Source organism: Mucilaginibacter ginkgonis (assembly GCF_009754905.2).
Classification (GTDB): domain Bacteria; phylum Bacteroidota; class Bacteroidia; order Sphingobacteriales; family Sphingobacteriaceae; genus Mucilaginibacter; species Mucilaginibacter ginkgonis.
This window is the reverse complement of the sequence record NZ_CP066775.1, coordinates 980,415-1,095,230: the sequence shown is the minus strand read 5'-3', so window position 1 is coordinate 1,095,230 and position 114,816 is coordinate 980,415. Positions and strand designations below refer to the sequence as shown.

Annotated in this window: 117 protein-coding genes and 3 tRNA genes (2 of these 120 running past the window's edge); 53 read left to right on the top strand and 67 right to left on the bottom strand. The window is 45.0% G+C overall.

What is annotated here, in order from left to right; all coding sequences use genetic code 11:
• The 3 genes from neuB to GO620_RS05070 all read right to left on the bottom strand — a co-directional run.
• Window positions 1-829: the 5' portion of an N-acetylneuraminate synthase gene (neuB, locus tag GO620_RS05080; RefSeq protein WP_157526667.1), read on the bottom strand. It extends 191 nt beyond the left edge of the window; only the first 829 of its 1,020 coding nucleotides appear in the window; its start codon is at window positions 827-829; the stop codon falls past the left edge of the window.
• Window positions 830-1,268: 439 nt separating this feature from the next.
• Window positions 1,269-1,355: transfer RNA gene (locus GO620_RS05075), tRNA-Ser, on the bottom strand.
• 70 nt (window positions 1,356-1,425) lie between these two features.
• Window positions 1,426-3,489 carry an HD family phosphohydrolase gene (locus GO620_RS05070; protein ID WP_157526668.1) on the bottom strand — a complete coding sequence of 688 codons (2,064 nt, stop codon included), beginning with the start codon at window positions 3,487-3,489 and terminating at the stop codon, window positions 1,426-1,428.
• Window positions 3,490-3,597: 108 nt separating this feature from the next.
• Between GO620_RS05070 and GO620_RS05065 the strand changes: the two genes are divergently transcribed.
• The 8 genes from GO620_RS05065 (at window position 3,598) to GO620_RS05030 (ending at window position 13,357) form a co-directional block, all read left to right on the top strand.
• On the top strand, window positions 3,598-4,776 hold the full coding sequence (locus tag GO620_RS05065; protein ID WP_157526669.1) for an acetyl-CoA C-acyltransferase: 1,179 nt from the start codon (window positions 3,598-3,600) through the stop codon (window positions 4,774-4,776).
• A 7-nt stretch (window positions 4,777-4,783) separates the two neighbouring features.
• Complete coding sequence (locus GO620_RS05060) at window positions 4,784-5,686, top strand: hypothetical protein (RefSeq protein ID WP_157526670.1); 903 nt, start codon at window positions 4,784-4,786, stop codon at window positions 5,684-5,686.
• Between the two features lie 109 nt (window positions 5,687-5,795).
• Window positions 5,796-7,514, top strand: a complete 1,719-nt coding sequence (locus GO620_RS05055; protein WP_157526671.1) for a peptide MFS transporter — start codon at window positions 5,796-5,798, stop codon at window positions 7,512-7,514.
• Between the two features lie 91 nt (window positions 7,515-7,605).
• On the top strand, window positions 7,606-8,337 hold the full coding sequence (locus GO620_RS05050; RefSeq protein ID WP_200230700.1) for a polyprenol monophosphomannose synthase: 732 nt from the start codon (window positions 7,606-7,608) through the stop codon (window positions 8,335-8,337).
• 119 nt (window positions 8,338-8,456) lie between these two features.
• A complete protein-coding gene (gene ruvB / locus GO620_RS05045; RefSeq protein WP_157526672.1) occupies window positions 8,457-9,479 on the top strand; it encodes a Holliday junction branch migration DNA helicase RuvB in 1,023 nt (340 codons plus the stop codon).
• Between the two features lie 11 nt (window positions 9,480-9,490).
• Window positions 9,491-11,782 carry a GH92 family glycosyl hydrolase gene (locus GO620_RS05040; RefSeq protein WP_157526673.1) on the top strand — a complete coding sequence of 764 codons (2,292 nt, stop codon included), beginning with the start codon at window positions 9,491-9,493 and terminating at the stop codon, window positions 11,780-11,782.
• Between the two features lie 5 nt (window positions 11,783-11,787).
• Window positions 11,788-12,408 carry a chloramphenicol acetyltransferase gene (locus GO620_RS05035; protein ID WP_157526674.1) on the top strand — a complete coding sequence of 207 codons (621 nt, stop codon included), beginning with the start codon at window positions 11,788-11,790 and terminating at the stop codon, window positions 12,406-12,408.
• An 88-nt stretch (window positions 12,409-12,496) separates the two neighbouring features.
• Window positions 12,497-13,357: a polysaccharide deacetylase family protein gene (locus GO620_RS05030; protein ID WP_157526675.1), complete on the top strand. Its 861-nt coding sequence runs from the start codon at window positions 12,497-12,499 to the stop codon at window positions 13,355-13,357.
• A 121-nt stretch (window positions 13,358-13,478) separates the two neighbouring features.
• On the opposite strand, the gene GO620_RS05025 is transcribed toward GO620_RS05030, so the two are convergent.
• Together GO620_RS05025 and GO620_RS05020 are read right to left on the bottom strand one after the other, a co-directional pair.
• Window positions 13,479-13,784: a hypothetical protein gene (locus GO620_RS05025; protein WP_157526676.1), complete on the bottom strand. Its 306-nt coding sequence runs from the start codon at window positions 13,782-13,784 to the stop codon at window positions 13,479-13,481.
• 12 nt (window positions 13,785-13,796) lie between these two features.
• The gene (locus tag GO620_RS05020) at window positions 13,797-14,165 is read right to left on the bottom strand and encodes a SpoIIAA family protein (RefSeq protein ID WP_157526677.1); all 369 of its coding nucleotides are present in this window, start codon (window positions 14,163-14,165) and stop codon (window positions 13,797-13,799) included.
• A 105-nt stretch (window positions 14,166-14,270) separates the two neighbouring features.
• Here GO620_RS05020 and queG point away from each other — a divergent pair, with 105 nt between their 5' ends.
• From queG to GO620_RS05005, 3 genes are all read left to right on the top strand, one after another.
• Window positions 14,271-15,200 carry a tRNA epoxyqueuosine(34) reductase QueG gene (gene queG / locus GO620_RS05015; RefSeq protein ID WP_157526678.1) on the top strand — a complete coding sequence of 310 codons (930 nt, stop codon included), beginning with the start codon at window positions 14,271-14,273 and terminating at the stop codon, window positions 15,198-15,200.
• Window positions 15,197-16,039, top strand: a complete 843-nt coding sequence (locus tag GO620_RS05010) for a hypothetical protein (RefSeq protein WP_157526679.1) — start codon at window positions 15,197-15,199, stop codon at window positions 16,037-16,039. The genes queG and GO620_RS05010 overlap by 4 nt, the downstream gene beginning before the upstream one ends.
• Before the next feature lie 245 nt (window positions 16,040-16,284).
• Window positions 16,285-17,631: a GH1 family beta-glucosidase gene (locus GO620_RS05005; RefSeq protein WP_157526680.1), complete on the top strand. Its 1,347-nt coding sequence runs from the start codon at window positions 16,285-16,287 to the stop codon at window positions 17,629-17,631.
• On the opposite strand, the gene GO620_RS05000 is transcribed toward GO620_RS05005, so the two are convergent.
• Window positions 17,632-19,734 carry a tetratricopeptide repeat-containing sensor histidine kinase gene (locus tag GO620_RS05000; RefSeq protein WP_157526681.1) on the bottom strand — a complete coding sequence of 701 codons (2,103 nt, stop codon included), beginning with the start codon at window positions 19,732-19,734 and terminating at the stop codon, window positions 17,632-17,634.
• 78 nt (window positions 19,735-19,812) lie between these two features.
• Entirely contained in the window at window positions 19,813-20,994 is a 1,182-nt protein-coding gene (locus tag GO620_RS04995) for an acyl-CoA dehydrogenase family protein (protein ID WP_157526682.1), read from the bottom strand.
• An 81-nt stretch (window positions 20,995-21,075) separates the two neighbouring features.
• On the opposite strand from GO620_RS04995, the gene folB reads away from it, so the two are divergent.
• Together folB and GO620_RS04985 are read left to right on the top strand one after the other, a co-directional pair.
• Window positions 21,076-21,432 carry a dihydroneopterin aldolase gene (gene folB / locus GO620_RS04990; RefSeq protein WP_157526683.1) on the top strand — a complete coding sequence of 119 codons (357 nt, stop codon included), beginning with the start codon at window positions 21,076-21,078 and terminating at the stop codon, window positions 21,430-21,432.
• Window positions 21,429-22,835, top strand: coding sequence for an FAD-binding oxidoreductase (locus tag GO620_RS04985; protein WP_157526684.1), 1,407 nt, complete (start codon window positions 21,429-21,431; stop codon window positions 22,833-22,835). Before folB ends, GO620_RS04985 begins: the two co-directional genes overlap by 4 nt.
• 692 nt (window positions 22,836-23,527) lie before the next feature.
• On the opposite strand, the gene GO620_RS04980 is transcribed toward GO620_RS04985, so the two are convergent.
• Window positions 23,528-23,695, bottom strand: a complete 168-nt coding sequence (locus GO620_RS04980; RefSeq protein WP_200230692.1) for a hypothetical protein — start codon at window positions 23,693-23,695, stop codon at window positions 23,528-23,530.
• Between the two features lie 348 nt (window positions 23,696-24,043).
• Window positions 24,044-24,616 carry a YceI family protein gene (locus GO620_RS04975; protein WP_157526685.1) on the bottom strand — a complete coding sequence of 191 codons (573 nt, stop codon included), beginning with the start codon at window positions 24,614-24,616 and terminating at the stop codon, window positions 24,044-24,046.
• A 390-nt stretch (window positions 24,617-25,006) separates the two neighbouring features.
• Between GO620_RS04975 and GO620_RS04970 the strand changes: the two genes are divergently transcribed.
• The 3 genes from GO620_RS04970 (at window position 25,007) to GO620_RS04960 (ending at window position 29,563) form a co-directional block, all read left to right on the top strand.
• On the top strand, window positions 25,007-26,140 hold the full coding sequence (locus GO620_RS04970) for an acyltransferase family protein (protein WP_157526686.1): 1,134 nt from the start codon (window positions 25,007-25,009) through the stop codon (window positions 26,138-26,140).
• Window positions 26,141-26,232: 92 nt separating this feature from the next.
• The gene (gene mutS / locus GO620_RS04965; RefSeq protein WP_157526687.1) at window positions 26,233-28,842 is read left to right on the top strand and encodes a DNA mismatch repair protein MutS; all 2,610 of its coding nucleotides are present in this window, start codon (window positions 26,233-26,235) and stop codon (window positions 28,840-28,842) included.
• Between the two features lie 157 nt (window positions 28,843-28,999).
• Entirely contained in the window at window positions 29,000-29,563 is a 564-nt protein-coding gene (locus tag GO620_RS04960; protein WP_157526688.1) for a C40 family peptidase, read from the top strand.
• 3 nt (window positions 29,564-29,566) lie between these two features.
• Here the strand turns inward: GO620_RS04960 and GO620_RS04955 are convergent, their stop codons facing one another.
• Window positions 29,567-30,253 carry a TMEM175 family protein gene (locus tag GO620_RS04955; protein ID WP_198173610.1) on the bottom strand — a complete coding sequence of 229 codons (687 nt, stop codon included), beginning with the start codon at window positions 30,251-30,253 and terminating at the stop codon, window positions 29,567-29,569.
• Between the two features lie 112 nt (window positions 30,254-30,365).
• On the opposite strand from GO620_RS04955, the gene GO620_RS04950 reads away from it, so the two are divergent.
• The gene (locus GO620_RS04950; protein WP_157526690.1) at window positions 30,366-31,406 is read left to right on the top strand and encodes a 3'-5' exonuclease; all 1,041 of its coding nucleotides are present in this window, start codon (window positions 30,366-30,368) and stop codon (window positions 31,404-31,406) included.
• Between the two features lie 12 nt (window positions 31,407-31,418).
• On the opposite strand, the gene lysA is transcribed toward GO620_RS04950, so the two are convergent.
• From lysA to GO620_RS04935, 3 genes are all read right to left on the bottom strand, one after another.
• Window positions 31,419-32,585: a diaminopimelate decarboxylase gene (gene lysA, locus GO620_RS04945; protein WP_157526691.1), complete on the bottom strand. Its 1,167-nt coding sequence runs from the start codon at window positions 32,583-32,585 to the stop codon at window positions 31,419-31,421.
• A gap of 2 nt (window positions 32,586-32,587) precedes the next feature.
• Entirely contained in the window at window positions 32,588-33,898 is a 1,311-nt protein-coding gene (locus tag GO620_RS04940; protein ID WP_157526692.1) for an aspartate kinase, read from the bottom strand.
• Window positions 33,899-34,002: 104 nt separating this feature from the next.
• Window positions 34,003-34,245 carry a hypothetical protein gene (locus GO620_RS04935; RefSeq protein ID WP_157526693.1) on the bottom strand — a complete coding sequence of 81 codons (243 nt, stop codon included), beginning with the start codon at window positions 34,243-34,245 and terminating at the stop codon, window positions 34,003-34,005.
• 158 nt (window positions 34,246-34,403) lie between these two features.
• Between GO620_RS04935 and GO620_RS04930 the strand changes: the two genes are divergently transcribed.
• From GO620_RS04930 to GO620_RS04920, 3 genes are read left to right on the top strand one after another with little or no spacing between them, the layout of a single operon-like run.
• Entirely contained in the window at window positions 34,404-34,844 is a 441-nt protein-coding gene (locus tag GO620_RS04930) for a hypothetical protein (RefSeq protein WP_157526694.1), read from the top strand.
• Window positions 34,844-35,479: an SCO family protein gene (locus tag GO620_RS04925; RefSeq protein WP_157526695.1), complete on the top strand. Its 636-nt coding sequence runs from the start codon at window positions 34,844-34,846 to the stop codon at window positions 35,477-35,479. Before GO620_RS04930 ends, GO620_RS04925 begins: the two co-directional genes overlap by 1 nt.
• A gap of 56 nt (window positions 35,480-35,535) precedes the next feature.
• Window positions 35,536-35,892 (top strand): c-type cytochrome, encoded by a 357-nt coding sequence (locus GO620_RS04920; RefSeq protein ID WP_198173611.1) that lies wholly within the window; start codon window positions 35,536-35,538, stop codon window positions 35,890-35,892.
• On the opposite strand, the gene GO620_RS04915 is transcribed toward GO620_RS04920, so the two are convergent.
• On the bottom strand, window positions 35,889-36,290 hold the full coding sequence (locus GO620_RS04915) for a GlcG/HbpS family heme-binding protein (protein WP_157526697.1): 402 nt from the start codon (window positions 36,288-36,290) through the stop codon (window positions 35,889-35,891). The two genes, GO620_RS04920 and GO620_RS04915, sit on opposite strands and share 4 nt — an antisense overlap.
• Window positions 36,291-36,372: 82 nt before the next feature.
• Here GO620_RS04915 and GO620_RS04910 point away from each other — a divergent pair, with 82 nt between their 5' ends.
• Window positions 36,373-37,311, top strand: a complete 939-nt coding sequence (locus tag GO620_RS04910; protein WP_157526698.1) for a DUF5996 family protein — start codon at window positions 36,373-36,375, stop codon at window positions 37,309-37,311.
• On the opposite strand, the gene GO620_RS04905 is transcribed toward GO620_RS04910, so the two are convergent.
• From GO620_RS04905 to GO620_RS04895, 3 genes are all read right to left on the bottom strand, one after another.
• Window positions 37,312-38,577, bottom strand: a complete 1,266-nt coding sequence (locus GO620_RS04905) for a zinc dependent phospholipase C family protein (RefSeq protein ID WP_157526699.1) — start codon at window positions 38,575-38,577, stop codon at window positions 37,312-37,314. It lies immediately after the preceding gene.
• 99 nt (window positions 38,578-38,676) lie between these two features.
• Window positions 38,677-40,002 carry an APC family permease gene (locus GO620_RS04900; RefSeq protein ID WP_157526700.1) on the bottom strand — a complete coding sequence of 442 codons (1,326 nt, stop codon included), beginning with the start codon at window positions 40,000-40,002 and terminating at the stop codon, window positions 38,677-38,679.
• A gap of 88 nt (window positions 40,003-40,090) precedes the next feature.
• Window positions 40,091-44,263: a hybrid sensor histidine kinase/response regulator gene (locus GO620_RS04895; protein WP_157526701.1), complete on the bottom strand. Its 4,173-nt coding sequence runs from the start codon at window positions 44,261-44,263 to the stop codon at window positions 40,091-40,093.
• Between the two features lie 207 nt (window positions 44,264-44,470).
• Here GO620_RS04895 and GO620_RS04890 point away from each other — a divergent pair, with 207 nt between their 5' ends.
• Window positions 44,471-47,257: a M14 family metallopeptidase gene (locus tag GO620_RS04890; protein ID WP_157526702.1), complete on the top strand. Its 2,787-nt coding sequence runs from the start codon at window positions 44,471-44,473 to the stop codon at window positions 47,255-47,257.
• Between the two features lie 82 nt (window positions 47,258-47,339).
• Here GO620_RS04890 and GO620_RS04885 read toward each other — a convergent pair whose 3' ends face one another.
• The 8 genes from GO620_RS04885 to fbaA all read right to left on the bottom strand — a co-directional run bounded on the left by GO620_RS04885 (window position 47,340) and on the right by fbaA (window position 52,731).
• Window positions 47,340-47,774: a hypothetical protein gene (locus GO620_RS04885; RefSeq protein ID WP_157526703.1), complete on the bottom strand. Its 435-nt coding sequence runs from the start codon at window positions 47,772-47,774 to the stop codon at window positions 47,340-47,342.
• 5 nt (window positions 47,775-47,779) lie between these two features.
• Window positions 47,780-48,319, bottom strand: a complete 540-nt coding sequence (locus GO620_RS04880; RefSeq protein ID WP_157526704.1) for a hypothetical protein — start codon at window positions 48,317-48,319, stop codon at window positions 47,780-47,782.
• On the bottom strand, window positions 48,294-48,788 hold the full coding sequence (locus GO620_RS04875; protein ID WP_157526705.1) for a hypothetical protein: 495 nt from the start codon (window positions 48,786-48,788) through the stop codon (window positions 48,294-48,296). Before GO620_RS04875 ends, GO620_RS04880 begins: the two co-directional genes overlap by 26 nt.
• 98 nt (window positions 48,789-48,886) lie before the next feature.
• Window positions 48,887-49,075, bottom strand: coding sequence for a hypothetical protein (locus tag GO620_RS04870; RefSeq protein WP_157526706.1), 189 nt, complete (start codon window positions 49,073-49,075; stop codon window positions 48,887-48,889).
• Between the two features lie 274 nt (window positions 49,076-49,349).
• Entirely contained in the window at window positions 49,350-50,612 is a 1,263-nt protein-coding gene (locus GO620_RS04865) for an alkaline phosphatase family protein (protein WP_157526707.1), read from the bottom strand.
• A gap of 56 nt (window positions 50,613-50,668) precedes the next feature.
• A complete protein-coding gene (locus tag GO620_RS04860) occupies window positions 50,669-51,097 on the bottom strand; it encodes a GNAT family N-acetyltransferase (RefSeq protein ID WP_157526708.1) in 429 nt (142 codons plus the stop codon).
• Window positions 51,063-51,566 (bottom strand): low affinity iron permease family protein, encoded by a 504-nt coding sequence (locus tag GO620_RS04855; protein WP_157526709.1) that lies wholly within the window; start codon window positions 51,564-51,566, stop codon window positions 51,063-51,065. The genes GO620_RS04860 and GO620_RS04855 overlap by 35 nt, the downstream gene beginning before the upstream one ends.
• An 85-nt stretch (window positions 51,567-51,651) precedes the next feature.
• Complete coding sequence (gene fbaA, locus GO620_RS04850) at window positions 51,652-52,731, bottom strand: class II fructose-bisphosphate aldolase (protein ID WP_157526710.1); 1,080 nt, start codon at window positions 52,729-52,731, stop codon at window positions 51,652-51,654.
• A 174-nt stretch (window positions 52,732-52,905) separates the two neighbouring features.
• Here fbaA and accD point away from each other — a divergent pair, with 174 nt between their 5' ends.
• Both accD and GO620_RS04840 read left to right on the top strand, forming a co-directional pair.
• Window positions 52,906-53,751: an acetyl-CoA carboxylase, carboxyltransferase subunit beta gene (gene accD / locus GO620_RS04845; RefSeq protein ID WP_157526711.1), complete on the top strand. Its 846-nt coding sequence runs from the start codon at window positions 52,906-52,908 to the stop codon at window positions 53,749-53,751.
• 140 nt (window positions 53,752-53,891) lie between these two features.
• Entirely contained in the window at window positions 53,892-56,405 is a 2,514-nt protein-coding gene (locus tag GO620_RS04840; protein ID WP_157526712.1) for a DUF5686 and carboxypeptidase-like regulatory domain-containing protein, read from the top strand.
• 51 nt (window positions 56,406-56,456) lie between these two features.
• Here GO620_RS04840 and GO620_RS04835 read toward each other — a convergent pair whose 3' ends face one another.
• The 4 genes from GO620_RS04835 to glmM form a co-directional block, all read right to left on the bottom strand.
• Entirely contained in the window at window positions 56,457-56,750 is a 294-nt protein-coding gene (locus GO620_RS04835; protein WP_157526713.1) for a hypothetical protein, read from the bottom strand.
• Between the two features lie 121 nt (window positions 56,751-56,871).
• Window positions 56,872-58,008, bottom strand: coding sequence for a cysteine desulfurase family protein (locus GO620_RS04830; protein ID WP_157526714.1), 1,137 nt, complete (start codon window positions 58,006-58,008; stop codon window positions 56,872-56,874).
• 132 nt (window positions 58,009-58,140) lie between these two features.
• Window positions 58,141-58,452, bottom strand: coding sequence for a four helix bundle protein (locus GO620_RS04825; protein ID WP_198173612.1), 312 nt, complete (start codon window positions 58,450-58,452; stop codon window positions 58,141-58,143).
• Window positions 58,453-58,513: 61 nt separating this feature from the next.
• Window positions 58,514-59,902 carry a phosphoglucosamine mutase gene (gene glmM / locus GO620_RS04820; RefSeq protein ID WP_157526715.1) on the bottom strand — a complete coding sequence of 463 codons (1,389 nt, stop codon included), beginning with the start codon at window positions 59,900-59,902 and terminating at the stop codon, window positions 58,514-58,516.
• A 110-nt stretch (window positions 59,903-60,012) separates the two neighbouring features.
• Here glmM and GO620_RS04815 point away from each other — a divergent pair, with 110 nt between their 5' ends.
• Both GO620_RS04815 and GO620_RS04810 read left to right on the top strand, forming a co-directional pair.
• Window positions 60,013-60,585, top strand: coding sequence for a phosphatase PAP2 family protein (locus GO620_RS04815; protein ID WP_157526716.1), 573 nt, complete (start codon window positions 60,013-60,015; stop codon window positions 60,583-60,585).
• Complete coding sequence (locus GO620_RS04810) at window positions 60,582-61,289, top strand: ZIP family metal transporter (RefSeq protein ID WP_157526717.1); 708 nt, start codon at window positions 60,582-60,584, stop codon at window positions 61,287-61,289. Before GO620_RS04815 ends, GO620_RS04810 begins: the two co-directional genes overlap by 4 nt.
• Here GO620_RS04810 and GO620_RS04805 read toward each other — a convergent pair whose 3' ends face one another.
• The 8 genes from GO620_RS04805 to nusB are packed head-to-tail and all read right to left on the bottom strand — an operon-like array spanning window position 61,290 to window position 66,194.
• Entirely contained in the window at window positions 61,290-61,736 is a 447-nt protein-coding gene (locus GO620_RS04805) for a MarR family winged helix-turn-helix transcriptional regulator (RefSeq protein WP_157526718.1), read from the bottom strand.
• Window positions 61,737-61,773: 37 nt separating this feature from the next.
• Window positions 61,774-61,929 carry a DUF5522 domain-containing protein gene (locus GO620_RS04800; RefSeq protein WP_198173613.1) on the bottom strand — a complete coding sequence of 52 codons (156 nt, stop codon included), beginning with the start codon at window positions 61,927-61,929 and terminating at the stop codon, window positions 61,774-61,776.
• 1 nt (window position 61,930) lies between these two features.
• On the bottom strand, window positions 61,931-62,869 hold the full coding sequence (locus GO620_RS04795; RefSeq protein ID WP_157526719.1) for an MBL fold metallo-hydrolase: 939 nt from the start codon (window positions 62,867-62,869) through the stop codon (window positions 61,931-61,933).
• Window positions 62,866-63,459, bottom strand: coding sequence for a dephospho-CoA kinase (gene coaE, locus GO620_RS04790; RefSeq protein WP_157526720.1), 594 nt, complete (start codon window positions 63,457-63,459; stop codon window positions 62,866-62,868). Before coaE ends, GO620_RS04795 begins: the two co-directional genes overlap by 4 nt.
• Entirely contained in the window at window positions 63,459-64,454 is a 996-nt protein-coding gene (locus GO620_RS04785; RefSeq protein ID WP_244139462.1) for a YbbR-like domain-containing protein, read from the bottom strand. The genes coaE and GO620_RS04785 overlap by 1 nt, the downstream gene beginning before the upstream one ends.
• Window positions 64,455-64,474: 20 nt before the next feature.
• The gene (yajC, locus tag GO620_RS04780; RefSeq protein ID WP_157526721.1) at window positions 64,475-64,762 is read right to left on the bottom strand and encodes a preprotein translocase subunit YajC; all 288 of its coding nucleotides are present in this window, start codon (window positions 64,760-64,762) and stop codon (window positions 64,475-64,477) included.
• Between the two features lie 36 nt (window positions 64,763-64,798).
• Window positions 64,799-65,239 carry a DUF1573 domain-containing protein gene (locus GO620_RS04775; protein ID WP_157526722.1) on the bottom strand — a complete coding sequence of 147 codons (441 nt, stop codon included), beginning with the start codon at window positions 65,237-65,239 and terminating at the stop codon, window positions 64,799-64,801.
• Window positions 65,240-65,246: 7 nt separating this feature from the next.
• The gene (gene nusB / locus GO620_RS04770) at window positions 65,247-66,194 is read right to left on the bottom strand and encodes a transcription antitermination factor NusB (protein ID WP_157526723.1); all 948 of its coding nucleotides are present in this window, start codon (window positions 66,192-66,194) and stop codon (window positions 65,247-65,249) included.
• 427 nt (window positions 66,195-66,621) lie between these two features.
• Between nusB and GO620_RS04765 the strand changes: the two genes are divergently transcribed.
• Window positions 66,622-68,409 (top strand): ABC transporter ATP-binding protein, encoded by a 1,788-nt coding sequence (locus tag GO620_RS04765; protein ID WP_157526724.1) that lies wholly within the window; start codon window positions 66,622-66,624, stop codon window positions 68,407-68,409.
• Window positions 68,410-68,669: 260 nt separating this feature from the next.
• Window positions 68,670-68,993, top strand: coding sequence for a DUF3276 family protein (locus GO620_RS04760; protein ID WP_157526725.1), 324 nt, complete (start codon window positions 68,670-68,672; stop codon window positions 68,991-68,993).
• A gap of 73 nt (window positions 68,994-69,066) precedes the next feature.
• On the opposite strand, the gene GO620_RS04755 is transcribed toward GO620_RS04760, so the two are convergent.
• Window positions 69,067-69,558: a DUF5362 family protein gene (locus tag GO620_RS04755; RefSeq protein WP_157526726.1), complete on the bottom strand. Its 492-nt coding sequence runs from the start codon at window positions 69,556-69,558 to the stop codon at window positions 69,067-69,069.
• Between the two features lie 54 nt (window positions 69,559-69,612).
• Window positions 69,613-70,974, bottom strand: coding sequence for a magnesium transporter (mgtE, locus tag GO620_RS04750; protein WP_157526727.1), 1,362 nt, complete (start codon window positions 70,972-70,974; stop codon window positions 69,613-69,615).
• Window positions 70,975-71,206: 232 nt separating this feature from the next.
• Between mgtE and ychF the strand changes: the two genes are divergently transcribed.
• On the top strand, window positions 71,207-72,304 hold the full coding sequence (gene ychF, locus GO620_RS04745; RefSeq protein ID WP_157526728.1) for a redox-regulated ATPase YchF: 1,098 nt from the start codon (window positions 71,207-71,209) through the stop codon (window positions 72,302-72,304).
• A gap of 136 nt (window positions 72,305-72,440) precedes the next feature.
• Here ychF and GO620_RS04740 read toward each other — a convergent pair whose 3' ends face one another.
• The gene (locus tag GO620_RS04740; protein ID WP_200230684.1) at window positions 72,441-73,022 is read right to left on the bottom strand and encodes a CAP domain-containing protein; all 582 of its coding nucleotides are present in this window, start codon (window positions 73,020-73,022) and stop codon (window positions 72,441-72,443) included.
• Window positions 73,023-73,139: 117 nt separating this feature from the next.
• Between GO620_RS04740 and GO620_RS04735 the strand changes: the two genes are divergently transcribed.
• Window positions 73,140-73,211 (top strand) — tRNA-Arg (locus GO620_RS04735).
• A gap of 281 nt (window positions 73,212-73,492) precedes the next feature.
• Here the strand turns inward: GO620_RS04735 and GO620_RS04730 are convergent.
• Complete coding sequence (locus tag GO620_RS04730) at window positions 73,493-74,092, bottom strand: helix-turn-helix domain-containing protein (RefSeq protein WP_157526730.1); 600 nt, start codon at window positions 74,090-74,092, stop codon at window positions 73,493-73,495.
• Between the two features lie 286 nt (window positions 74,093-74,378).
• On the opposite strand from GO620_RS04730, the gene GO620_RS04725 reads away from it, so the two are divergent.
• Entirely contained in the window at window positions 74,379-74,717 is a 339-nt protein-coding gene (locus GO620_RS04725) for a hypothetical protein (RefSeq protein ID WP_157526731.1), read from the top strand.
• Here GO620_RS04725 and GO620_RS04720 read toward each other — a convergent pair.
• From GO620_RS04720 to GO620_RS04665, 12 genes are all read right to left on the bottom strand, one after another.
• Window positions 74,696-76,060: a paraquat-inducible protein A gene (locus GO620_RS04720; protein ID WP_244139461.1), complete on the bottom strand. Its 1,365-nt coding sequence runs from the start codon at window positions 76,058-76,060 to the stop codon at window positions 74,696-74,698. The genes GO620_RS04725 and GO620_RS04720 overlap by 22 nt on opposite strands.
• 6 nt (window positions 76,061-76,066) lie before the next feature.
• The gene (locus GO620_RS04715; protein ID WP_157526732.1) at window positions 76,067-77,392 is read right to left on the bottom strand and encodes a paraquat-inducible protein A; all 1,326 of its coding nucleotides are present in this window, start codon (window positions 77,390-77,392) and stop codon (window positions 76,067-76,069) included.
• Window positions 77,393-77,473: 81 nt separating this feature from the next.
• Window positions 77,474-77,866, bottom strand: a complete 393-nt coding sequence (locus GO620_RS17310) for an amidohydrolase family protein (RefSeq protein WP_262895028.1) — start codon at window positions 77,864-77,866, stop codon at window positions 77,474-77,476.
• 41 nt (window positions 77,867-77,907) lie between these two features.
• Window positions 77,908-78,468 (bottom strand): amidohydrolase family protein, encoded by a 561-nt coding sequence (locus tag GO620_RS17305; protein ID WP_198173614.1) that lies wholly within the window; start codon window positions 78,466-78,468, stop codon window positions 77,908-77,910.
• Between the two features lie 48 nt (window positions 78,469-78,516).
• On the bottom strand, window positions 78,517-80,040 hold the full coding sequence (locus GO620_RS04700; RefSeq protein ID WP_157526733.1) for a Gfo/Idh/MocA family protein: 1,524 nt from the start codon (window positions 80,038-80,040) through the stop codon (window positions 78,517-78,519).
• Between the two features lie 8 nt (window positions 80,041-80,048).
• Window positions 80,049-80,726 carry a 3-keto-disaccharide hydrolase gene (locus tag GO620_RS04695; RefSeq protein ID WP_198173615.1) on the bottom strand — a complete coding sequence of 226 codons (678 nt, stop codon included), beginning with the start codon at window positions 80,724-80,726 and terminating at the stop codon, window positions 80,049-80,051.
• Between the two features lie 78 nt (window positions 80,727-80,804).
• On the bottom strand, window positions 80,805-83,150 hold the full coding sequence (locus tag GO620_RS04690) for a S9 family peptidase (RefSeq protein WP_157526734.1): 2,346 nt from the start codon (window positions 83,148-83,150) through the stop codon (window positions 80,805-80,807).
• A 329-nt stretch (window positions 83,151-83,479) separates the two neighbouring features.
• Window positions 83,480-83,767, bottom strand: coding sequence for a chaperone modulator CbpM (locus GO620_RS04685; protein WP_157526735.1), 288 nt, complete (start codon window positions 83,765-83,767; stop codon window positions 83,480-83,482).
• A 2-nt stretch (window positions 83,768-83,769) separates the two neighbouring features.
• Complete coding sequence (locus GO620_RS04680; protein WP_157526736.1) at window positions 83,770-84,669, bottom strand: DnaJ C-terminal domain-containing protein; 900 nt, start codon at window positions 84,667-84,669, stop codon at window positions 83,770-83,772.
• A gap of 313 nt (window positions 84,670-84,982) precedes the next feature.
• On the bottom strand, window positions 84,983-86,533 hold the full coding sequence (locus GO620_RS04675; RefSeq protein ID WP_157526737.1) for a phosphatase PAP2 family protein: 1,551 nt from the start codon (window positions 86,531-86,533) through the stop codon (window positions 84,983-84,985).
• 10 nt (window positions 86,534-86,543) lie between these two features.
• Window positions 86,544-87,509: a hypothetical protein gene (locus GO620_RS04670; protein ID WP_157526738.1), complete on the bottom strand. Its 966-nt coding sequence runs from the start codon at window positions 87,507-87,509 to the stop codon at window positions 86,544-86,546.
• An 8-nt stretch (window positions 87,510-87,517) separates the two neighbouring features.
• Window positions 87,518-88,330, bottom strand: a complete 813-nt coding sequence (locus GO620_RS04665) for a hypothetical protein (protein ID WP_157526739.1) — start codon at window positions 88,328-88,330, stop codon at window positions 87,518-87,520.
• Between GO620_RS04665 and GO620_RS04660 the strand changes: the two genes are divergently transcribed.
• Complete coding sequence (locus GO620_RS04660) at window positions 88,323-88,481, top strand: hypothetical protein (protein ID WP_200230677.1); 159 nt, start codon at window positions 88,323-88,325, stop codon at window positions 88,479-88,481. The two genes, GO620_RS04665 and GO620_RS04660, sit on opposite strands and share 8 nt — an antisense overlap.
• On the opposite strand, the gene GO620_RS04655 is transcribed toward GO620_RS04660, so the two are convergent.
• The 12 genes from GO620_RS04655 to GO620_RS04600 all read right to left on the bottom strand — a co-directional run bounded on the left by GO620_RS04655 (window position 88,478) and on the right by GO620_RS04600 (window position 97,225).
• On the bottom strand, window positions 88,478-89,020 hold the full coding sequence (locus GO620_RS04655; protein WP_157526740.1) for a hypothetical protein: 543 nt from the start codon (window positions 89,018-89,020) through the stop codon (window positions 88,478-88,480). The genes GO620_RS04660 and GO620_RS04655 overlap by 4 nt on opposite strands.
• 88 nt (window positions 89,021-89,108) lie before the next feature.
• The gene (locus GO620_RS04650; RefSeq protein ID WP_157526741.1) at window positions 89,109-89,720 is read right to left on the bottom strand and encodes an alpha-ketoglutarate-dependent dioxygenase AlkB family protein; all 612 of its coding nucleotides are present in this window, start codon (window positions 89,718-89,720) and stop codon (window positions 89,109-89,111) included.
• A gap of 61 nt (window positions 89,721-89,781) precedes the next feature.
• Window positions 89,782-90,192 (bottom strand): VOC family protein, encoded by a 411-nt coding sequence (locus tag GO620_RS04645; protein ID WP_157526742.1) that lies wholly within the window; start codon window positions 90,190-90,192, stop codon window positions 89,782-89,784.
• Between the two features lie 59 nt (window positions 90,193-90,251).
• The gene (locus GO620_RS04640; protein ID WP_157526743.1) at window positions 90,252-90,677 is read right to left on the bottom strand and encodes a helix-turn-helix domain-containing protein; all 426 of its coding nucleotides are present in this window, start codon (window positions 90,675-90,677) and stop codon (window positions 90,252-90,254) included.
• An 11-nt stretch (window positions 90,678-90,688) separates the two neighbouring features.
• Window positions 90,689-90,949: a hypothetical protein gene (locus tag GO620_RS04635; RefSeq protein ID WP_157526744.1), complete on the bottom strand. Its 261-nt coding sequence runs from the start codon at window positions 90,947-90,949 to the stop codon at window positions 90,689-90,691.
• A 150-nt stretch (window positions 90,950-91,099) separates the two neighbouring features.
• Window positions 91,100-91,906 (bottom strand): hypothetical protein, encoded by an 807-nt coding sequence (locus tag GO620_RS04630; RefSeq protein WP_157526745.1) that lies wholly within the window; start codon window positions 91,904-91,906, stop codon window positions 91,100-91,102.
• A 105-nt stretch (window positions 91,907-92,011) separates the two neighbouring features.
• A complete protein-coding gene (locus tag GO620_RS04625) occupies window positions 92,012-92,395 on the bottom strand; it encodes a DUF3037 domain-containing protein (RefSeq protein ID WP_157526746.1) in 384 nt (127 codons plus the stop codon).
• Window positions 92,373-93,170, bottom strand: coding sequence for a HipA family kinase (locus GO620_RS04620; protein WP_157526747.1), 798 nt, complete (start codon window positions 93,168-93,170; stop codon window positions 92,373-92,375). The genes GO620_RS04625 and GO620_RS04620 overlap by 23 nt, the downstream gene beginning before the upstream one ends.
• A gap of 8 nt (window positions 93,171-93,178) precedes the next feature.
• Entirely contained in the window at window positions 93,179-94,369 is a 1,191-nt protein-coding gene (locus GO620_RS04615) for a DEAD/DEAH box helicase (protein ID WP_157526748.1), read from the bottom strand.
• A 233-nt stretch (window positions 94,370-94,602) separates the two neighbouring features.
• Window positions 94,603-95,094 (bottom strand): beta/alpha barrel domain-containing protein, encoded by a 492-nt coding sequence (locus GO620_RS04610; protein WP_157526749.1) that lies wholly within the window; start codon window positions 95,092-95,094, stop codon window positions 94,603-94,605.
• Entirely contained in the window at window positions 95,091-95,558 is a 468-nt protein-coding gene (locus tag GO620_RS04605; protein ID WP_157526750.1) for an RNA polymerase sigma factor, read from the bottom strand. The genes GO620_RS04610 and GO620_RS04605 overlap by 4 nt, the downstream gene beginning before the upstream one ends.
• Window positions 95,559-95,650: 92 nt before the next feature.
• Window positions 95,651-97,225 carry a carboxylesterase/lipase family protein gene (locus tag GO620_RS04600; protein ID WP_157526751.1) on the bottom strand — a complete coding sequence of 525 codons (1,575 nt, stop codon included), beginning with the start codon at window positions 97,223-97,225 and terminating at the stop codon, window positions 95,651-95,653.
• Between the two features lie 89 nt (window positions 97,226-97,314).
• On the opposite strand from GO620_RS04600, the gene GO620_RS04595 reads away from it, so the two are divergent.
• The 14 genes from GO620_RS04595 to GO620_RS04530 all read left to right on the top strand — a co-directional run bounded on the left by GO620_RS04595 (window position 97,315) and on the right by GO620_RS04530 (window position 106,449).
• The gene (locus GO620_RS04595; protein ID WP_157526752.1) at window positions 97,315-97,530 is read left to right on the top strand and encodes a hypothetical protein; all 216 of its coding nucleotides are present in this window, start codon (window positions 97,315-97,317) and stop codon (window positions 97,528-97,530) included.
• A gap of 181 nt (window positions 97,531-97,711) precedes the next feature.
• Window positions 97,712-98,098 carry a response regulator transcription factor gene (locus GO620_RS04590; protein WP_244139460.1) on the top strand — a complete coding sequence of 129 codons (387 nt, stop codon included), beginning with the start codon at window positions 97,712-97,714 and terminating at the stop codon, window positions 98,096-98,098.
• Window positions 98,099-98,179: 81 nt separating this feature from the next.
• Window positions 98,180-98,662: a molybdopterin-dependent oxidoreductase gene (locus GO620_RS04585; RefSeq protein WP_157526753.1), complete on the top strand. Its 483-nt coding sequence runs from the start codon at window positions 98,180-98,182 to the stop codon at window positions 98,660-98,662.
• A 5-nt stretch (window positions 98,663-98,667) separates the two neighbouring features.
• Window positions 98,668-99,414, top strand: coding sequence for a molybdate ABC transporter substrate-binding protein (modA, locus tag GO620_RS04580; RefSeq protein WP_198173616.1), 747 nt, complete (start codon window positions 98,668-98,670; stop codon window positions 99,412-99,414).
• A gap of 3 nt (window positions 99,415-99,417) precedes the next feature.
• Window positions 99,418-100,095: a molybdate ABC transporter permease subunit gene (gene modB / locus GO620_RS04575; protein WP_157526754.1), complete on the top strand. Its 678-nt coding sequence runs from the start codon at window positions 99,418-99,420 to the stop codon at window positions 100,093-100,095.
• Window positions 100,092-100,931, top strand: coding sequence for an ATP-binding cassette domain-containing protein (locus GO620_RS04570; RefSeq protein WP_157526755.1), 840 nt, complete (start codon window positions 100,092-100,094; stop codon window positions 100,929-100,931). Before modB ends, GO620_RS04570 begins: the two co-directional genes overlap by 4 nt.
• Before the next feature lie 51 nt (window positions 100,932-100,982).
• Window positions 100,983-101,222, top strand: a complete 240-nt coding sequence (moaD, locus tag GO620_RS04565; RefSeq protein WP_157526756.1) for a molybdopterin converting factor subunit 1 — start codon at window positions 100,983-100,985, stop codon at window positions 101,220-101,222.
• Window position 101,223: 1 nt separating this feature from the next.
• Window positions 101,224-101,634 (top strand): molybdenum cofactor biosynthesis protein MoaE, encoded by a 411-nt coding sequence (locus GO620_RS04560; RefSeq protein WP_157526757.1) that lies wholly within the window; start codon window positions 101,224-101,226, stop codon window positions 101,632-101,634.
• A 3-nt stretch (window positions 101,635-101,637) separates the two neighbouring features.
• Entirely contained in the window at window positions 101,638-102,630 is a 993-nt protein-coding gene (moaA, locus tag GO620_RS04555) for a GTP 3',8-cyclase MoaA (RefSeq protein ID WP_157526758.1), read from the top strand.
• Between the two features lies 1 nt (window position 102,631).
• Complete coding sequence (locus tag GO620_RS04550; RefSeq protein ID WP_157526759.1) at window positions 102,632-103,741, top strand: HesA/MoeB/ThiF family protein; 1,110 nt, start codon at window positions 102,632-102,634, stop codon at window positions 103,739-103,741.
• Window positions 103,738-104,925 (top strand): molybdopterin molybdotransferase MoeA, encoded by a 1,188-nt coding sequence (locus tag GO620_RS04545; protein WP_157526760.1) that lies wholly within the window; start codon window positions 103,738-103,740, stop codon window positions 104,923-104,925. Before GO620_RS04550 ends, GO620_RS04545 begins: the two co-directional genes overlap by 4 nt.
• A gap of 36 nt (window positions 104,926-104,961) precedes the next feature.
• A complete protein-coding gene (locus GO620_RS04540; RefSeq protein WP_157526761.1) occupies window positions 104,962-105,453 on the top strand; it encodes a TspO/MBR family protein in 492 nt (163 codons plus the stop codon).
• A gap of 47 nt (window positions 105,454-105,500) precedes the next feature.
• Window positions 105,501-106,034, top strand: a complete 534-nt coding sequence (locus GO620_RS04535) for a hypothetical protein (RefSeq protein WP_157526762.1) — start codon at window positions 105,501-105,503, stop codon at window positions 106,032-106,034.
• Between the two features lies 1 nt (window position 106,035).
• The gene (locus GO620_RS04530) at window positions 106,036-106,449 is read left to right on the top strand and encodes a hypothetical protein (protein ID WP_157526763.1); all 414 of its coding nucleotides are present in this window, start codon (window positions 106,036-106,038) and stop codon (window positions 106,447-106,449) included.
• A gap of 110 nt (window positions 106,450-106,559) precedes the next feature.
• Here the strand turns inward: GO620_RS04530 and tamL are convergent, their stop codons facing one another.
• Window positions 106,560-108,953: a translocation and assembly module lipoprotein TamL gene (gene tamL / locus GO620_RS04525; RefSeq protein WP_157526764.1), complete on the bottom strand. Its 2,394-nt coding sequence runs from the start codon at window positions 108,951-108,953 to the stop codon at window positions 106,560-106,562.
• Between tamL and GO620_RS04520 the strand changes: the two genes are divergently transcribed.
• From GO620_RS04520 to GO620_RS04510, 3 genes are all read left to right on the top strand, one after another.
• The gene (locus GO620_RS04520; RefSeq protein ID WP_157526765.1) at window positions 108,944-109,693 is read left to right on the top strand and encodes a TrmH family RNA methyltransferase; all 750 of its coding nucleotides are present in this window, start codon (window positions 108,944-108,946) and stop codon (window positions 109,691-109,693) included. The two genes, tamL and GO620_RS04520, sit on opposite strands and share 10 nt — an antisense overlap.
• Before the next feature lie 46 nt (window positions 109,694-109,739).
• Window positions 109,740-109,810, top strand: a tRNA-Cys gene (locus tag GO620_RS04515).
• A 30-nt stretch (window positions 109,811-109,840) separates the two neighbouring features.
• A complete protein-coding gene (locus GO620_RS04510; RefSeq protein WP_157526766.1) occupies window positions 109,841-110,011 on the top strand; it encodes a spore protein in 171 nt (56 codons plus the stop codon).
• A 36-nt stretch (window positions 110,012-110,047) separates the two neighbouring features.
• Here GO620_RS04510 and GO620_RS04505 read toward each other — a convergent pair whose 3' ends face one another.
• Window positions 110,048-111,094, bottom strand: a complete 1,047-nt coding sequence (locus GO620_RS04505; RefSeq protein WP_157526767.1) for a quinone-dependent dihydroorotate dehydrogenase — start codon at window positions 111,092-111,094, stop codon at window positions 110,048-110,050.
• 158 nt (window positions 111,095-111,252) lie between these two features.
• Here GO620_RS04505 and GO620_RS04500 point away from each other — a divergent pair, with 158 nt between their 5' ends.
• The 4 genes from GO620_RS04500 to GO620_RS04485 all read left to right on the top strand — a co-directional run.
• Window positions 111,253-112,008 (top strand): SGNH/GDSL hydrolase family protein, encoded by a 756-nt coding sequence (locus GO620_RS04500; protein ID WP_157526768.1) that lies wholly within the window; start codon window positions 111,253-111,255, stop codon window positions 112,006-112,008.
• Between the two features lies 1 nt (window position 112,009).
• Complete coding sequence (locus GO620_RS04495) at window positions 112,010-112,417, top strand: hypothetical protein (protein WP_157526769.1); 408 nt, start codon at window positions 112,010-112,012, stop codon at window positions 112,415-112,417.
• Window positions 112,418-112,498: 81 nt separating this feature from the next.
• Window positions 112,499-114,418, top strand: a complete 1,920-nt coding sequence (locus GO620_RS04490) for an ABC-F family ATP-binding cassette domain-containing protein (protein ID WP_157526770.1) — start codon at window positions 112,499-112,501, stop codon at window positions 114,416-114,418.
• A 143-nt stretch (window positions 114,419-114,561) separates the two neighbouring features.
• Window positions 114,562-114,816, top strand: the beginning of a protein-coding gene (locus tag GO620_RS04485) for a type IX secretion system plug protein (protein WP_157526771.1). The gene runs 978 nt beyond the window's last position; the window shows 255 of its 1,233 coding nt (coding positions 1-255); the start codon lies at window positions 114,562-114,564; its stop codon lies off the right edge, out of view.

The window sequence follows — 114,816 nt, the reverse complement described above, 5'->3', positions numbered from 1 at the left end:
AAATATTATCCCTTTCTATTACAGATGGAACCTTCAAGCCTGTTCCTAAAGATTGCTCTACCTGCCTTATACAGTAAATAAGTTCCTTAAATTCTTCAGGATTAAGGGAAGAGCTATGATCGGGCCCTTCCATATTCTTGTCCAGAGTGAAATGTTTTTCAACGATCTCTGCACCTAAAGCAACTGCGGCATAACAGGCAAAATTATTTTCGACGTGATCTGAATAGCCTACTCTTACTTTACAGGCCACTTTGATACTATCCATGGCTAAAATATTTGCATCTTCAATTTTTGAGGGGTAATTGGTGGTGCATTGCAAAACTATTATATCATCGTTACCAGTCTCGCGAATAGCTTCAACAGCAGAAAAAACATCTGCCATGTTTGCCATTCCGGTAGAAATGATCATAGTTTTTTGTTTCGCTGCGACATATTTTAAAAACGGTATCTCTGTAAGTTGCCCGGATGCAATTTTATATCCCGTAACGTTAAGATCTTCTAAAAAATCTGCATCTTGTTTGTTATAAGGAGTGGAAAGAAAATCTATGTCTTTCTCTTTACAGCGTTCTATAAGTATTTTGTACGCATCTAAGTCCAATTCTAATTTTTTAAGCATCTCCGCTTGCGATTCTTTCGGGTCTGTGACCAGAAGCTGATATTTCGCTTTAGGCGAATTTTTTGAAACAATCTGACTAGCCTTGAATGTCTGGAATTTCACACAATCTGCACCTGCTTTACTAGCTTCATCAATAAGCTGAAGAGCTATGTTTACATCCCCGTTATGATTAACACCTGCTTCGGCAATTATATATGACCTATTAGTTTTCATTTAATTACAATTGGAGCTTTCCTACGCTGCTATAATGCTGTGAACTCAAATTTTACTTATGCTCATCAATTTGGATATTTTGGAAGAATTTATTTTCACTACAAGTAAATCTGAAAATTTTCGTTTGGGGTTATGAGCAAGTAAGATGTTATGATTTAAAGTTTGCGAAGTTAATAAATTCTACTAAATACACAGTAATAGTATGTCTATTCAGCTACAGTTAATTATAACTAGATTCTTACTAAGCACATTGTAAGCCGCAGCAGGTATTATACCCATTTAAGCGTTGTCGCGAGCATAACTGTTGCTGGAGAAAGTAATGGCTACCATACTCTTTGCAGCGCACTTAGTTTTTGCATCGCGGAAAAGAAATAGAGACTTCTCACATTATTAGTCACCAAAAAAGAAAGGCCGCACATTGTGCAGCCTTTCTTTTTTGCGGTGAGGGAGGGATTCGAACCCTCGGTACAGTTTCCCGTACGCCAGTTTAGCAAACTGGTCCTTTCGGCCTCTCAGGCACCTCACCAAATAATAAACATCCCGTTTTGGGAGTGCAAATATAGCAAAACGAAAAGGGCGGCAAAATAAATTTTACACTAATAGTCTATCCGCACGTGATAGATGCTCATCAGCATCTTTTTAAAGATGTCCTTAATGGTTTGTAAGTCTTTAAGGGTGATATTGCTGTCGTTCAACTGTCCCTGGTCTAGCTTATAGCTAACGATCTTATCTACCAGGTTACTGATGGACGCCACATCGGGTTCTTTAAGAGACCGCGATGCAGCTTCTATAGAATCGGCCAACATAAGCACACCTGTTTCTTTAGAAAATGGTATCGGTCCCGGGTACCGGAATATATTTTCGTCAATACCTTTCTCAGGGTAGTTTTTTAGGAACGACTGGTAAAAATAATCTACCCGGGTGTTGCCATGATGCGTACGAATAAAATCGACGACCACTTCGGGGATGCCGTTTTTGCGCGCGATATCTGCTCCCTTGCTTACATGGCGGATGATGATCTGCGCGCTTTCTTCGTAAGGTAGTTTATCGTGCGGGTTGAAGCCCGAGCTTTGGTTCTCTATAAAAAACAACGGATTTTCCAGTTTGCCAATGTCGTGGTATAAAGCCCCTGCCCTAACCAGCAACGCGTTACCGCCAATACTGTAAATGGCATTTTCGGCAAGGTTTGCTACCTGTAACGAATGCTGAAACGTCCCCGGAGCACTGAAAGCGAGTTTTCTAAGCAGCGGTGCATTGGTATTAGTGAGTTCGATAAGTGTAATTTCTGATGTAATGCCAAATACACGCTCGAACGCGTAAATGAGCGGATAAGCTAACAGCGTAAGTAAAACGCTCACGATAAACGGAAAGAAATCGAACCAGTCTATCGTAGCAAAATTACCCTCGCGAATAAACGATATGCCTAAAAATGCTACGAAGTAATTTAAGGTAATAAGCAAAGCCGATGACAGGAATTGTTCTCGACGGATAAGGTTTTTGATGCTGTAAATAGACACCATTCCGGCTGTTAATTCATAGTAAGCAAACTCAAAGCTGTTGGGTACAAAGAAACCCGCTATCAAGATCACCAGCAGGTGTATGTTCAGCGCCAGCCTTGTATCAAATAATATCCGGATAATGATGGGGACAATACAGTATGGTATGTAATACAAATTGGGGAATTGTAAACGTATAGCTAGCGACAGCGTAACCAGCATGGCGGTTATCACCAGCAATATCAGACCGACAAGGCGATTATCGTAGTAGATGTCTTTTCTGAAAAGGTAAAGAAAAACGATTAATAAGGTAATGACTACCGCGACCAGCAAAAACTGACCCAGCATAACCAGATACCTGTCGCCGTTGCTGCGGGCATTGTCTTCAAAAGCCTGTTTGTACGATTCGAGTTTTTGGTAGATATCATTGTTGATGACAACGCCTTTGATAACGATCACTTCACCCTTTTGCACCATGCCGTGCGTGGTAGAAATACCGTCCAGCACATCCTTTTCCAACCGGTTAGTTAGCTTATCATCGTACAAAAGATTGTTTTGAACACGATTTTGTAAAAGGTTAAGCAAAAAAGCCTTGTCAAGTTTTGTTCCATTTAGTTCCTTTTCCGCATAAGCAAGTGCTTTATCCTTTGTAAAAAGTTCGGCAGTGTTTTGTTCAGTAGCTACATTGTGGTTCAGGATCGTAATGGGATAGTTTGCCGAGCGCTGCTGGTACTTGGAATTAAGAGAGAGGACTCCCTTGTCATAAATACTCCCGAGAAGGCTTAAACCGGTCGTAAAATACCGTTGCTTGAGTGTTTCATTAAAGCCTGCATCGTGCCACTTAATCTCAAAATCACCTTTGTAACCATCTGTCTGCTGTTGCTTTACGTCTTCATTTAGCTGATAAATTGGCTTAACGGTATTAAGCGCTGCAGCCCGGTCGTTATCTATTTCTTGCGGAGTTTTTAGAATGGCGAAACTGTATGGCGATATCAAGTCTTTTTGGTTCCACACCCTACCCTTTTCATACTCATACCTAAACTTGGCCTGCTTTGGCAAGGTGAGCACAATAAAGCAAATGCTCGCCAATATCATAAGGTACTTTACATTGACCGCGTATTTGCGCAATATTGCCTTTTGCCTGGACTGTGGAAGTTTTGCCATTGTTGTAACTAAACAAAAGTAACAAACTTTAAAACACTTGTGTTACGGCGGTTGTGAGTTCATCTTTACAGGTGAAAAACTGTAAATTGCCACCCCAATAAAAAACCAATGCAAGAAGTTTATATAGTCGCAGCCACGCGCACTGCCATAGGCAGCTTTGGCGGCAGCTTATCATCACTGTCGGCTACGCAATTAGGTGGCGCGGTTATCAAATCAGTTACAGAAAAAGCGGGTTTGAAGCCCGAACAAATACAGGAAATATACATGGGCAATGTGCTGTCTGCCAATTTAGGCCAGGCACCAGCCACTCAAGCCGCAAAATTTGCAGGCTTTGCAGATTTGCCTGCCACCACGGTGAATAAAGTATGTGCGTCAGGAATGAAAGCAATTATGCTGGCGGCGCAAAGCATAGCCTTAGGGCAGCAAGATATTATCATTGCCGGCGGTATGGAGAGCATGAGTAATGTGCCATATTATCTGGACAAAGCCCGAAACGGATATCGTTTAGGCCACGGCCAAATCACAGATGGTTTGGTTAAAGACGGCTTGTGGGATGTGTATAATGACTATCACATGGGCAACGCCGCAGAACTTTGCGCTACAGATTGCAAAATATCACGTCAAGACCAGGACGCCTACGCCATCGACTCTTATAAACGGGCGCAGCATGCCCAAGCACAAGGCTTTTTTAAAGAAGAGATAGCGCCGATCGAAATAAAGGATAGGAAAGGCAACGTTACCATTTTCGATACAGACGAAGAGCCGTCTGCTGTAAATTATGACAAGATACCCGGCTTAAGGCCTGTATTTGATAAGGCAGGTACCGTAACCGCCGCAAACGCATCAACCCTGAATGACGGCGCGGCTGCATTGGTGTTAATGAGCAAAACGCGAGCAGAAGCAATGAATGTTAAGCCTTTAGCGCGCATAGTATCTTACGCGGACGCCCAGCAGGCGCCCGAGTGGTTCACCACGGCCCCGTCAAAAGCTATCCCGCTGGCCCTACAGCGCGCAGGTTTGCAAAATAGCGACATCGATTATTTTGAAATAAATGAGGCATTCTCTGTAGTGGCCATTGCCAATAACCAGTTACTGCAATTATCGCCCGACGTTGTAAATATCAACGGCGGCGCCGTGGCTTTAGGCCATCCGCTGGGTGCATCGGGTGCCCGTATCATTGTAACGCTGTTACACGTGTTACAGCAAAAAGGCGGTAAATATGGTGCAGCCGGAATTTGTAACGGTGGCGGCGGTGCAAGCGCAATGGTTATAGAAAATTTGCGTTAATAATTTGATGAAGAAAAGCTTATTCATTTGGCTGGCTGTATTGATGCCATTACTGAGTGTAGCGCAGGTAACACGGCGAATCAAACCAGTTGTTACTACATACCAGGATAGTCTCATTTACCTTGGCAAAAAAATGGTGAACGACACTGTAGATGTTGAACGGAAAAACGCCAATTACACCTTCATCAGAACATTGGTTAAAACACTTAACAGGCCCGGTTCCTATAACTTACGGTTCGACTCAGTGAAAAGTATCACTACGCTTTACTCGCCAGATAATAAGTTTCGCATTTTTAGCTGGCATGTGATGAATGAAGATGGCAGCTACCGCTTTTATGGTGCCGTACAAATGAACACTGCGGGCAAATTGCAACTGTTCCCTTTGGCAGATTATACGCCGTTTATAAAAGCTCCGCGCGACACGGTTACGTCAAACACGCAATGGTACGGTGCCCAATATTACACCATTGTACCGGTTGGCCAGGCAAAACCCTATTACGTTTTATTAGGCTGGAAGGGCAACAATGTAAAGACCACCAAAAAGGTGATAGATGTATTGAGCTTCAAAGATGGCAAGCCTGTTTTTGGCGCCCCGGTATTTAATGGCAAAGGCAAACCTGCCGATCGTGTAATATTTGAATACAGCCGGCAGGTATCAATGATGCTGAAGTATCTGCCCGAAAAGGCAACCATTGTATTTGACCATCTGGTGCCACCGGCCAAAGGCATGGAAGGCAAGTATGACGAGTATGGCCCCGACCTTAGCTACGATGCCTACCAGCTGATTAACGGGAAATGGGCTTTCAAAGACAACATAGACATGCGAAACGGGGCATCTGCCGCAGATGACATGACAGATCCACGGAACGAAGCCAAACGCGACCGCCTTTCGGCCGGACGGCGCAACTAGTCAGATTGCAGAAAAACCAAAACATCGGGACGTTTAACATCTGCTAATCCGAATTAAATTTCGGTTTGTTATAAATATCCTATTTTAGAAAAATTTTTACACTTGATATATGAGTACCGAACCAGATATTGTTGCGTTAGACGCGAGTAACCTTACACCGCAAAAAGGCCACCCTAAGGGTCTTTTCGTATTGTTCTCTACAGAAATGTGGGAACGGTTTAACTTTTACGGTATGCGGGCCTTGCTCACACTGTTTTTAGTTAACGCCCTTAATTTTTCTGATAAAGACGCGGCAATTATCTATGGTGGCTTTTTAGGTTTATCATACCTTACCCCCATGCTTGGCGGTTACATTGCCGACCAATTTTTAGGTAACCGCAGTTGTATCATCCTTGGCGGTATGATCATGGGCTGCGGCCAGTTACTGCTTTTTTTAAGCGGCTACACCTATACCGGGAATGTCGACCTGGCAAAAATGATCATGTGGGGAGCGCTGGCAGTAATTATTATTGGTAACGGTTTTTTTAAACCCAATATATCATCCCTGGTTGGGCAGATCTATCGAAAAGGCGATTCACGCCTCGATTCAGCATTTACTATCTTTTACATGGGTATAAACGTTGGCGCATTTCTAGGGATGACCATTTGCCCTTTACTGGGTGACGTTAAACATGGCGAAATGCGTGTGGTTGAAGCCTTTAAATGGGGCTTCCTGGCCGCGGGTGCCGCAATGTTTTTAGGCACGGTAATGTTTATCTTCCTTAAAAACAAATATGTTGTAGATCCTGATGGCAATGGCGTAGGCACCCGGCCTAAAGGTAACAGCAGCACACTAAGTCCGACCGGCGAAGTTGAGAAAGCAAACTTCTCTACCACAGCGATAATCGCGGTCGCAATTACCATGATCGCCTTATTCTTTGGCATACACGTGCTATCGGCAGACCCTAACCCTATTAAGAGCTGGGTTTACCCTTTTATATACGCGGCAGGTATAAGCCTGGCAATATTGATTTTGACAGACAAGTCAATTACCAAAGTAGAGCGCGACCGGATCATTGTTTTGTATATCGTGGCGTTCTTTGTGATCTTCTTTTGGTCGGCGTTTGAGCAGGCAGGTTCGTCTTTAACTTTCGTGGCCGATAAACAAACAGACTTGAACGTTTTCGGCTGGCAAATGCCGCCAAGCCTGGTGCAAAATGCCAACTCGCTATTCATAGTTGTGTTCGCCCTGCCATTTAGTATCCTCTGGCTATTCCTTCAAAAACGCGGCATGGAGCCGATCTCACCGGTTAAACAATCGCTTGGATTGTTATTGCTTGCTATTGGCTACTACATTATCGCTATACAGATGAAAGCTATTGGCAATACAGGCAAGGTTGCGGTGATCTGGCTTATCATCATGTATTTGTTCCACACTTTAGGCGAGTTGTGTTTATCACCTATCGGGCTGTCTTTGGTTGCCAAACTTGCACCTAAGCGATTCTCGTCTTTATTAATGGGTGTTTGGTTTTTAGGTAACGCTGCGGGCTATGCACTCGCAGGTACGCTAGGCGCTATCATCCCTGCAACCGGCGACAAATACGAATTCGCGGCTAAAAACGGTATTGACCTTAAAGGCGTACTTGATGGTAAAATTACCGCCACTGCTCAGCAGATCGCGTTACTAGCAAAAGAGAAGATAGACATTCACTACCCTACTTTTGCCGGTTTTACTATTCATAACCTCTATGAGTTTTTTATGGTATTCGTGAGTCTTGCCGGCCTGGCATCTGTCGTCTTGTTTGTTATCTCGGGCTTCTTGAAAAAAATGATGCACGGCGTCCGATAAACTTCGAAAAAATTACGATTTTTATGATATTAGCCGTCCGTTAGCTAACGGACGGCTTTTTTTAATCTGCCTTAAATAATAAATTACATCTGTGCCCGACAGCTTAGTCATTATTCCCACTTATAACGAGAAAGAAAACATCGAGCGGATGATCCGCAAGGTTTTTTCTTTGCCCGTTGAATTCCATTTGCTGATAGTAGATGACGGTTCTCCGGATGGGACGGGTAATATTGTGAAAAATCTGCAGTACGAGTTCCCGCATAAATTATTTATCGAGGAACGGTCAGGCAAACAGGGATTAGGTACGGCATACATACATGGGTTTAAGTGGGCTATCGCTCATAATTACGACTATATCTTTGAGATGGATGCCGATTTCTCGCACGATCCATGCGATTTAACGCGCTTGCGCGATGCCTGCATATCAGGGGCAGATGTGGCCGTAGGGTCGCGTTATATAAAGGGCGTAAACGTGGTGAACTGGCCAATGAGCCGCGTACTGATGAGTTATTTCGCTTCGGTTTATGTGCGCTTCATTACAGGAATCGATGTGTCCGACTCTACAGCCGGCTTTGTTTGCTACCGTAGCCGCGTGTTTAGCGTGCTTAATCTCGACAAGATCAAGTTTGTGGGTTACGCATTTCAGATCGAAATGAAATACACCGCCATTAAGCACGGCTTTAAACTGGTGGAAGTTCCAATCATCTTCACAGACCGCACCGAGGGCACATCCAAAATGTCGACCGGCATTTTCCGCGAAGCCTTCTTCGGGGTAATTCAGATGAAGATCAACAGCATTTTCAGAAAATACCCGGAAGGATAGGTTCAATGTGCGCGTGCCAAATGTGCAGATGTGCAAATGACCTTTGCAATTTGGATCTAATTGCTTCATCTGCACATTAGACATCTGCACATCCACAAATTTATTTACTTTCGTTATCAATGAATGAGCATCTCGACCCTGAGCGGGAGCGCCTCAGTCCGGCAGAGCGTGATATTGAAAAAGTGTTGCGGCCGCAGGCATTCGAGGACTTTACCGGTCAGCATAAAATATTAGCAAACCTTAAAATATTTGTTCAGGCAGCCCGCCAGCGTGGCGAAGCGCTTGACCACGTACTGCTGCATGGTCCTCCCGGATTAGGCAAAACTACTCTTTCGCATATTATCGCAAATGAAATGGGCGTGGGTATTAAGATCACATCCGGTCCTGTTTTGGACAAACCCGGCGACCTGGCGGGCCTGCTTACAAACCTGGAACCCGGCGATATTCTTTTTATTGACGAAATACACCGCTTAAGTCCATTGGTTGAGGAGTACTTATACTCCGCCATGGAGGACTTTAAGATTGACATCATGCTGGAGAGCGGCCCCAACGCCCGCTCGGTGCAGATCACACTTAATCCTTTTACACTTGTTGGTGCTACCACGCGCTCGGGTTTGCTTACCGCGCCTTTACGTGCGCGCTTTGGTATCAACTCGAGGCTCGAATACTATGACGCTAAATTGTTGACGACAATTGTGTTACGCTCCGCAGATATTTTACGCACACCAATCACCGAAGAAGGCGCGTTTGAAATTGCCCGCCGCAGCCGCGGCACACCCCGTATCGCTAATGCTCTGCTTCGCCGCACGCGCGATTTTGCCCAGATTAAAGGCAACGGCAGTATCGATCCCGAGATTGCGAAATATGCGCTTAACGCGTTAAACGTAGATGAGCACGGCCTCGATGAAATGGACAACAAGATACTGGTTACCATTATAAATAAGTTTAAAGGCGGACCAGTTGGGCTTAAAACCATTGCAACCGCGGTTGGCGAAGACGAGGGTACCATTGAAGAAGTGTATGAGCCATTCCTGATACAGGAAGGCTACCTGATGCGTACCGCCCGCGGCCGCGAGGTTACAGATTTTGCATACAAACACTTGGGTTTGTTCCGCACGGGCGGCAACCCATCTTTGTTCTAATCATCACACCTATGAAGAAAATATCATTGCTGCCGTTATTGCTTGCCGGCTTTCACTGCTTTGCACAAATGGTTGAAAAAGTTGCAGACCCCGTTGAATGGGTCAACCCCTTGATGGGCAGCATGTCTAAACCATCGTTATCAAACGGTAACACCTACCCTGCTGTCGCCCTGCCCTGGGGCATGAATACCTGGTCGCCGCAAACGGGTGTTATGGGCAACGGCTGGATGTATACTTATGACGCTGATAAGATACGTGGCTTTAAGCAAACGCACCAGCCTTCGCCGTGGATGAATGATTACGGCCAGTTTGCGATAATGGCGGTAACCGGCAAAGCGAAATTTAACCAGGACGATCGCGCCAGTTGGTTTAGCCACAAGGCAGAGGTTTCGAAGCCATATTATTACAGCGTTTACCTCGCTGACCATGATGTTACCGCAGAGATTACACCAACCGAACGCGCTGCGCAGTTCAGGTTTACCTTTCCTAAAACCGACAGCTCATTCATAGTTGTCGACGCGCTGGATAAAGGTTCTTACATCAAGATCATCCCGAAAGAGCAAAAGGTAATCGGTTACTCTACCCGTTATGCCCGCGGTAAGCTTACCAACTTTAAAGATTACTTTGTGATCTATGTCGATAAGCCTTTCACTTTTAAGCACGCCACTAATGGCAAAAACATAGCCGCCAACGACTCGCTTGAACTTTCTGTTAATCACGCCGGTGCTATTATTGGCTTCAAGACCAGTAAAGGTGAGCAGGTGCACTTAAAAGTTGCATCATCATTCATCAGTTTCGAGCAGGCAGAGCTAAACCTGAATCGAGAATTAGCTAACGATAGCTTCGATGTTACCGAACAAAAAGCTAAAGCGGTTTGGAATAAAACGTTAAGTAAAGTGCAGGTTGAGGGCGGCACCATAGATCAGATGCGGACGTTCTACTCGTGCCTTTACAGGATGCTTTTCTTCCCGAACAAACTGTATGAGGTAAATGCTAAGAATCAGATAGTTCACTACAGCCCTTACAACGGCGAGGTAAAACCCGGCTACATGTTTGGCGGCACAGGGTTTTGGGATACGTTCAGGGCATTATATCCTTTCTTAAATCTAATGTACCCTTCTATCAATAATGAAATGCAGCAAGGGCTCATCAACGATTACAAAGAAGGCGGCTGGCTGCCCGAATGGTCGAGCCCGGGTTATGCGGATATTATGGTGGGCAATAACTCGGCATCTGTTGTGTCTGATGCTTATGCGAAAGGTCTCCGCGGATATGACATCAACAAATTGTATGAAGCCCTGCTGCATGGCGCCAATAACGAGGGACCGATATCCGCAGTTGGCCGTTATGGAGTAAAATACTATAACGAATTAGGTTATGTGCCTTACGATGTAAAGATAAACGAAAATGCGGCCCGTACCCTGGAATACGCCTATGACGACTTTGCCATTTACCAGCTTGGCAAGGCTTTACATCGCCCCGCGGCAGAGCTTGCTTTATATAAAAGCCGAGCAATGAATTACAAAAACCTGTTCGACCCGCAAAGCGGATTAATGCGCGGCAAAAATCAAGACGGCAGCTTCCAGTTGCCATTCAACCCGTTTAAATGGGGCGATGCCTTCACCGAAGGTAATAGCTGGCATTACTCGTGGTCGGTTTTTCATGACATAAACGGTTTGATGAATTTGATGGGCGGACGCGAAAAGTTTGTAAATAAACTCGATTCGATATTTATCCTCCCGCCAGTATTTGACGATAGTTACTACGGGGGCGTTATCCATGAGATACGCGAAATGCAGATCATGAACATGGGCCAGTACGCGCATGGTAACCAGCCAGCGCAACACATCATTTACTTATATAACTACGCGGGCGAGCCCTGGAAAACGCAATATTGGGTGCGTGAGGCCATGAACCGTTTGTACAAAGCAACACCCGACGGCTATTGCGGGGATGAAGATAACGGCCAAACATCGGCTTGGTATGTGTTTTCGGCTATGGGCTTCTACCCTGTTTGTCCTGCGGTAGATCAGTACGTTTTGGGCGCGCCGTTATTTAAGAAGGTAAGCCTCCATTTAGAGAACGGTAAAATTGTAACCATTAACGCGCCGCAAAATAATGGCATCAACCGATATGTCGGGGCAGTTTCTTATAACGGTAAGCCTTACGATTTAAACTGGCTAAGCCACAGCGGATTAATGAAAGGCGCGACCGTAAACTTTAGCATGTCGCCGCAGCCTAATAAAACACGTGGAATAAAACCGGCAGACTACCCTTATTCAATGTCTGTAAATGACAAATAGTACAGATGAAACATAAAGTTGACATATCTAACTGGAAACGCCGAGAACACTTTCACTTCTTTAAGCAGTTTGAAGAGCCTTATCACGGCGTGACGGTAACCATAGATTGCACTAGAGCATATCAATACAGCAAGGCGAACGGTACATCTTTTTTTCTTTATTACCTGTACCAATGCCTGGTTGCTTCCAACCAGTTAGAAGCTTTCAAATTACGGATATTAGATGATGAGCTCTACCGTTTCGACCGTATAGATGCGGGCTCTGCGCTGGCGCGCGATAACGGCACCTTTGGGTTCGGCGATTTTATTTACTACCCTACTTTTGAAGAGTTTAATACTGAAGCAGGAAAGGTAATGAAGCGCGTTGCCACGGAAACAGATCTGCAGCGCTCAAGTGCCGAAAACGTTATAAGATTCTCTGCCTTACCCTGGATAGATTTTACCGCACTTTCACACGCCCGATTATTCGCATTTAAAGACAGCTGCCCTAAGATATCATTCGGCAAAGTCGCAGACACCAATGGAAAAAAGACGATGCCGCTTTCCATACATGTGCACCACGCCTTGATAGACGGGCGCGACCTTGGTGAATTTCTGGCGCTTTATCAGGATCTGGTGAACCGATAGAACCAACCTTTAACACCGCAAATACTTATTAACAACTTATACTCCGTATAGCAAAAACGTTATTTTCGCCGGTACTAAAAATTTATTTATGAGTAAATTATTGTCATCTATCCTACCCCTATGCCTGTTGGCGACAGTTGCCTGCAAATCAAACAACAGTGATAAATCAACTTCAACAACCGTTACCAAAACCACATCGACAGAAGAAGTAACCACTGTTGAAAGCAAGTCGCCGGGAGGGCCCATTGCTTCAAAAGCAACGATAATGTCGCGCGCGCAGGTGCCTATCGTTTGTTATCACCAGATACGGGATTGGAAAGCAACCGACTCGAAAGGCGCTAAGGATTATATCGTTCAGATACAGGCCTTTAAAGACCATATGAAAATGCTGGCAGACAGCGGTTATCACACCATCTTGCCCGACCAGCTATACAATTACCTGGCATACGGCGCGGCTTTACCGAAAAAGCCCATCATGCTTACATTTGATGATACCGATGTAGACCAGTTTACCATTGCCCGCCCCGAAATGAAAAAATATGGTTTTAAGGGCGTGTTCTTTATCATGACGGTTTCTATCGGTCGCCCGCATTATATGAGCAAAGAGCAGATCAAGCAATTAAGCGACGAGGGCAACGTTATAGCCAGCCATACCTGGGACCATCATAACTTTAAGAAATTTGCGGGTAAGGATTGGGAAACACAAATAGATAAGCCGACAAAAAAACTGGCCGAGATAACCGGTAAAGAGGTTAAATACTTTGCTTACCCATTTGGTTTATGGAACGAGCAGGGATTACCTGAATTGCACAAACGCGGTTTTAAACTGGCGTTCCAGCTGGCAGAAAAACGCGACGCTAACGACCCGCTGATGACCGTACGCCGTATTTTGGATAGCGGTTACTGGAGCACAAAAACGTTTGGAAATAACGTTAGGGGTAGCTTTTAAATGTGCAATTAATATAATGTGCAAATTTTAAATGTGCAGATGTGCAAATGGATAACGGCTAACATTAGCAGTTAAAATTTACTGCACACCTACACACCTACACATCTACACATCTGCACATCTACAAGTTTTCCCCTAATGGCCCTTGTCCTTTGTTAGAAGATGGCGTGTCGCTGCCGCTCTGACCTTTGTTGGCATCGGGTTTATCCTCTTCAGGTGCGCCAGCATCACCTTTCTCAAAACCCGGCGTTACTGTTTCCACACGCGTTTCATCAGGTTTATCCTGTACATTTGGCTCGGTGCCTTTTGATATTTCGGTATCGGCACCAGTGTTTTCGTTTAAAGTGTCACCGCTTTTCTTCCCGCTATCGGTATCCGCGATCTGGTTATTATTTGGATCGGGGTTATTGCTATTTTCCGTATTCATAATTTTTGATTTTTAATTGTCTTCAGATATCCAGCTCACGGCCTTGTCCAGTTCGGCAAGGGTAAAGCCCTTGGTTTTGCCTGGTATCAGCAGGCCGGCAGTGTTAGTAAACCATTCCACACTTTTTTGGTCGGTTACAATGGCTATGCGGTTCCACTTGGTGAACTTTTGGATGCCAAGTTTCACATCGTTCCATAACGCGCCAAGCGTAAACTTTTGAATGTCGGTTTCCAAAACCAGCATAAATTTTATCTTGTCCTGCCTGGCAACTAATTCTTCAATTCGCGGAATTACTACTTTTTCGTATTCGTCCTTCGTTACTTCGCCAACGGCATGGATGCCCACTATATCTTCGGGCAGGTCGTTTATAAATTGCAGCATTGTGGTCAGTTTTTTATTACAACAGCATGCAAGGCAATCTGTTTTTAAATTAAGACCTGTACATCGTGTGGTTGTATCATTTAACGAGTTTGTATCTTTGTATAAATGCCCGATAAGCGCCAACAATACAGCCAATTAATTAAAGAACACGCACAGCGGCTGGGCTTTATGTTTTGCGGCATTGCCAAAGCAGATTTTCTTGAGGAAGAGGCGCCAAGGCTTGAATCGTGGCTTAACGCCGGTATGCATGGCGAAATGAAGTATATGGAGAATTACTTCGACAAGCGGCTAGATCCCCGGTTACTGGTAGACGGTGCACGGTCAGTTATTTCACTGGGTCTGAATTATTACACAAATGATTTACAGCAAGACCCAACCGCCCCTAAAATATCACGTTATGCTTACGGTGCCGACTATCATTCTGTTATTAAAGAGAAGCTGAAGGAACTGTTGGAAGTGATCAATGAAGAAATTGGCGAGGTTGGGGGTCGGGCTTTTGTAGACTCTGCCCCTGTGCTGGATAAAGCCTGGGCAAAACGTTCGGGTTTGGGTTGGGTAGGCAAAAACAGCAACCTGATCAATAAGCAGTCGGGTTCGTTTTTCTTTTTGGCCGAATTGATCGTCGATCTGGATCTTGAATACGACATTGCCCCTACCGTTGACCACTGTGGCACCTGCACGCGCTGCCTGGATGCCTGCCCTACAGAAGCCATAATAGCGCCGCAGGTGGTAGATGGCAGCCGGTGTATATCCTACCTCACCATCGAATTAAAAAATGAGATACCTGCAGAATTTCAGGATAAGATGGATGGCTGGGCATTTGGCTGCGATGTTTGCCAAACGGTATGCCCATGGAACAAATTTTCTATTGAGCATATAGAGCCGGCTTTTAAGCCGAAAGAAGAACTGTTAGGAATGACTGCGCAGGATTGGCACGAAATTACAGAAGACACCTTTCAAAAGGTTTTTAAAAACTCCGCGGTGAAGCGCACCAAATATGCCGGACTAAAACGCAACATCGAGTTTATAAAATGAAGTTTTTATTTGTTCTGTTAGTGTTTGCACCGGTTTACGTTTTCGGTCAGAAACTGCACGTTCGCGACAGACCGGGCAACGCTTTAACCGGCAGCCAATTCGCGGCATCCATCTCCGATACTGCTATCAGTTTAGAACAGCGGGAAAAGGCTATCTTTAAAGAGATTAAAAGGGGCAACATCCCCCAGTTTTACCGGCAGTTGGTTAAAGTAACCGACACAGCGACTTTTAATGGCAAACTTAACAGCATAGAATATTATGTCGCGCCGGATTATCTTGCCATTGGTACAGACAGCGACTTTTTTTATTGCCCCATGACACCCGCCCTTGCACAGCGGGTTGCGAATAAGTTGAAATGCATGTTGCCGACGCGTAAAATGGTAAACACAATTTACATCCAGTCGCAAGTGAAATTATCACCGTTACCCATACCGCCTAGCCCGGCCATGAACACTGTACCTGTATTCATAAAGCATAATAACATGCTAACAGCGCAGCGCGACAGTTCAGGCAGCAGGTTTGCCTTGGGAAGTTTGATCGGCGGCAACAAAAAAGACGTGATCATATCTAACCGGATCTATAACGATACCAGCACCTTTCATGTGGTGATCTATGGGTGGCATCGAATCAGCAATGGAAAAGCAATTCAGCCTTTATATGCCAGGCATTTAAACACCTGGGCCGATTACAGCCATGGCATAAGGCTGATCCAGAAAAAAGTTTGGGTTAATGGCAAAAAAACTACGGTCGACAAAGTGCTAAAGTCGAAAGAGCTGTCTACATTGTTAAGTGATGAAGGGCCGATAGAGAAGCCCTTTTACCCAACGCATGTAGATTAGCAATCGCTTAACAAAAACTTCATGCAGGCTGCGCCTTAACTTCATATACGGGCAGTAACTTTAGGTTATTAAAATCAGAGCTCATGAAACCATTCATCAAAATCTACAGCTATTTTAATACCATCCGCGAAAAGCTGATGCTGGCTACCATGCGTTCGGCATTTATGCACTAATATCTCCCTTCCCTTTATTTATTCTAAAATATTGCGGCCAGCCAGTCCTTTTGCCTTACTTTGCCTTAACGTATGACCGGGTTAAACAGGGACCAGTTTGGCGAAGATTTTGTCTGGGGTGTTTCAGTCGCAGCATTTCAGATTGAAGGCGCGGTGGACGTCGACGGCAAAAGCCCGTCCGTTTGGGACGTGTTCAGCAGCAAGAAAGGCAAGATAAAGAACGGCGACAAAGCCACTACAACCTGCGATTTTTATCATCGGTATAAAGAGGATATCGATATCCTTAAGTCACTCAATATTCCTCATTTTCGGTTCTCACTGTCATGGTCGCGCATTTTACCCGCAGGCACCGGCGAAGTTAATCAGGCGGGCATAGACTATTATAACAACGTTATAAATTACTGTCTTGAACAAGGTATTGAGCCTTGGGTAACCATTTATCACTGGGACCTGCCCCAGGTACTGGAAAATCATGGCGGCTGGACCAACCGGCAGATAATTAAGTGGTTTAGCGAGTACGTCACCGTTTGTGCAGATGCCTTTGGCGACCGTGTAAAACATTGGATGGTAATGAACGAACCATCTGCTTTTGCAGGGGCAGGTTATTTTTTAGGCATACATGCACCCGGCCGAAATGGTATCCGCAACTTTTTACCGGCGGTTCATCACGCGGTACTGTGCATGGCCGCGGGCGGCAGAATATTAAGGGAGAAATTACACGACGCGCAAATAGGCACTACGTTTTCATCGTCCCTGGTTGAACCATTTTCCCAAAGCGCGCGCGATATCGCGGCGGCGAACAGGATCGATGTTTTGCTGAACCGCTTATACATAGAGCCTATATTAGGTTTGGGATACCCTGTTAAAGAGGTGCCTGTTCTGCGTAAACTGGATCGGTTAATGATGCCCGGCGATGAAGAGGCCATGAAATTTGACTTTGATTTTATCGGCGTGCAGAATTATACCCGCGAGATCGTAAAGTATTCATTTTTTACGCCCTATGTGGGCGCTAGCCTGGTGCATGCTAAAAACCGCGGCGTAGAATTAACCGAGATGGGCTGGGAAGTATATCCACCGTGCATCTATGAAATGGTAAAAAAATTTAGCGCTTATGAAGGCGTTAAAAAAATTCTGGTTACAGAAAACGGCGTGGCATTTAAGGATGAGGTTGAAGGCAACCGGGTGCATGACCATAGACGGATAGCCTACCTGCAATCGCATATGGCGCAGGTGTTAAAAGCCAAAAATGAAGGCTGTAACGTAGAAGGTTATTTCATCTGGACGTTTACCGATAATTTTGAATGGGCCGAAGGTTTTCATCCACGCTTTGGTTTAGTGCATGTCGACTTTGATACTTTAAAACGTACGGTGAAGGACTCGGGGTATTGGTTCCGGGATTTTTTAGCAAGTTCTAAATAGTTACACCGCTTTTTGCAGGGCGATGCAGAACACACTTCCGCCCCCGGGGTTATCATCAACCCAAATGCGGCCGCCGTGTTTCTCTATTATCTGCTTGCAGATAGAGAGGCCTAAGCCAAAGGACTTTTCGCCCATTGTACCCAGCCTCTTCGCTTCTGTAAACATGTTGAATATCTTCGGTTTGATATCGGCAGGGATACCAATACCATTATCCCGAACGCAGATCATTATCTCTTTACCCATGTCTTGCGCCTCTAAAATGATCTGGGTATGCGCGGGGCTAAATTTTATGGCGTTCACCATCAGGTTGCTTAGCACCCGCCACAGTTTTTCGCGGCTGCCCCAAATGTTGCGGTCAATAGCCAACTGGCGCAATATCACCTTTTGATGCTTTTCGGCAGCCTTGAAGCGCAACAGCTCCGCTACGTTGTGCAACAACGAGTTTACTTCGACAGGTAATAACTCTACCACACCGATGCCAACATCCGTTGCCTCGAAAATCTCATTAATCAGTTGAAGGGAATTGTCGGCAGTTTCTTTGATCAGGTCTACGTATTCCTTCATCTCTTCGTCCAGCTCATCCTCAGACATGATATTGGCTAGTGACGCTATGCCACCCAAAGGGTTACGCAGATCGTGTGCTACGGTGTGAACTATGCGATCCTTCTCACGGCTGCTTTCATTGAGGCGGTTCAGCGTTTGTTCCAGGTCGCCTTTTTGTTTCAATACTTCCTTGTTAAGGTTGCTTACGATGTTTATTTCGCGCTTAGAGCGCAGCCAGTTGCGGTAGATCATAAAGATCACAACAAGTGCCAGCAAGCCCGCCAAAACTGTAACAAGCAAGTATATTTTCTGCAGCCGGTTGTAGCGTGTAAGCGTATCTATCTGGTTTTGCTTATCGTAATTTTCAAAGCTGTCAGTCACGCTCATCTCTTTGATCTTGCGGCTGTTCTCGGCTACAGAATCTTTTAACTGATTGTACCGCTGGTTATAGCGCAGTGCCAGGTCAAGCTTATTTTGCCGTTCGAACAGGTTGCTCTTGAGCAGGAACCAGTCGGCTTCTACTTTTTTATTGTCGTCGGTTTTTTTCTCTGCAGGGATGGCTTCAAGCTGTGTATGCAAGCTGTCTAACAATTGCTGCAGATCTTCTGCTCTGTGCTGGTCGCGATAAACTTTGGCTAGTTTAATCTCGGTAAGCATAGCATCAGAGTTATCACCTGTAGTCTCGAGGTTTATGGCGATGCTGTTTTTATACAGCTTCTCTGCAGTATCATATGCCCCTCTTTTTACATAAATATCTGCCTGGTTTCCAAAAACCACGGCCTTAGCCACTTCAATTGATTTTGCTTGCGGCTTAAAACGCGCAGCATTTTCATCGAGGTAGGCCAGCGTCTTATCAAAATAGATAAGCGCGCTGTCGGTTTTCTCCATATCGCGGTAAACGATTCCCAGGTTATCTAAAACTTCCTGGTTGCGAAAAAAGATCGGGAAGGTTGAAGTATATGGCTCGGCTTGCTCGAAACTCTCTTTAAAGAACGTTGCTGACAGCGCGAACCGCTGCTGCTGATATGTAAGCATACCCATGCGATAACTATAGCTCGACAGCACATATTTATCGAAAAACTTTTTGCCGTGAATGTACCCGTTAAAGTAATAGCGGTAGGCATCATTGTAGTTTCGCAACTCGTAAAAAGCGTCGCCTTTGGCAAAGTTTGCCTCTGCAAAATCTGCCGGGTGGGCTTGCTGTCCGCCATTTGTGCCTACAAAATCAAGCATACTATCAGCAGACATTAACGCCCCTCTAAAATTTCTGTCAGACTTTAGCTTGGTAAAGAAATGATCTGCTTTTACCCTGAAGCGGTCGTCGAAAGTCGGATTTTTTATGGTCGCGAAACCAGAGTCGAGGTACTGTAAAGCTTTGTGCGGATCTTTAACGGCAATCTTGCCGGCACTATCTCTAATCTTTTTAAACTGGAGGGTATAATCTTCCGATTTGTTAGCCTGTTTATCGCAGGCGGCTATTAAAAACACCAACACCATCCCGCAAAACAGCATGAAACCGTTCTTATAAAAAGGGGATAGAAATGCGCGGGTCAGGAGCATTATTAACAAGTGTTACAACAAATATAACATAACGCTGCACAATTGCTCATAAAAGCGCTATTCATTTTCAAACAGATGCTATTTAAAAGCATCTAAACCGGTAATATCCATACCGGTGATCAATAAATGAATATCATGCGTGCCCTCGTAAGTAATTACAGATTCGAGGTTCATCATGTGGCGCATTATGCTGTATTCGCCCGTTATGCCCATACCGCCCAGTATCTGGCGTGCTTCACGTGCTATGGTTATAGCGGTTTCCACACTGTTACGTTTAGCCATGGATATTTGTGCCGCCGTTGCCCGGTTTTCGCTTTTCAACGTTCCCAAACGCCACACCAAAAGCTGCGCTTTGGTAATCTCAGTGATCATTTCGGCCAGCTTTTTCTGCTGCAGTTGGAAACCTGCTATCGGCTTGCCAAACTGCACCCGCTCTTTGGCGTAACGCAGGGCCGTATCGTAACAATCCATAGCCGCGCCAATAGCGCCCCAGGCAATACCATAACGTGCCTGGTTTAAGCAGCCAAGCGGACCTTTCAATCCCGATACGTTAGGCAGGATATTTTCTTTAGGGATCTTCACGTTATCGAAAACCAATTCGCCGGTAGCTGATGCTCGCAGCGACCATTTATTATGCGTCTCGGGCGTGCTGAAACCGTCCATGCCCCGCTCCGCGATCAACCCGCGCACTTTGCCTTCATCATCCCTGGCCCAAACAATGGCAATATCCGCGAATGGTGAGTTTGATATCCACATCTTAGCGCCGTTAAGAATATAGTGGTCGCCAGCGTCTTTGATGGTGGTAGTCATGCCGCCGGGGTTAGAGCCATGGTCGGGCTCCGTTAAACCAAAGCAGCCCATCATCTCGCCCGACGCCAGTTTTGGCAAATATTTTTTCTTCTGCTCTTCAGAACCGTAAGCGAATATCGGGTACATCACCAGCGAACCTTGTACTGAAGCCGTTGAGCGGATCCCCGAGTCGCCGCGTTCCAGTTCCTGCATAATAATGCCGTAAGCGGTATAATCTAAGCCTGCCCCGCCGTATTCTGTTGGGATGGTCGGCCCGAAAGCACCTACCTCTGCCAAACCTTTTATCAGGTGCCTGGGGAACTCGGCCCGCTGGGCATAATCTTCAATGATAGGGCTCAATTCCTTTTTAACCCAATCACGAACCGACTGCCTGATGAGTTTATGTTCATCGGTCAGTAATTCGTCAACTAAATAATAATCGGGCGATTCAAAAAGGTCTGTCCTGGCCATAACTGGTGTACGTTGGTAGGCAAATCTAACAAAGCTTTATAATCATTGGCGATTTTGCCCGTGTTAATTTACTTTTGAAAAATGATAGAAGTAGCACTGCACGGTGCCGAGTTTTTTGCAAGGCACGGTTACTATGCCGAGGAGCAGCAACTGGGTAACCGTTTTATGCTGGATATTGAAGTGGGTTTTGAAATTGACGGCGCGTTTACAGAAGACAAACTGTCTAACACGCTTAATTACGAGCGTTTGCATGAGATAGCCGAAGAAGAAATGAAGATCACACGCAAACTTTTGGAAACTGTGGCACAGGCTATTGTAGACCGGATAAAGTCTGAGTTTAACTTCGCGAAAACCATTTTGGTGCGCGTTAAAAAGCTAACTCCTCCACTTAAAGGAAAAGTGAAATACTCTTCTGTTACTATTACTTACAACAAATGAAAACCGACTACCAACAAATAAGCGACGCGCTTTTAACAGAAATAATATCTATCGTTGGCGAGCAGTTTGTGCTTACCGGTAAGGATGATACCGAGCCCTACAGCCATGACGAGACAGAAGACCTGCACTTTTATCCGCAGGTGGTAGCAAGGCCACACACGGCAGAAGAGGTTGCGGCATTGTTAAAGCTGTGCAACGATAACCACATTCCCGTAACACCCCGGGGTGCGGGCACGGGTCTTAGTGGCGGCGCGTTACCGGTCAACGGCGGATTGCTTATAGCGATGGAACGCTTCAATAGCATTATCGAAATTGACGAGCAGAACCTGCAGGCGACCGTAGAACCCGGCGTGATCACCGAAACGTTTATGGATGCCGTGGCCGAAAAAGGGCTGCTATATCCGGTTGACCCTGCCAGTAAAGGCAGTTGCTTTATAGGCGGCAATGTGTCTCATGGCAGCGGTGGCCCAAGGGTGGTAAAGTACGGTACCATCCGCGAGTATATTTTAAACTTGCAAGTGGTGTTGCCAAGCGGCGAGATCATCTGGACGGGTGCTAACACCTTAAAATATTCATCAGGTTATAATTTAACACAGCTTTTTATTGGCTCAGAAGGTACGCTGGGTATCGTTACCGCTATAGTGGTTAAGCTGATACCACGTCCTACCATCGATGCACTTATGCTGGCCTCATTCGGCACCAATGAAGATGCTTGCGCTGCCGTGTCTGCTATATTCAGGGCCGGTGTTGTACCATCCGCGCTGGAGTTTATGGAACGCCGCGGTGTGGAATGGGTGATAGAGAACGATGGTATAGCGTTCGACTTAAAGGATGATGTAGGCGCGTTTTTACTCATCGAGGTAGACGGCACCAACCAGGATGTAATTTTCGACGCTGCCGAGCAGATCAACAATTTATTGGAGAATTACAATTGTAAGGATGTTTTATTTGCCGACACCGCCGCGCAAAAGGAAGAGCTTTGGCAAATGCGCCGCACTATGGCAGTATCGGTTAAATCAAACTCGGTTTATAAAGAAGAGGATACCGTTGTGCCACGCGCGGCTTTGCCTCAACTGATTAAAGGCATCAAAGAGAAAGGCGCGAGATATGGTTTCGAGTCGGTTTGCTACGGCCACGCCGGCGATGGTAACCTGCACGTAAACATTGTGAAAGGCAATATGAGCGATGCCGACTGGAACACAAAACTTAAAGACGGTATCCGCGAGATTTTTGAACTCACAGTAAGCCTTGGCGGCACACTATCCGGCGAGCACGGTATCGGCTTGGTGCAAAAAGGGTTTATGGGTATAAAATATAGTCCGGTTCATTTTGCGCTGTGGCGAGGCATCAAACAGGTGTTCGACCCGAATTATATACTGAACCCAGGGAAGATTTTTGATTAAAAACCATTGGCCCTCAAAATATAGGTCATGCCGTCCGGGTTACAATCGGCATTGTTTCGGCATCCCACAAGACATCGTTTTTGCGCTCATTCGCCGCTGGGCTTTGTTACTTTTTCCTTAGATGAAAAAGTAACCAAAAAATCAAGGCAGAAAAACGCTTCAGCCCGCCCTGTCGTTTCTTAACGCTTTTTCGGTTACGGCCCGAAAAAGCTAAAACGCCTCCCGATAGCTATCGGGACACGCCAACGCCGGCCCGCCTTTTCTGCCGAGGCCACCGCTTTTTTTATCTGCAAGGTTCAAACGTCAGCGCGCAGCTTCGGTGATAAATATTTTGCGTCACTGAGGGCTTGTGTGATGAGGGCCTGCAAAATATTTTGCCGGGCAAAGGCCTGTGCGGCAAAAGAAGCCTTGCGCTGACTTGGCCTTTTTGGACACTTTTGTGGCTAAGACAAAAGTGTCGAGCCCAGCGGCGAATGAGCGTCACCAATTCAATTATCGTTTCAGAGTTCAAAGAAAATTTGTTTCGTTTATCATTCTAATAAAAAACCGCCTCGTATACACAAGGCGGCTTTCTCATATGCAGATGCTTAAAATTAACTTTTAGAAAACTCGCCGTCTGCAGCGATCACTACCTCGTCGCTGATCACAGCGTTAGTATGGTTCTCTAGTAGTCAAAACCCCGCCACTTCTATCTAAGAAGTGCGGGCTTGTTGAAGTATTTGTACAACATCTACATTTAAAATCTGGGCAATACTTAGCAGATCATTGATAGTGGGCGCAAAAGAAAAAGGCGTTGCGGTTGGCTGCATTTGCCCTATCTGCTCCTGGAGCAACAAGGATAATTTTAGGGGTTTGCACATAAGTTTAAAGGCCAAATCAATTAGTGCCCTTAAGATAGTGAATTGCAAACTATTTATAACAGATTTGTTACAATAATTTCTAAAATTTAAAAAAATCGGTTCTTTCGGCGTTAGAATTAATCAATAGTTATGATTTAGTCCTAAATACGCCACAAATACAATTAAAATGTCTGATAATTTACATCTATTGACAAAATGCATTGTAAATATTTGGGAATAGCATTATTTTAATTATCACCGCACTTTCGCCGTGGTAACATTTCTGATATTTTAGATATCCATTTTCATTAAAATAAAAAAAGCCGCCTTGCTTTCGCAAGGCGGCTTTTTATATGTAGACGCTTAAAATTAACTTTTAGCAAACTCGCCATCAGCAGCGATCACTACTTCGTCGCTGATCACAGCGTTAGGGTATTTATCGCCCAATTTAAAGTCAGAGCGTTTAACAGTACCGCTGATCTTAAAGCCGGCGTCGTCGCTTTTGCTCATAGGGTTGGTGATGGTACCGCGGTACCAAAGGTCGAATGTAACCGGTTTGGTAATGCCGTGCATGGTAAGGTTGCCCATCAATTTATATTTACCAGCAGCAACTTTCTTTAAGCCTGTGCTTACGAAAGTGATATTAGGGTTATTGGCCGCGTCGAAAAACTCTGCGCTTTGCAGGTGATTGTCGCGCATGCTGTTTTCTGTGTTGATAGATGCAACTTTAGCGGTCAGTGTGAATTTCGCGTCAGAGAAATCAGGTTTTGCTGAAACGATAGTCGCGTCGAAATCTTTGAACAAACCATCAACGTCTGACACCGCTAAGTGTGTAATGGTAAATTTTAAGTGAGAATGCGCTTTGTCATTCTTCCAGGCAGTTTGGGCAAATAATGCCATGCTGCCTAAAACGAAAGCAGCGATTAAAGTAATTTTTTTCATGATCGTTCTTTTAGTGAGTTATGGCACAAACGTAAAACTTTAAATTAGATGTTATAACATTTAAATGTCACGATTCGACCGGGTGGTGACACTATTTTGCCAGTGTAACATCGTTGTAACAGGTGAAACACTTTTTAAATCTTTTTGCGAGTTCAGTTACACTGACACGATCATGCGAGTTTGATTATCAGCATCTTATAATGCTGACAATTTCTTGTCAGATACCAATAAGTCAGTTTTTGGTAGGGAAAGTGTTTCATGTTACACCCGCGGCATCATGTCACAAAATTTTCTTTTTAAGATGCATCCTGCGTACGGAAAAGCTTGGTAGAAGCGCTTTATGTTTTATATTTACCATCACCCAATTTAAACTTATAACCCAACACATCAATGGCCACAACCACTGCCAACTTTGAAACCAAGAACCATTACCAGATACTCGACGGCCTGCGCGGCGTTGCCGCTTTGCAGGTGGTGATATTTCACTGCTTTGAGGCATTTGACGGCGGCGATTATTATAAATTATTCCCTAATCACGGTTACCTTGCAGTAGACTTTTTCTTTTTGCTTTCGGGTTTCGTAGTGGCCTACGCGTACGACAGCCGCTGGGGTAAAATGACAACCTGGGACTTTTTTAAACGCAGGTTGATCCGTCTGCAGCCCATGGTAATCGTCGGGTCGATGGTTGGTGCCGCTTTGTTTTATTTCCAGGGCAGCAGTTTGTTTCCGCTCATCAACGGCACACCTGTATGGAAAATGCTGCTGGTAATGGTGTTCGGCTTTACGCTGCTGCCGTTACCTATATCCGCAGATATACGCGGCTGGCAGGAAATGCACCCGCTCAACGGCCCATGCTGGTCCCTGTACTTTGAGTACATCGCCAACATTTTGTACGGGCTGATCGTGCGACGATTCTCTAAACTATTGCTATGGATACTGGTCATACTCTCGGCAGCGTGGATGGTATATTACCTGGTAACCGGCAAATCCGGCGACCTGATAGGCGGCTGGGCGCTAAACAACGAGCAGCAAATGATAGGCCTCACCCGTATGATGTTCCCGTTTTTTGGCGGGGTGCTGTTATGCCGTTTAAACCTCGTTAAGCATGTAAAATATGCCTTCCCTATTTGCAGTGTGCTGTTGCTGGCTTTATTCCTGGTTCCGCGGTTAGGCGGCCACGAACGCGTATGGATCAATGGCCTTTACGAGTCATTCTGTGTGATATTGATGTTCCCGTTGATCGTATGGATAGGCGCCAGCGGCACCATTATAAGCGCGGCCGGAAAAAAGGTATGTAAGTTCCTGGGTGATATCTCCTATCCTATCTACATTACCCACTACCCTATTATCTACATTTTTACTGCCTGGGTAGTCGACAAAAAGGTACCGTTGGCACAAGGCTGGCCATGGATAGTTGTGGTGGTGGTATCCGCGGTCACTCTGGCATATACCGCTTTAAAGTTGTACGACGAGCCCGTACGCGAATGGCTGCGAAAAAAATACCTGGCCAGAACGGCATCATAAAAGGCGGCTTACTAACATTATTGCAACTTTTCAACAAAGAAACATAATCGCGGCAAAGGGCTTAACTTTAGCCTTTAAAATCAATTTTACTTTTGGCAAAGTCCGCGCAAAAAGAAACGCCTTTACAGCAGCAGTACAACCAGATAAAGCAGAAATATCCGGGTGCTTTATTGCTGTTCCGTGTGGGCGATTTTTACGAAACTTTTGGCGAGGATGCTATTAAAGCCGCGGGTATTTTGGGCATCGTGCTTACCAAGCGCGCAAATGGCTCGGCAAGTAATCAGGAACTGGCCGGCTTTCCGCACCACTCGCTCGAAACCTATTTGCCAAAACTGGTAAGGGCGGGTCAGCGGGTTGCCATCTGCGATCAGCTCGAAGATCCCAAGACCACCAAAACCATTGTAAAGCGCGGTGTAACCGAATTGGTTACGCCTGGGGTAGCCACCAATGATAATATCCTCCAACAAAAGCGCAATAATTACCTGGCGTCAATCTATTTTGAGAAGAATAGTGCCGGCGTGGCTTTTCTGGATATTTCTACCGGTGAGTTTATAACCGCACAAGGCAACCTCGAATACGTAGACAAATTACTGCAAAGCTTCGCGCCGAGCGAGGTGATCTATCCCAAAGGAAAGAAGCAGGACTTCAAAGACACTTTCGGCGACAGGTTTTACACCTTCACCCTCGACGATTGGCCTTACAGCGGCGATTATGCTTACGAGACGCTGTTAAAACACTTTGGCGTACAATCTTTAAAAGGTTTTGGCATAGAGCGGCTCAACTTGGGTATTGTGGCGGCGGGGGTGGCACTTCATTATTTAAATGAGACCGAGCACCGCAACCTGCAGCACATATCGGCCATAAGCCGGATAGAAGAAGCGCGCTACTTGTGGATGGACCGCTTTAGCATACGCAATCTGGAACTTATCGGTTCGCATAATGAGAACGCTGTTACCCTTGCTGATGTGCTCGATAACACCTGCACACCTATGGGTGCCCGCCTGCTGCGCCGCTGGATAGTGATGCCGCTGAAGGAGCTGAAACCTATCAAAGACCGTTTGGATGTAGTTGAACATTTGCTGACCGATGTTGATCTGCGCGAAGAGTTCCAGCAATGCATACGGCAGATAGGTGACCTGGAAAGGCTGATATCAAAGATAGCCCTGCAGAAAGCTAACCCACGCGAAGTGTGCCAGCTGCGAAAGGCGTTGATTGCTATAGAATCGATCAAAAAGATCTGCAGCGACACCGATAACGCCCCTTTGAAAGCTATTGGCGAGCAGCTAAACCCATGTACCACCATTTGCGAAAAAATAGGCCTGGAGCTAAACAGCGAGCCGCCTGTACTTGTTGCTAAAGGCGGCGTAATGGCCGAAGGTATAAATGAAGAACTCGACCGGTTGCGAAAGATCGCCTTTGGCGGTAAGGGCTATTTGCTCGAAATTCAAAAGCGCGAAGCAGAACTGACAGGTATCCCATCACTCAAAGTATCTTTCAATAATGTATTTGGTTACTACCTGGAAGTCACCCATGCGCACAGGGACAAGGTGCCGACAGAGTGGATCCGCAAGCAAACGCTGGTAAACGCCGAGCGCTACATTACCCCTGAGCTTAAAGAGTATGAGGAGCAGATCTTAGGCGCCGAAGAAAAGATATTCGCGCTGGAAACAACGCTCTACAATGAATTATTATACACGCTATCGGAGTATATCAAGCCAATACAACTTAACGCGCAGTTGATCGCCCGGCTGGATGTGCTGCTGAATTTCGCCACTGTTTCTGAAAAGAACTATTACGTAAAACCAAACGTTAACGACAGCCGCGTAATAGACATTAAAGGCGGCCGCCACCCGGTGATCGAAAAGAACCTTCCGCCCGGCGAGGCCTATATCACTAACGACGTTTTCCTGGACTCAGATTCACAGCAGATCATCATCATTACCGGGCCGAACATGGCGGGTAAATCTGCTCTGTTACGCCAAACAGGGCTAATTGTGCTGATGGCACAAATGGGCTGCTTTGTTCCGGCTAAAGAGGCATCTATCGGCTTGGTTGATAAGATATTTACACGTGTAGGTGCTTCAGATAACCTCACATCGGGCGAATCGACGTTCATGGTGGAGATGAACGAGACGGCCAGTATCCTCAACAATATATCTGACCGCAGCCTGATACTGCTTGACGAGATCGGTCGCGGTACGTCTACTTATGATGGCATATCCATTGCCTGGGCCATTGCCGAATATTTGCACAGCCACCCGTCAGCGCAAGCGAAAACGCTGTTCGCCACCCATTATCATGAACTGAACGAACTGAGCAATACCTTCCCGCGGATTAAGAATTATAACGTGACGGTCAAAGAGGTAGGGCAGCAAATTATCTTCTTGCGAAAACTGGTACCTGGCGGCAGCGAACACAGTTTCGGTATACATGTAGCTAAACTGGCCGGAATGCCGCAAAAGGTGCTGGCACGTGCTAATGATATCCTTAAACGCCTGGAGGCCGAGCGTACCGGCGGTGAGCATATAAAGGAGAGTATGAAGAAAGTGCAGAAGCAGGCTATGCAACTTCAGATGTTCTCCATCGATGACCCCATCCTGGTAAAGATCCGCGACACACTGAATAACCTGGACGTTAACACCCTTACGCCTGTTGAAGCCATGATGAAACTTGATGAAATACAGCGAATGATCAAAGGGTAGCTTTAAGGCGAACGGTTGCGAGGTAAAGGTTAACCGTTTTGTTGTATACAGACTATTGCCTTTAAAATATCGCTCCGTTTACGTCCCTCCGTTCACCATGTTGATATGTTAATAATATCGGCTATAACTTGCCGTTAAGAGCACATAATTTAGAACCATGAAATTGTGCCGTCGCTATCTGCTATTACTTTTCGCCGCCTCACTCCTCTTTGCCTCATGCAGCTCAAAAAAGGCCGTGCTAAAAGGCAGCCCCGGCGAAGTTGTTAAGCCACAAGGCTTCATCAAAGAAAAGTATGCTGCTATTATGGGTGTTAATGAAAGCGATATTACCAATGGCAGGCTATATAATTTTGTTGAAGAGTGGTACAGCACTCCATACCGTTTTGGCGGCCTGGATAAAGAAGGCATCGACTGCTCGGGCTTGGCTTACCTGCTTGAACAACAGGTTTACGGCATTAATATACCGCGGATGACCAGCCAGCAGATCAACGTCATTAAACGCAAGTATGAAGAAGAATTACAGGAGGGCGACCTGGTTTTCTTCGATTTTGACGGAAAGAAATTTAGCCATGTGGGCGTTTACCTGCAAAACGGCTACGTGGTGCATGCCAGCAGCCGAAAGGGTGTTATCGTTGTGAGGTTAAAAGATCCAACGTTGTACAAATATTTCTCACGCGCAGGATCTATTATTCCGGGAGATTATACTGCGGCCGGGCAATAACAGCTAATCAGATTTAGTTTTTATCTTGGGATAGTAAACCCTTCTTAACCGCGCATTCACTACACCGATAAGTGCTGCAGAATATAGAGAGAAAATGGGCTGCATATCAAAATAGTTAAAGAACAGGACTAATAAACCTATAAATGGCACCAGGTACAGGTTTACACGCTGTGCCTTCCATTGTAGTATCCGGTCTATATTGTTATTGTTGATACACAATTTGGCTTTGTTGGTTACCATGTACCAGGTTAGCAAAGTTTGGGTCATTAATGAAGACAAAATAACACCAATGTATATGTTTACTCCCCAGGTAAATATGGGCGAGTGCATTTTAAATGAACCTGTTATGAGACTCACCGCAAACGGGAACAACGACACGGCGAATAAAAATAACAAATTAAAGATTACCAGGCCTTTATTGTAATCGCGCAAAAAGCTGAATATCTTTAAGTGCCGCATCCAAAAGTTGGCTACAAGGAAAAAACTGGCAGCATAAGCCATTAGTTTGATAAATAGCCGCAGAAATTCATGAGGTATTTCGCTATTCGCAAGGTTGCGTGCTTCTTCGGGCAGCTTGATATCAATCACCATTATCGTTACGATGATCGCGAAAATGGCATCGCTGAAAAGGATAACGCGCTCCAGCTGAAACTCCTTTTTTATTTCTTGCTGTTCTTCTGTGATGTCCATGGGGTCAGTACTGGTTGATGGATTTAATATAACACTTTTAAACAGCACGCAGCAACTTTTAATTTTAATGTGCGGCTTTAATCCTATTTTTGCCCGATATCTATTTTGACAGATGAAACTGAAACTTAACCGCCCGCTGGCATTTTTCGACATTGAGGCAACGGGAACCAATATAGGCGCTGACAAGATCGTAGAGATCGCGATTATAAAGTTAAACCTTGATGGCAGCGAAGAAGTAAAAAGCTGGCGTATAAATCCGGGTATGCCAATACCCATAGAAACGTCCCTGATACATGGCATCTATGATGAGCATGTGCAGGAATCGCCTTTATTTCACGCGTTAGCGGTTGATATTGCAGATTTTATTGGCGACGCGGATCTGGCAGGCTTTAACTCTAACAAGTTTGATGTGCCCATGCTGATGGAAGAATTTCTGCGTGCGGGCCATGCCTTTGATTTGGAAAACCGCCATTTGGTTGATGTGCAGAATATTTTCCACCAGATGGAGCAACGCACATTAAAGGCAGCATATAAATTTTACTTAAATAAAGACTTGATAAACGCCCATAGTGCCGAAGCCGATACCCGGGCGACTATGGAAGTGTTACTTGCCCAAATAGAGCGTTATGAAAATACGGAATTTGAAGACCGCCAGGGAAATAAGAGTACACCTGTGGTAAGCGACGTTGCCGGCTTGCACACGTTTACAAACATCAATAAACCGGTTGATTTCGCGGGCCGCATGGTTTTTAACGCCGAGGGTGAAGAGACCTTTAACTTTGGCAAGCACAAGGGCAAAACAGTTGAGGCGGTATTTGACGTTGAGCCTAGCTACTACTCGTGGATGATGCAGGGCGATTTCCCGTTATACACCAAGCGCAAATTAGAGCAGATATACAAACGCTGGAATGATAAACGCCAGGCGGCAAGACCAAAACCCGTAGCGCAATCAGCAGAAGGCACACCGGCACCGCAACAAAAACCGCAGCAGAATAATCAGCAGCAAAGGCCGCAGCAGCAAAGGCCTGCCGGACAAAACAACTATAGGCCAAATAACCAGAACCAGCAGCAGTACAGAAAGAAGGAAGAGCCCGCGAAACCGGTTAACGACGATATGCTTAAAGCCTTGAGCGATAAGTTCAAAAAAGGCTGAGCTTAGCCTCTTTTATTCGCTGTAAACACTTTGTACCTGGTCGCGCAGGTTATAGTGCGAAGCCATTACTTCACCGTAGGCACCAGCGGTGCGGATGGCGATCAGATCACCGCGCACCGACTCAGGCAGTTCCACGTCTTTTCTAAAACAGTCGGTACTTTCACAAATGGGGCCAACTACATCATAGTTAGTGAATTGTGAGTTGTGAGTTGTGATTAGTTGCTGGCTCAAGTTTTCTATCTGGTGGTATGCCTGATAAAGCATCGGGCGAATCAGCTCTGTCATTCCGGCGTCGAGTACTAAAAAGTTTTTCTTCTTTCCATTTTTAACGTACAACACGCTTGCGATCAGCGAGGCGCACTGAGCAACCAGTGCACGGCCTAATTCAAAGTGTACTTCCTGACCAGCCTTAACTTGCAGAAAATCATTAAATACTTTAAAGTATGCGGCGAAGTTGGCAATGTTATCCTCGTCGGGCGAATGATAGTTTACGCCCAGACCACCACCAACGTTCAGCACTTTGATATTGAAGCCTTGTTCCGCAAACCAGTCGCTAAGCTCATTTACGCGTGTGCAAAGGTTTTTAAATGCATCCAGGTCTGTAATTTGTGAACCGATATGAAAATGTATGCCTATTAAATTCAGGTTGGCACAATTGCGCAGTGTAAAGGCTACATCGGGCAATTGCCAAACGTTTACGCCGAATTTATTTTCTTCTAATCCCGTAGTAATGAAATGGTGCGTGTGCGCATCGACATTTGGGTTTATACGTATGGCGACATTCGCTTTTTTACCTTTTGCCCCTGCCAGGTCATTAATCACCAATAGCTCCTGTACTGATTCTACATTGAAACAGAAAATGTCCAGGTCCAAAGCCGCGTTTATTTCGCGGTCTGTTTTGCCAACCCCCGCAAATACAACCTTATCCTTACTAAAACCATATTGAATTGACGCTTTAACCTCATTACCGCTCACGCAGTCCGCACCAAAACCTACCGATTGTATAGCTTGCAGCACTTTGGGATTAAAGTTGGCTTTCAATGCATAATGAACGTGGTAGCCATATTGGTCGGCAGCTGTTCTGCAAGTCTTTAAGGTATCATCCAGCAATTGCAGGTCGTAATAGTAAAATGGGGTTTCTGCCGACTTTAAGCGGTTGATTGTATCCTGAGTGAACATCTTTAAAATAACCTGCTATGTAAACTTCTAAGTGCTTCTACTTTTTCTTCGGTACGTACTAGCAACGATAAGTTATGATCGCTGCCGCCGTAAGAGATCATGCGTACAGGGATATGCTTCACGGCCTCTAGTACTCTTGCCGCATAGCCATGCTGTTCTGCGCCAAAGTCGCCTACTACGCAAATAATGGTATGATTTACATCCACCTCTACGGTGCCAAACTTGTTTAGTTCTTTGATGATCTCGCCTAGTTTTGATGTATCGTCTATGGTCAACGTCACCGCCACTTCCGATGTGGTGATCATATCGATAGAGGTTTTATACCGTTCAAACACCTCGAATACACGGCGTAAAAAACCGTAAGCCAACAGCATCCGGCTCGACTGGATCTTTATGGCGGTGATATCATCCTTCGCCGCAATCGATTTGATCTTGTTCTTTTCGCTATCAGTAGTGATCAATGTACCATTGGCTTTTGGGTCCATGGTGTTAAGCAAGCGTACAGGTATCTTGTATTTCTGCGCCGGGAACACACTTTGCGGGTGCAATATTTTGGCGCCGAAATACGCAAGTTCGGCTGCTTCATCAAAAGAAAGCTGGCTGATAGGTGTCGTGCCTTTAACAATACGTGGGTCATTGTTGTGCATGCCGTCAATATCCGTCCATATCTGCACTTCCTCGCTGCGGATAGCGGCGCCTATTAAAGAAGCGGTATAATCACTGCCGCCGCGGCGCAGATTATCTATTTCACCAAACGCGTTTTTACAGATATAACCTTGTGTAATAAAAAGTTTATTGTCAGGGTGTTTGTCTAACAATGGGGTAATATGATCTGTAATAAAATCAACAATAGGTTCGTGGTCTTCGTCAACCCTCATAAATTCTAAGGCAGGCAACAGCACCGATGGAACGCCAATTTCCTGTAAATAAACATGGTATAATGTTGTTGACAGCAACTCGCCCTGCGCCAAAACGATCTTATCTTCTATCGGCGTGAACAGGTCGTTTGCCAGCATGTCCAGCAAACCGAAGTGATAGTCGATCACTTCTTCAGCTCTTTCTAAAAATTCGGGTTTTGAAAGTAGTTCGGCAATAAAAACTTGATACTTGGCTTTAAGCGCCGCAACTAATGCAGCAGCCTTAGGTTTATCGCCGGCCAGATAAGCCTGGCCTATTTCTACTAAACTGTTTGTGGTGCCGGATACAGCCGACAATACCACTATCTGGCGCTCATTAGCGTCAACAATATCCAACAGCTTTTTCATCCGCTCGGGACTACCTACAGATGTGCCGCCAAATTTTAATACTTTCATTTATCTTTTCTGCGTGTGGAGCGCAAAAATAGATTTTTTGAGGGGTTTAAGCAACCGCACTGCTAAAGATTAGTCCTGACGTTTGGGGAGGATTTAGACGAGGCTCAACACTTGGTGTGCTGTCCAATAGAATGGCCCAAATGTTTGATATGTTCTTCGTCTAATAACAATGCCGGGTGGTGGTGGGGTTCATATATCCAGATGTTATGCTCGTTACAAAACATCACCCCGCAACATTCTCCGCAATAATACAGGTCGAAAGTTTGGTTATCAGATTCTTCGCGGTGCTTAACGTTAATGGTTAACGGTTTGTCCGTCATCGGGATCTCTACATCAAATGGATTCATGAGTGTATAACAGCTATTAAATTCAACGGTTCTTTAAAATTCAATATTAGCATATTTCTTACAAAGCTTGCAACCTGCAATAATTTGACATCTAGCAATGCATCACCACCTGCGGGGTAATTGTTTATGTGTTACATTTGCCTCACAATTGATCTACCATGCAACACCGTTTAAAATTTTTAGCCACACTCTTAACAACATTGTTTTTCCTGGCCTGCAACAGCGCCGCCGACCGTAAGGCCGAAGAAAAAAAAATAATGGACTCCATTATGACCAAGCACGAGAAAGTGATGGGCGATGAAGAGAAACTGATGGAAAATAAAATGGTAATAGACAGCCTGATTAAAACCGCAAAATTTGACGCGGCTGATTCTGCCGTGAAAAAGACCGAACTACGCGCGCAAAGCAAAAAGTTGACTGATGCCGACGAGGCCATGGATAACTGGATGCACGGTTTCGACCCAAATAACGCCAAACATCAGGGCGATGCTAAGTTGAAATACCTGCAGGAACAAAGTCAATTGATGAATAAGATAGACGCGCAGATCACCGAAGCGGTTAAGTCATCAACTCAATTTTTGGCGAAACCTAAGAAATAATGAAAAGGATCTTACACCTGCTGCTTATTGCAGCATTATTTTACAGTTGTACTGGTTCACAAAGCGCCTCTACCCTGCCTATTTTGGGTAACCGCGATGTACAGTCAAAAACGGTTAACGGCAAAACGGTTGCAGATACCATTTACCAGACTATACCTGCATTTAAATATGTCGATCAGTACGGTGACAGCATTAGCAACAAAAGCCTTGACGGAAATATTTATGTAGCCGATTTCTTTTTCACCACATGCCCCAGCATTTGCCCTGTTATGCACCGCAATATGCTTAAGGTTTACCAGGATTTTAAAAACACAGGTGATTTTAAGATCGTATCATATACCATCGACCCGAAACACGATAGTGTAAATGTGCTCAAGGCTTATGCCGACAAATTAGGCGTTGACAATAAAAGCTGGTTGTTTTTGCAGGGGCAAAAAGAAGCGACTTACAAACTAGCCAAAGCACACATGGTTGAAGCGCGCGAGGGAAACGTGCACGACGGTTATTTTATCCTGATAGACAAGCAAAAACGCATCCGCGGCTCTTATTTAGGTACAGACGCTGCACAGGTTGATAAGATGATCGCCGATATCAAAATCTTGCAGGCCGAGCCTGAACAGCATATCGCGCAATGAGGTATTGCTTGCTTGTAGCATCAGCGGTACTAATGGCCACCGTGTGCTTTTCATGCATGAACGATGAACAAATTGAATACCGCCGCGCTTATACCGTGGGTGAAGCCATTTACTATCAACACTGCCGCAATTGCCACGGCGACAAAGGCGAAGGCCTTTCGGCGTTGATGCCGCCATTGACAGACAAAGAATTTCTCGCCAAAAACCAAAAACAGCTGGCCTGCATTATTAAAAACGGTGCAAACCAACTGCTTATCATCAATAAAAAGCCCTACCAAAACCAGATGCCACCATCCGGTTTAGCGCCTATAGAGATTGCGCAAGTGCTAACCTATATCAATAACAACTTCGGGAACGATAAGGGCTTGGTAACAGTAACGACGGTTGAATCCCAGCTAAAAAACTGCAATTAAACAAAGGCACCCGCGCCTGTCAATGCTACTTCGCGGTCTTGCTGTACCGTGCCGCCTGATACCCCTATTGCACCCACAATTTCTCCTGCTGTATTTTTAAGCGGTATGCCTCCGGGAAAAGAAACCAATCCGCCATTAGTTACTTCGATACCGTAAAGTGGTTCTTCGGGTTGGGACAGTTTACCCAGGTCGCCGCTCTCCATATCAAAGAGCCTTGCCGTTTTAGCTTTTCTGATAGCTATATCGATAGACCCCAGCCACGCGTTATCCATACGGTGAAACGCTTTTAGGTTCGCGCCCGCATCTACAATGGCTATATTCATTGGCACGCCAATCTCTTGTGCTTTTTTCCGTGCAGCGCTTGATATTAGTTCTGCCTGTTCAATCGTGATATCCATATATGATCTTTGCCATTAATGACACCCTTCGGCTGGCATTGTTTGTTTTATAGCTAAATTGCGATCAAAAACATCTGCACCTATGGCTGTAACTATAAAGAATTCGCACTGGCCACAACTTAATTTTTCTGATTACGGCGATACTCTTGCTACAGTCCAATTGTGGACACAAATAGTGGGCAAGATCCGTCTACGCAAATCGCCGTGGCTAAACCATTCCTGGCATGTAAGCCTTTACATAAGCGCAAGGGGCTTAACAACCAACAGCATTCCTTATGATGGTGGTTGTTTTGATATCGAATTCGACTTTGTAAGCCACCTGCTGGTAGTGCGTAATTCTGCAGGGCAAACAGGAACGATAGAGCTTAGATCGCTATCAGTAGCCGGCTTTTACGAACACTTAATGAAGCTTTTACCTGAAATGGGCATTGATGTGGAAATTTACGCCAAGCCTAATGAAGTTGACCCGGCGATCCCCTTTGCAGAAGATGAAACGCATAAAACTTACGACGGCGCCGCGATGAACAAGTTGTGGCAGGCAATGGTGAACGTTAACAACGTATTTAAGCGGTTTAGGGCTGGCTTTAGCGGCAAATGCAGTCCCGAGCATATTTTTTGGGGCGCATTTGACCTGGCGGTCACTCGTTTTTCCGGACGCACTGCTCCGTTGCATCCGGGTGGCGCGCCTAATATGCCGGTGCGGGTAATGCAGGAAGCTTACTCGCACGAGGTATCGTCATGCGGGTTTTGGCCGGGCAGTGCCGATTCACCTCATGCTATCTTCTACTCCTATTGTTATCCAACTTTGGATGCTTTTTCAAAACAAATTGTAGAACCATCACAAGCCGGATTTAATGCCGACCTGGGTGAATTTGTTCTGCCTTATGATGCGATTCGGTCTGCAAAAGATCCTGAAGCCGTGTTGCTACGCTTTTTGCAGACCACGTACGAAGCCGCAGCGCATACCGGCAATTGGGACCGCCCAGCCATGGAGGCCGACCTTACGATCTACGAGCGTTAATTAGTTTTGAGGATTTGCCACTTTTAAACTTTTTAATGCAGCCTCAACATCTTCGCACTTAATTGGGTATTTATTTGAAACGGGGATGTTTTGCGGATCCTTATAAAAATTCAGGATGTTGGCTTTTAAATCCTGAGTAAGACTTTTAAAATCATGGTCTTGCAAGCTGATCAATAAATCCGCATACGTTTGGTCGGCAAGGTCATAAGTGCCAATAGCAGTGACTGTACCCGTGTCGAAATTAATGTCTGCAAGGCTCAATGGAGCGCCCTCTGCAATACCGGTAAGGTCGCGAGAATAAACAACCAGTATCGTATCAAAACTGTGGATAAAGTTGCGCTCGCCTTCACGGCCCGGATCTACATATTTGAGCGTTTTAAGCGGACCGATCTTAGGTAAACCATTAATGAGCCAGCTTAAGGTTCTTGCCCAGAACCCCGGCTTGGCTTCTCCCGTACCAAACTCTTGATGAAACTCCCGGGCTTTCATACGGTACTTGAACTTACGGGCTGTCATTTCGGGATGGCGGGCCAGTATGCTGTCTTTATTAGATTTCCAGGTTTTATTAATTAAAGTAGGCATCAGGTTTTTTACGCCCCACCTAAACGTTTTTACACTCCCGTCAAAATTGCTAAACAACTCATCTATGCTTTCACCATAAGTTTTTAGCAATGCCCTTTCTAAAACCGGGTTAGATACATTGAAGCCTATAAAATCATGGTATTCCTGGCTGTTGTAATTGCCGCGCGCTATTTGTAACACATCGAAGGAGAATTCTATCCTACTATGAGACAATGGGTTATCATTATAGGTAACCACACTGCCATATTGATTTTTAAGCTTTTTGTAAAGCAATGGTACTGTAACATTTGTAGCCCGCGAGTGGCCGAATTCGTCAGCTCGGTAATGAGAAAGCGCCCCCAATGCAAACGCATATTCATTTACATCGCGCGATTCTTTGATAAGGTTTGTCACCATGTCGCCGCTTCGTACATAGTGCATCAGGTCACTAAAGTATTCGCTGCCGCCGGGAAGATAACCCATGTCTGCAACCATGGCACCGCCATAACAATAGGAATGAGCAATTCTGAAAGCTGTATCCGGTGTATTTGGGAAGCGCGCCCTTAGCATTGGTTTTATCTGCTTGTTCCAGCAGGCATCAACGATTGCCTCGTGGGCAAGTATGGCATAAGCGCTGGCGGTGCCGACGCTACATCCGAGAATGAACAGGGTAAATGCGATACAGCGGCTAAAATTCTTGAACATTAATGTAAACGATACAAATATTTGTATCTAAATATCAATGCGAACATAATGTTTCACTTTCATCAGAATTTAAACAGAATGTTTACAAATTGTTTAGTGTTAAGCCACGGCAGGTTTATTAAATCGGTGCCAGAAATAATATAGAATTAAGCCTGACGTGATCACTCCGCAAGCCATTAAAATGTATTTGCCCGGGCTCATGAGCAAAATAAATAGCCAAACTGCTATCGCGATTATTGCCGGTATTGGAAAGAATTTCATTTTGTAAGGACGCTCCTCATTGGGTTTTTGGCGATGCCAGATGATAATCCCAATCGCCTGACCCAAAAATTGAATAATGATACGCATAGTTACTATGGCGGTGATCACCTCCTGCATTTTAAATAACAGGCTAAACACAAACGCGAACGCACCCAAAATTAATAGCGATACATGCGGAAAACGCTTTGTAGGATGGACTTGCCCAAATATCTTAAAGAAGTTACCATCTATGGCAGCAGCATAAGGCACCCTCGAATAACCGAGTGTGACGGAAAACAAAGACGACAGCGCAATTATAAGGATTAGCGAGGTTGCAAACCTTGCAACGCCACTATTATAAATATGCTCGAAGTACAAACTGATGGGGAACTTCGAGGCCGCGACCGTTTGCCATGGTAATACACCCAATACCATGATCTGCATGCCTAAGTATAAGACAGCAATGCCCGCGATGGATATAAAAATTGCCTTTGGTATATTCCTCTCAGGCTCTTTTATTTCCGCTCCCAGATGGCAAACGTTATAATAACCTAGGTAAGAATACACTGTCTTAAGCGAAGCCTGCCCCAGGCCTACAAAGAACAGAGGTGTCAAGTCCCACGCGTCCTTACTTACAGTAAATGCTTGCTTGCTGTCAAAGGAGCCAAAGCCGGAGCCTATTAACCACAAAAATGTACCACCTGTGATGATCCAGAGTATCACAGATATCTTGCCAACGGTTTTGATGTTGCGGTATAACAGCAGCACCATGAGTATTACCAGGCAGCCGCTTACTATCTTCTGCTCACCATCCGTTAAATGCACCAGGTATGTTAGGTATTGCGAAAAGCCTATAGCGCCGCTGGCAATAACCAAAGGCGCCTGTATGGTGGTTTGCCAGATAAAAAGAAAGGCAAACATTTTACCGTATTTGCCATATAACTTTTGCAGAAAGACATAACTACCGCCGGCATGCGGCCACTTCGCTCCCATCTCCGCCCAGATCGAGCCATCCATAAAGGCTAACAAAGCGCCCAATAACCAGGCAATGATGCATTGCTGGCCTTTCATGGCGCCGACAATAAAAGGCAAGGTGACAAACGGACCGATACCAACCATATCTATCATATTGATAGCAGTGCCCTGCGTTAAAGACAGGCCGCGCTCTAATTGGTGCTGTTCCATTGGATAGTAAAATAAGGTGCCGTAAAATACAAATGCCAGCCGATATTTTTGGTGGACCGGCGGACATGGGATGGAAAAAGCTTAAGGTTTACTTTCCGGTTACCTTTTTACCCCACTTTTCTAACATCGTGATAATGTCGTTGAGCTTCATGGGCTTGCTCAGGTAATCGTCCATACCCGCTTTGATACACATTTCTTTATCGCCGGGTAACGCGTTGGCAGTCATGGCGATAATAACAGGTTGTTTGCTTTTATGCTGGCGGATAAACTTTGTTGCTTCAAAACCATCCATCTCCGGCATTTGCACGTCCATAAAAACAATATCGTAACCTTTGGTGATGACAGCGTTAGCGGCGTCATGGCCATTTACTTCGATATCCGGCGCGTAACCCATTTTTCTTAAAATATGCGCGCTGATATTGCGGTTCACTTCGTTGTCATCCGCAATTAAAATATCTAACGGGTATATTCTGGCAAACTCTTCGCTAAACTGTGGTTTTGATACCGCTTTCTTATCTGTCGATTCTTGCTTTTTAAGCAATTCTATCACCTGCTTGTGCAATACCGTATGCTTTGTAGGCTTTGTAAGGATGGCACTAAAAAGGTGTGACAGCCTGCGGCTTTGTTCATTACCTACTGAACTGAGCAGTATGATAGGAATTTCGGGCGCGATCTTTTTTACCTCTGCCGCGAACTCAGTTCCATCCATGCCCGGCATGTTCATATCACTGATGATAAGGTCCGGTCGTAACTGATTTAAAAGTTCCAGTGCCTCATCACCTGATGACGCGACGGTTGGCTCCAGTTTCCAGTGCCGCAGTTGCGTTTCAAGTATATTGCGGTTGGTGAAATTATCGTCGAGCACCAATATTTTTTTATTTTCTATGTCGGTAGTGTTCAGGTTAACATAGGTGCGGCCTGTTTGTACTCCCGCTTTTGTTTTGATGGTAAACGTGAATGTAGTACCGGTGCCTACTTTACTCGTCACGCCAATTTGGCCACCCATCATGGTCACCAGTTTTTCGCTGATAGCGAGGCCAAGTCCGGAGCCGCCATATTTACGCGTGGTGCTTGAATCTACCTGTGAGAATGCCTTAAATAACCTGTCGAGCTTATTCGCTTCTATGCCTATGCCGGTATCGCGCACGTTAAACTCAAGCTCAAAGTTATCCAAGTCGCTACCCAGTTTTTTGACAGACAAGAACACCTCGCCTTTAGTGGTAAACTTCATGGCATTGCCTATGAGGTTGATCAGCACCTGGCGGATGCGCAGTGCATCACCCGCTATAACAGACGGCACATCGTGATCTATCTGATAAACCAGATCAAGATCAAGTTTGGCCGCTTTCTCAGCAAATACATCCAATACCCCTTCTACGCAGTCGCGCAGATCAAAATCGTGCACATCCAACTCCATGTTGCCCGACTCGATCTTTGAGAAATCCAGAATATCATTAATTACTGCCAGCAGCGCATCGCCACAGCTTTTAATGGTTTCTACATATTCGTTTTGCTCTTCATCCAAAGGCGTAGATGATAGCAATGCCGCCATGCCGATAACACCGTTCATAGGCGTGCGTATCTCGTGGCTCATGGTAGCCAGAAACGTTCCTTTAGCCATGTTGGCCTTTTCAGCATCTTCACGCGCACGTTCAGATTCTTCGCGCAGTTTGCGCTCGTTGACAGACATCTGCTTTAGCTTCTCGGTACGTTCCAGCACCATGCTTTCCAACTCTATCTTCTGGTCATTAATGTTATTTACCCGGATCCTGAAGATAACGTAGATCACAAAACCGAAAAATGCCACTACAATTAATCTAAACCACCACGTTCGCCAGAATGGTGGGGTTACTATCAACTGAAGTGCCTTACTTTCCGGCGACCACTGTCCGCCCGCGTAACGGTATTTAACTTTAAATTTGTAAGTCCCTTCCGGAATATTAGTGTACGATGCTATTGTTCGATGGCCTATTTGATTCCAATTTTTATCGTAGCCTTCCAAAATGTAAGCATACTCTTTTTTATTTGGCGAGGCATAGTCAAGCGCCGCAAAATGGAATGTAAGATCGGCCTGGTCATAAGACAATTTTAGGTTGGTAGTTTCAGTTATATCAGCTTTCAGCGGTGATGAGCCGGCGCCCTGGTCTGCTGTTACTACTTCATTGGCTATTTCAAGCTGAGTGATAACAACCGGCGAAAAACGCCCGGACCTAACCAACCGCGATGGCTTCACCGCGTTAAAACCATTTAATCCCCCGAAATAAATGGTGCCATCGGCACTCTTAAAAGCAGAGTGTGGTTTATACTCTTCGCCCTGAAGACCATCCTCTACAGAAAAATTCTCGACCTTGTTAGTTTTGGGATTATATCTGGATAAACCCTTATTGCCGGCTATCCAAATGTTGTGTTCACCATCCTCACGGATGGAATTAACCGCATCGCCGGGAAGGCCTGCCCGCTTATCAATGATCTTTATAGCGCCGGTGGTATTGTTGTAGGAAATTGCACCATTTGTAGTGCTAAACCACAGGTTGTTGTCACTATCTTGCGTGATGTCAGAAATTGAGCTGTTGTCTAAATTCTGATATTTTTTGCCGCTAAAAAGCCTTTTAAAAGTACCGCTTTCGCGATCCATCAAATTAATGCCCCCATCATAAGTTCCGGTCCAGAGATTGCCGGCGTTATCTTCAAACAAACTGATAACGCGGTTACTGCTTAAGCTGTTGGGCTTATTAGCATCGTAACTGTAATGCTTAAATTTTCCGGTTAACGGGTCAAATTCATCCAGTCCGCCATCGTAAAGGCCTATCCAGATTTTTGCGTCATGCGTTTGCACCATTGCATACACATTGTTGTTAGCCAATGAGTTAGTGTTACCATCCTGGTGCTTCATCGACCTGAACTTTTGTGTTGCCGGGTCGAAGATGCTAATGCCGTCGCCCCAGGTGCCGCACCAGATGTTGTTATCGTGGTCGCGCATCAGCGAAACAACATAATTGCCTGTTATGCTGGCCTTGTCCTTATCATCGTGTTTATAGACCGTGAATTTACCTGTAGCCCGGTTCAGGCGGTTAAGCCCTCCTCCATCTGTCCCTACATACAGGTCGCCCTTGACATCTTCATTAATGTCAAGCACAAAATTGTTAGAAAGGCTGCCCGGAGCAAACGTGTGTTTGTAGTGCTCAAAACTGGTTACGCTCCGCCTGAAAAGATTGATACCACCGCCAAAAGCACCTATCCAAATGTTATTTTGTTTGTCGCGACAGATCGAGTAGACTGAGTTACCGTTTAAGCTGGCGTTATCTATATCGTCATGCGAGAATGTGGTGAACAAATTGGTAACGGGGTTGTAAACGCATAATCCGCCGTTTTCCGTGCCGATCCAGATAGTGCCGTCGAGGTTTTCGCGCGTTACATAAATATTGTTGCTTGACACCGTGCGCGGGTCTGTGGTATGGATAAACCTGGTAAAAACAGTGGCCGAGGCGTTCATCCGGTTAAGTCCGTTTGATATAGTGCCAACCCAAATGTTATGCTTACTGTCTTCAAAAAGCGAGTTTATTTTATCGCCCGACAGGCTATTGGCATCGTTATCTTTATGCAGGTATTTAATAAAACCGTTGTTGACAGGGTTATACAGGTTCAAGCCATTATCTGTGCCTACCCATAACCTCCCGCGGCTATCTGCCAATAAACCGTGGATGTTGTTATTGCTAAGTGTCCGGGTGTCACCATCAAGGTGGTAATAATGCGTAATGTGCCCTGTTTTGATATTCAGTTTATCAAGCCCTCCTTTTTGAGTTCCTATCCACAGATCATTCCCTTTCAATGCCAGGGTGTTGGTAAGATTGGTACTTATTGTATTGGCATCATTATCATTATGGAGAAACCGTGTGAAAGTATTGGTACGTCGGTCATACTTGTCAATGCCGTTTTGGGTAGCTATCCATAGGTTACCATCATGGTCTTCGGTAATGTCTTCAATAAAATTATTGCTGATGCTGTGCTTATTCCCGGCATCGTAAAGGTAATTAACAAATTCATAGCCGTCATAACGGTTAAGGCCGTCGCGGGTACCCATCCACATAAAACCGCGGCTATCCTGAATTATGCAATTTACATTTAACTGCGATAAGCCTTGCTGGGTACCAATGTGCTCAACCTTTAATGCCTGCGGCTGGGCAAACACAGCCCAAGGCGTAGCCAAGAGAATTACCAGGAAAAAGCGTAAACCTTTTTGAGTAAAAGATTTTGCGGTCATAAATTGGTTTTAAAAGGCCCGGTTAATATAACATTTTGTTATTGCTTAATTAACCTTTAGGTTATTATACGTTCGGTATACGTAATAAGTTAGCACGAGGATTGTTATGTGGATAAAAACCGCCTTAGTGCTGTGCTTCAAAAAAGTTACAGTTTAACAAGCTGTAAATGTATAATTTAGGCAATCAACATTTTTCCGGCCACACTTATGATCAAAAAATTACCTTTAATTGCGCTAATCTTGCTTTTAACCGGCGGGTTGGTAAAAGCACAAAACATTCCATCGCCTAAAGAACATTTCGGTTTCGATATCGGCGACGACTATCAATTAGCAAACTATACCCAGACAGAAGCTTATTTCAGAAAGCTGGGCACCTCGTCGCGTGCTAAGTTCGTAGATATCGGCCTTACCGAAGAGGGGCGCCATCAGTTAATGCTGATCGTTTCCTCGCCTGAAAACATTAAAAATTTAGAAAAATATAAGTCCATCTCTCAAAAGCTTGCACGCGCTAAAAATCTGAGCGATGACGAAGCGCATAAACTGGCTGCCGAAGGTAAAACCATTGTTTGGATAGATGGCGGATTGCACGCCAGCGAAACCGTAGGCGCACACCAGCTAATACAAACCGCCTATGATTTTGTAACCCGCACCGACCCGGAGACCATGAACATTTTAAACAACTCTATCATATTGTTCGTCCATGCCAACCCCGACGGACAGGAACTGGTTTCTAACTGGTATATGAGCGAGAAAGACCCTAAAAAACGGAACATGAATGTGCCGCGCCTTTGGGAGAAATACATTGGCCATGATAACAACCGCGACTTTTATATGATGAATATGAAAGAGACGCAAAACATTACCCGCCAGCAATTTTTGGAGTGGTATCCGCAGATCGTATATAATCACCACCAGGCAGGCCCGGCAGGTTCTGTGGTTGCAGGCCCGCCATACCGCGACCCGTTTAACTACGTTTATGATCCTTTACTGGTAACCAGTTTAGACGCTGTAGGCTCGGCAATGAGCAGCAGGTTAAACGCTGAAGGCAAACCGGGTTACACAGAACGTAACGGTACCGAATTTTCCACCTGGTGGAACGGCGGCTTGCGTACCACAACGTATTTCCATAACATGGTGGGCTTGCTGACTGAGATTATCGGCAGCCCAACACCAGCGGAGGTTCCCCTGGTTCCCGCACGACTCATACCAAGCAGCAACACACCATTCCCTATCACGCCGCAGCCGTGGCACTTTAAGCAATCTATAGATTATTCTGTATCGCTTAATTACGCAGTGCTTAATTACGCGGCCCGCCAGCGCGATATGATGCTGTACAACATGTACCTGATGGGTAAAAACTCGATCGAGCGTGGCAGCCGCGACACCTGGACTTTGTCGCCTAAACTTTCTGACTCTATCAATGCCGCTTACAAAGCTGACGCGGCAAAGAACGCTTCAGAAAACACCGACGAATTCGGCGGACGTGGCGGCGCAAGCGGTGCCGTGACAGTTGGCGGCCGCGGTGGAATGCTGCCGGGCAAATATTATACACAGGTTTTAAAAGACCCAACGCTACGTGACGCCCGCGGTTATATCATTACTGCTGAACAGGCTGACATACCAACCGTGGTTAGGTTCATTAACGCGCTTGTTCGCGCGGGCATTGAAATCGAGCAGGCAACTGCAGCCTTTAAAGTTGACGGCAAAAGTTACCCGGCCGGGTCCTATGTGGTAAAAACCGATCAGGCATTCCGCCCGCACGTACTGGACATGTTTGAGCCGCAAGACCACCCTAATGACTTTCTATACCCCGGAGGCCCTCCCATCCGTCCGTATGACAACGCTGGCTGGACTTTGGCTTACCAGATGGGTATCAAATTCGACCGTGTGCTGAATGGCTTTGACGGTCCTTTTAAAAAATTGCCTTATGGAGTGCTACAAAACGCTCCGGCTTTGGCAGTGCCGGCGATCACCAAAGGCGGATATGTATTTAGCCCCGCTGTAAACCATTCGTTTATCTTGGTAAATGACTTGTTGAAAGCCGGTATACAGGTTTACCGTGCACCTAAAGGCGTTGGCGGTGTTGCAGACGCCGGCCCGGGCGCGTTCTACATTCCATATTCAGCGAGTGCAAAATCTGTTTTGTTGGCCGACGAAAACTTGGGTGTGAAAGTGGCTTCGACAAGTAAGACACCAAAGGACATCAAGAAGATCTTCCCTGCGCGTATTGCGCTTTGGGATCAGTACGGCGGATCTATCCCATCAGGCTGGATACGCTGGATGATGGAAAATTATCACTATCCGTTCCACATCATTTATCCTCAGGAGATTGATAAAGGCGACCTGAAGAGTAAGTATGACGTGATCATATTTGTAGGCGGTGCCATCCCCGATCCTAATGGTCGTGGTTTTGGCAACTTTGGGGGTCGCGGCGGAAACAATGATAACCTGCCTGATGAATTTAAAACCTGGACAGGCCGCATCACTGCAGACAAATCTATTCCGCAGATCAAGGCGTTCCTGGAAGCAGGCGGCAACGTAGTGACCATTGGCAGCAGTGCCAACCTGGCTTACCAGCTGAAATTACCTGTTAGCAACGCGTTTGTTGAGCCCGGTACTAATAAACCATTGTCGGGCGACAAATTCTACATTCCGGGTAGTGTTTTGCGCGCCAGTTTCGATGACAGCCAGCCTGCCAACTGGGGTATAGCACCGCAAACAGACGTTTTGTTTGATAACAGCCCGGCATTTAAATTTGGCGATGACGCTGCAAGCAAAGGTTTGGTTGCACTGGCAACTTACACTGCCGACAAGCCTTTGCGCAGCGGCTGGGCATGGGGCCAAAAATATTTGAAGAATAATGTGGCTGTGTTCCAGGCGCCTGTTGGTGCAGGTATGCTGTACGTATTTGGTCCGGAAATCACCTTCCGTGCCCAACCCTATGGCACGTTTAGGTTGTTGTTTAACGAGCTGTATTTGAAATCTGGAAAGTAAATTATTCTGATATTATCAGGTATAAAGAAAGGCTTTCCCATACAGATAGCCTTTCTTTTTTTTAATAACAGCTGCAAATAGTTTACTTGGACATAAAACAACCCTTTGGTGTTATAGTTATTGTTTTTCTTTTTCTTTTATTGTAGATACCATACTCATATGTCAAAAGAAAATCGGTTTTGTTCTTAGAGATAAACGAAGTAATTTTAGGCGCGATCATTCTTTCAGTCGCATATAGAGCTAAATCAGGTGCATCATCCACTGTGCTCACTGCAATATAAATTTGTTGAGACTCTTCATCTGTTTCAGGGGTTTTCGCACTTCCATACTCATTATGAACTAGTAAATATCTAACGACAATTTCATTATTAATAAGTTGAACGGTAGTATCTATGTTGCAAACAACGTCAACCAAGGTTTTGCTTTTAACTTTATGGAGTTTGTCACCTGTAGTAATTTGAGCTTTTATTGCGAGGTTCAAGCAAAGCACGATAAATAATAATGCAATTTTTTTCATTGATATTATTGGTTGATTGAAATATGAATATGGTTCTCATGACCGCCTATTGTCCACGGAAGCGTCTGTTTATGTTTAAAATATGGACCAAAATTTTCTCTAATATTTGGTAACTGATCAAAAGCTGTCTGTAATGTCTTCACTGCTTTCGACGCATGTTGAACAATTAGTGGGATACCGTTTATCCTGGATATATCCACGGCTGTACCACGATAATGATTGCTGTTTGCATTTGTATGCGTGCCATTGGTTGTTGCTTCGATATATATACTCACGATATAAGCACCATTGCTTTCCGCAATATTTAAGGCATTTGTTATAGCCGTCACTAAACGAGAATCTACCAATCGATCTGCATACAAATGGTCTGTGCTGGTCGTTCCAAAAAGCACTTGCACAGTGTTCCCGTTTGCTAATATAATAGTTGAGGGAATGTGTGATGTAGGCATCGCAGAATTGGTAGTTGTAGCAGTTTCATTATCATTATCACCATCATCGCCATTGTCGGTGTCATAGCTATCATATCCAGAAAATGAACTGTCCATATGGTTCCCAATTGTTCTGAACAGAGCATCCACTATCCGGATCTTGAAATTCCGTACCATCAGAGCTGCATCCTGTCAGCGGGCCTTGTTTTGCGATAACCCATGCGGTACCATCACCATAACTTAATCCGCCAATAGTTATACCGCCGCCAATATCAACAGAATTATTATAGTTAATAGAACCAGGGTTACCTTCGTAATAATTGCCCGGTTCTCCATAATTACCACCCTCGTTGTCATCGGCATCAGGATCACACCCTGCCATAAAAACTTCACCATTTGAGCTCAAACCATCATAAAGGCCATCTTTCCAAGTACCACCAGTTAACCAACACCAGATTTGAGCAAGCAATGTTTTAAGTCCATTAGTTTTCACTGCAAAATCCTGAATGTTAATTTTTGATGCAGATTGTCCTCCACTAAGCCTAACATTGTGATAATTATACTTGGTTCCTTTAATATCCAGCAAAACAGCTTTTTGCGTTTGATATGAAAATGCGAATAACTTTCCATTATAATTCGAGCGACCTTTGACGCTATCACTTTCCCATTTGTATTGAAAAGCTATTAGCGAATCATGTTCTTTTGTAAAAATATGGCGGCGTCTTTTCCAACCGGTAATTTAATGACATGATGGCCATTTATTACGTTTTGCTGAATGTTTTCCTGCTGCACGTCCAACATTTGTTCTACTGGAAAATTACTGGTTAGCCAAAGAGGTATTTCATTTGGTTTAATCACTCTGTCCGCAGGCAAGTTGTTTAGTGCTAACAGCGTTTTTGAATTTATTTGACGTCGCGACTGGGAATCAAAGACTACGTCTTTTTTGCAGGAAGTGATTAAAAGAATTGCAGAAAATAGAAGCGTTGTGACACATCTCGCCCCTTAAAAGCTTTTGTAAAGATTTTTCATTGTGTAATTTTAGGTTAAAGTTTTTTTTGGAGCGCGAAACAATGATAACTATTTCAGTTTCATATTTGCAATACTTATAAAACAATAATTTGTTTTAGATGAAAGTCCATAATCATCGTTACCTTTTCAATACCTCTTTAGCCAAGCCATTTGTTCCGTCCACTTTGTCGGTAACCTTTAAGCCTAAGATTTTGGCTACCATTGGGTAGATCTCCACATTTCTAAACTCGGGGATCTTTAAATGACTTTTAAAGTTCGGTCCCCAGGCGTAGAAGATGGCGTACATGTCCATCACCTTGTCCGGATCGTAACCGTGCGCGCCGGGGTCCATCTTTTTGTGGTTGGTATTAAATGTCTTAGGCCATTTAGGTATTAAAAGAATGTCACCTATTCGGTTATAGCAGTCATCGGCAGCGCGGTAATGCAAATTTGCGGGCACCTCATTCTTTAAATATATATTATAATCCTTCTGCTGCGCTTTGATTTCATCATACGATGTCAAGATGTCTGCCTGATGTTTGGCGTACAGATGCATCAGTACACCTTCATCGGCACGGTAAAACTTGTTGGTATCCGTAGCGATCTTTGGTGTAGGAATTACGTTGGTTGTATCGATGGCGGTCATGCCATGATCAGATACAACAATGTAGTTCAACTTTAATCCTGTTTTAGCTACAGCCTTGGTTAGTTCGTTTATGGCCGAGTCGACAAAATGTACTGCTGCAATAGTTTCTTTCCCTCCCGGCGAATGCTTGTGACCCGCGTGGTCAACTTCGGGGAAATAAAACGTGATGAGGTGCGGCCTGCGCGCTGCAGGTTGTTTAAGCCAGTTAACTACAGTATTGATACGATCATGTATACCAATGGCCTCGCCGTATTTGTAGTAATATGTGGGATAAGTATTCTTAATGTTCGCTTCTGATCCTACCCAATAAAAGCTGGCGGCCAGCATCTGCTGCTTTTCAGCTAATACCCATAGCGGCGTACCACCATACCACTTACCTTCTGCAGCGGTTTTGCCTTTGTATGAATACCAGCTTTTAGAATTCCGGTCGTAAAAGTAGTTTTGTACAATGCCATGGTGCGATGGATACAATCCTGTAACCATAGCGTAATGGTTTGGAAAAGTAAGGGATGGATAAGATGGCAGCATCGAGCTCGCGTGGACACCCTTTCTGCCAAAATCCTCTAAATGCGTTGCGTTGTATTTCTTAGCGTAATCCCATCGAAAGCCATCGATCGAGATCATGATCACGTAAGGTTTAGCTTCCTGCTTTTTACTATTGCGGGTTGTTTGATTTACTTTTTGAACAGTGTCCGGCTGAGCAAAGGCATTAGCGCCAATGATTAAAATTAGACAAGCTATAAGGTACGGTTTCATGATCTGCAATGGTTATTAAAACGGTCGAAGAAGCACAACTGCAAATTAACCTAACATTACTTTTTCAGCTCCATCTTAAAATGCTGTATACCTGCTTCTTCAAATTGCGGACCTGTTTGCTCGAAACCAAATTTCTTGTATAAACCAACCGCTTGTATCTGGGCGTTTAGGTAAACGTAACCGGCATCTGAAGGCAAATCGGTCAAAACGGTTTTAACCAGTTCTTGCGCTACACCTTTGCCTCTAAATTGCTTTAAAACAGCAAAGCGTTCCAATTTGTAACCGTTTTCAGTTTTGCGCCATCGGGCTGCACCTGCGGGCTCACCATCAATAGTCGCTAAAAAATGATTAGATACATCTTCATTCTCCCACTCCAATTCAGGGGGACAATTTTGCTCCCCCACGAAAACCTCGCGGCGGATTGCGAATACCTCATCTAACAATTCGGGCTCAGTTACTTTTTTTACGCTTATTTGCTGACTCATTTATTCTTGATGTTTGTTCTTGTGATCGGGTTACCTTAGAATCGTGGTTATCTTCTGCCGCGTCATAAGTATGCGTGCAACCCAGATCGTTTTCTTTTTTAGCCAACTCGCCCAGTCGCACATAAAACTTATGTATCTGCTCAATTTCGGCTTCGCTTAAGTCCTCAATATCAATAATACGGTTACTGGCGCCTTGCTGTGCAGCTATCAGCTCGTTTAACTTTAGGTGTACCGCTTTAGAATCCTTGTTCTGAGATTTCTGGATAAGGAACACCATTAAGAATGTAATGATGGTTGTGCCTGTATTGATCACCAGCTGCCAGGTATCAGAATAATGAAATAAAGGCCCTGAAACGCACCAGATAATGATTACTGCAGTTGCAATGATGAAGGCTGCAGAGCTGCCTGTTGCCTGCGTGGCTTTATTTGCAAACCTCTCGATAAGGCTGCCGTTACTTTCTTTGCTCATAGGGGTCTTGTTTTATCGAGGCAAATTATCCATAAAAAAACGCCGTTACAAATTGCAACGGCGTTTATGTTAATCTTAACAGCTATTAAAGCTTGTCGGTAGCGTTAAGGCAGTTCAAATCTGCAAATGCTTGTGTCAGGCGTTTAACAAATTGCTCTTCGCCTTTGCGTAACCAAATGCGCGGATCATAATACTTTTTGTTTGGTGAGTCAGCACCGTCAGGGCTGCCGATCTGGCTTTGCAAGTAACCCTCCTTAGACTGATAATAATCTTTAATGCCTTCCCAGAACGCCCATTGCATATCGGTGTCGATATTCATTTTTATGGCACCATAAGATATCGCTTCGCGTATCTCTTCCTGACTTGAGCCAGACCCACCATGAAATACAAAGTTGATTGGTTTGTCTTCGCTCAAGTTGTATTTCTCTTTGATATATTCCTGCGAATTTTTAAGGATGACAGGCTGCAATTTAACATTGCCCGGTTTATATACACCGTGCACGTTACCAAATGCAGCTGCCACGGTAAAGCGTGGGCTTACTTTTAGCAAATGCTCGTACGAATAAGCAACTTCTTCGGGCTGGGTATACAAACGTGAGCTATCCACGTCGCTATTATCTACACCGTCCTCTTCGCCACCTGTAACACCAAGTTCAATTTCCAGTGTCATACCCATTTTGGCCATACGCTCAAGGTATTTGGCAGAGATCTCGATGTTCTCTTCAATCGGCTCTTCAGAAAGGTCAAGCATGTGCGATGAAAACAGTGGCTTACCTGTTTCTGCAAAGTGTTTTTCGCCGTGATCTAACAAGCCATCTATCCACGGCAAAAATTTCATTGCAGCGTGGTCTGTATGAAGTATAACAGCAACACCGTAGTGCTCTGCCAGTAAATGCACATGTTTAGCCGCAGACACTGCGCCTAAAATGCAGGCCTGTAATTTTGAATTATCTAATGATTTGCCGGCATAAAATTGCGCACCGCCATTTGATAGTTGTATAATAACCGGGGAGTTTACCGCTTTGGCGGTTTCCATAACAGCGTTAACAGAATTTGTACTTATAACGTTTACAGCAGGCAGGGCAAACTGATGTTTCTTTGCCGCTTCAAAAAGCTGCTGCACCTGGTCGCCGTGCAGTACACCTTTATAATTCTTTAAGTCCATTAGTTAGTTTTATTTGGTGCCGAAGTTATAAAATTTCTTAATTAAGCAATTAACTATCTTGTTTTTAGGATTGTAAACAGCTAATTACCACCGCCAAAAAATAGAAACCATCGGCAAACAATTAGTCAGTTAAATTTTTTGTTTCTTTGCATACTAATCTACAAGGAAGATACAATGTCGTGGTTTAAACGTGAGGTTAAAGGTATAATTACAACTACCGAAGAAAAAAAGGAAGCACCGGACGGGATCTGGAATAAATGCCCTAATTGTAAAAAACCTTTACACTATACAGAACAAGTTGAAAATCAATACGTTTGTCATTATTGCGGTTATCATTTACGCATAGGCTCTAAAGAGTACTTTAGCATTTTGTTTGATGATAACCAGTACACAGAGATCTTCCCTCATTTGCGCTCCGGCGACCCGCTGAACTTTACCGATACTAAAAAATATACCGACCGCTTAAAAGATACCATCGCAAAAACCGGCCTGGATGACGCTATCCGGGCGGCGCATGGAAAAATTGGCGGGTTGGATATCATGATCGCCTGCATGGATTTCAACTTTATTGGCGGCTCTATGGGTTCTGTTGTGGGCGAAAAGATTGCCCGTTCTATAGATTACAGCATTCAAAACAAGGTGCCGTTTCTGATGATCTCAAAATCGGGCGGTGCGCGTATGATGGAAGCGGCTTTTTCTTTGATGCAGATGGCCAAAACATCGGCGAAACTGGCTTTACTAGCGCAAGCACGCGTACCTTACATATCTTTGCTTACCGACCCCACTACCGGCGGTGTAACGGCCTCTTACGCCATGCTTGGCGATATCAACATTGCCGAGCCGGGTTCGTTGATAGGGTTTGCCGGGCCGCGTGTAATTAAAGAGACCATCAAAAAGGACTTGCCTAAGGGTTTCCAAACCGCAGAGTTTTTACAGGAACACGGCTTCCTAGACTTTATAGTTGACCGCCGCGAAATGAAGGAGAAACTAAGCTCTTTCTTAGGGATGATGAAAAATTAACATCTGGTAAACCGCTATTTAACCCGGCACTCCTTTACGAAGTATAACCAATATTTTAATATAGTTTAAGTATTTGAGTTAAACGAAATTCGTGTTATTTGGTTATCTTAGTAGCATATAAATCGGCTCCTATTTTCTAAATGCACAGATTCTTTTTAACTGCTTTTATCGCGGCAGTTTTATCTTTCAGTGTGGCGGGTGCTTGCAATGCCCAAACTGTTAGATATGTTACAGGTAAGATCACAGATGCCAAAACCGGCGAGCCCCTGCCGTATGTTACCGTTTACGTTAAACTGCCCAACCATCAGCGTAAGGCGGCCCCTACAGATTTTGACGGTATCTATAAGTTAGGCATTCCTGCTGACGCCCATCCCGACTCTATTTTCGCATCATACGTAAGCTACATTACCGGGCAGAAGCCACTTTCGTCTGCTACAAAAACTGTCGATTTTCAGTTATATACTGATGTTAAGATGCTCAAAGATGTGGTGATTACTCCGCATAGCTACGTTAATCCGGCGTTAGAGATCATGCGTAATGTTATAGCACACAAAGACAGCAACAACTTCGACAAGCTGAGTAGTTATCATTATGAAGCCTACAAACGGATAGATCTTGCCGTAAACAATTTTAGTGAAGGCATGCGCAAGCGTAAGTTCATGAAGCAGCTTACCCCCATTATGGATAGCCTCTCTAAAATGCAGGGAAGCGATGGGCAGCCGCTCTTACCTATTTTCATGTCTGAGAGTATCTCGAACATTTATAACACAACGCGCCCAGACCAAAAGACCGAAGAAGTACTCAGCACCCGCTCCAAAGGTGTTGGTATAGAAGACCAGGCTTTAATCTCACAGATCGTTAGTACGGGCTTCCAGCAATACAATTTTTACCATAATTATCTGCGTCTGGCAGGCAAAGATTTCATATCTCCGCTTGCAGACGGGTGGCGCATCTTGTACAATTATGAACTGGCAGAACGCAGTGAGATGGTTCATGGCATAGAATGTTACCGTTTAACCTTTTCGCCAAAACGCTCGCATGACCTTGCCTTTAACGGTGTGATGTGGATCACGCACGATGGTTACGCGTTATTACGCATTGACCTGACGCTAACGCCGGATGCTAACCTCGATTTCTTTAAGAAAATAAAGATCCAGCAGGAGATGGTTCAGCCGCAAGGTACAAATGCCTGGCTGCCGGAGAAGACCCGCGTTGTTGTGCAAATAGATAATCTACTTAAGAGCACCCCGGGCTTTATCGGCAGGTTTTATATGGGTGCCAAGAAGTTTGAGATCAATAAGCCTTATACTAAGGAGTTATTCAAAGAGCCGTTAACTACTGCAAAAGGCGCTATAAAGGATAATGATGCTTACTGGAACCAAAGCCGCTACGACACATTAACCGCTGTTGAAAAGCGTACCTACGCCACAATTGATACCGTACGCAACCTGCCCGTAATTCGTTCTTACGCGGATATTGCCGCTATGGTGATCAACGGTTATTACCGGGTAGGCAAATTTAGTTTTGGTCCATATTTATATACTTACAGCCGTAACGATTTACAAGGCAGCGTAGTACGTATTGGCGGTATTACCAATAAATATTTTAGCAATAGTGTCATACTTGGGGGCTACATGAGTTATGCTTTCCTGAATAAGAAGCTAAACTATGGTGCTTCTTTTGATTACATTATCGATCGTAAACCGTGGACACAAGCCGGCGTATCGTACAGTCACGACATAGAACAAACCGGCTATCAGTTTGAGAACTTTAGTCCGACCAATGGCATATTCCGGGCATCAGTGAAAAATGGCTCTATCACTAAACGCGGGCCCTTTCTGCAGAATGATTTCACAGCCTATTTCCAGCGCGATCTGGCATCAGACATTAGGGCGAAGATCTCTTACAAGCATCGCACGTTCGACCCATTATACGACTTTGCCTATTTAAGCCGCAGCACAGGGCAGATCTACAATGACTACCAGGTATCTGAAGCAATTGCCGAAGTACAGTGGACTCCCGGCCGACGCCAACTACAGTCAGACCAGATCAATAAACGTATACTGATCAATAACGGCGATGACAACCCAATCATAACCGCGAGGTTTACCCAAGGCGCCAAACTGTTCGACGGCGACTTTGCCTACCAGAAATTCGCGGCCAACATTACACAAAAGGTGCACATGGGCTTTTGGGGCAAAGGCGAATATTCTATCACAGGGGTGTTTATTCCGTCGACTTTACCGTACCCATTACTGGAAAACCACAGGTATAATTTTAATACCATGCGTTTTTTAGAGTTTACCAGCGACAAGTATATTGCCATAAACTACCAACAGCACTTTGACGGTTTGATTACCAATAGTTTACCGTTGCTTAAATATTTAAATCTTCGCACCGTAGGTGATTTTAATTTACTGGAAGGTACCTTGAGCGAAGAAAACAACACACGCAGGCTGCGCGATGGTACGCGCCGTTATGATCGCAGTTTGCACGGCATACCTTATTTTGAAGTAGGCTATGGTGTAGAAAATATCCTCAAATTCTTACGTTTTGATGTGCTTTACCGCATAAACCACAACGATCATCCCGATCAGGACGGCGTGCTGCCGAGCCGTATAGCTTTTAAGACCAGCGTACAATTCAGGTTATAACAAAGAAGCCCTTGATGATATCAAGGGCTTCCTTGTTTAGCTACTTATAGCTTATATACCTTCTGTACCCGGCTCATGGCCTACCATACGGCCTGTTGTACGGCCATGGTTGCGGGTTTCAAAATCAGTTTTAGCGTGGCCAACTGATGGAAACTCGTGCGGCTCCGGTGGCGTTACATCGTTTTGCTCGCTGTAGTTTGCATCGCTTTGGCTGGTGTCTGGACGGGTTGGCTCCTCGCCAGAATATTCGCCTTCTCTTGTGCTGTCAGCGTCGTTACGTTCAGGTGTTTCGTTGGGTGAGAAATTTGGTTCGTTATCTTCTCCCGGATTTTGGATGTTATTCATGGTAGTATCCTCCTTGTTAAGTTTATGTAGGTTAAACCTGCCATGGCTGACTATTGTTTTACTTTAAAAGCAAAAAAGCACCCGCAGTGGCGGATGCTTTTCAAATATCCGGAAAATTGTTTTAGGCGTTAACCAGGCAAATCTCTTTCACTTTGTCGACAACGAAATCAACCTCTTCTAAGGTGTTATACTTCGAAAATGAAAATCTCACAGCAGGCCTGTCGGGGTTAGCACCAATAGCGTTTAAAACATGCGAGCCAATATTAGAACCCGAACTGCATGCACTTCCGCCAGAGGCTGATATACCGGCAATATCTAAGTTGAATAACAACATATCGGCCATCTCCATCTCCGGGAAAGACACATTCAATACGGTATATAAGCTTTTGGCAGGATTAGTTTCACCGTTAAAATGGATCCCGGGAACTTCAGCCATAAGTCTGTTCATCATGTGGCTTTTTAATCCCTGGATATATTGCTGGTGTTCACTCATATCGGCATAAGCCATTTCTAAAGCTTTTGCAAGTCCGGCTATACCGTAGATGTTTTCTGTCCCGCCGCGCATGTTGCGTTCCTGGGCACCGCCATAGATCATTGGGTCTATTTTTACCTTATGGCTAATGTAAATGAAGCCTACACCTTTTGGCCCGTGCAATTTATGTGCAGAACAAACCATAAAGTGTACCTTTAGCTTACTTAGATCGTGGACATAGTGCCCGCAGGTTTGTACCGTATCGCAATGAAAAATCGCGTTATATTGTTCACATAGTTCGCCGATACGCTCAATGTCATTGATGGTCCCCAACTCGTTGTTGGCATGCATTATGGAAACAAAACTGCGGTCGTTGTTTTTCAGCAACTCTTCCAAATGTTCATAATCAATTTCGCCTTTAGACGTAACGTTTACAAAGCTTAACTTTATTAAGCCGGATTTTTCCATGGCCTCAAGCGTATGAATTACAGCGTGATGTTCCAGATGGCTCGTAATGGCGTGTTTGATGTTATAACCGGTGATGCCGCACCTGATTGCCATATTATCGGCCTCAGTCCCACCCGAGGTGAAAAATATTTCCGCAGGTGAAGTATGCAGCAGAGTAGCCACGCGCTTGCGGCACTTTTCAAGTAAAGAACGTGCTTCGCGCCCGTGTGCATGGATGGACGATGGATTACCGAACTGGCTTTCCATCACCGTATACATTTCTTTAAGCACTTCAGCATCCATTGGTGTGGTCGCTGCATTATCTAAGTAAACGCGCATCTCTTTTTTGTTATCAGTTCTGAATTAGTGAGTTAGTGAGTGCTGAGTTAGTGAGTTTTAAAATTAATTTTTGAATTAATACGTCGGTGTATTATTTATCAGAAATGGTTTTTCTTGCAGTGACTACCACTTTCAAAATTTCCTTGCTTCTTTAAAAACATAATTCAACTTTTCCATACTCATAATTTCAACTCCTATTAAAATCTCCATCCAAAATATACTTTCATCGGCCTCTTCTGCAACTATCGACAATTTGGCTGAAAATTCTTTTTGAGATCTCGCCCTGCAGGCGGCTCTGTAGTTTGCGCCCACTGACGATGAACACCGCACCCATTGCCTTCCAATAATTTGTGCCTCAGTAGTGTTTGGTAACTCTTTATAAAGTTTTATGACATTGATCACAAACAGCTTCGTTCTCTGAACGAAAGTGTTCTGCAAACTCATTGTTCGTACTCATGTTTATATAGTACTTACTCACCCACTCTCTAAATCACTAATTCACTAATTATTGTACCTGAAGAATCTCTTTTATATCTGCAATGATCTTATTTGCCAAACTATCTGCAACCTGCTCTGAGCTTGCCTCGGAATAAATTCGGATGATCGGCTCTGTATTTGAACGGCGCAAATGCACCCATTCTTTATCAAATTCTATTTTGAGGCCGTCGATGGTGCTGTAATGCTGATTCTTGTATTTCTCTTCTACTTTGGCTAACAAAGCATCGATATCCATACCCTCGGTAAGGGTAATTTTATTTTTTGAAATATGATAGCTTGGGTAAGTAGCCCGTAATTGGGAAACTGCTTTACCTGTTTTAGCTAAATGCGTTAAAAACAAGGCAATGCCAACCAATGCATCGCGGCCGTAGTGCAACTCAGGGTAGATTACTCCGCCATTACCTTCGCCACCAATTACAGCATTGGTCTCCTTCATTTTGTTTACCACATTCACCTCGCCAACTGCTGCAGCCTGATATGTACCGCCGGCTTTCTCAGTCACGTCGCGCAGGGCGCGGGTTGATGATAGGTTTGATACTGTATTACCTTTAGTTTGCTGCAAAACGTAGTCGGCTACTGTTACCAGCGTATATTCCTCGCCAAACATGCTGCCATCCTCGGCAACAAACGCCAGGCGGTCAACATCCGGATCGACAGCGATTCCTAAATCTGCTTTTTTGTCTACAACCTCTTTTGAAAGATCGCGCAGGTTTTCAGGCAGCGGTTCGGGGTTATGCGGGAAATGACCATCGGGCTCACAAAACAATTTATGAACGGTTTTAACACCAAGCGCGCTCAGCAAAGCAGGTACAAATATGCCGCCAGTAGAGTTTACGCAATCAATTACTACGCTTAAATTAGCTTTAGCCACCGCATCCTTATCTACTAATGGCAACGCCAGCACATCTGCAATATGTTTATCGCAATAAGAATTGTCACGGGTTACTTTACCCAGATCATCAACATCGGCAAACTCAAAGTCACTAGCTTCGGCAATGTCCAACACTTCCTTGCCATCAGCATCACTTATAAATTCGCCATCATTGTTTAATAACTTTAGTGCATTCCATTGTTTTGGGTTATGGCTAGCAGTGATGATGATACCACCGGCAGCTGCTTCTTTAGGCACAGCGATCTCGACAGTTGGCGTAGTCGACAAGCCAAGGTCGATAACATCAATGCCCAAACCTTGTAACGTACCGATAACAAGATTATTCACCATCTCGCCCGACAAACGCGCGTCGCGGCCAATAACGATTTTCTTTTTGCCTGAACGCTTCGCAGCCCAGGTACCGAACGCTGAGGTAAACTTAACGACGTCAAGTGGCGAAAGCCCCTCGCCTGCTTTACCACCAATAGTTCCGCGAATGCCTGATATAGATTTTATTAGAGTCAAAGTATCAAAAAATAAGTATCGCCAAATTTACAACTCTCGGCTGATATATGACACTAACGCAACTGTTTTAGCACAGCGATAATACTTACATTTGTGCGCAGCTTATACCTATGCCCGATTTTTTACTACAGGCCGACCGTTCTATATTTCACCTGATCAATCGCGGCATGGCAAATCCGTTTTTTGACGCAATTATGCCCTGGCTGCGCGAACCGAAGTTCTGGATCCCAGTTTACGTGTTCATTATCGCGTTCTGCATTTGGAAGTTTAAAAAACAAGGCGCCATCATCATAGTGATGCTGGCATTTACTGTTGGCATTGCCGACTTTACCAGCGCAACGTTGATAAAAAAAGCAGTAAAACGCACGCGGCCGTGCAGGGAACAGGCGATCATTAACGACGAAACCGTCCGTGTTGGCTGCGGAACCGGTTACAGTTTCCCATCTACTCATGCGACAGACCATTTTGCCATGTCGTTATTTCTTATCATGGTTTTTAAAAGCCGCTGGAAATGGATCTGGCTGTGGGCTATATTATGGGCAACGCTGGTTTGTTTCGCTCAGGTTTATGTTGGCTTACATTACCCTGTTGACGTGGCGTTCGGCGGATTATTTGGCGCCACTATAGGCATCCTTATGGCCTTGTTACATAAAAAAACGCAGCCACAATTTTATAATATATGATCTGGCAATCGCTTTTACTCTTTTTTGCAGCCTTTTTAGGCGGCGCCTCAGTGTTTCTTTTTAGGGGCGATAACCATAAGACGCTGCGGCTGATATTATCTTTTAGCGGCGCATATCTTTTTGGTATAACCGTTTTGCACCTTGTACCCGATGCTTACCACGGCAATGACAATTATGTAGGCGTTTTTATCCTTATCGGCTTTTTGTTTCAAATTGTGTTAGAGCAATTTTCTGACGGCATAGAGCACGGGCACATGCATGCGCATGATCATGCTGCTTTCCCTATTGGAATAATGATCAGTCTTTGTTTGCACGGATTTTTAGAGGGAATGCCATTGGCGCAAGGCTACCAGAATCAATTGGTTTTCGGCATCGCCTTACACCACATTCCTGCGGCGTTTGCACTGGCAACAGTCTTAATTAACAATAAACAAAGCAGAAACGGCGTGTTGTTTTATGTTTTTTTGTTCGCGATAATGGCGCCCGCCGGCTATTTCTTTAGCGATGCCTTGAGCCGCGGCGGTATAGGCAACCTGCAACATTACTTTAATCGCATTATGGGTGTGGTAATCGGCATATTCCTGCATATTTCTACCACCATCTTATTCGAGGCCGGCCCCGACCATAAATTTAATCGCAGAAAACTGATCGCTGTGCTCTTAGGCGTTGCTGTTGCAGTTGGCGGCTTTGTTTACGAGTTATAATTATCCCCTCAGCTTATCTAAAAGAGAGCTTAACTGTTCTGCTTCGTCATCGGTTAAATGGTCGCTTAACCAGTCTTTGGTCTTCACTTCTATGTCCATCTGAGACAAAAGCTCCAGGCCCTGATCTGTAATATGAACATCTACTGCCCTGCGGTCTTTATTGTTAGTGCAGCGTGACACCAGGCCTTTTTGAATGAGGCGGTCTACAATGCGCGACGCATCAGACATTTTATCAACCATGCGCTCCTTCAGCAAATTTACGGTTGCCGCATTGGGCAATTGTCCGCGAAGAATACGTAACACATTAAACTGCTGTGTAGTAAGATTATATTTCTCAAATTGGCCGCGGAGTTTGTTGTTGATCCAGCCATAGGTGTAGTTAAGGTTTACCACCGCACGGTGATGGTTATCTTCAAACTTGCCCTTGATTTCGTCGTCTATTTTCATTTCCACATTAAAAGTACCAAACCTTCAGTAATGTTTGCTATTTTTCTTTGCCGCTTTGTTTTTTGGGTTTGCCATAATCCCAGGGACAATTGAGACACTTGTTTTTACAACAGTAGCCGCGCTTTAAATGGTACTCGCGTGTGAAGACCAGGTTACCGTCTGCATTTATGTAATAGTCTACCCCTTCCTGCATATCAATTCATAATCTTGACGGGCAATTTGCCGTCAAAATGTTGCTTTAAGGCATTGCCATCGCCATGCAGCGTCCATGCTTCTTTTGGCGATACCTGTTCTATTGCTTTTAGAATATCGTTCCAGTCGGCGTGGTCTGATATGTATAATGTATCCTTGTCATTCACCTGCAGGTTTTTCCAACCGGAGGCAAACAACCGCTTCACGCCCGTCGCCCGGATGTAACTGTCAAACGTAAACGGCGGAACAATGTATACGAACTGCCTTTGCTCCTTCATCAGTTTGCGGCTGTATATCTGATAGTTGCCTAATTGATAGCCAAACTTTTCGTAAATCGCGTTTAAGGGCCATATCTTGTGAGGCACAAGAATGGTTTTGTCCGGAACATGCTGATTTATTAATTGTATCAGCCGCTGACTTTTGCCTAACCCGTAAGCTCCCAGCATAATGTTGATGTCAATGTCCGCCAGCTTCTTTATCTCCAACCCAGCATCGGGATGCGCTGTGTTCGGATCTGCAAAAGTGCTTTCGGTTATCAACACATCAGCCTGGCAAAATTGTATGGGTTCGCAGGTTGCATCGGGCTGAAGTTTAAAATCGCCGGTGTATAGATAGCGTACTCCTTGATAAACCATCAATACCATTGCAGAGCCCAGCATATGGCCGGCCGGGAGGAAGGATACCTCTACCCCGCCAATATTTATTTGTTGCTGCCACCCCAAAATATGAAAAGTAAGGGCCGCATTTTTACCGTAACGCAACTGCATAAATGCCGACGTTGCTTCTGTGCAGTAAACATCCCTGTTGCCGCTTACCGCGTGGTCTGCATGGGCATGGGATATTACCGCCGTCGCGACGGGTTCTTTAGGGTCGAGGTAAAAATCTCCGTAAAGGCAATAGATGCCTTTCTCATTAATCGCGATGAAATCCTGTAAGATCATGCGGAAGCTAACGCTAACAGCCGGTTATGCAGTGCCAACACCTGCGGGATAACCATTTGGGTATCATCATTAACGATGAAAAAATCGGCAAGCTTCGTTTTCTCGTTTTCGGGCTTTTGGCGGCTGTCGCGGGCTTTGGCTTCATCTAAAGTGATACCATCTCTCGCGATGGTACGCTGCAGGCGAAGATCAAGCGGTGCGGTGACAATGATACTTTTGTCGCAATGCAGATAAGAGCCGCTTTCAAACAAAATAGCAGCCTCTTTAATTACATACGATACCTGTTGTAGGGTAACCCAATTATCAAAGTCTCGAAATACAGCAGGGTGAACAATCGCGTTCAAACGTTGCAAAGCTTCAGGATCACTAAAAACCTGCGCGGCAATATGCTTTCGGTTTAAGCTGCCATCGTCGAAATAAGATTCCTTGCCAAAAGTATTCGTAATAGCTTGGATCAATACCACATCAGCAGTCATGACGTTTTTAGCAGATTCATCGGCGTAAAAAACAGGCACACCCAATAAGGCAAATATTTTGCTAACCGTTGTTTTGCCGCTGCCAATGTTGCCCGTTAAACCTATTTTCAGCATTATTTCTTTACTATAAAATCTACGTTCTGCGGTTCTATTTTCACTATTTTGGTATAAGCTGGCAAGCGTGTTATCTTAACCGGCAAGGAAGAATATTTATGCTCTGCCCATAAGCCAAAATCGGCCACCGCGTCAAAATAATCGTCGTTGATCTCGGCAAACTTGCTTAAAGGCGTCATGAAAGTAACCTTTACCTTTTGCGGGAATATTTTTACATCATAATAATGCACGTTGTTGCTCAATTGTACAGGTATTTCTAATGTTTTTTCAGTAAATTCCTCAACAGGGACAAAAACCTGTATGATCTTTGGATAGATACTCACATTACCATCGCGCACTTTGGCTATATCTACTTTGGCCTGTACGTTAGCCTCTACATCCGTTACCTTGAGCGAATCGGTGCTCCATTCGGTTATTTTGTTAATAGTAGCTGCCGGGCCGCTTACAAAAACATACGCCGGGTTTAACCTCACATTCCCCGCCACATCAAATTGCGGCTGAAACGTTATGTTCTTTAACAATTTGACAGGCACCCGTTTGGTACTGCGGTTTGTAAAGTCGAAGTAAAGCGTATCCGGATCAAAGTCGGTGATTTTTTGTTCGGCGCTGCGTTTACTGTTTATCTGCGGCAATTGCGCTTCAAGCGCGATAAAGTTTTTGGTATCCAGCGTGTGCAGATCTATGGCGATGTGCTCGTCTTCATTATGCATCCGTGCCGAAAGCATCTGCCAGCCGCTGCCCTGCAAGGTGGCCACAACGGTATCTGATTGCAGCGTGCGGAACGCCCTGCGCTGCGGAATGTTATTGTAGGTAAGTATGCACTTTACCTTGTAGTTGTAGCTCCCTTGTAAAACCGTTAACAGCCAGGCGGCAAAAGCTACCACACAGCAGGTTACAAAGGCAGATAACCGCCTGCGTTCTGTTGGTGATAATTTAATAATGGCCATTGACGATGTTAAACTAAAATGCCGCTCTTCGCATACAAAGAACGGCATTTATCATTAATTTTTGTGGCTTACGCCTTTGCAGGCACCGGGTTGTTTAAAGCTTTAGAAGCGTCTAAAGAAATGGCGGCCTTGTCGAACTTTATCTTTACACCGTTATCAACCTCTATCAAAAAGGTGGTTTCACCGGCTTCTATCACCTTGCCGTGGATGCCCGATGTGGTTACCACTTTATCGCCTTTCTTTAACTCGTCAACGTATTTTTTCTGGTCTTTTTGCTTTTTGACTTGCGGCCTGATCATAAAGAAGTAAAATACTGCGATGATCAGTACCATCACTATAATTTGTTGAGGTACCATTCTTACTTGTGATTAGATTAATATTTAACTGATTTATTATTTCGAAGTTTCTGTGCTCATTACCTCGCCAATAAGGTGCATCCTTGTTTCGGCGGGGTTAGTGTTAGCGGTAACGGTTACCTGTTTATCCTGCAAGCCCATTTTGCCCGCGCTGTTAAACTCTACATGGATTACGCCTTTCTGACCCGGCGCTACAGGAGCGCTTGGATAGGTTGGTTTGGTGCAACCGCAGGTAGCTGTTGCGTTAGTGATGATCAATGGCGACTTACCCGTATTGGTAAATTTGAAATCGTATTTAACAATGTCTCCGGTTTTGATCTTACCAAAGTCGTGCGTCTCGCGCTCCAGTTTCATTACCGCCGGATTAGCGGTGTTGCCTGTTGAGGCCGAATCCTTTTTACTGCCATCAGTTGCAGGCGACTGGCTGCAGGCAGAAAACAAAGTAAGTGCTACAAGTCCTAAAAAAATGTGTTTCATTTTATAGTTATTCTATCAATCCGCGGCCGGTTTTCCTGATCTTATTTTCTGCTTTTAATTCAGACAAAATCTTGTCGAGTATGCCGTTTATAAACGAATTACTTTTTGGCGTACTAAACTCTTTTGCTATCTCAAGATACTCGTTAATAGTTACTTTAACCGGCACCGACGCAAAATTAATAAATTCTGTGATAGCCATTTTCATTAGCAAAGTATCCATCATGGCAATACGCTCGGGCTCCCAGTTTTGGGTTTTAACGCCAATCATAGCCTGATACTCATCATTATGGCGGATGGTTTGCTCAAAAAGGCTAATAATAAATTCGCGGTCTTCTTCCCAGTTGCCCGTTACCTCTGCCAGTTTGTTCTGCTTAGGATCGTCGAAAGAAAAGTTTTTAAACGTTTTTGCGATCAAAGCCTGTAAAACGTCTTTATCAACCGGCCAAACGATGAATTTTTCTTCGAATACCTGCTCTGCAAGTGACGATTTAAGGATCACCTTTTTAAAGATAAATTTAATGATATCCTTATCCGTTTGGATGGTGTCGTCATTAAAGTCAAGGTACTCTTTATATTCCTGGGCGTTCTTTAACGTGGCAAAGAGCGACTTTGCCAATTCAGGGTCAAAGGTCCAGGAAACCTTGTATTTCTTTAAAGCCGCAATGTAATCTTCGTTTTTAAGCAGCGATGTTAGGAAACGGTTTTCAGTAATTTTTAAGTTGGGCTTAAGATCTTCTTCTGTAGGGAGGTATTTATTCGCGCGCTCTTCCGAATCCGTTACAACATAATGGGCAACCTCGGCTATGAGCGACAGCATCCAGATGTACATCTCGTTAACCTTATCAATACTCTGCAGTAAGGTTTTTTCGTGCTGCTGGATGTCTTTTTTATCGGCCTGGTTATAGGCATACAGTGCCTGCATTACTTTAACCCTTAGGTGCCTTCTGTTTAACATTGGATAAGAACGGTTTGGGGTGTTGGCCCGCGGTAAATGTGATTGTTAGTTTTTAAGCTGTGCGCTGCAAAAGTAGCTGTTTTTTTGTTATCAGCAATTATTACGTGCAAAGCGGGTGTTTGTTTTGAACACAGGAATATTCGTTAAAATTTTATCAGCTTGCTAAGCATTCAACGCGAGCTTCTGTCCCCTCCCTTCCGGGGAGGGTTAGGTGGGGCTTTATATGCCGCCGTTGGCGTTGTTACATCGCCTCACCCCCAACCCCCTCTCCAGACGGAGAAGGGGCTTGAAAGGTTGTCGTTATAGCCCATTATTTTTCAGATTGTCTTTCACGCCGTTGATACTAAATCGCTCTTTTGATTTCCCTCTCGTATACCGTACTTTTGACTATCGGACTTTCGGTCTTCCCAACTTCCGGACTCTATAAATGAAAGATCTCGCCTATCTAAATAAATACTTCTGGAAATACCGCTTATACTTTATACCGGGCATTCTGTTCGTTATCATTTCTAACGTTTTCGGCGTATTACCCGCGCAAGTGATCCGTATTGCTTTCGACCTCGTGACAGAAAACATTGCCATCTACCGCCTGTACAACGGCTTTAACAGGCAATCGGTCATCTACGATATCTTTGGGTCGAGCCTGATGCTGTTCGGTGGGTTAGTATTGTTGCTGGCGCTGCTGCGCGGTATGTTCCTGTTCTTTATGCGGCAAACGTTGATCCTGATGTCGCGGCATATCGAATACGACCTGAAGAATAGTATCTACGCGCACTACCAGGCACTTTCACTTGCTTTTTACCGCCGCCACAGTACGGGAGATTTAATGAACCGCGCCACCGAAGATGTTACCCGTGTGCGCATGTACCTGGGCCCGGGCATTATGTACTCGGTTAATACAGTGATATTATTCTTTTTAACGGTATCCATCATGCTGACTGTGAACGTACGCATGACGTTGTTTTCTGTCCTGCCCTTGCCCATCCTTGTAATGATGATCTACTATGTGAATAGCATCATCAATTTTCGCAGCGAGAAGATACAGGAGAGGTTGTCAGCCTTATCGAGTTTTGTGCAGGTAAACTTCTCGGGCATCAGGGTGATAAGGTCGTACGTACGCGAAGAGTTTGTTAAAGAAAGCTTCGCGGCAGAAAGCCAGGATTATAAGACCCAGTCCATGGCACTGGTGCGGGTACAGGCTTTGTTTTACCCGCTTATGCTGCTGCTCATTGGTGTCAGTAATGTGATCATCATCTATGTGGGCGGTGTAGAAGTAATCAAGGGTACGGTTACACCCGGCAACATCGCAGAGTTCATATTTTATCTCAACCAGTTAACGTTCCCGGTTATTGCCCTGGGTTGGGTTACCTCACTGATACAACGCGCGGCGGCATCGCAAAAGCGCATTAATGAGTTTTTGCATGAACAGCCTGAGATTGTTTCGGGTATTGCGCCGCATGAAGTGAAGGGCGAGATTAGCTTTAACAATGTATCATTTACTTACCCCGAAACCGGCATACAGGCTCTGAAGAACGTATCTTTCACAGCCAGGTCGGGCGAAATGGTGGCCATTATCGGTCGCACAGGATCCGGCAAGTCTACCATCGCCAATTTGGTGATGCGCATGTATGACGTTGAGAGTGGCGATATCAACGTTGATGGCGTAAAGATCGATCAGCTCGACCTCAACAATTACCGCAGTCAGGTTGGGTTTGTGCCGCAAGAAGTTTTCTTGTTTTCTGATACCATAGCTAACAATATCGCCTTCAGTGCGGATAAATTAAACATGCCCGACGTTGAGCAGGCAGCAAAGGATGCTGCCGTTTATAACAATATCATAGAGTTTGAAGAAGGGTTTGAAACTTACATCGGCGAGCGTGGCATTACCTTATCCGGCGGACAGAAGCAGCGCGTTTCTATCGCCCGGGCTATTTTTAAACAGCCGCAGGTATTGATCTTCGACGATTGCCTGTCGGCCGTGGACACCAAAACAGAAGAAGAGATTTTGCGCAACATGGGCAAGATCATGCACGGCAAGACCAGCATCATCATTGCGCACCGCATATCTACAATTAAAAATACCGACCAGATACTGGTGCTTGACAATGGCGAAATCATTGAACGCGGCAACCACGACGACTTGATGAAGCTAAAAGGCGCTTACTTCGAACTTTATGAAATGCAGCTGCTGGAAGAGGAAGAGAGCGCAGCCTAACGTCTACGACTTGCGCTGACCTTACAGAAGATAGGTTTAACAAACTGGTGTTTTAGTTAGCTGGAATTGTTTCGATTGAAACAGTGCAACAGTACTGCAGAGCAATAAAAATTCCCGGTAACATTTCGACAAGCGAGATCAGAACGCCACAGCTCCGCAACGAAATTGTTTTAAAAATATTTCAACAATATTTTGAATAATGTTTGCGGATGGAAAAAATAATTATATTTATGCCAATAAACTAACTACAATTAGTACCAATGGCTGATTTTGACAACAGGGAGCGTGAAGAAGTTTTTTCTAAAAAGGTGCGTGCCGGCAAACGAACGTATTTTTTCGACGTAAAAGCAACAAGGTCTAACGATTATTATATAACCGTTACTGAAAGTAAAAAACGTTTAGAAGACGGCGCTTTTATCAAGCATAAAATATTTTTGTATAAAGAAGATTTCGAGAAGTTTGCCGAAGGCCTTAAATCAACCGTTGATTATATAAAAGACCACCAGGAAGTGGTTGAGAAGCGCTATGAATTTAGCGAAGCCGGCGAACCCGTAACTGCAGCAAGCGAAGACTTCTCTTTTTAAATAAAAAACTAACTAACTTAACTAAACAAAGAACCCCGCCAAAAGCGGGGTTTTCTTTTATAAATTAATTCCCCTAGCGCATAGCATGGCCGGCCATAAGGCCAAGAATGATTCCGCCAAAACTAATAATACCTATCACCAAGCCGATGATCACCAAAACGCCTACAAATTTCATGAATGACTTTAGATTTTTAATAGCGTCAGTAACTTCCTGCTGGCTTGAGTAAACCACACCCCTGCCGGCTGCAGCGCCGAAGCGGTATAAGTACAGTGCAGGGAAAAAATAGAGTAACGCCATTAGTCCGTAGATCACTGTTATTGTTGTTCCTCCTACTGCTGGCCCATTTTGCGGCATCGTTGGGCTCATTCGCATCATGGCTTCAAAAAAGCTTCCGGCAAATATGGCCCCTATCAGTATCAATGCACTGCCTATAAAGCCCATGATGCCTAAAAACCTGGCCCATTTACCGGCATTTTCAAGATAGAACTGAGCTTCTGTAGTTAAAATGATCCCGTGCGAGCCATCGCCCGTAACAGGGTGTTCTGTGATAATTGTTTCTTCCATGATTTAAGTTGAGTTTGTTTCACTAAAAATATGGAATACAAGCAATTAAACAAATTAAATATGCATGATAGCTACAGCGATTGTGAAGTAAATGATAAGTCCGGTAACATCCACAAGGGTAGCTACAAACGGCGCCGAAGATGTTGCAGGGTCAAGGCCAACCCGCTTTAACAGCAGCGGCAGCATGGAACCGGAAAGCGATCCCCACAATACAATAAATATAAGCGCAATACCCACGGTAAGCCCAACCAATATCCAATGCGGACCGTAAACGTTGCTAAACATGGTCCATATGGCTATGCGCAAAAAGCCTATAATGCCCAACGTACCGCCTAGCATCAACCCGGAGATGATCTCGCGGCGCATTACCCGCCACCAGTCGCGCACGGTGACTTCTCCTAAAGCCATGGCTTGTATGATCAATGTGGAGGCCTGAGAGCCGCTGTTGCCGCCGCTTGAAATGATCAGCGGGATAAATAGCGCCAGCACAACAGCCTTTTGAATAGCGCCTTCAAAAAAGCCCATTGCGGTAGCTGTAAGCATCTCGCTCAGGAAAAGAATGATCAACCAACCAACCCTTTTACGCACCAGGCGCAGCAGGCTAATGTCAAGATAGGGTTCATCCAACGCCTCGGTACCACCTATCTTTTGAATGTCCTCAGTATACTCCTCGTTGGCTATCCAAAGGATATCATCAACGGTAACTATACCCAACAGGATATCTTCATTGTCTGTAACCGGTAAGGCGACACGATTATTCATCCTGAAAGTGTTGATCGCTTCTTCCTGCGGGTCGTTTACCTTCAGGCCTATCAGGCGGCTGTCCATCAGGTCGGAGATCTTTGTATCAGGGTCAACCAATAAGATTTCGCGGATACGGATATCGTCCAGCAAAATGCCCTTGTCATCTATCACGTAAATAACGTCGATGGTCTCAGAGTTCTTACCGTATTTGCGGATGTGATCAAGTACGCGCTGCACTCGCCATCCTTTTTTTACAGCAATGTAATCGGGCGTCATCAAACGGCCAACGCTATCCTCGGGATAGCCTAAAAGCGCCAGGGCTTCTTTGCGGTCCTTCGGCGACAAGTGCAGGATCAGGCTTTTAACGGCGTCACCGTGCAGTTCTGCAAACAGAGCGGTACGGTCATCGGGTGGTAGCTCATTAATAAGCTTGGAAACTTTTGAGCCGGAAAGTTTGGCAATGATCCGCTCCTGCTTAGGAAAATCCAGGATACGGAAAACGTTGACAGCGCGGTTTAAAGAAAGGGTTTCTATGAACAGTGCGGCGTTGTCAGGAAACTCATCTATCAGTTGTTCAACATCAGATATATTGAGGTTGTTCAAATACTCCTGCAGCTGCGTTTTGTCATCCTGTTCCAGCAAAAGTTCTATTTGCTCAACCATTTCTTCCATACCTGCGTTGTTGATTTTACATTGGTGTACTATTGCTTGCTATCGGCGCAAAAGTCGTTTATTTTTTCAAATTACAGGGATGTTTTTTATGTTATCTTTGCGGGATTTTTAACGATAGTTATCGGGTTAATAAGTTATTTGGTTAATGGCTTTTGCATTTAACATCATAAATAATTTCAGTTTTCCATTTATTAACATGGTAACTCGATAACGTAATAACAAACAACCAAGAATGGGTTTACAATGCGGTATAGTTGGCCTGCCAAACGTGGGCAAATCAACACTTTTTAATTGTCTATCAAATGCCAAAGCACAAGCGGCAAATTTTCCGTTTTGCACTATAGAACCAAACGTGGGTGTTATCACCGTTCCGGATGAGCGCCTTACAAAATTGACCGAGTTGGTTAACCCGGCTAAAGTTGTACCTAACACTATCGAGATAGTTGACATTGCCGGCCTGGTAAAAGGAGCCAGCAAGGGCGAAGGTTTAGGTAACCAGTTTTTAGGTAACATCCGTGCAACAAACGCCATTATACACGTGCTTCGTTGTTTTGACGATGATAACGTGATCCACGTAGACGGATCTGTAGACCCCATTCGCGATAAAGAGATCATCGATACCGAATTACAATTAAAAGATTTGGAGTCGATAGACAAAAAACTACAAAAAGTTGAAAAGGCTGCAAAGACCGGCGACAAAGAAGGCAAAAAAGCTTTTGACGTTCTTACCGTTTATAAAAACCACCTATTAGAGGGCAAATCTGCACGTACGGCGCCTGTCGCCGAAGAAGACAAAGAATATGTTGAGGACCTTTGGCTGCTTACCGCCAAGCCGGTGATGTATGTATGTAATGTAGAAGAAAAATCTGTCAACACAGGTAACGCTTACGTTGAGAAGGTAAAGGCCGCTGTTGCCGATGAAAACGCTGAAGTTCTGGTGATATCAGCGCAGATTGAATCTGAAATTGCACAGTTGGAAACCTACGAAGAGCGTGAGATGTTCCTTGAAGACCTGGGACTGAAAGAATCCGGGGTAAATAAATTGATTAAAGCTGCATACCACTTATTGAACCTGAGTACGTATTTTACAGCAGGTGTTACAGAGGTGCGTGCCTGGACTATTACCAAGGGCTTTACCGCGCCACAAGCTGCCGGCGTGATCCACTCTGACTTTGAAAAAGGCTTTATCCGTGCGGAAGTGATAAAATATATCGACTTTATAACCTTAGGCTCTGAAGCGGCTTGTAAAGAAGCCGGTAAACTGGGCGTTGAAGGCAAAACCTACATTGTGCAAGATGGCGACATTATGCACTTCAGGTTTAATGTGTAAACGGTGAACGGTGAACGTTAAAACGGTGAAGGGCTGAACGGCGAACGGCTGAACGGTAAATGGCTGAAAGGTATCATTATGGACTATTGACTATGGTCTATCGTCTATGGACTATAGACCATCGTGTATGGACTTTTTACTTTGCGCCAAAGTCTTGAGTCCAGTAATTGCCTGCACGGGCTGCGCCCATTTCTTTAAAAGACGCGCTCATCATGTTCTTGCAATGGCCTTCGCTGTTTAGCCAGGCAGTAAAAACTTCCTGCTCGCTGGTTTGACCCGCGGCAATGTTCTCTCCTACCGCCATCCATTTGTAACCGGCTGCGGTAACGCGGGTATCAAAGGTCGACCCGTCGAAAGAGTTATGCGAGAAGTAATTCTTGGTATTCATTTCGTTGCTGTGCGCCAGTGCCGCAGCGGCTAGCTGATCATTCCAGGTAAGCGCGTTTACGGCAGGCATGGCAGTAACACCGCAATTGCAGCCTTTAGCGCGCAAATCATTCACCAGTTTTAGTAACAGCGTGTTATTTAGATTAGTAGCAATAGCTGTGGACCCTGTAGTTGTGGTGGTCGTGCCGGAAGTGGTTGTACCGGTTGTAGTCGACGTGGTGGTGGTCGATGTAGCAGGCACAACATCAGAGCCCGACTTGGTACATCCCATTAAAACGGTTGCTGTAATACCAAGCGACAGCAAGGCGCGTATAATAGTTTTTAATCTCATCAATAGTTTTACCGGCATTAACTTAGGGTGTGCCGCCGAATGTTACCTTAAACGAGCAAACAGCACAAATATTGTGCTTCGCACCACAAAAGCAAAATGATATATTTGCACCGCTTTGCTCCCGTAGTTCAATGGATAGAATTATGGTTTCCGGTACCATCGATAGGAGTTCGAATCTCTTCGGGAGCACTAAAACCATCAAGTTCAGCTAAAGCTGAACGCGATGGTTTTTAATTTTTAAAGAGATTCGAACAGAAGAGTTCGAACTATTCTCTTGAGCGGGAGCGCGGGCGGACCGTGGGTGCGAAAAATCTCTTCGGGAGCACTAAAATTGGGTGCAGCTAATAAAATTGGCCGCGCCCAATTTTGTTTTGAAGAGTTGAGAACTCCTGTAATTCGAACTATTCTCTTGAGCGGGATCACTGGCGGACAATGGGTGCGAAAAATCACTTCAGTAGCACTAAAGAAACTTACTTACTATAAAGCTTCTCCTTTTTGTCTTTAACGGAAGTGGAATCGATTGTGGATGTAACCAAAAAAGCGGGCTCTCCCTTGTAGACTATGGCATACCTCACGATGTCCACGGTTAATATCGACCCGTCGGCAAGTAGGTGTTTAAATTTTACGTCAAATATCTGGTCTCCATCGTGTGCTGTAAGATAAGCGCTCATGTTTTCTAACTCGCTCTTAGGGCGAATATCGCGGATGGTCATGTTCAGAAATTCGTCTCTGTTGTAACCATATCTTTCTACAGCGGCATCATTTACTTCAAGAAATTTAAGGGTTACCGGTTCAAAGATCCACATAGGTGTGGCACTTTTATGGAATAATTTGCTAAAATCAACGAAAGTTTTCGACGTCATGGATAGCGCGTCGATGGCCGACATATTCAACAGTTTAAATATCGACAGTACCCTGTCGAGCACTACTTTGGTATAGCCTAATTCAATTTTGCTATAGGCATTTTGGCTTACATCCAGCTTGGCGGCCATATATTCCTGGGAGTAACCCAGTTGCATACGTTTTAGTCTAATTGCTTTTATAATTTCCTTAGAGGACAGTTCGTGCATAGAGGTCTCTCAAATAATTAGGTTAAAGTGTGCAGAAAGATTGCAAGGACCGGAAAATAAATACGCCCCAATATCTTGCTTTTTCAGCGTAAAGACTTGTGCAAGGCATTCATTTTATCAGAAGATAACATATTGTAAATCAACAATTAAAACCGACCGCTATAATGAAATTCGCGTATGCAAATCGTTGGCGATGACGTCGACGTGTTAAACGCTGTTTACAGATGATGAAACATAGCAACACAACGCTTTAAAACAATTGCCGCAGTTTGCTCCTTTTTATATTATGGCACTTACAGACGAAGAATTCCGCGAAGAATATAAACCACTGCACATTCCGGCCCATTTCGAGGAGGCAGATACGGAACAGAACCGTGTGATCTACGCGCTTGCACAACTTGGAGAAGGCACATCTGATGATGTGATCAATAAGCTAAAGGAACTACAGCCGGGGATAGACGCGGAGCAACTAAACGCTTTTGCAAAAGTCATTCTTCGCGACTTGTTTAATAAAGGAAAATTGGCAGGTAATGAGCGCGACGGCAAATTGTATTATAACCTTCACAAGATAACCCGCCCAAACTCCGGCGCTACCGGTACAGATTATGTAGAGCTTAACCTCTGATCTACAGAAAGTTGTTTTGGCACCTCTACTTTGTGCGGGGTTATACGTTTAAGAATGTAAGCCAGCAAGGTTGCAAATATCACATAACCAACAAAAATGAAGTACCCCGGCTGCAACGAAGTTTCATTCGCGGTCACGGTAGTTAAGGTTCCGTTATGGATATTTAAATTAGAAAGCTGGCTTTTTAAAATGCCATTTAAACCGATGTAAGTCATAATGATGCCCACAACCATTACATCGGCCATATCCCACTTCGCAGAATCGAACGCCAGGTATCTCACCACTTTATTCTGAGCAATACGTTCCGGGCTGAGGATATGTATGCCTTTTGCGATTAACCTTATTAACGGCAGTATCAGCACAAAAATAAAGATGAGGCTACCCACAACAACAGCGTCGGGCTTGGGCTGATAAATGAGTACACCAACTATCTGCAATAAACTTTTACTCTGGAAAAACAGCACCTGATTTATAAACTCAACCTTCTCTCCGAGCAGCATGAAGCTGAAAGATTGCAGGCGCGCATCAACCTCAATGATAGATGCCGTAGCGCCAACCACCAGCATCACCGTTGCGAAAAGCAGCGACATCACAAACAAAGTCGACTGCAGGTGCACGCTCTTACGCATCAGCCACCACAACACCAGTGCAAACAAAACGCAGCCCAGCATCGCGTAAGCATAGTTATAGCTTACTTGCCGTATGCGTGTCAGCTCATTATTGATCTTGTTATTAAAAGAATAAGGGTCGCCCACATGATATTTGGCGTAAACATGCTTGGTTACGTAAAAATTAGCCACGCTGGTACTATCGTAAGTTTGCCTTTCTAGCTTGGTAAGTGTAGTTGTAGCAATGCCTTTCAGCCGTCGTTGGCTGGATGGGCTGCTCACTTTATTAACTATAGTCCTGGCAAAACCTGGTATTTGTGCGTTTATATCTTTAGGGTCGACCATGGCATTAAATGCCAGCTTTTTAAGCTTGCCGCCTATAGATTTTTGTGGTTTATTGATTTCCGCAACTGTCTTATTTACAAGGCTTTGCAACTGGTTTTGCACAGCAACCTGTATAGCGCGCTTTTGCTTAGCGGTGAGCTTAAAATCTGTAACCTGGTGGTTCACCACGTCTGATATCCTGTCCCGCCATTGATCTATGGAGAACAAGCCAAAGGTAATGCTGTTGGCCATGGCATAATCCTCCTTTATCCGTTCCTGCTCAAACGAAAGGGCGTGCATACGGTAGCCAAAATAAGCTTCGCCGCAAAGCAGGATGCTCAATCCTAAGATCAGGATCAAATTGGGCAAACCAAATTTTCTGGCTTCTGTATGTTGGCTTTCGTTAGTCACGTTTTGTTAATGCGAATCGTAAGGGGTAATAAATTTAAGTATGGTTGATAAGATAAGCCCATATAAAACAAAGCTTATGAAAACAATATAACCCGGCTGCAGCGCGGTATTGTTAGTCGTCAACATGGTCAAGGTTTCCGTTTTGATATTTAACCCGGCTAACTGCTTATCCAGTAAACCGTTAAGGCCGATATAACACATCAAAATGGCTATCACTATTACGTCAGCCATGCTCCATTTACCCGATTGGAAGGCAAAATATTTGATGAATTTGCTTTCGGCTATCTTTCTGCGGCTTAGCAGGTGAATGCCGGTAGAAGCCAGCTTGGTAAACGGAAACAGAATACTAAACACCAATATCAGGATACCTACAAGGATAGAATCTACGGCCGGCTGTTTTACTAATACTTCTACCACATCCAGAATACTTTTGCTTTGGAAAAAAAGCACCTGGTTTTTGAATACGACATGTTCGCCCAGCAGTACAAAGTCCAGCGAACTGATACGGCAATCAACCTCTATCATAGATGCCGTAAGTCCCACCGCCAAAAGTATAAAAGCAAAAAGAAGCGACATGATAAACAGCGTAGCGTGCAGCTCTACCCTTTTGCGTACCAGCCACCAAAGCATCAGCACCACAATAACGCATGCCAGCATACCAAAACAATAATTGTAGGTTTCTGTACGGATGCGCTCTAAAGAGTTGCTCAATTTGTTGTTTAAAGCTTCTGTGTCGCTAACGTGATATTTATTGAACATTACGTTAGTAAGTGAGTCGTTCGCCTTGATAGAGCTATCAACGTATGCAGTTTTTTTAACCTGCTTAAATTTGCTAAGCGCCATTGTGCTTAGCTGTTGTTTATTTTGCGGGTTATCTACTTTGGCGATAATGGTCTTAGCATATGTTGGAACCTGGGCTTTGATCTTATCTGTATTGACGAAAGTTTTTACGGCAAGTTTTTTAATCTTGCCCATAAGTGAGGTTGGCTTTTTTTCCAGAAGAGACTCGGCCCGGTTAATGAGCGCCATGATGATCTGCTCTACCTCGACCTGCAACTCATGCTTTTGATGCGGTGTTAGCGTAAAGTGGCGTACCTGATGGTTTACAATGCCGCCGATCTTATCCTGCCATTGGTCTACAGAAAACAGGCCTAAAGTGATGTTATTAATGTTGGAGTAATCTTCCTTTAGTTGCTCCTGGTCGGCAGAAAGGGTGTGCAGGCGGTAACCAAAGTAGCCCTCGGCACAAAGCAAACCAGCTAGCCCTGCAATGAGGAGCAGCCTGATAAATAAAGAAGATTTGGCTTTTGCCGCTTGCACGTCAGATGCCATCGGCTCGTAATATTGGTTTCAAATTGGATCTGTAATGTTTTGACAAGGCATTTATCATGCCAAATTTTATAAATTCATTTTTTACAACGCTAACTCATTGAAAGCTAAAATCTTATCAGCATTTTTATAAGCGATCTTTTCAATTTGATCTTGAGGCAGTTGTATTTCATTAAGAAAATCAACGCCCATTTGATTGGTACTGAAAGGATAATCCACAGATAGCATAATATTATCGATACCGAAAGTATCGAGCGCGATCTGCAACGGTGGTTGCGTAAAAAACCCACTTGTGGTGATGTATACCTGCTGTTGAAATGTGTCGGCAAGTGTACGCTGGTTTTCGCCGCCGGCTCCGGGACTGAATGCCCGCGCAGACCGTGCCCACATTATCGGTAGCATCTCGCCCATGTGTCCGATGATGATCTTAAGATCCGGGAATTTGTCAAAAATACCCGCTGCAAGCAACCGCAGCACGTGAATGGCAGTTTCAGAATGCCAGCCCCATCCCCAGCAAGCTATAGATCGGTGTAGCCGGTTTTGCCACCTATGTTGCTATAGTATGCGCCCTGTACAGCCTTTGGCGGGATCCCGGGATGGATGTAGATGGGCACACCCAACTTTTGCGCACGCTCAAACACAGGCGAAAACTTTGGATGATCCAGAAATTCACCGTTAACGTGGCCCTTGATCATCGCCCCGCGAAAGCCGTGTTTAGTTACCGCACGTTCCAGCTCATCTGCAGCGGTTGCCGGCGCGGTCATGGGTAACAGCGCAAATGCTGAGAACCGCTCCGGATGAGGTGCTATCTTTTCTGCCAGCAGATCATTATACCTTGCCGCGAATTGCGGCGCAAGCTTTTCATCCAAAAGGTTTACATCTGTGTTTTCTACTGAAAGCACCTGCATGGTAATGCCCGCATCGTCCATCGATTTTAAACGTTCGCCTGCAATATCTGCCAGCTTCGGCATCATCTGCGCCGCGTTTGGAGGTTCTTTTATATTTTTGGCAACATCGGCAGGCAGAAAAGCCTTCATTTCAGGGAAAGCCACATGTTCTTCAAGGGTTACTATCCTCATTGCAAGTATTTATCTTACATACAACCAATAGCCATTAACGTTTGGTAATTACAACTTCAATTCGCCCCAGCCTTTACGATACTCCCTTTTTATGTATTGATTGGCCGGTTCAAAGTTGGTGATCTTCATATTCTCACCGTCCCATTTTAAAGCCGTATACCGACCGCTGAATTTATAGCCTTCCATATTTCCGTAAACAGGGTCTTTGCGTTTTATCTTTTCCTGCAGATCAAATGTGCGCAGCAGCAGGTTACCCATAAGCACAGTTTCTGTAAGCGGGCCCGCATAGCCAAAGAACGGCGAGTCGACTTCCATTTTGCTGTAGCCGGCAATACTTGCGTCTACCCATTGCCACCAATGTCCATCCATGCCCCCGGGAACTCGCGGATATTTCTCCGGCACCTTAACATCTTTGTTCAGTTTAAGCGGCAATAATCGTGGATGGCTCCCGCCCCATCCGCAAGAAACTTTTCCCTTGGTACCTACGAAAAGCGTACAGCCTTCGAAATCGTTCTCGCTTGGTATGTCGCCCAGTATCTCATTCATATTCAGGCTGGGATCAATTTCGTTTAACCGTTCGGGTATGATACCGCCGTCCATCCAATACAGATCGAGTGGCTTGCCACTTTGCTGGGTGAACTTAAACTTTATAGAACTGGAAACAGGGCCGCTCTCAGGATAAATTCCTTCCTTAAAGATGCCTTTGTAAACCGTGCTTGCACTGCCCGAAACTTCTGTAGGATATCCCAACCCCAACAATTTAAACGGCGGCCCCATAATGTGGCAACCCATGTCGCCGAGCGCGCCGGTGCCAAACTCCCACCAGCCCCGCCAGTTGAACGGAACTAAATTGTCGATATAATTAGTTTGCTTTGCAGTGCCCAGCCACAAGTCCCATTTCAATTCTTTTGGTATAGGCGCCGCTGTTTTTGGCCAGGCTATGCCCTGCGGCCAAACAGGGCGGTCTGTCCAGCAGTAAACTTTTTCAATATCACCTATCAGCCCTGCTTCAAACCACTCGCGCATGGTGCGCATGCCGTCGCAACTTGCACCCTGATCGCCCATTTGAGTTACCACCTGGTATTTCTCGCTCGCTTCTGTTAATATCCTGGCTTCGTATATGTCGTGTGTCAGCGGCTTTTGCAGGTACAAATGCTTTTTCATTTGCATGGCGCGCAAGCCAACGGGCGCGTGGTTATGATCCGGAATGGCAACCGTCACCGCATCAAAATTCTTATGTTCTTTATCGAACATCTCACGCCAATCGTGGTAAAAGCCAGCCTTTGGAAATTCTTTGCGCCGTGGCGCTGCCATACGGTCGTCAACATCGCACAAGAAGGCTATCTGCGCGTTCTTTTTAGGCGCTGTCGCGAAGTGGTGTATGTCACTTTCGGCTTCGCCGCCACAACCCACAGCAGCAATGTATAATTTGTCGCTTGGCGCGGTGTAACCTTTGCCACCCAACACAAACCTTGGCACAATATAGAATGAGGCGGCGGCGATAGCGCTTTTCCTGATAAAATCCTTGCGGCTGAGGTTCTCGCCCGCCGTACGCGTTTTATTCTCTTCCATAAACCTGTTTAGCGTAAGGATTTGACCGAAACTTCTTTGAAGAACACTACATCTTCGGGACCGTGGTTTTGCAGGCCTATGTAACCAAAATCAGGCCGGCGACCGGGATAAGGTTCAAAATCGAATACACGTTTTGGAGTAGGCTGGCCTTCTGTATAGTCCGTCACTCTCTGACCGTTAACGGTTACAATAGTCCGCGGCCCATCAAGCGTAATTTCCATGGTGTTCCACTGCGGGCCTGGCTTGCCTGGTTTGGCTAATGGTTTTGTAAGAGAATATAGGGTACCGGTAACGTGGTAATCGTTTTCTTTAGAAGTTTCGGGATGATTGTCTATCTGCACCTCGTAGCCGTAAAACACAGGCATCCAGGGCTCGCGCGGCTCGATAGGTATGCGAATAAACACTCCTGCATTGCTGTTGAATTTCTGCATCCGGTAAACTATGCGGATAACGCAGTTGCCGAATTTCTCTTTGGTGTAATACTCGAGCCCCATGCCGCCCGTACTGCCGGTAACGCCACCTTTAACATAGCGGGCGCCCGGCCCTACGTGTTTCCAGCCATTGAGGTCTTTTCCGTTAAATAGCTGTCGCCAGCCTTTATCTATTTGCGCCGAAGTTGTTGAGAAAGTAAAAAACATTGCAAAAGCCGCGAACGCGCCCTTTGCCAACAGGAGATTGGTTTTCATAAAGCAGGAATAAATTGGTTAGCCCAATGTAGGAGATATTTCCCAAAAGGCATAGCCGATCTATTCCTGCAGAATTATTTAATTAGCAGAATTTCTTGGGTCCTGCTTAGGTTTTATTTCATAGTTGTAAGGCGTTTCTGCACCCAGCAAATTCTTTACAAAGTAATCCCAGCGGCGGCGCATCATGTAATAAGAATATTCGCCGTAACCGTGGGCGCTGTTAGGGAATATAACCAGGTCGAAGCTTTTGTTAGCCTTTTCCAAAGCCTCTGCCACCAGTAATGTGTTTTGCGGAGGTACGTTATCGTCCATCAGGCCGTGTGCCAGCATTAGCTTGCCTTTTAGGTTTCTGGCATAGGTTTGATTGGCCTGGGCCTCGTAATTAGAAACGCCATTGTCTTTGGTTACCAGCAGGCCGTCATAACGTTCGCCCCAATCATCCTCGTAATTGCGGTTATCATGGTTGCCCGATTCGGCTATACCTACTTTGAAGAAGTCCGGGTAACGGAACATTGCAGCAGCCGTTGCGAATCCGCCACCCGAATGGCCCCAGATACCTACACGGGACGTGTCCATGTAGTTGTATTTCGCCGACAGTTGTTTTATGCCGGCTATCTGATCTGCAATGGTATTTGTAGACATGTCGCCGTAGCTCATATCATGGTAGCTTTTAGAGCGCAACGGATTGCTGGTACCCTCTATCACCACAACCACAAAACCCAATTCGGCTAAAGCCTGGTGGTCGCTTCGGGATGCGGCGAATGACCAGCTGCCTACACCGCCGCCTTGCGGGCCGGGGTAGATGTAGTCTATCACCGGATATTTCTTAGAAGGATCGAGTTTTGATGGTGTGAACATCAAACCGTAAACGTCAGTTTTGCCATCATCTGCTTTTACCGAAAAGGTGGTTACCGGTTTCCAACCTGTTGCCGCTAAGCGTGACACATCAGTTTTCTCCAGGGTGCTGATCAACTTCCCGCTGATGCTGCGTACTACCGTTACCGGCGGCACATCGGGTTTTGAATAGCTGTCTACAAAGTATTCACCATCCGGCGATAAGGTCACGGTATGTGTGCCTGCTTCAGGCGTCAGCACCTTCAAACCTTTACCATCAAAACCAATCTTACAGAACTGCGCGAAGTATGGATTTTCTTTTTCCATACCGCCTGCCATGAAATATATGGTGCGGTTCTTTTCGTCTACCTTAATTACCTTGGTCACCAACCAGTCGCCTTTGGTGATCTGATTTTTAACCTTGCCGGTTAAGGCGTTGAACAGGTATAGATGTCCCCAGTTGTCACGTTCAGAATACCAGATGATCTCATTGCTCTTATCCAGGAAGCGCCAGTTAATAGCACCCTGTCCTGATTCAAATTGGGTAGGAACCGATTCTTCAAACACTTCCCTCACTGCACCTGTGGCAGCGTCGGCAATGCGCACTTTTTCTATTTTGTGATCGCGCGAGGTAGATACGAAAGCCAGTTTGCTGGCATCGGCATTCCAATCGTTATCATCAAATGTACCGCTGCTTGATATGTCATCACTCAGCGTTGCGCGGTGCGGGTCAGGTGCTATATTCAACGGGATAACCTTCGCGTTATCCACGTCTATGATCACACGGCTTATCATTGCTATGTTCTTATCGCCGGGCAACGGATATTTCCACTGGCGTAAGTGCGGCGCACCAACGTTGGTGGTCACCAAATACATATCATTTACATTGCGCTGGTCCTGGCGGAAGGTAGCTATCTTCCGTGAGTCGGGCGACCATCGCAGTACAGCCCCATCGCTGTGCGACCAGCCCGCGTTATCTGTGGCGTAGCCAAAATCTTTTACGCCGTCTGTGGTTAACTGTGTTTGCTTACCAGTGGCCACATCGCGCACCCAAAGGTTATAGTCTTTTATGAATGCAGCTCGTTTACCATCGGGCGATGTTACTTCATTTGAGGCACGGCCCCTCCTGCCCGGCAAAGCGCCAACCGCGGTTACTTTGGTGTCGTCGATCACACAGCCATAGGTTTGCAGATCGCATTTGTATTGCTTGCCCGCGGCATTTACGATAACGGCCTTACCATCTGCCGAATAGTTGATATCCCTGAAAGGCAGCTTTGCACCCGAATACTTTTTACCCGTTTGCAGCGACAATGCCGCGGCCAGTTTATCGGCATCAAAAGCCGCCGCTTTGGTCCCCTTTGCCGGGTCTACCAAAACATATTCGCTTCCCTGCGGGGTTAAAACCCGGTACCAGAACTTATCGCCCGGCAACCACACAGGCCTCACAGCGGCGCGATCGACCAGCGGATCGGTATTGTAACTTAAGAAACTTTCGGCACGGGCATAATCTGCCGTTGTAAGTGCAGGGGTTTGTGCAAACGCCGCGGTACTTAATACAAGGGCAGCAGCAGAGGTAAAAAATTTATTCATGAGGTTGCGGTTTATACCGAAACCAATGTAAGGGAAAAATTTAAAGGGTTAAAATTGTAATAAGATTAATGCAATCCCCTGCCAACGCTTACCCGAAACGCTTACAATTAACCGGCATAACTTTGCGGTTGTAACACGTTACACTTTCCCCACCAAATACTGACTTATTGGTATCTGGCACTATCTTGTGAGCGAGATAAACGTCTGTATATCAATGAGGCAAAATTGTGTCAGTGTTTCAGATTTGCCTTTTTTTTGAAGAAAGTGTCACACGTTGTCACAGGGTGTGACACCCGCAAATTGATGTCAGTATGCTACAATTGAGTGGCCTATAAATAAAAACTCAGCCGATTGCGAAGCTTAAGATTCTCATGCTGCAGGTTTTCCAGCCTTTCCAGCACGTTAAACATCGCCTGTATCCCCGCAACGTTAATATCCAGTTCGCGGTGCATGCGCACCATCTTTTCTAAAGCACTTAGCTGTTCATACGGAATAAACTTTTTACGCTGAACCACCTTGAATTTTATCAGGCCGTTTTCTGCAAGCGCGTCTATGAAAGGCTCGTCCACATTGTGGTAGCTGCAAAATACAGTTGTTTCTATCAGTTGTGTTTCCATAGCTATGCGTTTTGCAGTTGTTTAAATAATTCTTTTTGCTTCTCTGTAAGGTCGGTAGGTATCTGCACCTGGTAATTGATGTACAGATCGCCAAACTGGCCGTCCTTTTTATAGACCGGCATGCCTTTGCCTTTGAGTTTCACTTTGGTGTTGTTTTGCGTACCGGGTTTAACAGGTACTTTAACTTTACCGGCCAGCGTCTCTGCAATGGTATCGCCACCCAACACCGCGGTATACAGGTCTATGTTTACATTGGTTTGCAGGTTATTGCCATCGCGCTTAAATTGCGGGTCGTCTTTGATCACAAACGTGATCAGCAAGTCGCCCGCAGGGCCGCCATTGGTACCTGCCCCGCCATGCCCTGCAATTTTAATGGTCTGCCCGTTCTCTACACCTGCCGGAATAGTAATCCTGATGTTTTTGCCGTTAACCGTTAAGGTCTTTTTTTGCGATTCCAGTATGTCGCGCAGGTTTAAATGCAACTCTGAACTGTAATCCTGGCCGCGGTAACGGGCCTGCCGGCCGCCGCCACCACCCATGCCACTAAACATCTGGCTAAAATAGTCAGAGAAATCGCCTCCATCGCCAAAGCTTTCGTAGTTAAAACCACCGCCCTGTCCGCCCCCCTGGTAGCCACTGTACTGACGGCTGCCTGCCTGTTGTTTCTGTTGCTCATAGGCTTCGGCGTGTTGCCAGTTATCGCCATAGTCGTCGTATTTTTTGCGTTTGTCAGGGTCGCTCAAAACTTCATTGGCTTCGTTTATTTCCTGGAATTTTTTATTGGCCTCTTTGTCGTTAGGGTTAAGGTCGGGATGGTATTTACGGGCCAGCTTACGGTAAGCGCTTTTTATGTCCTTGTCAGACGCGCCTTTTTTTAAGCCTAATATATTGTAATAGTCCATAGGTCAAAATGATTCAACAATATAACAGTAAAGTTTGAAGATGGTTCGGGAGCATTAATTTATGGATAAGTTATAACCAGTGAAGTTGATTTAAATTAGAAAAGATTTGGGCGTTACCCTCCTTTGTCGGGTCGCGCTTTTCGCTTCCAGTCCTCGGTCCGGTCCCGATGTTATCTGGACGGCCCTGTGGGCTTTCCGCTGCAATCGCTAACGCGACTCATAAACCGATACGGGCAGCTTATTACAAAAAAACGCCCGGTAACCAGCCGGGCGTTCAAACCAAATTATATAAAGAATCAACTAAACTCCGTTATTAATTGTCGGCACCGTCTGCCTTTGCTTTTGCAACGGCATACAGGCCAACTTTGCCGCCCGTAACCAGGCCCATCTCGCAGTCAATGCGATAGTGGATACCACCGTACAAGCGCGACATGGCAGCTTCTTGCGCCATATCTGTAAACTTGCTGCCCCTATCGGGAAGTATGTAACTTAAATAAGTTGCCGCGGCGGCGCTAAAGTTCGAGTGCCCTGATGTATAAGCCGGGAAGTTTGGCACCCCTGTGTATGTTTTTACATTTGGATTGATCTGCGACGGCCTTGCGTTAAAATAAAAATACTTGGTGTCCCAGCATACAATGCCGGCATCCATCATGGCCATGTTCAGGTAAGCCATATTACGCGCCCATCGCACTTCGCTCCAGTTTTGTTTAATAAACTCAGTAGCGGCAATATAGTCCCAGTGCCCCGGCGGGGTGTAAGTACCCACACCGTCTGCCCAAAAGGCAACGGTGGCGTTTTGCTGGCGGGTAATATTGGCGGCAAGATTATTTACTTCATCAACCTGTTTTTGAAACTCGGCACTTTTTACAGAAGGTGGCGGAGGCGGGCGTAAAGCGATAACGGTAAGCGAATCAAACAGGAAAGTTTTAACCTTGCTGAACAGCGGCAGCATCGGCGGTCTTTTTGGCGACTCTAAGCTGATCCATGGCGTCTCACCTGTCGCGGCAGTATTTGTTTCCAGCGCGCTCCATATTGCAGGCGTACCAATTGCGGCACCTGCCCTGTCCCCGCGTGCACGGGTTACAAATTTTAAAGCCACTTGGCGGCCTAAAGAGAAACCTGCATCCCAGTCGCTGCGGGTATTAGCACCTGCAGCCAAACGATAGTTTTCCTCATCGGCGGCTTTTTGCTCAATATAGGCTACCTCAGTCGGGAACAATAATTTCATGGTTTCTACCACTGTACCCGCAACCACGGCATCTTCGCTTGGGTATGATGGCAGGTCTGATTTTGGGATCAGCGCCTGTACACCTGCGTCATTCTTATACGGCGCTGCGCGGTTGTATAATTTTTTAAAGTGATAAGCAGCAATCAAAGCGTCATACTGTGCTGCACTTACATAGGCGTAAGAACGTGCCGCATACGGCGGGTTGCTGAACGGGAACTGCGGATATTGAAACGGATTTGCCGCGTTTGGCGCAGGGTATGTGCCGTCGTTATTCTGATAAGGTGGCAGATTGTATTTTGCAACCAGTTCGCGCAAGATCTCATTCCAGCGCAAAACGGCGCCTGCACTCCAGTAATTGATATTGGCCTGCTGATCTTTGGTCAGGTTTTGCTGCATTGCTTTCACTTCATTAATATCAGCAGTGTAAGCAGTAGAGCCCACAGCATCAGGCGTAGCAACTGTAAGGTCGCTAAAGCCTGTTATTAATATCGGTTTCCAGTTATCGGCATTAAGGTCCTGGCTTGCAGGTGCCAGCGCACTAATGGTTTGCGTAGTAGATATCATCTCCTTTTTGCAGGCAGACAGTACCAAACCTGCAATTGAAAACAGCAGTACGTTTTTAAATATATTCTTCATCTTAGTCATCTTATTTTTCGTTAACTGCTTTAATTACAGTTTTATTGGTTTTCTTTCTCTTGTTAAGGCTAAACAGATAATCTATACCGCCGCCCACCATGGTGGTTTGGCCAACGTTGCGGCCCGCCACAACCCTGCTGCCACCGGCACTAAGTTCAAGCCCCGATTGGAATGAATATTTAAAGTTCAGGCCGAGCGAAGTAGCATTCATGCGATTACTTGGGAAAGGCATATTGTTTTTGGTGATATCAAAGCCGCCCAAAGTGGTATTGTTATCAACAATAGCCTCGGCACGGAAACTGGCACTGCGATAACCCAGGCGGCCGTTGTAGTTCATTACATTAGGCATAGCCACCTGGTTACTGTAAATAAGTTGGGTAGTGTAGTAGGCCGGGCGGTCAATAGTAATGTCTTGCCTTTGATTATATTGGCCCGAACCGGTGATAAAGAAGTTTTTCACCTGGTAATCAAGCATACCCCTTATAGAAAAAGTTCTGCTGCGCACACCGATAGACATCGGCAGAAAATCTGCAACATAATTGGTGAGCGGCAAACTGTAGCTGCCAATAGCATATGCAGATAGTACGCCACCACCAACCACCGTTTCAAGCGGCATGTATTTAAGCGTAAAATGCAGGTCCTGAACGCCTTTTTGGTTGGCTAATGTGCCGGCCGTTGCATGCGTTGCTACATAAGGCGCGGCGGCGATAAGGTTGATATTATTTGTAAGGCCATATACCACAGCCGCGGTATACATTTTGGTGCTTACGGTACCCAGGTTGGCATTATCGCGGTTGAAAGTACCTTCCCAGTAATGGTCCCAGCTGCCATAGTTATACATAAAAGCAGGGCAGATGTAGTTTTTAGGGATCATGATGGCGTCATTCTCTGTCTGGCCGCTGGCATTGATCGTTACAGCCAGGAAACAGCCTATGAGCCATATTTTGCTAAAACGGTTAAGTAAGGTTTTAATCATATCGAGTTTTAATTAATAGGTTTGGTTTTGTGTGATGTAAAGTTTAAGGTAAAGCCCTTTGAGGTTTGGAACTGGAGGGACATCAATAGCGCAAGGATGCATCCATAGCTGCCGCCGCGTTCAACCCATTCAAAGACTTCCCAGTGTGGATAAAATAGTTCTGTGCTTATCTTCCAGATAAACAGTATAAGAAGCAGGCTTTTAACAGGCTTTACCAACACGGTAAGCGCTGCAAAAAGCTCAAACATACCCGCGGTAAAAGCTACGTTAACAGGGTTAGCAAAACCCAGGCGGGTGTATTGGTCTATCAATCCTTTCTTATGGATAAGGTTAAGCCAGCCGTGACCGGCCAGTAAAAGAAATACCAGTACACGCAAAACGTTTGTTAATTGCTTTGATCTTGCTTCGCTGATCTTTATCTCGGGCGATATAAGTGTAAACCAGCCTTTAAAGGTATCTGGCAACCCAACCAACATAAGCAGGCATAGCGGCGCGCCAAAGTTGCCGGCACGCTCTATCAGCTCTGCAAATGGCTCGCCGGACAGCGGGCGAAGGGAAGCGGTAACCAGTCCCCAAATCACCAGCCAGCCTGCTATAGCCCTTACCGGGTAAACCAACATGGTAATACCAAGGGCAATATCTGCCGCGCCAACCCATGGCATTAGCTTAAACGCCATGTCATGGCCGATGCCAAATACCGCGAAATAATTAGCCCAAATAGGCTTAGTTATGATACCAAAGGCGCCGTGCCCGATAAAGCACATAGCTACCGCCAGTCGTAGAACAAAATATAGCTTTTGTTCTGCACTAAGATTGTACATAAAAACATTTGCTTACCGCAACGCAGCAGCGCACGATAAAATTTCAATAAAACAGTTGGTTGCGCCGGGCAGAAATGTTGCAGACTATCTGCAAAAGCAGGCTATACGCGTTATTATACGCATACAACCACAAGCCCGAAAGGTGGGTTAAACGGTTTCCGGTGGCAGAAAAGGAGTTTCTGCAACACCTTGAGCAACAGAAATGGCTTTATAAAAGCCAAATTGTTTTATGACAGTCGCTCTGTTATTGGGTTGAAAGGCAAAGCTTTCGTAATGATAAATATCGTCTACGCTCTTTTTAATAAGCGGAGCATCGTGTTTACTTACAGGCACATCTGCAATCTCCTTTACCTTGATAACGTTATTGCTCACCAACCTTGTTTTTTCATAGTTGGGTACACATTTAACATACATGGTATCGGCCGTAAGTTTTAGCTTTACGTAGTTGTAACAAACATTTTTAAACTGTACCTGACCGCTAATAGACTCGTAGTTTCTCCAGCTGGTAACGTAAGGCAGGTTGACAGGAATTTTAACCTCTATCAACTCGTTAACGTTGTATTGGTTCTTGGCGATGTGCTCATTCATCACCTTATCGCTTTTGTAAACAAAGTATTGGTACAACGCGTAGTAGCCTGCCAGATTAAACAGGTGGATACTCAATAGCGCTATGGCGAAAAACTTTCTCAATACGGTTTACAAATAATTAGTTACCGTAAATATCAGTTATTCAATTCACATCTCCAAATAGTTGTGAGAATTCTTGATGGCTATACGGTCAAACCGTTTTGCTTACGCGAAAAGTAAGGTTGATCCTGGGTTTGATTATGTTGACCGACTTAGCAATCCTGTGCTGCCAGTCTTTTTGAAAGTCGTTTTTCATGAACAGATACGACCCGCTCTCAAGCGGGATGGAATATTTTATGGCGTGGTCATCTTTGCGCCGTATGTCAAATGAACGTGTGGCGCCCAGGCTTAATGATACCACAAATTTGTTGCGGCCTTCCAAGCCGTCGCGGTCGTCATGCCAGCTTACAGAGTCATTGCCATCGCGGTAGTAATTTAGTAGAACGCTGTTAAATTCGATCCCCGACTCCACTTCTACCCTTTCCTTCAAACTCAATAACTCCGGTGTCCAGTCATGCGGCGCCAAGCCGTCGCCATTAAAAACCGGGTCGATATTCCTGTCGCCAAACCAGGCAGTAAGCCGGGGCGTCAGCACCGCCTTGCCATACATGATCACAGAGCGTTGTGTCCACGGCGAAGTATTTATTAAATGCTGCAACAAATCTGCGCTTTCTCCGGCGGTTATGAAGCCCGGAAGGTAATCCAACAACCCGGGAAGGACCTCCCGCTTCTGCGAAGCGCCAAAAATATCCATCTGCGACATGCGGCAACATTAACAAAAAAAATGCCGCCAAAAGAAAAGCCGCCTTATCGGCGGCTTAATACTATTTCTTTTGTCCTAACGAAAACCAGTTGCCCGAGTCGTCTTTAAATAAGGCCTCATAACCATAAAATTCTTTAGTTGGCTCTTTTGTAAATTCAACGCCTTTTGACTTCAGTTCTTCGTAAGTAGCCTGCAGGTCGTTGCATTCAAACACGCCAAAACCAAAGGTGCCGTTCTTAACCAGGTCGCGCATCTTTTCGGCGGCTTCGCCTTTGAACATCATCCCCTCTGATATAGCCATCAAAGAGATCTCAAGGTCGGATTGTTCGGGTGGTGTAACCGTTAGCCAGCGCATGCCCGGCCCCATCGCCGCGTCTGTGTGCACTTTAAAGCCTAACTTGTTTACGTAAAAATCAAAAGCACTGTCCTGATCAAGGACAAAAATGCTTACATGGTTTAATTTGGTGATCATCGTTTTTTCTTCAAAGAAAACGAATGCCAACCGTCGCGTCTTATCGAAAATTGCGAATCTTATACCCAGCCCTTCTTCTCAGCAAAGCAATTGGGTATGTATTTGTGCGGAGATAACAATATATCCTTCCGGCGTTCTAAAGCACGCTGTCTGTATAGCGCCGGCGACAGTTTAAAAACTTTTTTAAAAAGCGCCGAAAAGGACGGCACGCTGTCGAAGCCTACTGCGTAGCAGGTTTGGGATACACTTGTACCTTTCTGTAATAGCAATGATGCCTTATCGACCCGGACACGGGTAAGGTATTGGTGCGGCGTATAGTTGTACGCCGCCCTGAATAACCTTATAAAGTGGAATTTGGAGAAAAATGCCTCGTCGGCAATATCATCCAAATTGATGGGCTCGTGGTAATTCGTATCGATAAACAATTTGGCATTTACCACGCGCCTGTATAAATAGACATTTGGATAACGGGGCTGCGTTTGCATGCCCTAAGATATTAATTTTCTTGCGGCCGGGCCTCTGCAGCAGGCGCTTCTTTTTGCTCGCCGGCAATGCTCTTCTTATCGATCTTGATGTCTTTAGCGATCTTCTTTGAAAGTTGTTTAGACGCCTTCTCTATTAATTTAGAAAGTTTTTTTGAGTCGTGACCCATTTGTGCAACTATCTCATTAACATCTGCTGCAACCTTTGCCGCTATAACTTTTTTAGTCTCTTTACGTGCTTCTTTAACCAGTAATCTTAATTCGGCTTTTTTCATGGAATGTGCTGATAATTTGAGCGCGAAGTTAGGTTACGCAAAAGTTAATATCACATTATCATTATGTTAACAAACTTGTTACGGGTTAACATTCAGCAAAAAAGGCACCTGCGGTAAGCAGATGCCTTAAAAAAAGATTTAACGTATAACTTATTGTTTATGAATGCTATAACCCAGCCCAACACTGAACGAAACGAAAACGGCGCTTTGATTTTTGGTTGGTGAGCCGTCTAACGTATGGTCACTAAATTTCCAATCGCCGCGGGCGGCATTAATGTAATAACCCGCTCTTATGCCGATAGGGATGCTGCGGTCTATGGTAACGCAATCTGTCACTTTTGATTTCATTTTGATGTTGTAATCCAAACCGGCGCCAAGCTCGATGCCGAAGTTGCCCTGGTAATAGGTTTTGCTTGATGTGCTGGCCAGTAAGCCTGTTGTAAAATTGTTTACAGTATTCTCGCGCGCTTCGTCTTTCAAGTGCAGCATAGCGCCGCTAAAGTTTAGCCCTGCAAACGGAAAGAACGACACCGGCTGACCTTTAGTAACATTATATCCTGCCCTAAAATATGCCTGCGCCTGACCGAAACTTGCCTTAAAATTATTGTTGCGCGATGTAGTGAGCGGCGTTAAACCTAAACCATCTTCAAAAATCCATGCGCCGTGGATATGGTCCATAGTCAGGTTTAAAAATATATCGCTGTTACCTAAAGACGGGATACCATTTGCATTCAGCGCCTGGTTTATCTGGTCGAGGTTGTAGTGGCGATAAGTTACCTGTATGCCTGCGGCGCCTGCAATGTTGTGTTTCCACATAGCAGCGTTTTGGCCTGTAGCATAATCTGTTTGGGTGGTGGCAGCAACAGGTTGTTTGTCCTGATCTGTAGTTTGTGCTTTTGCGACATTTGTTGCCGAAAGACCGGCAACGAGTGCTAATGTGTAGAATATCTTTTTCATGAGTAGATGTTTAAAAAACAATACGTAGTCAACGCTTAAAGGCGTCAACCTTTATTTTGTTCTTAAACACTTACGATTTTTCAAAGCTTAAAGTTGTGCGGGCTGTCACAAAACCAACTGAGCGAATAACTTATCGAGTGTTTGATTGGCATCAATACACAGGCCGGGGTGCACTTTTGATGCCTGTACGACTGTACTTTTTGCGGCGGTGATCCATCTGAATCGAGATGGCGCGTCCAGTAAAGCGATGGGCCCGCCATTTTTTTCGCCGTTGCATATTTTGTTTAACGCCTGCAAGTTATCTTCTATCTCATCAACGTTGCAGCTTGCGCAAAACGCGGTGAGTTTCCGTGCATCGACCACAAATTTTAAATGCAGGAACTTTTGCTGCTTGCAGTATAATATTACGCCCACATTTAAAAACTCTTCGCGCTCTACCCTGGGTACCACGCGGATTACGGCATACTCAAATAAGTGTTTCTCTTGCATGATCAGCCTGGTTAATAAATACGTTTGATACGGCGATGCGGCGGGTAAGGAATTGATAATACACCTCGCGCACTTCCTGCGGCTGGTTGCCATCAAAACCATCTGCAAGCCATACATCGGGCAGCAGGTTTACTATTTCCCTTATCTTCCCGCTGGTTAATATCGCCTTAAATTCTGCATCCACCGCTTCCATTTCTGTTGCCAACGGAAGCAGCACATGATCTTTAATGTTGAGGAACGGTTTGGTGGCCTGCTCTTCCCAATTGCTCCAGTTGTGATGAAAATATAAAGCTGCGCCGTGGTCTATCAGCCACAGTTCCTTGTGCCACATTAGCATATTGGTGTTGCGGGCGGTGCGGTCCACGTTGGTAAGCAAACTATCCAGCCAAACTATTTGCGAAGCCAGTTTAGCGTCGGGGCGGTTAACTACCGGATCAAAAGTTATGGCACCCGACAGATAATGCAGCGCCAGGTTTAACCCTGTGCTTCCCTTGAGCAGGTCTTGTATCTCTTCATCAGGCTCGGTACGGCCGAAGGCTGTGTCCAGGTTGGCAAACACCAACTCGGGTATTTTAAAGCCAAGCGCTTTGGCTATCTCACCGCCAATCAGTTCTGCAATGAGCGCCTTAACGCCCTGCCCTGCCCCGCGGAACTTCAGCACATATAAAAACTCGTCATCGGCCTCGGCTATAGCGGGTAAAGAGCCCCCTTCGCGCAAGGGAGTAACATACCGGGTTACATTAACTGTTCGCAACTGCAATGTTTCTGCTGGCATGAGCTTATTTAAGATGAAGCTTTGCTTTGCCCGCCGCCACCTTTATTACGGTTGCGGTTATTGCGGTGGTTATTATTACGGCGGCTTTTGCGCGGGTGGTTAAACTCTATTTTATCATGCGGTACTTCGCCTAATTCGGCAGGCAGTGTCACCTCTTCTATCTTGCGGTCAATAAGGTCCTGGATATTATTAATGCGGCGCTCGTCCTGCCGGTTTACAAAAGTGATGGCGGTACCTGTTGTCTCGGCGCGGGCGGTGCGGCCAATGCGGTGAATATAATCTTCGGGGTCGCCCGGTACATCATAATTCACAACCAAGTCTATGCCTTCTACATCGATACCTCTCGACAATGCATCTGTGCCGATAATTACCGGAAGTTTGCGGTTCTTAAAATCGAGTAATATTTGCTCGCGTTCGTTCTGCGCAATGTCCGAATGGAAAGCTTCAACCTCAAATTTCGCATGCTTCAGGTCTTTGGCCAACGCTTTTACTTTTTCTTTGGTCGATGCGAAGATGATACCGCTTTTAAATTCGCCGCTTTTTAAAATAATCTGCAGCAGATGGCTTTTTTGCGAATCGTGAACGCGGTACACCTGTTGCAAAATGCCTTTGGCAGGTTGTGATATGGCAATATTAACCTGGGCGGGATCTTTCAATATTGATCGGGCCAATGTGCGGATCTTTCCCGGCATGGTGGCAGAGAACATGAGCGTTTGGCGATTGGCCGGCAGAAAAGTGATAATGCGCATAATGTCCTGAAAGAAACCCATATCCAGCATTCGGTCGGCTTCGTCCAAAATGAAATGCTGTAAATGATCCAGCTTTAAAGCGCCCGACGACAGAAAGGATATCAACCTGCCCGGCGTAGCGATCACGATATCAACCTTGTTGGTGATGCCGCGTTTTTGCTGTTCATAAGCAATGCCATCGCCCCCGCCAAACACAGCAAGCGAACTGATGTTGGCAAAGTATGCCAAGCCTTCTACCTGCTGGTCTATTTGCTGCACCAGCTCGCGTGTGGGACCAAGTATAAGAGTATTAATCTGCTGCTGGTCTGTCCGGCTGATGCGGCTTAAAACCGGCAAAAGATATGCACCGGTTTTACCCGTACCTGTTTGCGCACAGGCTATAATGTCTTTACCTTCTAAAATAATGGGTATAGCCTGTTGTTGTATAGCTGTGGGGGTGTTGAACCCCATACTTGAGATGCCTTCGTTTAAAGGCTCACTAAAATTAAAATCCTTAAAAGTCACTTGTTTGTATAAAAGTGCAAGGTAGGGAATTTAGACCATAGACCGTAAACTATAAGACTATAGACGATAGTCCATAGATTCTGGTTCATAGTCTGTAGACCATGGTTTGTTGGCTCGATTATTCACAATATGACGATCGAGGGCAATTGAGGTGGTATGAATGAGTCACGACCGGAATATTATTTTCTGATCTGCTTCAATTCAGTTTTTAAATCCTGGATTTGCTGTTGCGCCTGGCGGTTTTCCAAATAGAAATATATGGCGCAGCCCAAAAATATTTTGCCTAAAACAAACACTGCCGCGAAAACCCATTTCCAGGCTTTATGCACGCGCATCTGGTCAGACACTTCTTCTACCTCTATATATTCAGATCCTTTTGTCGCCTTCTTTTCCTGCGGCCGGGTATACTCTTTAAAAAGTACAGGTTCCTTATCGGCAAGCATCACTTCATTAAGCTGCGATTCTATCTTATTCCAGGTATCCGCCGGCGGTGGTATGGCCATTAAACCTGCAATACGTTCCACATCAACCTCAAGGTTGTGTAAAGCCATTTCAACTTCGGGGTATACCTTTTGGATACTTAGCAACTCAGTTACTTCCTCGGGCGTTGCCATACCCAGAACGTAGCTTTCTAAAATGCCGCTTTCTATGTATTCCTCAATATTCTTCATGCACTATTCCTCATTATAGAAAACGCTTCTTTCAATATTCTTCTGACAGCTTCTTCTGTGATCTTTAATTCTGCCGAAAGGGCCGCTGTAGATTGACGATGATAATAGACGTTGCAAAAAACTATCCGTTGCTCATTTGACATCAGCCCCAGAAATTTGTTACGTGCTATAAAACTGCCGATGGCTTTTAAACCCTGCGCTTCATTGTCGCCGGCCTCTTCAACCATATTGTTCACCTTATTGCGCGCCATGGTTTGCAACTGCACCCAAACACTTGCGTTGTTGGTATTCAATTCGTCAAGTTGTTGGGTAATATCCTTAAAAATATCTACCAGGTATTGTTCGGCAAGACTTCGGTCTTTTACTATGTGATAGATGAAACCATACAGCATAGCGCCGTACTTATCATACAGATCGCGCACGGTGTACACCGGCCTATCTAATACTAAATGCTGTTTATTCATTTACCAATAAACAAATGGGATCAATCTAACAGTTAACTAATTAGGAGCAAATTACTTTGTAAAAATAATGAATTTTAAGTTAAAAACGAGCCCTATTTTACATACTGCTTATCCAAAAACAGATATCTGTTGCGGGTAGTTTCTGTCTCGGCTTTGGTGTTTGCGTTTATGTTGATGTATTGTGCAGGAACACCTGGTTTCACAGCCGGCCACTTAGGTAAACCTTTTCCATTCGGGTTGCCTGTTTTAATGAAGTTGGCAAAGTACTCTTCCATTGTTGCCGATGCCTTTTCGTCATCTGCAGTCCAAGCGTAAACATTATTGCCTGCAAGGTTACCCAGTGCATATTCGATCTCAGACGCGTGCGAAGCACCTGCAGGCGGATATTTTCCTGGCTTCACCGGTCCGGGGTTAACCATTGCAGGGCGCATTTTAGAGAACAGGTAACGGTAAACAGGTTTTCCACCGGTTTTCGCCGACTCGTCAAGCCATTTCCACGTACTGTAAACAATAAACCTGTCGCTGGCTAAGGCGGTGGCCGATGTGATTACCTGCGCTGTATCCTTACCCGGGTAAAGCATTAAAACTTCGCCGGCATTGTTTGGATAAAGGCCCTTTACTGTCTTTTCATAGTTTGCAGGTGATGGCGCATCATTACCCATCAAAGCCTGGAAAGGCACTTCGGCCGAGTTCCAACCTGCTAAAAGCGGCACATGGGCCTGCTCGCCTGCAGCGTAAATATCATTCGGTGATTTCGGCAGGAAATAGCCGTCTATCGCTGTACTCATCCTGAAGTAGCCGGGTTTACTTGCGTCGGCCAATAATTTATCGGCCGGTATAGCACGCAGGTCTGCCAGTGTGCTTACCCCTTCTTTTGCGGCAAACGCCTCGCCCAGTTTTTCGCAATCCACAAGCGGCATTGGTGCCAGTGTCGGCTTAAAGGGCGCACCGCTCTCTCCAATCGCTCCCGCGATCAAATTCCTGGTCAGTGGTGATGCCATTTGTGCGGCAGTAGAAATAGAACCCGCCGATTCGCCCGCGATGGTGATCTTATCAGGGTCGCCGCCGAAGGCGGCTATGTTATGCTTTACCCATTGCACGGCAGCACTTTGATCCAAGTAGCCATAATTGCCCGATGCATGGTGCGGCGATTCTTTGGTCAATTCGGGGTGGCTAAAAAAGCCGAATATTCCTAAACGGTAATTTACCGTAACAGCGACAATTCCTTTAGTGGCCATGCTCTCGCCGTCATAACGCGGCTCCGAGCCGTCGCCGCCAACTAAACCACCACCGTAGAAATATACCAATACCGGCAATTTCGCTGCTGAGGTTTTGGCAGGTGTCCAAACGTTCAGGTACAAACAATCTTCTGTAATACCCGATGAGCGGAAAACCATGTCGGCAAATACCCTGCCTTGCATGGCTTGCCCTGCAAAATGGTCTGCTTTGCGTACGCCCGCCCAGTTAGCGGCAGGTTGCGGTTCGCGCCAGCGCAGGTCGCCCAAAGGCGGTTTTGCAAATGGCACACCAAGGTATACGGTGATGTTACTTTTTGGCAGCGATATGCCCTCGAGTGTCCCATTTTGGACTTTAACCGTGGGTTGTGCAAATGCTGTTGCTGCACATAATAATGCGGCCGCAAGGCTGTAAGTGATCTTCGTTCTCATAGCTTTTAATTGGTGTTTCAAGATATAGAAATATCACAATATCCATGTGTTGAACTAAAACAATTGGCGCCCCGTAGACTTTATCCTGCATGAAAAGGATAATTGGTTTTTTGCTTATTATAGCAGGGGCTGTGATGCTGGTATACGGCGGCTTTACCTATACCAAAAAAGAAAAGGTGATTGATGCCGGCCCGATACAAGTATCTGCCGACCGTGAAAAAACGGTAGCCTGGCCGCCGTACGTTGGAATAGTGTTACTGGTTGGCGGCATTGTCATGGTTGCCACTGCAAAGAAAGGCGAATAGTGTAAACTGAATACAGACACTATCAGTTGTAACCACAAACCTGCCTGATTATCAAAAAATGGTCAAATATCTGCATGAAGCTTTTGTGAAGTCTTTTATTTGCAGATTTAATATTGTAATATTGTTAGACAACCAACCGTTAACTCTTGTATCGCGAAACATCTACATTAACCTGTGAAATATGGAACTGACAAATAAAACCATACTGGTTGCAGATGATGATGAGGCTATCGTTGATGCAATACGCGGCATACTCGAATATTCGGGCCATGAAGTTTTGCAGGTATATGACGGAACCTCTGTGATGGACGCGGTAAAAGGTCGCCCCGATCTTATCATTCTTGACATTGCCATGGGCGGCCATGACGGGCTTACTGTTTGCAAACAGCTTAAACGCCAGGCCTCAACCAAAAATATACCGGTTCTGATTATCTCTGCCGGGCACAACGTACACCAGCCATCTTTAGAAGCAGGCGCGGACGATTTTTTAGCCAAGCCATTTGAGATGGAAGACCTGCAAGGCCGCGTAAATACGTTGCTGGCTAAAACCTCTGCTTTGGTTAACTAAAAAGGCGCAATATTTTTCTGCCTGCTATTACTTTCCGCTTTTTGTTATATTTTGCGTACATCTAACACCAAGGCCTGCCCAATGAAAACAAGGTTTTTAACCGCTGTTGCGCTGCTATGCCTAACGTTGTGTGCAAATGCGCAAACGGTGGCCGTCAGCGGAGATGTAACATCACCCTTCAAAATAACTGCATCAACGTTTACTGCGATGAAGCAAATTACCGTCGACGCAAAAGGCCACGACGGTAAAGACCACAAATACAGCGGTGTTTTGCTTGCCGATATTGTTAACCAGGCAGGTGCATTACCCAACGGAAAACTGAGCGGTAAGACATTGGCTAAATACATTTTAATAAAAGCAGCAGATGGTTATCGTGCCGTTATAGCCTTGCCGGAAACCAACAGCGAGTTTAATGACAAGAATATCATTTTAGCTGATAAAGAAGATGGTAAATTGTTACCAGCCTCTAACGGCCCGTTCCAGATTATTATCCCGGGCGAGAAAAAATGGGGCCGATGGGTAAGGCAAGTAACCGGTATTGAAATCAAAACTGCTAAAGACTAACGTTTGTGAAAAAGACAATAGCCTTTTCCTTCATTTTTTTACTACTTGGTTTAGCGGCATCGGCGCAAAAAATGCGCCTTGCAGTAGCCGCTAACGCTCAATATGTGGCACAGCAATTGGCAGATGAATTCAAAAAACAGACCGGTATTTCTACTGAACTCATTGTAAGTTCGTCCGGAAAACTTTTTGCTCAAATAGAGCAGGGCGCACCTTTTGATGTATTTATGTCTGCGGATATGAAGTACCCGCTGGAATTGGAAGCGAAGAAACTGCTATTAGAGAAACCGAAGATCTATGCGTATGGTCAATTGGTACTTTGGGTACCTGATGGTAAAGCCAGCCCGGCTGCATTGAAAGATCTTTTACTGTCAGATTATACAAAAATTGCTGTAGCTAACCCGCAGTTAGCGCCTTACGGACAGGCAACGGTAGAAGCACTTAAGAAGCAACAATTGCTCACCGCACTTCAATCGAAGATCGTTTATGGCGAAAGTATAGCCCAGGTAAATCAATATCTTCTTACCGGCGCGGTACAAGCCGCTTTTACGGCTAAAGCAATTGTACTAAGCCCCGAACAAAAAGGTAAAGGACGGTGGATAGATGTTGATGACAGCCTTTACTCTCCCATTGCTCAAGGTGCGGTTTTGCTAAAATCGTCGAGGGTAAATAATTATGAGGACGGACGAAAGTTTTATGCTTTTTTATTCAGCCCATCGGCAAAAAAGATATTAGCTGCTTACGGTTACAAATAGCACATGGCAGACCTGCAACCACTTTGGCTAAGCTTTAAACTGGCTGCAGTAACCACCATCTTTCTGCTTGTTATTGGTTTGCCAATTGCAGCATGGCTTTCGGAAAGCAAGTGCAGGTTAAAACCGTTGGCAGAGGCGCTCATCAGTCTTCCATTGGTATTGCCGCCTTCTGTTATCGGTTTCTACTTACTTATAGCATTTAGCCCTGCAAACGCTTTCGGTGGGTGGCTTGTTTCATGGTTTAATATTCGTCTGCTGTTTACCTTTAGCGGACTGGTAGTTGGCTCTGTGTTGTATAGTTTGCCTTTTATGGTGCATCCTGTTCAATCGGCATTACAATCGTTACCGCGGAATTTAGCTGAAGCCTCGTATACCATGGGCCGCTCAAAAACCGAGACTTTCTTTAAAATTCTGCTGCCGAACGTCCGCCCCGCCTTGATTACCGGTACCGTTCTTACTTTTGCACACACTTTAGGGGAATTTGGTCTGGTTTTAATGATCGGCGGAGGTTTGCCAGGCGTAACCAAAGTAGCTTCCGTCGCGATCTATAACGAAGCGGAGGCGTTAAATTTTCACGCCGCGCACGTTTACTCCGCAATACTGTTGGTAATATCGTTCTGTATATTATTAACCGTCTATACCGTAAATAAAGGGCGGACAAACAAACGGGTAGTGATATGATCAGCGTCGACATCAACACAAATTTGAAATTCGCCGATGCAACAGAACTATCTGTTCAATACCAATTTCAATCAGGGGAAATCTCAGGCATTTATGGCCCCTCCGGAGCGGGCAAAACTACTTTACTAAATATCATTGCAGGATTGGTCAAGCCGGAAAAAGGTGTGATCGAAGTGGACGGCGTTGTGTGGCTCGATACCGATAAGAAAATAAATATTCCTGTTCAGCGGCGCAACATAGGCTTTGTCTTTCAGGATTACGCTTTGTTTCCGAATATGACGGTGCTGCAAAACCTGAGATATGCGGCAGGTAAAGCGGCAGATAACAGCCATATCGAGCATTTACTAACAATTACAGGATTAGATCGTTTCAAGAACGAGAAGCCTGATAACCTTTCGGGCGGGCAAAAGCAACGCGTTGCACTGGCAAGGGCATTGGCAGGTAAACCCAAATTGCTGTTACTTGATGAACCGCTATCGGCTACAGACCATTTAACCCGGATCGAATTGCAACAACAAATCCTTCAATTGCAGCAGGAATATCGCTTCACGGCTATAATGGTGAGCCATGATAAAAAGGAGCTTTCTGCTTTGACAACAAATGTTTTGAAAATCGACAACGGAAAAATTGTAAACATCGGTACGCCATCACAGATCTTTGGCGCGGATAGGACCTATATAACATTAACGGCAAAAGTTATCGGCGTCGAAAACAATGTAGCACAAATTGAAATAGGTGATCAGGTTGTCAAAATTTATAACCGCTCCGGGCTGGTGGTAGGCGATCTTATAAATATCGGTTTAGATACCATCGACGCGCTCATCACCAGGAAGTGACCTTTCATAGATAACCAATAAAAAGGGTACATTAGCGTTGATAATACTGATATGCAGATATTACTTTTTGGCATCACCAAAGACATTGTTGGTCAGTCGCAACTGACGTTGCCCGAAGGTGAAACTGTAGGCAACGTCAGCCAACTTAAAACTTGGCTGTGCAAACAATATCCCGAATTTAATAACTTAAGCTCGCTGGCCATCGCGGTAAACAGTGAGTATGCGGACGATGATACCCTGATCGATTCTCAAAGCGAGGTGGCGCTCATTCCGCCTGTAAGCGGTGGTTGATATGCTTATCAAGATCATTGACCATATTGATATACAAGAGGCGTACAAATACCTCAATAACGATGGTGCCGGCGCGGTAAACGTATTTTTAGGTACCGTCCGGGATAATAGCAAAGGCAAAAAAGTGAGGCAATTGGCGTTTGAAGCTTATGAGCCTATGGCGCTTAAAGAGATGCAAAAAGTGGCTGAGGCAGCAGCAGAACGATGGCCTCTGCTGGCAATAGCGATAATTCACGTAACCGGCACTAAAAAACCGGGCGAAGCTGTTGTGTTAACAGGTGTATCATCAGCCCACCGTGACGCATCGTTTGAGGCATGCAGGTTTTTAATTGACGAATTAAAACGCACTGTGCCGATTTGGAAAAAAGAGTTTTACGAAGATGAAAGTGTTTGGGTAAATGCCCATCCGTAATAAATGAACCAAAGTTTATTAGTTGACCAATATGGCCGCAGGCTCAATTATCTGCGCCTTTCTGTTACAGACCGCTGTAACTTTAGGTGCTACTATTGCATGCCCGAAGAAGGTATAAACTTTGCCAAACGCGCTGACCTGTTATCATTTGATGAGATGTTTCGCCTGGCGCAGGTATTCTGTGGGTTGGGTGTAGACAAGATACGCATCACCGGCGGCGAACCTTTTGTAAGAGATGGCATTATTCCGTTTTTGTATCGCCTTCGAACCATCGAAAACCTAAAAGACATTACTGTAACCACAAATGGCACCTTGACTGCAAGGCACCAATCGGTATTAAAAGAGTTGGGCATCACGAAATTGAACATCAGCCTGGATTCGCTGGATGCCACCCGGTTTCACCAGATCACACGCCGCGATAGTTTTAATGGAGTATTTGGCGCGATCATGACGATGTTAGAGGATGGTTTCGACATCAAGTTAAATAGCGTGGTAGCAGAGCGCAAGAATGTAGAAGATATTCTTCCATTTGTTGAATTAACCAGGAACCACAATCTTGCCGTCCGCTTCTTGGAAGAAATGCCTTTTAACGGCAGCGAACACTTTGCCCATGACGGCTGGGACCATGTAAAGATTTTGGAACATATTAAAATGCATTATCCTGAGTTAGATGGTGTTGAAAGCGGGCCATCATCTACATCTGTTAATTACAAAGTCCCTGGTTATGTCGGGTCATTTGGTATTATCCCCTCATTTAGCCGCACGTTTTGCGGCACCTGTAACCGCATACGCTTATCTGCCACGGGTGAACTACGTACTTGTTTATACGGCGCACCGAACGCCAATCTGCGCGACGTGTTGCGGAATGGCGCAAGCAAAGAAGAGTTAGAAAACCTGCTGTTGGGTGCTGTGGCAAAGCGCGCAAAAGACGGCTTCGCTGCAGAAAAAATGATACCGCATTCCTTTAATACGTCCATGTCTGTTTTAGGTGGCTGATATGATTAAAGACAGATATGACAGGCAGGTAAAACTTGCAGGATTTGGTAAGGATGCACAGCAGAAATTAGCGGTGGCGAAAGTGCTGGTTGTTGGCGCAGGCGGATTGGGCGTTCCCGTTTTGCAATACCTTACCGGGATGGGCGTAGGCACCATCGGAATCATAGACGGCGACATAATAAAAGCTGACAATCTGCACAGGCAGGTTTTATACAGTGAAGAAGACATTGGACTTTTGAAGGCAGAGGTTGCAATGGAAAAACTTTTTAAGCTGAATTCGAAAGTTAAATTTAAATCTCATCTGCATTTTCTAAATACGAAAGATGCGCTCTCAACAATAAGCGAGTATAATTTCGTGATCGATGCCAGCGACAATTTTGGCACCCGGTACCTGATTAATGACGCCTGTGTGATCCTGAACAAACCTTTTGTGTACGGTGCTGTGCAGCAATTTGAAGGGCATGTAAGCGTATTTAATTACCAGGGCGGGCCTACTTATCGGTGTGTGTATCCCCACCCTCCCGCAGAAAATGAAATACCTAATTGTGATACGGCCGGAGTTTTGGGCATAGCGCCCGGCATTATTGGCTGTCAGCAAGCGTTGCAGGCCGTAAAAGTTATAACCGGTATTGGCGATAATTTAAGCGGCTATTTACAGGTCTTTGATCTGCTGCGCGACGAGCAGTACAAGATCAAACTGAAAGTAAATGCGCAAAACAAATTTATCAAAACGCTACAACCAACTTATGATACGCCGCATTGCGAATCAAGTTCTACCATTGATGTGCATGAATTATATAAAATGCATGAAGGTGGTACACCCTTCGAACTGATTGACGTACGCGAACCCAAAGAGTTTACCGCAGAGCATTTGAGTTTTTCGCGAAATGTCCCATTGGTCAATGTCAAAGCGTATTTCAGCAATAGGCAAATCGATGTTCCATTGATTTTGATATGCGAAATTGGCGGCCGAAGCGCAAGAGCGGCAGAAATCATCAAACAAATACATCCCGGAAGCCAGGTACAAAATGTTGAGGGTGGTCTCGAGTCGTGGTTCGATGAATTTGATGAGCAGTTTATTGTATATCCGGAAACATCAGTGTCCAAATGATCGATGTTGCCGAATCACTAACGCTCGTTTTAGCAGAAGCCAAAAACTTTGGCGTGGAAGAAGTACCGCTTCTTATCGCTGCCGGCCGTGTGCTTGCTGAAGATATTATTGCCGACCGCGACTATCCACCCTTTGATCGTGTCACTATGGATGGCATTGCCATAGCTTCATCAGTATTTATCGACGGCATTCGTGAGTTCAAAATGGAAGCGATCCAGGCAGCCGGGCAACCTCAGGTAACACTTACGAACAAAAAGAACTGTATTGAAGTGATGACCGGCGCTATGCTGCCAATAGGAACAGATGCTGTAATTCCGTACGAGCTTTGCGACATCAGAAGCGGGTCGGCTATTGTAAATACGGATATGGTCGCAGCTTATCAGAATGTGCATCGCCGGGGTGTAGACTCTAAGCAAGGCGAAGTTTTAATCGCGAAAGATGCGAGAATTACACCGGCGGTAATTGGCCTGTTAGCATCTTCGGGATATAATAAGGTTAAGGTCTACCATCTACCGAAAATAGCCGTTTGCGCCACAGGTGACGAACTGGTACCTGTAAAAGCCATGCCCCTTCCGCATCAGATCAGGCAGTCTAACAGTTATATGCTGACTACAGCTTTGCAGAAAGATTGCATAACTGCTTCACAATATCATTTACCCGACAATGCATTGCTGTTAAAGGAACAGCTAACTACTATTACCGCATATTATGATGTTGTATTATTATCTGGTGCAGTATCGAAGGGCAAATTCGATTATCTGCCCCGTGTCTTGAATGAGATGGGCTTTAGTGAAAAGTTCCATGGCATTGCACAGCGACCGGGCAAACCTTTCTTATTCGGTAAAATGCCAAACGGCGCTTTAATATTCGGTTTCCCGGGTAACCCGGTATCAACATATGTTTGTTACCAGTTATATTTCAGAGGTTGGCTAAATGCCTGCTTAAAGCAGCAGTCGAGACCTGCATCTGCATTTTTGAGCAAGCCTTTTACCTTCAAGCCCGATCTTACACTACACTTATTGGTGAACGCTGCCACAGAACGTGGTAAAGTAATTGCCCACCCTGTTGAAACCTCGACCTCTGGTGATCTAGTTTCGCTTGCTGCCGCCAACGCGATACTGACTTTGGCAAAAGGACGCGACGAGTTCGGTACGGATGAAGCATTTTCCCTTCATTGGTTGTAACTTAAACATTTCCATAACCCGGTTTGTATCTACCACATGCCGAACACTTCTTCAAAATTCCAGCCGATTCCCTACGCCGTTAGCTTGGCAATGACTTTAGCCATTGGCGGAGTTGCTTCCCTCTTTACCCGGCCGGAAATTGAAGGTTGGTACAGCCGGATCAACAAGCCATCGTTCACACCGCCGTCATGGGCATTCCCCATTGCCTGGACCATTCTTTATATTATGATCGCCACGGCGGCCTACCTGGTCTGGAAAAAACGTGAGCCAAGCATAGCTTACAAAAACATCCGGTCGATATATTTCACACAGTTGTTTTTCAATTTTATCTGGTCTATCGTATTCTTTGGTATGCACCAGATATTAGGCGGATTGGTGATAATCATTGTCTTATGGCTACTCATCATTTTTAATATTTTTGCCTTTGCCAGGCTAAGTAAACCCGCAGCATGGTTGTTGGTGCCTTACCTTTTATGGGTAAGCTTTGCGACTGCCTTAAACTTTAGCATCTACCTGCTAAACAACTAATATTTATTACTTTTAATCGCCGAAGGTGTACTGCACCGGCCATAGCCATGACCAAAAAACTGATCTTCACATTGATATGCCTGCTGTCGGCTGCTTATAGTTTCGCTGACACAAGCTCTTTAAAAAACTTTGTGGTTAAGGCTAATCCGTTCGCTAAGGACGAGATCGCTATAGTCGCCGCAGATACGGCCAATGAGGTTGATGAAGTCATCAGCGGCTCTTATGTGTTTTCTGTAAACGGCTTTGTAGATACGCTCAACTTTGACAAAGGCACTGCTTTTTATCACCACAAGATACAACGGTCAAGTTTTGTATACATCAAACACAGCGATGATACAGGTACCTACGGATCGCTTTTCTATCTATACAAACACGAGCATGACATCACCCCGCTTCACATCAGCTGGATCTGGCTATTGGTCATCCCGGTTGCAATTATCCTGGCAGGGTGGCTATTCAAAAAGTTTATCATCATTGCCGTTATCCTGTTCATCATCTTCCTGTACTTTAATTATCATAACGGTTTAAGCGTGCCTACTTTCTTTGAGAGTGTATTTGATGGATTAAAGCGGTTGTTTTAGAATGAACGATTACGATAAAGAAGTCGTCGAGAAATTGAACGATTTAATTTTGGCGTACGAGAGCAGTGAGAAGTGGTTTTCTTTGTTGGATCGGAAATACCCAATTGGGTTAAACAGGATTGACTGGTCAAAAGTCGATGATATACAAGAGTCGCTTTCATCTGATACTGTTGAAGGGCTTGAGAAAGTTCCGGAATTTCTTGCCGAAATTGCGCTTAAAGAAAATTTAGCGTATGACGCAGAAGTTGTTGTTTTTGGGGATGGCGTAATGGATAATGCTTACACGTTAACTTTCGCGGAGTTTGCAAAGCATTATCGATTGTTTTTCGAACTACCGCAACACACATATGTTTGGTTTAAAGGAATTGAAAAATTGCTGAATTACACATTTGAAGATGATCTTTTCTTCGGCTAATTAGACGAAACTTTATTACTCATTCTATTAAGTTAAGCATAGTGTGGGATTGCTTCGTCGTCAATACTCCTCGCAAAGACGCAGTGGGAGGTCGCAGAATAAATTTTACCTCAGAACGGCAAACCTATTCCGAAGTTCAACTGCATAAAGTTGTAGCTCTCGCCATTGAGGGCGTAATAGGCATTTTTAAACGGGCCCGGTTTAAATAGCTCATTAAAATGCCTGATGAGCACGTACTGGTCGGCTCCCTGGAATTGCGGATCTTTAAATTTAAACGCGGCATCAAACCTGAATACGAAGAAGGTAAGATCGAGCCTGAAACCTGTGCCTATACCTGCCGCCAGCGAATTATAGAAATTGCCGAATTTGAACTGCCCACCGGGGAAATCGGGCTCGTCATGTAAACGCCAAACGTTACCAAAATCGAGGAATGTTGCACCATTTAATTTCGAGCCAAAGAAGTCATGCGCTACGTTATAGCGGTATTCCAGGTTGCCTACAAATTTGATCTCGCCAAACTGGTCGAGGTATTTCAATCGCTCACGGGTAGTTATATCTGCGCCATAATACGTGCCACGGTTAAAATTGCCGGGGCCGAGGGTACGCGGTAACCATGCACGGATGTCATTGGCACCACCCACGTAAAAGTTTTTTTCAAATATCAACTGGCTGCTGTTGAATAATCCGTTATCACTTGGCGCATGGCTGCTGTTGCCATATGGTATGCCGATTCCCGGGTTGACCCTGAAGATCAGCTGCTGCTCGCCGCCTAAATGGTTGTAACGCCTGAAATCTAATTCAACTTTAGCGTATTGCGCGTAGTGCAATCCAAATATCTTACGGCCAAGGCTGTCACTGCCAGAGTGTGTCAACCTGGCTAACAGGTCGAGCGTGTTACCGCCTACATCAATAAAGCCACGGAAGTAATTGAAGCTCTCGAGCGAGCTTAATTTATTGGCATTTTGCTGATATGTGTACTGGCTTCCAGCTGTAAATATCTTTCTGCCAATTAGATAGATATAAGAAAAGCGGTTATTAGCCAACAATTGCGAATAAGCGAACGGATCAATAGTTCCTTGCGAGTACTCTATGTTTATCGGTGTGAGGCTGTGCAGTTTATTGGAAAGCTCGGCCCAGTCGTAAGTAAGAGAGTTTAAGAAACTTTCGCGCTGTACCAAGCCCTTCTGATAGAATAACTGAAAGTTGGTTGAGACCGTGGTATGCGGAACACCATATTTGCCCAGGCTTGGGAAACTCCACGGCGACACAATGCGCGGGAATACCAAACTGGCACCCAGTTTTAAATCCTGGTTTTCAATGCCGCTAGTTGTAGCCGTGTTACGCCCGTTATCAAACAACACGCTCCAGTTAGTTTTAATAATAAGCGCTTCTGCGCCTTTAAAAACGTTGCGATTTGTGAAGGTATTACCAAGGTTATAACCGTATCGACCACCGCTGAAAAGGAATTCGGCTTCTACCCTGTCGCTGAACCGCGGTAACGGGATGATGTCTATTTTTGAATCGAGCCGGTTGGTACTGTCTGCCAGCTTAGTATAAACCGGGTTGGGCACATTACGGAAAACGTTCAGTTCAGAAAGCCGCGATGTAGTTAAGTTTTGCTGGTCTATGTTATAGATGTCGCCCTTTTTGAGAAAAATATATGGCCTTACCGTTCGTGGGTTAAATTTGCCCGAAAAGTCCACAAAACGCAATTGCGAATCAACCTGTATGGTATCTGCCTTTCCCGGCGTGCGTCCGCTACTTTTGGCAATGGATACTAATGTGTTATTAACTGTATATACAGGGTGCTCATTTTTACCCGTCGGGTTATTGATGATCACACGCACGTCTACTACGCTGGAGTTAAATGTCGAATCGTAATTAAAATTGATGTACTGGCGGTAAAAGTCGAAATAACCGTTACGTTTCATTACCAGGTAAAACTGGTCGCGGTCATAAGCCAGGCTATCGGTATCAAACCGGCCTCCGGGTTGTATGTGCGAAAAGGTACTGCGTGTACGGCGGTAAAGCTGCCTTACCTTGGGGTCTTGGATACTGTCCTGCAGTTTACGGATCTTAAACAACGGCCCCTCTTTAGCGGTAAAAAATAAACTAGCCTTTTTCTTTTTTACAACGATCGAATCTGTCACCGTGGCCTTTAAATAGCCTTTGTTATTTAAAAAACGCTGTATCTGCTGGCGCGAGTACTCAACATCGTTGCTATCTAAGATGGATGGGGCTTCGCCGATGTCTTTCTTACCTTTTTTATTGAATAAAAGATATAGTTGCAGGTTGATGTAATTATTCGGCTGCTGGCTTTTATCAATGTATAGGAGCGACTCTTCGGCGAAATCATCTTCGGCTATTCCTTTTACAGAAACGTTGCGCACCAGCGCCTGGTTAGGGCCTAGCGTACGTGTAAGGCTGCACGCGGAAAGCAAAAGCACCAGGAAAATGGTTAATATTGTAAAGCGGTAACCGGCCGGCTTAAAGTATGCTCTCAAAATCACAGATCAGTTTAATAACATCTTTACAACATAAAAAATTTCGAAGGCAGCATAACTTATTTATAGTCGAAGGATTAAAATCTGTTTTAGAATTTTGCCATTCGGGCTACCAAACCCAAACTGTTTATCACACTCTGGGCTTCGGTTCAAAAATGCTGAAATTATCTAAGAATATAAACATTCTGGAAATTTCTGTTGCCGATATGGCGCGCATCAGCAGCCTAAAAACACCTCCCGGAGTATTGGCGCTAATAACAATCCCCACCCCGCTTAGTTTAAACAGCGCTTTATTAAAAAATAAATTTTCACTGGTGCTTGATGGTGTGCAAGACCCGGGCAATATGGGCACCATCATCCGCACGGCAGACTGGTTTGGTATAAAAAATGTGATCTGTTCTGAAGATACGGTTGATGTTTACAATCCAAAGGTGGTTCAGGCAACAATGGGTTCCTTATCGCGAGTTGCCGTTCATTATGCCGATTTGGAGACTGTAATTTCCAATGCACAATTACCGGTATTCGGCGCGTTACTGAACGGCAAAAGCATTTACGAAACAAATTTTGGTAGCGAAGCGATAGTCGTAATGGGAAATGAAGGAAATGGCATCAGCGAAAAGTTACAGCAAATTATTCAGCAGCCGATAACAATACCTCAGGTAGGCGAAGCTGAATCTTTGAATGTTGCCGTGGCGACTGCCATATTTTGCTCTGAGCTATACAGAAATAGCTTGAAATAAAGTTGGCTTACAAATAATAATTACTATTTTTGCAATCCCAAAAAAGGGTCGGATGGCCGAGTGGCTAGGCAGAGGTCTGCAAAACCTTTTACAGCGGTTCGAATCCGCTTCCGACCTCATTAAAAGGTATAATTAAAATATAAGACGATGAGTGTTACCCGTTTAAAAAGAAAAGACAGAAGAAATAAAACTTTTTCCCGCTTAGAAGTTCAGTTTTTAAAATTAGCTACTAACCTACAGCCTGGCAGCCGTTCTAAAGAGCCAAAAAACAGCCAGTTAGCTAAGAACAACGAAGTTTTAGCACAGCTAAGCAAGTAATTTATTACTGAAAGTTAATGATATAAATCCTGTTGGTTATTTAACCGACAGGATTTTTTTATTGATAGACCCGATCAATCCGGGGCCCTGGTAAATAAAACCAGTGTATAGTTGTATCAACGATGCACCTGCGTTCAGCTTATCTATAGCGTCCTGTGCGCTATGTATACCCCCCGCTCCTATTATTGGAAAAGAGCCGTTTGATTTTGTATGTAGGTAGCCGATTACCTGCGTAGCACGCTCTGTTAATGGTTTGCCGCTTAATCCGCCTGTTTGCTTAACAAGCCGTCCAGGCGACTTTAGCCCTTCCCTGTTTATGGTTGTGTTGGTTGCTATAATACCATCAATCTTTGTTTCGGCGACAATATCAATTATATCATCCAATTGCTCATTAGTAAGATCGGGCGCTATCTTTAGCAGCACCGGCTTACGTATGCCGTCCTTAAGATTTCGCTTTTGCAACGCCATCAAAATTTCTGTGAGTGGTTTTTTATCTTGTAAAGCACGCAAACCTGGTGTATTAGGCGAACTTACATTAACTACAAAGTAATCAACCACATCGAACAACTTATCAAAGCATTTGATGTAATCATTTACCGCATCCTCATTAGCTGTGTGCTTATTTTTGCCGATGTTGCCTCCGACAATAATGTTTTCCTGAGACGCAGGACGGCTTTTGCGCCAGATGGCTATACGCCCGGCAGCCATATCCACGCCTTTATTATTAAATCCCATCCTGTTAATAAGGCCTTCGTCCGCCGGCAGGCGAAACATTCTGGGCTTTTCGTTTCCGGGTTGCGGTAAAGGAGTAACCGTGCCGATCTCTATAAAACCGAAACCAAGGTTGGCCATTTCATTTATGTACTCTGCATTCTTATCGAAGCCTGCGGCAAGACCTACAGGATTCTTAAACTTTAAGCCGAATACTTCTCGCTCCAAACGGTCGTCATCAACTTGCCACATTGCTTTCGATAAGGCAGCGCCGCCGGGGAAGCGGTTAAATGCCTTGAGGTTGCGCGTAACAAAATGGTGCACATCCTCGGGGTCGAATTGAAAAAGCAATGGCCGTATAAGCGAATACATTACAGCGAAGATATTGATTTTTAATTTTTAGGGCCTGACATCGAAAACAATAATTACATTCGTCAAGTTCATGGTTCATTGATTATAGTTCATGGCATATTTAGACGATGCTCTAAGCCAACTATTAACTATGAACTATTAGCTATGAACCAAAAATTATGACTAATCGCAGATCTTTTATAACCACAGCAGCAACGGCAACGGTTGCCGCAGTGACCATTCCGGGGCTTATTTCATCTGCATTTGCAGAAAGCAGTGCGAAAAGCAAGATAAAACTTAATAGCGGCGACACGGTACTTTTCCAGGGTGATTCAATTACCGACTGGGGACGTGATAAAAACACGCACGACGCCAACAACTTTAACACGTTCGGCAATGGCTATGTGTTAACAGCGGCGGGCACCCTGCTAAACAAATATGCAGACAAGAACCTTAAGATCTATAACAAAGGCATTAGCGGCAATAAAGTTTATCAACTGGCGGAGCGCTGGGACGCAGATTGTCTTGATTTAAAACCAAATGTGTTGAGCATACTCATTGGTGTTAATGATTTTTGGCACACGTTAACAAATGGCTACAAAGGTACATCGCAGGTCTATGTTGCTGATTTACGCAAGCTTTTAGATCGTACAAAGCAGGTGTTACCAAATATCCAATTGATCATTGGGGAGCCTTTCGCCGTGAAAGGTGTAAAGGCGGTTGATGACAAGTGGTACCCCGCGTTTGACGAATACCGCGCAGCATCAAAACAAATAGCCGCTGACTATAACGCGGTTTTCATCCCTTACCAAACCATATTTGATAAGGCACTGTCTATTGCTCCAGGCAGCTATTGGACCATTGATGGTGTGCACCCGAGTGTGGCCGGGGCAAATTTGATGGCGCAAGCGTGGTTAGAAACTGTAAAAGGATAAAATGAAACTGCTCGCAATTATAATTGGCCTTTTTTTAGGTGCTGCCTTCTCTCAAAAGAAGCTTGACATAGATTTTATCGGTACCTGGACGGTTAAGGATGTCAACATTGACCAGACTAATAAAATGATGAAAAACCCGGGCATGATAAATATGTTTAAAGCTTCAATGTCGCGGATGGCGTTTACTTTTAAGCCAGATCACCGGGTAACCGTTACTGGTGGCAACATGCAGCAACGTAACCAAGATGCTGAGTGGACTTACGATCCGGCGTATAAGCTATTGCAAATTAAAGGCCCCGCAACGACAGATCAATATGTTTTATACTTGTTAGTAAGTAAAGACGCCAAGGGACAGGTATTTTTCAAGATGCAAAACGCGCCGGTGACATTAAAGATGAAAAAGCAATAGTCGTCTGCACTTCATCATCTGATATTCAATATTAGCTAATCATAATTTCCTTAGGGCGGCATTTCGTATCTTTGCGCCGAAATGATCGCTATAAATAACCTTACGTTTGAGATTGGTGCGCGCGCGCTGTATGATGAAGCTAACTGGCATATAAAACCCGGTGAAAAGATCGGCCTTATTGGTGCCAATGGTACCGGTAAAACCACATTGCTAAAGATCATTGTTGGCGACTACTCTCCTACGTCTGGTACGGTTTCCATGTCGAAAGACATCGCTATTGGTTATTTAAATCAGGACCTGCTTTCCTATGCTTCAGATAAGTCAATTTTGCATGTAGCGATGGAGGCATTTGAGCGTCAAAACCAGCTGCATACAGAGATTGAAAACCTGCTTAAAAAGCTGGAGACCGATTATAGCGAGGACCTTTTACACAAGCTTAGCGACAAGCAGCATGAGTTTGAAGCGCTTGACGGCTACAATATCGAATATAAAGCCCACGAGATTTTAGCAGGTCTGGGGTTTAGCGAAGAAGATACGCACCGTAAACTCGCAACATTTTCGGGCGGATGGCGGATGCGTGTAATGCTGGCCAAAATCCTTTTGCAGGCACCCGACATTTTATTACTCGATGAGCCTACCAACCACTTAGACCTGCCATCTATACAATGGCTGGAAAATTATTTGCAGGCCTTTGAAGGCGCTATCGTCATCGTATCGCACGATAGGTGGTTCTTGGATAAGGTGATAAACCGTACAGTTGAGTCGCGGCGTGGTAAGCTTACCGTTTACGCCGGCAACTACTCTTTTTACCTGGAAGAGAAAGCCATGCGTGAAGAGATACAGCATGCTGAGTATAAAAATCAACAATCGAAGATTCGCCAGGAAGAGCGTTTAATAGAACGCTTCCGCGCGGGTACCAAAGCTAAAATGGCACAATCGCGCTTGAAGCAATTGGATAAAATGGAGCGTATTGACGATGTGGACGATTACAACCCTACAGTCAATTTCAAATTCAGGTTCACAAAACAGTCGGGCCGCCATGTCTTCAACATTGAGCATTTGAGCAAGAGCTATCCCGGCTTACCTATTCTTACCAATACAGATGCTGTTATTGAAAAAGGCGACAAAATCGCGCTCATAGGCGCTAACGGTCGTGGTAAATCTACTCTATTGCGTATCGTTGCAGGTGCGGACCATGACTTTACCGGCAAAGCCGAAACAGGTTATAACGTCACCAAAACCTTTTTCGCCCAGCACCAGTTAGAGTCGCTTCATTTGGAAAATGCTATTCTGCAAGAGTTACAAGCCTTTGCGCCCAAACATACCGAAACAGAGTTGCGCTCTATTCTTGGAAGCTTTTTATTTACCGGCGACGATGTATTTAAAAAGATAAAGGTGTTGTCGGGTGGTGAAAAATCGCGTGTGGCGCTGGCCAAAGCATTAACTGCCGATGCTAACTTTTTGATACTGGATGAGCCTACCAATCACTTGGATATGCAGTCGGTTAATATATTGATACAAGCGTTGCAGCAGTATGAGGGTACATTCATTGCTGTATCGCACGACAGGTATTTCCTGGACAACATAGCGAATAAGATCTGGTTTATTGAAGATCAGCAGATAAAAGAATACCCGGGCACGTACCAGGAGTATGAGGAGTGGCTATCTAAACGTAAAAGCCAGCCTTCGGCTGCCCTTCCTGCACCTCAGCCAAAAAAAGAGGAAAAGAAAGACCCTGCCCCATCTAAGGGACAAAGCGAAGACAAGTCTAAACAAATTAAAAAGCTGAATAACGATTTGCAACGCATGGAAGACGAGATCACAACGCTGGAAAATGAAGTTAAAGACCTCGAAAATAAACTGGCCGAACCAGCAGTTTATAACGATAAAGCAAAACTTGCCGAAGTAAACGGTAATTATAGCTCTCGAAAAAACAAGCTTAAACAAACGCAGGATCAGTGGGAAACTTTAGCTGGTCAGATATTGGAATTAGAAGCGTGATAAACTTTTCCCCTTATTTATCCGATTTGTCATTGCGAGTCACGAAGCAATCCCGTCGCAAGAGTATATGCGGCGTTAGAGGCTTGCGGAAGAGGCTTCGACAGGCTCAGCCTGACATAGCTTTTTTGCTTTTTTTTATTTTAATGTTTTTCCCCTTTTTTTCATCTGCTCAGATAACCTACACAGACAAGGTTTATAAACCATCTATCAAAACAGTAGAATTTTATAACGCTAAGTCGGAAGGGTCATTCCCGGCTATCATTTTAGGCAGTAGCGAACAATTGCTATTTGACTTTGATGAACTTGGCCGCGACATCCGTAATTATACTTATACCATTGAGCATTGCGACGCGGAGTGGAATCCCTCCCGCATTTCACCCGTAGAGTACCTGCAAAGT

What these genes read in the sequence shown, in the direction of transcription:
- GO620_RS04830 (WP_157526714.1), bottom strand. Translation starts at nt 58,008, where the DNA reads ATGCGCGTTTACTTAGATAATGCAGCGACCACACCAATGGATGCTGAA.
- GO620_RS04915 (WP_157526697.1), bottom strand. Translation starts at nt 36,290, where the DNA reads ATGGATATCACGATTGAACAGGCAGAACTAATATCAAGCGCTGCACGG.
- GO620_RS04970 (WP_157526686.1), top strand. Translation starts at nt 25,007, where the DNA reads ATGGCCACAACCACTGCCAACTTTGAAACCAAGAACCATTACCAGATA.
- mgtE (WP_157526727.1), bottom strand. Translation starts at nt 70,974, where the DNA reads ATGGAAGAAATGGTTGAGCAAATAGAACTTTTGCTGGAACAGGATGAC.
- GO620_RS05025 (WP_157526676.1), bottom strand. Translation starts at nt 13,784, where the DNA reads ATGAATACGGAAAATAGCAATAACCCCGATCCAAATAATAACCAGATC.
- GO620_RS04685 (WP_157526735.1), bottom strand. Translation starts at nt 83,767, where the DNA reads ATGGAAACACAACTGATAGAAACAACTGTATTTTGCAGCTACCACAAT.
- GO620_RS04900 (WP_157526700.1), bottom strand. Translation starts at nt 40,002, where the DNA reads ATGGAACAGCACCAATTAGAGCGCGGCCTGTCTTTAACGCAGGGCACT.
- GO620_RS04800 (WP_198173613.1), bottom strand. Translation starts at nt 61,929, where the DNA reads ATGCAGGAAGGGGTAGACTATTACATAAATGCAGACGGTAACCTGGTC.
- coaE (WP_157526720.1), bottom strand. Translation starts at nt 63,459, where the DNA reads ATGCTGAAAATAGGTTTAACGGGCAACATTGGCAGCGGCAAAACAACG.
- GO620_RS04925 (WP_157526695.1), top strand. Translation starts at nt 34,844, where the DNA reads ATGAAAAGGATCTTACACCTGCTGCTTATTGCAGCATTATTTTACAGT.
- GO620_RS04530 (WP_157526763.1), top strand. Translation starts at nt 106,036, where the DNA reads ATGAACGATTACGATAAAGAAGTCGTCGAGAAATTGAACGATTTAATT.
- GO620_RS04910 (WP_157526698.1), top strand. Translation starts at nt 36,373, where the DNA reads ATGGCTGTAACTATAAAGAATTCGCACTGGCCACAACTTAATTTTTCT.
- GO620_RS05060 (WP_157526670.1), top strand. Translation starts at nt 4,784, where the DNA reads ATGAAGAAAAGCTTATTCATTTGGCTGGCTGTATTGATGCCATTACTG.
- GO620_RS04980 (WP_200230692.1), bottom strand. Translation starts at nt 23,695, where the DNA reads ATGTGCAAACCCCTAAAATTATCCTTGTTGCTCCAGGAGCAGATAGGG.
- GO620_RS04590 (WP_244139460.1), top strand. Translation starts at nt 97,712, where the DNA reads ATGGAACTGACAAATAAAACCATACTGGTTGCAGATGATGATGAGGCT.
- GO620_RS05000 (WP_157526681.1), bottom strand. Translation starts at nt 19,734, where the DNA reads ATGCTCCTGACCCGCGCATTTCTATCCCCTTTTTATAAGAACGGTTTC.
- GO620_RS04785 (WP_244139462.1), bottom strand. Translation starts at nt 64,454, where the DNA reads ATGCCGTTCTTTGTATGCGAAGAGCGGCATTTTAGTTTAACATCGTCA.
- fbaA (WP_157526710.1), bottom strand. Translation starts at nt 52,731, where the DNA reads ATGGACTTAAAGAATTATAAAGGTGTACTGCACGGCGACCAGGTGCAG.
- GO620_RS04740 (WP_200230684.1), bottom strand. Translation starts at nt 73,022, where the DNA reads ATGAGATTAAAAACTATTATACGCGCCTTGCTGTCGCTTGGTATTACA.
- GO620_RS04975 (WP_157526685.1), bottom strand. Translation starts at nt 24,616, where the DNA reads ATGAAAAAAATTACTTTAATCGCTGCTTTCGTTTTAGGCAGCATGGCA.
- GO620_RS05035 (WP_157526674.1), top strand. Translation starts at nt 11,788, where the DNA reads ATGAAACATAAAGTTGACATATCTAACTGGAAACGCCGAGAACACTTT.
- GO620_RS04570 (WP_157526755.1), top strand. Translation starts at nt 100,092, where the DNA reads ATGATCAGCGTCGACATCAACACAAATTTGAAATTCGCCGATGCAACA.
- GO620_RS04760 (WP_157526725.1), top strand. Translation starts at nt 68,670, where the DNA reads ATGGCTGATTTTGACAACAGGGAGCGTGAAGAAGTTTTTTCTAAAAAG.
- GO620_RS04670 (WP_157526738.1), bottom strand. Translation starts at nt 87,509, where the DNA reads ATGATTAAAACCTTACTTAACCGTTTTAGCAAAATATGGCTCATAGGC.
- GO620_RS04640 (WP_157526743.1), bottom strand. Translation starts at nt 90,677, where the DNA reads ATGCAAACGCAGCCCCGTTATCCAAATGTCTATTTATACAGGCGCGTG.
- GO620_RS04550 (WP_157526759.1), top strand. Translation starts at nt 102,632, where the DNA reads ATGATTAAAGACAGATATGACAGGCAGGTAAAACTTGCAGGATTTGGT.
- GO620_RS04630 (WP_157526745.1), bottom strand. Translation starts at nt 91,906, where the DNA reads ATGAAAAAGATATTCTACACATTAGCACTCGTTGCCGGTCTTTCGGCA.
- GO620_RS04835 (WP_157526713.1), bottom strand. Translation starts at nt 56,750, where the DNA reads ATGAATAACATCCAAAATCCGGGAGAAGATAACGAACCAAATTTCTCA.
- GO620_RS04625 (WP_157526746.1), bottom strand. Translation starts at nt 92,395, where the DNA reads ATGCAAGAGAAACACTTATTTGAGTATGCCGTAATCCGCGTGGTACCC.
- GO620_RS04725 (WP_157526731.1), top strand. Translation starts at nt 74,379, where the DNA reads ATGGCACTTACAGACGAAGAATTCCGCGAAGAATATAAACCACTGCAC.
- GO620_RS04880 (WP_157526704.1), bottom strand. Translation starts at nt 48,319, where the DNA reads ATGGACAGTTCATTTTCTGGATATGATAGCTATGACACCGACAATGGC.
- GO620_RS04960 (WP_157526688.1), top strand. Translation starts at nt 29,000, where the DNA reads ATGAAATTGTGCCGTCGCTATCTGCTATTACTTTTCGCCGCCTCACTC.
- GO620_RS04495 (WP_157526769.1), top strand. Translation starts at nt 112,010, where the DNA reads ATGAAACTGCTCGCAATTATAATTGGCCTTTTTTTAGGTGCTGCCTTC.
- GO620_RS04545 (WP_157526760.1), top strand. Translation starts at nt 103,738, where the DNA reads ATGATCGATGTTGCCGAATCACTAACGCTCGTTTTAGCAGAAGCCAAA.
- moaD (WP_157526756.1), top strand. Translation starts at nt 100,983, where the DNA reads ATGCAGATATTACTTTTTGGCATCACCAAAGACATTGTTGGTCAGTCG.
- GO620_RS05040 (WP_157526673.1), top strand. Translation starts at nt 9,491, where the DNA reads ATGAAGAAAATATCATTGCTGCCGTTATTGCTTGCCGGCTTTCACTGC.
- GO620_RS05055 (WP_157526671.1), top strand. Translation starts at nt 5,796, where the DNA reads ATGAGTACCGAACCAGATATTGTTGCGTTAGACGCGAGTAACCTTACA.
- folB (WP_157526683.1), top strand. Translation starts at nt 21,076, where the DNA reads ATGATAGAAGTAGCACTGCACGGTGCCGAGTTTTTTGCAAGGCACGGT.
- ruvB (WP_157526672.1), top strand. Translation starts at nt 8,457, where the DNA reads ATGAATGAGCATCTCGACCCTGAGCGGGAGCGCCTCAGTCCGGCAGAG.
- GO620_RS04755 (WP_157526726.1), bottom strand. Translation starts at nt 69,558, where the DNA reads ATGGAAGAAACAATTATCACAGAACACCCTGTTACGGGCGATGGCTCG.
- moaA (WP_157526758.1), top strand. Translation starts at nt 101,638, where the DNA reads ATGAACCAAAGTTTATTAGTTGACCAATATGGCCGCAGGCTCAATTAT.
- GO620_RS04940 (WP_157526692.1), bottom strand. Translation starts at nt 33,898, where the DNA reads ATGAAAGTATTAAAATTTGGCGGCACATCTGTAGGTAGTCCCGAGCGG.
- GO620_RS04585 (WP_157526753.1), top strand. Translation starts at nt 98,180, where the DNA reads ATGAAAACAAGGTTTTTAACCGCTGTTGCGCTGCTATGCCTAACGTTG.
- GO620_RS04690 (WP_157526734.1), bottom strand. Translation starts at nt 83,150, where the DNA reads ATGAATAAATTTTTTACCTCTGCTGCTGCCCTTGTATTAAGTACCGCG.
- GO620_RS04775 (WP_157526722.1), bottom strand. Translation starts at nt 65,239, where the DNA reads ATGAAACACATTTTTTTAGGACTTGTAGCACTTACTTTGTTTTCTGCC.
- GO620_RS04905 (WP_157526699.1), bottom strand. Translation starts at nt 38,577, where the DNA reads ATGTTCAAGAATTTTAGCCGCTGTATCGCATTTACCCTGTTCATTCTC.
- GO620_RS04885 (WP_157526703.1), bottom strand. Translation starts at nt 47,774, where the DNA reads ATGAAAAAAATTGCATTATTATTTATCGTGCTTTGCTTGAACCTCGCA.
- lysA (WP_157526691.1), bottom strand. Translation starts at nt 32,585, where the DNA reads ATGTTCACTCAGGATACAATCAACCGCTTAAAGTCGGCAGAAACCCCA.
- GO620_RS04985 (WP_157526684.1), top strand. Translation starts at nt 21,429, where the DNA reads ATGAAAACCGACTACCAACAAATAAGCGACGCGCTTTTAACAGAAATA.
- GO620_RS04890 (WP_157526702.1), top strand. Translation starts at nt 44,471, where the DNA reads ATGATCAAAAAATTACCTTTAATTGCGCTAATCTTGCTTTTAACCGGC.
- GO620_RS04635 (WP_157526744.1), bottom strand. Translation starts at nt 90,949, where the DNA reads ATGAAAAAAGCCGAATTAAGATTACTGGTTAAAGAAGCACGTAAAGAG.
- GO620_RS04560 (WP_157526757.1), top strand. Translation starts at nt 101,224, where the DNA reads ATGCTTATCAAGATCATTGACCATATTGATATACAAGAGGCGTACAAA.
- GO620_RS05070 (WP_157526668.1), bottom strand. Translation starts at nt 3,489, where the DNA reads ATGGCAAAACTTCCACAGTCCAGGCAAAAGGCAATATTGCGCAAATAC.
- GO620_RS04605 (WP_157526750.1), bottom strand. Translation starts at nt 95,558, where the DNA reads ATGAATAAACAGCATTTAGTATTAGATAGGCCGGTGTACACCGTGCGC.
- GO620_RS04695 (WP_198173615.1), bottom strand. Translation starts at nt 80,726, where the DNA reads ATGAAAACCAATCTCCTGTTGGCAAAGGGCGCGTTCGCGGCTTTTGCA.
- GO620_RS04805 (WP_157526718.1), bottom strand. Translation starts at nt 61,736, where the DNA reads ATGAAAATAGACGACGAAATCAAGGGCAAGTTTGAAGATAACCATCAC.
- GO620_RS04490 (WP_157526770.1), top strand. Translation starts at nt 112,499, where the DNA reads ATGATCGCTATAAATAACCTTACGTTTGAGATTGGTGCGCGCGCGCTG.
- GO620_RS04815 (WP_157526716.1), top strand. Translation starts at nt 60,013, where the DNA reads ATGCCCGATTTTTTACTACAGGCCGACCGTTCTATATTTCACCTGATC.
- GO620_RS04995 (WP_157526682.1), bottom strand. Translation starts at nt 20,994, where the DNA reads ATGGCCAGGACAGACCTTTTTGAATCGCCCGATTATTATTTAGTTGAC.
- GO620_RS04955 (WP_198173610.1), bottom strand. Translation starts at nt 30,253, where the DNA reads ATGGACATCACAGAAGAACAGCAAGAAATAAAAAAGGAGTTTCAGCTG.
- GO620_RS17305 (WP_198173614.1), bottom strand. Translation starts at nt 78,468, where the DNA reads ATGAGGATAGTAACCCTTGAAGAACATGTGGCTTTCCCTGAAATGAAG.
- GO620_RS04810 (WP_157526717.1), top strand. Translation starts at nt 60,582, where the DNA reads ATGATCTGGCAATCGCTTTTACTCTTTTTTGCAGCCTTTTTAGGCGGC.
- GO620_RS04700 (WP_157526733.1), bottom strand. Translation starts at nt 80,040, where the DNA reads ATGGAAGAGAATAAAACGCGTACGGCGGGCGAGAACCTCAGCCGCAAG.
- GO620_RS05065 (WP_157526669.1), top strand. Translation starts at nt 3,598, where the DNA reads ATGCAAGAAGTTTATATAGTCGCAGCCACGCGCACTGCCATAGGCAGC.
- GO620_RS04665 (WP_157526739.1), bottom strand. Translation starts at nt 88,330, where the DNA reads ATGTACAATCTTAGTGCAGAACAAAAGCTATATTTTGTTCTACGACTG.
- GO620_RS04895 (WP_157526701.1), bottom strand. Translation starts at nt 44,263, where the DNA reads ATGACCGCAAAATCTTTTACTCAAAAAGGTTTACGCTTTTTCCTGGTA.
- GO620_RS04825 (WP_198173612.1), bottom strand. Translation starts at nt 58,452, where the DNA reads ATGAGTTTGCAGAACACTTTCGTTCAGAGAACGAAGCTGTTTGTGATC.
- GO620_RS04620 (WP_157526747.1), bottom strand. Translation starts at nt 93,170, where the DNA reads ATGCCAGCAGAAACATTGCAGTTGCGAACAGTTAATGTAACCCGGTAT.
- GO620_RS04645 (WP_157526742.1), bottom strand. Translation starts at nt 90,192, where the DNA reads ATGATCACCAAATTAAACCATGTAAGCATTTTTGTCCTTGATCAGGAC.
- GO620_RS04840 (WP_157526712.1), top strand. Translation starts at nt 53,892, where the DNA reads ATGCACAGATTCTTTTTAACTGCTTTTATCGCGGCAGTTTTATCTTTC.
- GO620_RS04540 (WP_157526761.1), top strand. Translation starts at nt 104,962, where the DNA reads ATGCCGAACACTTCTTCAAAATTCCAGCCGATTCCCTACGCCGTTAGC.
- GO620_RS04535 (WP_157526762.1), top strand. Translation starts at nt 105,501, where the DNA reads ATGACCAAAAAACTGATCTTCACATTGATATGCCTGCTGTCGGCTGCT.
- GO620_RS04680 (WP_157526736.1), bottom strand. Translation starts at nt 84,669, where the DNA reads ATGGACTATTACAATATATTAGGCTTAAAAAAAGGCGCGTCTGACAAG.
- GO620_RS04650 (WP_157526741.1), bottom strand. Translation starts at nt 89,720, where the DNA reads ATGTCGCAGATGGATATTTTTGGCGCTTCGCAGAAGCGGGAGGTCCTT.
- GO620_RS04510 (WP_157526766.1), top strand. Translation starts at nt 109,841, where the DNA reads ATGAGTGTTACCCGTTTAAAAAGAAAAGACAGAAGAAATAAAACTTTT.
- queG (WP_157526678.1), top strand. Translation starts at nt 14,271, where the DNA reads ATGCCCGATAAGCGCCAACAATACAGCCAATTAATTAAAGAACACGCA.
- GO620_RS04600 (WP_157526751.1), bottom strand. Translation starts at nt 97,225, where the DNA reads ATGAGAACGAAGATCACTTACAGCCTTGCGGCCGCATTATTATGTGCA.
- GO620_RS04520 (WP_157526765.1), top strand. Translation starts at nt 108,944, where the DNA reads ATGCTCTCAAAATCACAGATCAGTTTAATAACATCTTTACAACATAAA.
- GO620_RS04860 (WP_157526708.1), bottom strand. Translation starts at nt 51,097, where the DNA reads ATGAGTCAGCAAATAAGCGTAAAAAAAGTAACTGAGCCCGAATTGTTA.
- accD (WP_157526711.1), top strand. Translation starts at nt 52,906, where the DNA reads ATGTCGTGGTTTAAACGTGAGGTTAAAGGTATAATTACAACTACCGAA.
- GO620_RS04500 (WP_157526768.1), top strand. Translation starts at nt 111,253, where the DNA reads ATGACTAATCGCAGATCTTTTATAACCACAGCAGCAACGGCAACGGTT.
- GO620_RS04935 (WP_157526693.1), bottom strand. Translation starts at nt 34,245, where the DNA reads ATGAATCCATTTGATGTAGAGATCCCGATGACGGACAAACCGTTAACC.
- GO620_RS04930 (WP_157526694.1), top strand. Translation starts at nt 34,404, where the DNA reads ATGCAACACCGTTTAAAATTTTTAGCCACACTCTTAACAACATTGTTT.
- GO620_RS04865 (WP_157526707.1), bottom strand. Translation starts at nt 50,612, where the DNA reads ATGAAACCGTACCTTATAGCTTGTCTAATTTTAATCATTGGCGCTAAT.
- GO620_RS04950 (WP_157526690.1), top strand. Translation starts at nt 30,366, where the DNA reads ATGAAACTGAAACTTAACCGCCCGCTGGCATTTTTCGACATTGAGGCA.
- GO620_RS04920 (WP_198173611.1), top strand. Translation starts at nt 35,536, where the DNA reads ATGAACGATGAACAAATTGAATACCGCCGCGCTTATACCGTGGGTGAA.
- GO620_RS04795 (WP_157526719.1), bottom strand. Translation starts at nt 62,869, where the DNA reads ATGATCTTACAGGATTTCATCGCGATTAATGAGAAAGGCATCTATTGC.
- modB (WP_157526754.1), top strand. Translation starts at nt 99,418, where the DNA reads ATGGCAGACCTGCAACCACTTTGGCTAAGCTTTAAACTGGCTGCAGTA.
- GO620_RS04765 (WP_157526724.1), top strand. Translation starts at nt 66,622, where the DNA reads ATGAAAGATCTCGCCTATCTAAATAAATACTTCTGGAAATACCGCTTA.
- GO620_RS05005 (WP_157526680.1), top strand. Translation starts at nt 16,285, where the DNA reads ATGACCGGGTTAAACAGGGACCAGTTTGGCGAAGATTTTGTCTGGGGT.
- nusB (WP_157526723.1), bottom strand. Translation starts at nt 66,194, where the DNA reads ATGTTAAACAGAAGGCACCTAAGGGTTAAAGTAATGCAGGCACTGTAT.
- GO620_RS05010 (WP_157526679.1), top strand. Translation starts at nt 15,197, where the DNA reads ATGAAGTTTTTATTTGTTCTGTTAGTGTTTGCACCGGTTTACGTTTTC.
- GO620_RS04615 (WP_157526748.1), bottom strand. Translation starts at nt 94,369, where the DNA reads ATGGGGTTCAACACCCCCACAGCTATACAACAACAGGCTATACCCATT.
- GO620_RS04610 (WP_157526749.1), bottom strand. Translation starts at nt 95,094, where the DNA reads ATGAAGAATATTGAGGAATACATAGAAAGCGGCATTTTAGAAAGCTAC.
- GO620_RS05030 (WP_157526675.1), top strand. Translation starts at nt 12,497, where the DNA reads ATGAGTAAATTATTGTCATCTATCCTACCCCTATGCCTGTTGGCGACA.
- GO620_RS04675 (WP_157526737.1), bottom strand. Translation starts at nt 86,533, where the DNA reads ATGAAGAATATATTTAAAAACGTACTGCTGTTTTCAATTGCAGGTTTG.
- GO620_RS05020 (WP_157526677.1), bottom strand. Translation starts at nt 14,165, where the DNA reads ATGCTGCAATTTATAAACGACCTGCCCGAAGATATAGTGGGCATCCAT.
- GO620_RS04505 (WP_157526767.1), bottom strand. Translation starts at nt 111,094, where the DNA reads ATGTATTCGCTTATACGGCCATTGCTTTTTCAATTCGACCCCGAGGAT.
- ychF (WP_157526728.1), top strand. Translation starts at nt 71,207, where the DNA reads ATGGGTTTACAATGCGGTATAGTTGGCCTGCCAAACGTGGGCAAATCA.
- GO620_RS04730 (WP_157526730.1), bottom strand. Translation starts at nt 74,092, where the DNA reads ATGCACGAACTGTCCTCTAAGGAAATTATAAAAGCAATTAGACTAAAA.
- GO620_RS04715 (WP_157526732.1), bottom strand. Translation starts at nt 77,392, where the DNA reads ATGGCATCTGACGTGCAAGCGGCAAAAGCCAAATCTTCTTTATTTATC.
- GO620_RS04595 (WP_157526752.1), top strand. Translation starts at nt 97,315, where the DNA reads ATGAAAAGGATAATTGGTTTTTTGCTTATTATAGCAGGGGCTGTGATG.
- GO620_RS04855 (WP_157526709.1), bottom strand. Translation starts at nt 51,566, where the DNA reads ATGAGCAAAGAAAGTAACGGCAGCCTTATCGAGAGGTTTGCAAATAAA.
- yajC (WP_157526721.1), bottom strand. Translation starts at nt 64,762, where the DNA reads ATGGTACCTCAACAAATTATAGTGATGGTACTGATCATCGCAGTATTT.